At 64.5% G+C, this 114150-nt stretch carries 106 protein-coding genes and 1 riboswitch (2 of these 107 running past the window's edge); of the genes, 33 read left to right on the forward strand and 73 right to left on the reverse strand.

All coding sequences use genetic code 11. From position 1 onward, the window contains the following. Window positions 1–199 carry the beginning of a CDP-diacylglycerol--glycerol-3-phosphate 3-phosphatidyltransferase gene (gene pgsA, locus ACLI1P_RS07955; RefSeq protein ID WP_296130845.1) on the reverse strand. It extends 392 nt beyond the left edge of the window, so only the first 199 of its 591 coding nucleotides appear in the window; it begins with the start codon at window positions 197–199; its stop codon lies off the left edge, out of view. 82 nt (window positions 200–281) lie between these two features. On the opposite strand from pgsA, the gene ACLI1P_RS07960 reads away from it, so the two are divergent. Continuing rightward, window positions 282–572 carry a YciI family protein gene (locus tag ACLI1P_RS07960; RefSeq protein WP_296130842.1) on the forward strand — a complete coding sequence of 97 codons (291 nt, stop codon included), beginning with the start codon at window positions 282–284 and terminating at the stop codon, window positions 570–572. Between the two features lie 39 nt (window positions 573–611). On the opposite strand, the gene ACLI1P_RS07965 is transcribed toward ACLI1P_RS07960, so the two are convergent. From ACLI1P_RS07965 to dapB, 7 genes are all read right to left on the reverse strand, one after another. Further along, the gene (locus ACLI1P_RS07965; RefSeq protein ID WP_411708509.1) at window positions 612–1730 is read right to left on the reverse strand and encodes a TerC family protein; all 1119 of its coding nucleotides are present in this window, start codon (window positions 1728–1730) and stop codon (window positions 612–614) included. A gap of 213 nt (window positions 1731–1943) precedes the next feature. Next, window positions 1944–5240 carry a DNA translocase FtsK gene (locus ACLI1P_RS07970; protein WP_411708510.1) on the reverse strand — a complete coding sequence of 1099 codons (3297 nt, stop codon included), beginning with the start codon at window positions 5238–5240 and terminating at the stop codon, window positions 1944–1946. Between the two features lie 77 nt (window positions 5241–5317). After that, complete coding sequence (locus ACLI1P_RS07975) at window positions 5318–5956, reverse strand: TIGR03085 family metal-binding protein (protein ID WP_306506802.1); 639 nt, start codon at window positions 5954–5956, stop codon at window positions 5318–5320. 51 nt (window positions 5957–6007) lie between these two features. Continuing rightward, on the reverse strand, window positions 6008–8137 hold the full coding sequence (locus tag ACLI1P_RS07980) for a ribonuclease J (RefSeq protein ID WP_411708511.1): 2130 nt from the start codon (window positions 8135–8137) through the stop codon (window positions 6008–6010). A gap of 2 nt (window positions 8138–8139) precedes the next feature. Continuing rightward, the gene (dapA, locus tag ACLI1P_RS07985) at window positions 8140–9048 is read right to left on the reverse strand and encodes a 4-hydroxy-tetrahydrodipicolinate synthase (protein WP_408930627.1); all 909 of its coding nucleotides are present in this window, start codon (window positions 9046–9048) and stop codon (window positions 8140–8142) included. 58 nt (window positions 9049–9106) lie between these two features. Next, window positions 9107–9856: an FAD-dependent thymidylate synthase gene (thyX, locus tag ACLI1P_RS07990; RefSeq protein WP_408930628.1), complete on the reverse strand. Its 750-nt coding sequence runs from the start codon at window positions 9854–9856 to the stop codon at window positions 9107–9109. After that, on the reverse strand, window positions 9856–10602 hold the full coding sequence (gene dapB, locus ACLI1P_RS07995) for a 4-hydroxy-tetrahydrodipicolinate reductase (protein ID WP_306506798.1): 747 nt from the start codon (window positions 10600–10602) through the stop codon (window positions 9856–9858). The genes thyX and dapB overlap by 1 nt, the downstream gene beginning before the upstream one ends. A 316-nt stretch (window positions 10603–10918) precedes the next feature. On the opposite strand from dapB, the gene ACLI1P_RS08000 reads away from it, so the two are divergent. Next, the gene (locus ACLI1P_RS08000; RefSeq protein WP_411708512.1) at window positions 10919–12184 is read left to right on the forward strand and encodes an HNH endonuclease signature motif containing protein; all 1266 of its coding nucleotides are present in this window, start codon (window positions 10919–10921) and stop codon (window positions 12182–12184) included. A 235-nt stretch (window positions 12185–12419) separates the two neighbouring features. Continuing rightward, on the forward strand, window positions 12420–12587 hold the full coding sequence (locus ACLI1P_RS08005; RefSeq protein ID WP_411709708.1) for a VOC family protein: 168 nt from the start codon (window positions 12420–12422) through the stop codon (window positions 12585–12587). Between the two features lie 80 nt (window positions 12588–12667). Here ACLI1P_RS08005 and ACLI1P_RS08010 read toward each other — a convergent pair whose 3' ends face one another. The 4 genes from ACLI1P_RS08010 to ACLI1P_RS08025 all read right to left on the reverse strand — a co-directional run bounded on the left by ACLI1P_RS08010 (window position 12668) and on the right by ACLI1P_RS08025 (window position 17351). Next, on the reverse strand, window positions 12668–14956 hold the full coding sequence (locus ACLI1P_RS08010; RefSeq protein WP_411708513.1) for a polyribonucleotide nucleotidyltransferase: 2289 nt from the start codon (window positions 14954–14956) through the stop codon (window positions 12668–12670). Window positions 14957–15097: 141 nt separating this feature from the next. Further along, on the reverse strand, window positions 15098–15367 hold the full coding sequence (gene rpsO, locus ACLI1P_RS08015; protein ID WP_296130815.1) for a 30S ribosomal protein S15: 270 nt from the start codon (window positions 15365–15367) through the stop codon (window positions 15098–15100). A gap of 94 nt (window positions 15368–15461) precedes the next feature. Beyond that, window positions 15462–16370 (reverse strand): nucleoside hydrolase, encoded by a 909-nt coding sequence (locus tag ACLI1P_RS08020; RefSeq protein ID WP_408930632.1) that lies wholly within the window; start codon window positions 16368–16370, stop codon window positions 15462–15464. After that, complete coding sequence (locus ACLI1P_RS08025) at window positions 16371–17351, reverse strand: bifunctional riboflavin kinase/FAD synthetase (protein WP_408930633.1); 981 nt, start codon at window positions 17349–17351, stop codon at window positions 16371–16373. 37 nt (window positions 17352–17388) lie between these two features. Between ACLI1P_RS08025 and truB the strand changes: the two genes are divergently transcribed. Next, window positions 17389–18282, forward strand: a complete 894-nt coding sequence (gene truB, locus ACLI1P_RS08030) for a tRNA pseudouridine(55) synthase TruB (protein ID WP_306506793.1) — start codon at window positions 17389–17391, stop codon at window positions 18280–18282. On the opposite strand, the gene ACLI1P_RS08035 is transcribed toward truB, so the two are convergent. The 9 genes from ACLI1P_RS08035 to rimP all read right to left on the reverse strand — a co-directional run bounded on the left by ACLI1P_RS08035 (window position 18279) and on the right by rimP (window position 27631). Beyond that, window positions 18279–18953 (reverse strand): 4'-phosphopantetheinyl transferase, encoded by a 675-nt coding sequence (locus ACLI1P_RS08035; RefSeq protein WP_408930635.1) that lies wholly within the window; start codon window positions 18951–18953, stop codon window positions 18279–18281. The two genes, truB and ACLI1P_RS08035, sit on opposite strands and share 4 nt — an antisense overlap. Further along, complete coding sequence (locus tag ACLI1P_RS08040) at window positions 18946–19767, reverse strand: metallophosphoesterase family protein (protein WP_411708514.1); 822 nt, start codon at window positions 19765–19767, stop codon at window positions 18946–18948. Before ACLI1P_RS08040 ends, ACLI1P_RS08035 begins: the two co-directional genes overlap by 8 nt. Before the next feature lie 64 nt (window positions 19768–19831). Then, the gene (locus ACLI1P_RS08045; protein ID WP_411708515.1) at window positions 19832–21145 is read right to left on the reverse strand and encodes an MATE family efflux transporter; all 1314 of its coding nucleotides are present in this window, start codon (window positions 21143–21145) and stop codon (window positions 19832–19834) included. Beyond that, window positions 21146–22108 (reverse strand): DHH family phosphoesterase, encoded by a 963-nt coding sequence (locus tag ACLI1P_RS08050; RefSeq protein WP_411708516.1) that lies wholly within the window; start codon window positions 22106–22108, stop codon window positions 21146–21148. Continuing rightward, window positions 22109–22552 (reverse strand): 30S ribosome-binding factor RbfA, encoded by a 444-nt coding sequence (rbfA, locus tag ACLI1P_RS08055; protein ID WP_411708517.1) that lies wholly within the window; start codon window positions 22550–22552, stop codon window positions 22109–22111. A 189-nt stretch (window positions 22553–22741) separates the two neighbouring features. Beyond that, window positions 22742–25465, reverse strand: coding sequence for a translation initiation factor IF-2 (infB, locus tag ACLI1P_RS08060; RefSeq protein WP_411708518.1), 2724 nt, complete (start codon window positions 25463–25465; stop codon window positions 22742–22744). A 108-nt stretch (window positions 25466–25573) separates the two neighbouring features. Further along, a complete protein-coding gene (locus ACLI1P_RS08065; protein ID WP_296130793.1) occupies window positions 25574–25921 on the reverse strand; it encodes a YlxR family protein in 348 nt (115 codons plus the stop codon). 123 nt (window positions 25922–26044) lie between these two features. Continuing rightward, complete coding sequence (gene nusA, locus ACLI1P_RS08070; protein WP_296130789.1) at window positions 26045–27061, reverse strand: transcription termination factor NusA; 1017 nt, start codon at window positions 27059–27061, stop codon at window positions 26045–26047. 3 nt (window positions 27062–27064) lie between these two features. After that, window positions 27065–27631 (reverse strand): ribosome maturation factor RimP, encoded by a 567-nt coding sequence (gene rimP, locus ACLI1P_RS08075; RefSeq protein WP_296130788.1) that lies wholly within the window; start codon window positions 27629–27631, stop codon window positions 27065–27067. Between the two features lie 37 nt (window positions 27632–27668). Between rimP and ACLI1P_RS08080 the strand changes: the two genes are divergently transcribed. Continuing rightward, window positions 27669–28556 (forward strand): hypothetical protein, encoded by an 888-nt coding sequence (locus ACLI1P_RS08080; protein ID WP_411708519.1) that lies wholly within the window; start codon window positions 27669–27671, stop codon window positions 28554–28556. Between the two features lie 28 nt (window positions 28557–28584). Here ACLI1P_RS08080 and ACLI1P_RS08085 read toward each other — a convergent pair whose 3' ends face one another. Next, a complete protein-coding gene (locus tag ACLI1P_RS08085) occupies window positions 28585–28968 on the reverse strand; it encodes a hypothetical protein (RefSeq protein WP_411708520.1) in 384 nt (127 codons plus the stop codon). Continuing rightward, the gene (locus ACLI1P_RS08090; RefSeq protein WP_411708521.1) at window positions 28961–30730 is read right to left on the reverse strand and encodes a proline--tRNA ligase; all 1770 of its coding nucleotides are present in this window, start codon (window positions 30728–30730) and stop codon (window positions 28961–28963) included. The genes ACLI1P_RS08085 and ACLI1P_RS08090 overlap by 8 nt, the downstream gene beginning before the upstream one ends. 32 nt (window positions 30731–30762) lie before the next feature. On the opposite strand from ACLI1P_RS08090, the gene yaaA reads away from it, so the two are divergent. After that, complete coding sequence (gene yaaA, locus ACLI1P_RS08095; RefSeq protein ID WP_411708522.1) at window positions 30763–31482, forward strand: peroxide stress protein YaaA; 720 nt, start codon at window positions 30763–30765, stop codon at window positions 31480–31482. Window positions 31483–31559: 77 nt separating this feature from the next. Next, the gene (locus ACLI1P_RS08100) at window positions 31560–32684 is read left to right on the forward strand and encodes an ATP-binding protein (RefSeq protein WP_306506783.1); all 1125 of its coding nucleotides are present in this window, start codon (window positions 31560–31562) and stop codon (window positions 32682–32684) included. A gap of 10 nt (window positions 32685–32694) precedes the next feature. Here ACLI1P_RS08100 and ACLI1P_RS08105 read toward each other — a convergent pair whose 3' ends face one another. Then, entirely contained in the window at window positions 32695–34008 is a 1314-nt protein-coding gene (locus ACLI1P_RS08105; protein WP_411708523.1) for a DUF4921 family protein, read from the reverse strand. A 94-nt stretch (window positions 34009–34102) separates the two neighbouring features. Here ACLI1P_RS08105 and ACLI1P_RS08110 point away from each other — a divergent pair, with 94 nt between their 5' ends. Beyond that, window positions 34103–34921: a PhzF family phenazine biosynthesis protein gene (locus tag ACLI1P_RS08110; RefSeq protein ID WP_411708524.1), complete on the forward strand. Its 819-nt coding sequence runs from the start codon at window positions 34103–34105 to the stop codon at window positions 34919–34921. Between the two features lie 53 nt (window positions 34922–34974). Continuing rightward, entirely contained in the window at window positions 34975–36318 is a 1344-nt protein-coding gene (locus ACLI1P_RS08115; protein WP_411709709.1) for a protein adenylyltransferase SelO family protein, read from the forward strand. A gap of 281 nt (window positions 36319–36599) precedes the next feature. Here ACLI1P_RS08115 and mqo read toward each other — a convergent pair whose 3' ends face one another. Beyond that, window positions 36600–38102: a malate dehydrogenase (quinone) gene (mqo, locus tag ACLI1P_RS08120; RefSeq protein WP_411708525.1), complete on the reverse strand. Its 1503-nt coding sequence runs from the start codon at window positions 38100–38102 to the stop codon at window positions 36600–36602. A 288-nt stretch (window positions 38103–38390) separates the two neighbouring features. Here mqo and ACLI1P_RS08125 point away from each other — a divergent pair, with 288 nt between their 5' ends. From ACLI1P_RS08125 to ACLI1P_RS08150, 6 genes are all read left to right on the forward strand, one after another. Further along, on the forward strand, window positions 38391–39386 hold the full coding sequence (locus ACLI1P_RS08125; protein WP_306506779.1) for an alpha/beta hydrolase: 996 nt from the start codon (window positions 38391–38393) through the stop codon (window positions 39384–39386). Between the two features lie 104 nt (window positions 39387–39490). Beyond that, window positions 39491–40876, forward strand: coding sequence for a mycothione reductase (gene mtr / locus ACLI1P_RS08130; protein WP_306506778.1), 1386 nt, complete (start codon window positions 39491–39493; stop codon window positions 40874–40876). A 339-nt stretch (window positions 40877–41215) separates the two neighbouring features. After that, on the forward strand, window positions 41216–41608 hold the full coding sequence (locus ACLI1P_RS08135) for a hypothetical protein (RefSeq protein WP_411708526.1): 393 nt from the start codon (window positions 41216–41218) through the stop codon (window positions 41606–41608). Window positions 41609–41656: 48 nt separating this feature from the next. Beyond that, window positions 41657–42091, forward strand: coding sequence for a hypothetical protein (locus tag ACLI1P_RS08140; protein WP_306506776.1), 435 nt, complete (start codon window positions 41657–41659; stop codon window positions 42089–42091). Between the two features lie 245 nt (window positions 42092–42336). Continuing rightward, window positions 42337–42687 carry a hypothetical protein gene (locus ACLI1P_RS08145; RefSeq protein WP_306506775.1) on the forward strand — a complete coding sequence of 117 codons (351 nt, stop codon included), beginning with the start codon at window positions 42337–42339 and terminating at the stop codon, window positions 42685–42687. Between the two features lie 51 nt (window positions 42688–42738). Then, window positions 42739–43173 carry a hypothetical protein gene (locus ACLI1P_RS08150; protein WP_306506774.1) on the forward strand — a complete coding sequence of 145 codons (435 nt, stop codon included), beginning with the start codon at window positions 42739–42741 and terminating at the stop codon, window positions 43171–43173. A gap of 109 nt (window positions 43174–43282) precedes the next feature. Here the strand turns inward: ACLI1P_RS08150 and map are convergent, their stop codons facing one another. The 5 genes from map to dxr all read right to left on the reverse strand — a co-directional run bounded on the left by map (window position 43283) and on the right by dxr (window position 49773). Continuing rightward, window positions 43283–44152: a type I methionyl aminopeptidase gene (gene map / locus ACLI1P_RS08155; RefSeq protein ID WP_306506773.1), complete on the reverse strand. Its 870-nt coding sequence runs from the start codon at window positions 44150–44152 to the stop codon at window positions 43283–43285. A gap of 48 nt (window positions 44153–44200) precedes the next feature. Further along, window positions 44201–46048 (reverse strand): penicillin-binding transpeptidase domain-containing protein, encoded by a 1848-nt coding sequence (locus tag ACLI1P_RS08160; protein WP_411708527.1) that lies wholly within the window; start codon window positions 46046–46048, stop codon window positions 44201–44203. 59 nt (window positions 46049–46107) lie between these two features. Further along, window positions 46108–47271 carry a flavodoxin-dependent (E)-4-hydroxy-3-methylbut-2-enyl-diphosphate synthase gene (ispG, locus tag ACLI1P_RS08165; RefSeq protein ID WP_411708528.1) on the reverse strand — a complete coding sequence of 388 codons (1164 nt, stop codon included), beginning with the start codon at window positions 47269–47271 and terminating at the stop codon, window positions 46108–46110. Between the two features lie 111 nt (window positions 47272–47382). Further along, on the reverse strand, window positions 47383–48591 hold the full coding sequence (locus ACLI1P_RS08170; protein ID WP_411708529.1) for a M50 family metallopeptidase: 1209 nt from the start codon (window positions 48589–48591) through the stop codon (window positions 47383–47385). A 15-nt stretch (window positions 48592–48606) separates the two neighbouring features. Continuing rightward, window positions 48607–49773 (reverse strand): 1-deoxy-D-xylulose-5-phosphate reductoisomerase, encoded by a 1167-nt coding sequence (gene dxr, locus ACLI1P_RS08175; RefSeq protein ID WP_296130730.1) that lies wholly within the window; start codon window positions 49771–49773, stop codon window positions 48607–48609. A 156-nt stretch (window positions 49774–49929) separates the two neighbouring features. Between dxr and ACLI1P_RS08180 the strand changes: the two genes are divergently transcribed. Next, window positions 49930–50406 carry a DUF2631 domain-containing protein gene (locus ACLI1P_RS08180; protein WP_411708530.1) on the forward strand — a complete coding sequence of 159 codons (477 nt, stop codon included), beginning with the start codon at window positions 49930–49932 and terminating at the stop codon, window positions 50404–50406. Window positions 50407–50513: 107 nt separating this feature from the next. On the opposite strand, the gene ACLI1P_RS08185 is transcribed toward ACLI1P_RS08180, so the two are convergent. The 3 genes from ACLI1P_RS08185 to rlmN form a co-directional block, all read right to left on the reverse strand. Then, a complete protein-coding gene (locus ACLI1P_RS08185; RefSeq protein ID WP_411708531.1) occupies window positions 50514–52100 on the reverse strand; it encodes an ABC transporter permease in 1587 nt (528 codons plus the stop codon). After that, window positions 52097–52930 (reverse strand): ABC transporter ATP-binding protein, encoded by an 834-nt coding sequence (locus ACLI1P_RS08190; RefSeq protein ID WP_296130721.1) that lies wholly within the window; start codon window positions 52928–52930, stop codon window positions 52097–52099. Before ACLI1P_RS08190 ends, ACLI1P_RS08185 begins: the two co-directional genes overlap by 4 nt. A 75-nt stretch (window positions 52931–53005) precedes the next feature. After that, window positions 53006–54112 carry a 23S rRNA (adenine(2503)-C(2))-methyltransferase RlmN gene (gene rlmN, locus ACLI1P_RS08195; RefSeq protein ID WP_296130718.1) on the reverse strand — a complete coding sequence of 369 codons (1107 nt, stop codon included), beginning with the start codon at window positions 54110–54112 and terminating at the stop codon, window positions 53006–53008. A 93-nt stretch (window positions 54113–54205) separates the two neighbouring features. On the opposite strand from rlmN, the gene ACLI1P_RS08200 reads away from it, so the two are divergent. Continuing rightward, window positions 54206–54646, forward strand: a complete 441-nt coding sequence (locus tag ACLI1P_RS08200) for a lipopolysaccharide assembly LapA domain-containing protein (RefSeq protein WP_296130715.1) — start codon at window positions 54206–54208, stop codon at window positions 54644–54646. A 31-nt stretch (window positions 54647–54677) separates the two neighbouring features. On the opposite strand, the gene ACLI1P_RS08205 is transcribed toward ACLI1P_RS08200, so the two are convergent. The 5 genes from ACLI1P_RS08205 to rpsB all read right to left on the reverse strand — a co-directional run bounded on the left by ACLI1P_RS08205 (window position 54678) and on the right by rpsB (window position 59141). Then, window positions 54678–55532 (reverse strand): phosphatidate cytidylyltransferase, encoded by an 855-nt coding sequence (locus ACLI1P_RS08205; RefSeq protein WP_296130983.1) that lies wholly within the window; start codon window positions 55530–55532, stop codon window positions 54678–54680. Between the two features lie 146 nt (window positions 55533–55678). Next, window positions 55679–56236 carry a ribosome recycling factor gene (frr, locus tag ACLI1P_RS08210; protein ID WP_296130712.1) on the reverse strand — a complete coding sequence of 186 codons (558 nt, stop codon included), beginning with the start codon at window positions 56234–56236 and terminating at the stop codon, window positions 55679–55681. A 72-nt stretch (window positions 56237–56308) separates the two neighbouring features. Continuing rightward, window positions 56309–57043, reverse strand: coding sequence for a UMP kinase (gene pyrH / locus ACLI1P_RS08215; protein WP_306506850.1), 735 nt, complete (start codon window positions 57041–57043; stop codon window positions 56309–56311). A 232-nt stretch (window positions 57044–57275) separates the two neighbouring features. Next, window positions 57276–58088 carry a translation elongation factor Ts gene (tsf, locus tag ACLI1P_RS08220; RefSeq protein ID WP_411708532.1) on the reverse strand — a complete coding sequence of 271 codons (813 nt, stop codon included), beginning with the start codon at window positions 58086–58088 and terminating at the stop codon, window positions 57276–57278. Between the two features lie 222 nt (window positions 58089–58310). Further along, window positions 58311–59141 carry a 30S ribosomal protein S2 gene (gene rpsB / locus ACLI1P_RS08225; protein ID WP_306506763.1) on the reverse strand — a complete coding sequence of 277 codons (831 nt, stop codon included), beginning with the start codon at window positions 59139–59141 and terminating at the stop codon, window positions 58311–58313. Between the two features lie 404 nt (window positions 59142–59545). Between rpsB and ACLI1P_RS08230 the strand changes: the two genes are divergently transcribed. Then, entirely contained in the window at window positions 59546–60058 is a 513-nt protein-coding gene (locus ACLI1P_RS08230) for a M23 family metallopeptidase (protein ID WP_408931243.1), read from the forward strand. Here ACLI1P_RS08230 and ACLI1P_RS08235 read toward each other — a convergent pair. The 9 genes from ACLI1P_RS08235 to rplS form a co-directional block, all read right to left on the reverse strand. Then, a complete protein-coding gene (locus ACLI1P_RS08235; RefSeq protein WP_408931242.1) occupies window positions 60021–60950 on the reverse strand; it encodes a tyrosine recombinase XerC in 930 nt (309 codons plus the stop codon). The genes ACLI1P_RS08230 and ACLI1P_RS08235 overlap by 38 nt on opposite strands. Window positions 60951–60965: 15 nt before the next feature. Next, entirely contained in the window at window positions 60966–62144 is a 1179-nt protein-coding gene (dprA, locus tag ACLI1P_RS08240) for a DNA-processing protein DprA (RefSeq protein ID WP_411708533.1), read from the reverse strand. Beyond that, the gene (locus ACLI1P_RS08245; RefSeq protein ID WP_411708534.1) at window positions 62141–63664 is read right to left on the reverse strand and encodes a YifB family Mg chelatase-like AAA ATPase; all 1524 of its coding nucleotides are present in this window, start codon (window positions 63662–63664) and stop codon (window positions 62141–62143) included. Before ACLI1P_RS08245 ends, dprA begins: the two co-directional genes overlap by 4 nt. Next, a complete protein-coding gene (locus ACLI1P_RS08250; RefSeq protein WP_411708535.1) occupies window positions 63651–64049 on the reverse strand; it encodes a YraN family protein in 399 nt (132 codons plus the stop codon). The genes ACLI1P_RS08245 and ACLI1P_RS08250 overlap by 14 nt, the downstream gene beginning before the upstream one ends. Window positions 64050–64243: 194 nt before the next feature. Next, window positions 64244–64549, reverse strand: a complete 306-nt coding sequence (locus tag ACLI1P_RS08255; RefSeq protein WP_039675937.1) for a DUF2469 domain-containing protein — start codon at window positions 64547–64549, stop codon at window positions 64244–64246. 72 nt (window positions 64550–64621) lie between these two features. Next, window positions 64622–65263 (reverse strand): ribonuclease HII, encoded by a 642-nt coding sequence (locus ACLI1P_RS08260; RefSeq protein ID WP_306506762.1) that lies wholly within the window; start codon window positions 65261–65263, stop codon window positions 64622–64624. A gap of 4 nt (window positions 65264–65267) precedes the next feature. Then, window positions 65268–65981 carry a signal peptidase I gene (gene lepB, locus ACLI1P_RS08265; protein WP_411708536.1) on the reverse strand — a complete coding sequence of 238 codons (714 nt, stop codon included), beginning with the start codon at window positions 65979–65981 and terminating at the stop codon, window positions 65268–65270. Then, window positions 65959–66654, reverse strand: coding sequence for a signal peptidase I (lepB, locus tag ACLI1P_RS08270; protein WP_306506849.1), 696 nt, complete (start codon window positions 66652–66654; stop codon window positions 65959–65961). Before lepB (ACLI1P_RS08270) ends, lepB (ACLI1P_RS08265) begins: the two co-directional genes overlap by 23 nt. Window positions 66655–66885: 231 nt before the next feature. Beyond that, complete coding sequence (gene rplS / locus ACLI1P_RS08275) at window positions 66886–67230, reverse strand: 50S ribosomal protein L19 (RefSeq protein WP_296131457.1); 345 nt, start codon at window positions 67228–67230, stop codon at window positions 66886–66888. Between the two features lie 174 nt (window positions 67231–67404). Continuing rightward, window positions 67405–67519, forward strand: a riboswitch (TPP riboswitch). Here rplS and thiC point away from each other — a divergent pair. The 6 genes from thiC to ACLI1P_RS08305 all read left to right on the forward strand — a co-directional run bounded on the left by thiC (window position 67515) and on the right by ACLI1P_RS08305 (window position 73127). After that, window positions 67515–69293, forward strand: a complete 1779-nt coding sequence (thiC, locus tag ACLI1P_RS08280; protein ID WP_408930659.1) for a phosphomethylpyrimidine synthase ThiC — start codon at window positions 67515–67517, stop codon at window positions 69291–69293. (Overlaps the previous riboswitch by 5 nt.) Then, window positions 69286–69939, forward strand: coding sequence for a thiamine phosphate synthase (locus ACLI1P_RS08285; protein ID WP_408930660.1), 654 nt, complete (start codon window positions 69286–69288; stop codon window positions 69937–69939). Before thiC ends, ACLI1P_RS08285 begins: the two co-directional genes overlap by 8 nt. Further along, the gene (gene thiO, locus ACLI1P_RS08290) at window positions 69936–71075 is read left to right on the forward strand and encodes a glycine oxidase ThiO (protein WP_411708537.1); all 1140 of its coding nucleotides are present in this window, start codon (window positions 69936–69938) and stop codon (window positions 71073–71075) included. Before ACLI1P_RS08285 ends, thiO begins: the two co-directional genes overlap by 4 nt. A gap of 3 nt (window positions 71076–71078) precedes the next feature. Continuing rightward, window positions 71079–71276, forward strand: coding sequence for a sulfur carrier protein ThiS (gene thiS / locus ACLI1P_RS08295; RefSeq protein WP_296131448.1), 198 nt, complete (start codon window positions 71079–71081; stop codon window positions 71274–71276). Then, entirely contained in the window at window positions 71277–72056 is a 780-nt protein-coding gene (locus tag ACLI1P_RS08300) for a thiazole synthase (RefSeq protein ID WP_296131445.1), read from the forward strand. A gap of 6 nt (window positions 72057–72062) precedes the next feature. Further along, window positions 72063–73127 (forward strand): ThiF family adenylyltransferase, encoded by a 1065-nt coding sequence (locus ACLI1P_RS08305; RefSeq protein ID WP_296131441.1) that lies wholly within the window; start codon window positions 72063–72065, stop codon window positions 73125–73127. On the opposite strand, the gene ACLI1P_RS08310 is transcribed toward ACLI1P_RS08305, so the two are convergent. Then, entirely contained in the window at window positions 73124–75262 is a 2139-nt protein-coding gene (locus ACLI1P_RS08310) for a YhgE/Pip family protein (protein WP_411708538.1), read from the reverse strand. The genes ACLI1P_RS08305 and ACLI1P_RS08310 overlap by 4 nt on opposite strands. 205 nt (window positions 75263–75467) lie before the next feature. Between ACLI1P_RS08310 and ACLI1P_RS08315 the strand changes: the two genes are divergently transcribed. Together ACLI1P_RS08315 and ACLI1P_RS08320 are read left to right on the forward strand one after the other, a co-directional pair. Continuing rightward, window positions 75468–75899, forward strand: coding sequence for a hypothetical protein (locus tag ACLI1P_RS08315; protein ID WP_411708539.1), 432 nt, complete (start codon window positions 75468–75470; stop codon window positions 75897–75899). Further along, window positions 75853–76530 (forward strand): HNH endonuclease signature motif containing protein, encoded by a 678-nt coding sequence (locus ACLI1P_RS08320; protein ID WP_411708540.1) that lies wholly within the window; start codon window positions 75853–75855, stop codon window positions 76528–76530. Before ACLI1P_RS08315 ends, ACLI1P_RS08320 begins: the two co-directional genes overlap by 47 nt. A gap of 104 nt (window positions 76531–76634) precedes the next feature. On the opposite strand, the gene ACLI1P_RS08325 is transcribed toward ACLI1P_RS08320, so the two are convergent. From ACLI1P_RS08325 to rimM, 4 genes are read right to left on the reverse strand one after another with little or no spacing between them, the layout of a single operon-like run. Then, window positions 76635–78929 carry a Tex family protein gene (locus tag ACLI1P_RS08325; RefSeq protein WP_411708541.1) on the reverse strand — a complete coding sequence of 765 codons (2295 nt, stop codon included), beginning with the start codon at window positions 78927–78929 and terminating at the stop codon, window positions 76635–76637. Window positions 78930–78972: 43 nt separating this feature from the next. Then, entirely contained in the window at window positions 78973–79341 is a 369-nt protein-coding gene (locus tag ACLI1P_RS08330; protein WP_408930665.1) for a hypothetical protein, read from the reverse strand. Further along, window positions 79325–80185 carry a tRNA (guanosine(37)-N1)-methyltransferase TrmD gene (trmD, locus tag ACLI1P_RS08335; protein WP_408930666.1) on the reverse strand — a complete coding sequence of 287 codons (861 nt, stop codon included), beginning with the start codon at window positions 80183–80185 and terminating at the stop codon, window positions 79325–79327. Before trmD ends, ACLI1P_RS08330 begins: the two co-directional genes overlap by 17 nt. After that, a complete protein-coding gene (gene rimM / locus ACLI1P_RS08340) occupies window positions 80182–80682 on the reverse strand; it encodes a ribosome maturation factor RimM (protein WP_296131424.1) in 501 nt (166 codons plus the stop codon). Before rimM ends, trmD begins: the two co-directional genes overlap by 4 nt. Before the next feature lie 32 nt (window positions 80683–80714). Here rimM and ACLI1P_RS08345 point away from each other — a divergent pair, with 32 nt between their 5' ends. Together ACLI1P_RS08345 and ACLI1P_RS08350 are read left to right on the forward strand one after the other, a co-directional pair. Next, complete coding sequence (locus tag ACLI1P_RS08345) at window positions 80715–81113, forward strand: cupin domain-containing protein (RefSeq protein ID WP_408930667.1); 399 nt, start codon at window positions 80715–80717, stop codon at window positions 81111–81113. Between the two features lie 23 nt (window positions 81114–81136). Continuing rightward, window positions 81137–81805: a TetR/AcrR family transcriptional regulator gene (locus tag ACLI1P_RS08350; protein ID WP_296131419.1), complete on the forward strand. Its 669-nt coding sequence runs from the start codon at window positions 81137–81139 to the stop codon at window positions 81803–81805. Between the two features lie 71 nt (window positions 81806–81876). On the opposite strand, the gene rpsP is transcribed toward ACLI1P_RS08350, so the two are convergent. Beyond that, window positions 81877–82404, reverse strand: a complete 528-nt coding sequence (gene rpsP, locus ACLI1P_RS08355) for a 30S ribosomal protein S16 (protein WP_296131416.1) — start codon at window positions 82402–82404, stop codon at window positions 81877–81879. A 307-nt stretch (window positions 82405–82711) separates the two neighbouring features. Here rpsP and ACLI1P_RS08360 point away from each other — a divergent pair, with 307 nt between their 5' ends. Continuing rightward, entirely contained in the window at window positions 82712–84973 is a 2262-nt protein-coding gene (locus tag ACLI1P_RS08360) for an acyltransferase family protein (RefSeq protein WP_411708542.1), read from the forward strand. Window positions 84974–84982: 9 nt separating this feature from the next. On the opposite strand, the gene ACLI1P_RS08365 is transcribed toward ACLI1P_RS08360, so the two are convergent. From ACLI1P_RS08365 to ACLI1P_RS08445, 17 genes are all read right to left on the reverse strand, one after another. Continuing rightward, window positions 84983–86089 (reverse strand): TIGR04053 family radical SAM/SPASM domain-containing protein, encoded by a 1107-nt coding sequence (locus tag ACLI1P_RS08365; RefSeq protein ID WP_411709710.1) that lies wholly within the window; start codon window positions 86087–86089, stop codon window positions 84983–84985. Window positions 86090–86187: 98 nt separating this feature from the next. Further along, complete coding sequence (gene ffh, locus ACLI1P_RS08370) at window positions 86188–87801, reverse strand: signal recognition particle protein (protein ID WP_408930669.1); 1614 nt, start codon at window positions 87799–87801, stop codon at window positions 86188–86190. Window positions 87802–87850: 49 nt separating this feature from the next. Then, window positions 87851–89950: a [protein-PII] uridylyltransferase gene (locus ACLI1P_RS08375; RefSeq protein ID WP_408930670.1), complete on the reverse strand. Its 2100-nt coding sequence runs from the start codon at window positions 89948–89950 to the stop codon at window positions 87851–87853. A gap of 9 nt (window positions 89951–89959) precedes the next feature. After that, on the reverse strand, window positions 89960–90298 hold the full coding sequence (locus tag ACLI1P_RS08380) for a P-II family nitrogen regulator (RefSeq protein WP_306506748.1): 339 nt from the start codon (window positions 90296–90298) through the stop codon (window positions 89960–89962). Window positions 90299–90392: 94 nt separating this feature from the next. Continuing rightward, window positions 90393–90761: a Na+/H+ antiporter subunit G gene (locus tag ACLI1P_RS08385; RefSeq protein ID WP_306506747.1), complete on the reverse strand. Its 369-nt coding sequence runs from the start codon at window positions 90759–90761 to the stop codon at window positions 90393–90395. 6 nt (window positions 90762–90767) lie between these two features. Next, window positions 90768–91058 (reverse strand): cation:proton antiporter, encoded by a 291-nt coding sequence (locus ACLI1P_RS08390; RefSeq protein WP_296131395.1) that lies wholly within the window; start codon window positions 91056–91058, stop codon window positions 90768–90770. Beyond that, on the reverse strand, window positions 91055–91615 hold the full coding sequence (locus ACLI1P_RS08395; protein WP_408930671.1) for a monovalent cation/H+ antiporter subunit E: 561 nt from the start codon (window positions 91613–91615) through the stop codon (window positions 91055–91057). Before ACLI1P_RS08395 ends, ACLI1P_RS08390 begins: the two co-directional genes overlap by 4 nt. Continuing rightward, window positions 91616–93157: a monovalent cation/H+ antiporter subunit D family protein gene (locus ACLI1P_RS08400; protein ID WP_411708543.1), complete on the reverse strand. Its 1542-nt coding sequence runs from the start codon at window positions 93155–93157 to the stop codon at window positions 91616–91618. After that, complete coding sequence (locus ACLI1P_RS08405; RefSeq protein ID WP_296131384.1) at window positions 93158–93595, reverse strand: sodium:proton antiporter; 438 nt, start codon at window positions 93593–93595, stop codon at window positions 93158–93160. Next, window positions 93592–96573, reverse strand: coding sequence for a DUF4040 family protein (locus ACLI1P_RS08410; protein WP_411708544.1), 2982 nt, complete (start codon window positions 96571–96573; stop codon window positions 93592–93594). The genes ACLI1P_RS08405 and ACLI1P_RS08410 overlap by 4 nt, the downstream gene beginning before the upstream one ends. 180 nt (window positions 96574–96753) lie before the next feature. After that, window positions 96754–98619, reverse strand: a complete 1866-nt coding sequence (gene ftsY, locus ACLI1P_RS08415; RefSeq protein ID WP_411708545.1) for a signal recognition particle-docking protein FtsY — start codon at window positions 98617–98619, stop codon at window positions 96754–96756. Between the two features lie 93 nt (window positions 98620–98712). After that, window positions 98713–102240 carry a chromosome segregation protein SMC gene (gene smc, locus ACLI1P_RS08420; RefSeq protein ID WP_411708546.1) on the reverse strand — a complete coding sequence of 1176 codons (3528 nt, stop codon included), beginning with the start codon at window positions 102238–102240 and terminating at the stop codon, window positions 98713–98715. Between the two features lie 23 nt (window positions 102241–102263). Continuing rightward, a complete protein-coding gene (locus ACLI1P_RS08425) occupies window positions 102264–102554 on the reverse strand; it encodes an acylphosphatase (RefSeq protein WP_411708547.1) in 291 nt (96 codons plus the stop codon). Further along, window positions 102555–104081, reverse strand: a complete 1527-nt coding sequence (locus ACLI1P_RS08430; RefSeq protein WP_411708548.1) for an alanine/glycine:cation symporter family protein — start codon at window positions 104079–104081, stop codon at window positions 102555–102557. It abuts the gene before it with no gap. Between the two features lie 53 nt (window positions 104082–104134). Next, window positions 104135–104965 carry a bifunctional DNA-formamidopyrimidine glycosylase/DNA-(apurinic or apyrimidinic site) lyase gene (gene mutM / locus ACLI1P_RS08435; RefSeq protein ID WP_411708549.1) on the reverse strand — a complete coding sequence of 277 codons (831 nt, stop codon included), beginning with the start codon at window positions 104963–104965 and terminating at the stop codon, window positions 104135–104137. After that, on the reverse strand, window positions 104966–105736 hold the full coding sequence (rnc, locus tag ACLI1P_RS08440; RefSeq protein WP_408930679.1) for a ribonuclease III: 771 nt from the start codon (window positions 105734–105736) through the stop codon (window positions 104966–104968). Continuing rightward, window positions 105733–106272, reverse strand: a complete 540-nt coding sequence (locus ACLI1P_RS08445) for a YceD family protein (RefSeq protein WP_411708550.1) — start codon at window positions 106270–106272, stop codon at window positions 105733–105735. The genes rnc and ACLI1P_RS08445 overlap by 4 nt, the downstream gene beginning before the upstream one ends. Before the next feature lie 161 nt (window positions 106273–106433). Between ACLI1P_RS08445 and ACLI1P_RS08450 the strand changes: the two genes are divergently transcribed. Further along, on the forward strand, window positions 106434–107084 hold the full coding sequence (locus tag ACLI1P_RS08450) for a hypothetical protein (protein ID WP_411708551.1): 651 nt from the start codon (window positions 106434–106436) through the stop codon (window positions 107082–107084). Between the two features lie 52 nt (window positions 107085–107136). Here ACLI1P_RS08450 and ACLI1P_RS08455 read toward each other — a convergent pair whose 3' ends face one another. Next, window positions 107137–107922, reverse strand: coding sequence for a DivIVA domain-containing protein (locus tag ACLI1P_RS08455; protein WP_411708552.1), 786 nt, complete (start codon window positions 107920–107922; stop codon window positions 107137–107139). A 123-nt stretch (window positions 107923–108045) separates the two neighbouring features. Further along, the gene (gene gdhA, locus ACLI1P_RS08460) at window positions 108046–109392 is read right to left on the reverse strand and encodes an NADP-specific glutamate dehydrogenase (RefSeq protein WP_408931215.1); all 1347 of its coding nucleotides are present in this window, start codon (window positions 109390–109392) and stop codon (window positions 108046–108048) included. A 173-nt stretch (window positions 109393–109565) separates the two neighbouring features. Here gdhA and ACLI1P_RS08465 point away from each other — a divergent pair, with 173 nt between their 5' ends. After that, complete coding sequence (locus ACLI1P_RS08465) at window positions 109566–110723, forward strand: glycerate kinase (protein ID WP_411708553.1); 1158 nt, start codon at window positions 109566–109568, stop codon at window positions 110721–110723. 23 nt (window positions 110724–110746) lie between these two features. Here ACLI1P_RS08465 and ACLI1P_RS08470 read toward each other — a convergent pair whose 3' ends face one another. Beyond that, window positions 110747–111145, reverse strand: a complete 399-nt coding sequence (locus ACLI1P_RS08470; protein ID WP_411708554.1) for a hypothetical protein — start codon at window positions 111143–111145, stop codon at window positions 110747–110749. A 36-nt stretch (window positions 111146–111181) separates the two neighbouring features. Here ACLI1P_RS08470 and ACLI1P_RS08475 point away from each other — a divergent pair, with 36 nt between their 5' ends. Further along, the gene (locus ACLI1P_RS08475; RefSeq protein ID WP_411708555.1) at window positions 111182–112402 is read left to right on the forward strand and encodes an amidohydrolase; all 1221 of its coding nucleotides are present in this window, start codon (window positions 111182–111184) and stop codon (window positions 112400–112402) included. A 103-nt stretch (window positions 112403–112505) separates the two neighbouring features. After that, window positions 112506–114150: the 5' portion of a glycogen/starch/alpha-glucan phosphorylase gene (locus tag ACLI1P_RS08480; protein ID WP_411708556.1), read on the forward strand. It continues 746 nt past the right edge of the window; 1645 of the gene's 2391 nt are visible here — the first part of the coding sequence; it begins with the start codon at window positions 112506–112508; its stop codon lies beyond the right edge, outside the window.

Consider the following 114150-nt stretch of genomic DNA (forward strand, 5'->3'; position numbering starts at 1 on the left):
TATCCGTGAGCATCAGCAGCGCGAAGCAGCCGAAAGCCCACCAGTCGTGGCCGGCGAGGACCAGCCACACAAACAAAGGAATAAATAGGATCCGCAGGCCGGTCAAGATATTGGGCAGATTCCAGTTCGACACCGCCGGATCGACGTCCGCATGTGGTGCCTGGTTCTGCGCAGCCTGAGAATCATTCACGTTCTTCATCCTACCGTGGTCACTTTCCTCGCTACCTTCGGCCTCCCCCAATCCGGCCCGCTCGAACCACGCACTGATTACAGTGAGGAACATGAAGTATTTCGCAGTCTCGTACGAGTACAACCCGTCCAATCCCGTCATCGCCCAGGTGCGCCCGAAGCACCGCGAATTCATCACATCCCTCCTGAAGAAGGGACAGATTTGCGGCTCGGGCCCCTATACGGATTCCAAGGGCGGGGCGCTCATCGTCCTGCAGTTCGAGGACGAGTCCACCGAGGTTGCACAGGTCATTGAGCTCATGGACCAGGATCCCTTCTACGCCGAGGGGGCCGTCACCGGCCGCGCCTTCCGCGAGTGGAATCCCGTCATCAACTCCTTCTAGCCCTTCCAGCCCTCTCCAGCAGGCGCCGGCGCGGGCACGCTACGGCAACTGTGCCTCCGGCAGCTCCTCGGCCTTGCCCACGAGCTCTCCCTTCTTGTTGCGCACAATCTTGTTGCCAAAGTCGTCCCAGTCGTAGTGGTTGTGGGAGATGGACACCCCGCCCTGGGACTCGTCGCGCTTGTCCTTCCACAGCGACAGCAGCACGGTAATGACCAGCACTCCCACGATCACCAGCAGTGACGTGATGGTGGAGATTTCCGGAATGGAGCTCACGTCCTCGCCCCCGTTGATGAACGGCAGGTTGTTCTCGTGCAGAGCATGGAAGAGCAGCTTGACGCCAATAAAGAGCAGGATGATCCCCAAGCCGTACGGCAGGTACACCAGGCGGTCCAGCAGCCCGTCGATGAGGAAGAACATCTGGCGCAGGCCCATCAGCGCGAAGGCGTTCGTCGAGAACACCAGGAACGGCTCCGAGGTGACGCCGTAGATGGCCGGGATGGAGTCGAAGGCAAACATGACGTCGATCAGCCCGATGGCTGCCAGCGCCACAAACAGCGGGGTGAGGGCGAACTTACCCTTCTTCTTCCCAGACTCCTCGCGGTGGGTCAGCTTGTCCCCGTGGTAGCGCGGGGTGACGTGAACGACCTTGCGCAGCCACTTGATGATGAGCATGTCATTGGGGTCGGTTTCCGGGGCATCATTGATCTCATCAATGAGCAGCTTCACCGCGGTGTAGATGAGGAAGATGGCGAAGAGGTAGAACACGTCCGACCACGCCGCGATGATGGCTGCGCCGAGCATGATGAAGATCAGGCGGAAGACCAGCGCCAGCACAATACCGATGAGCAGCACCTTCTGTTGGTATTTCCGTGGGATCTTGAACGACGCCATGATGAGCGAGAAGACGAACAGGTTATCCACACTCAGCGCCTGCTCGGTGACCCAACCGGTGTAGAACTGCATGGCGTGCTCGTGATCCCAGAGCACCCACACCACCCCGCCAAAGATGAGGGCGATCACCATGTAGAAAATGGTCCAGCCCGCGGACTCCTTGATGGTGGGCTCATGCGGGGAGCGGACGTGGCTATAGAAATCGAAAATGAAAAAGCCCAGTACCACCACGATGGTGATGGCCCAGACCCAGACAGGTACATGCATGGTGCACTATCCCTCCGGTCGGCGTGACAACTAAGACCGGAGGTCTCCCCCGCTAGCACTGACCTACAGCTGACACTGTTGACACTGTTGACACTGTGCTAGCCGACGCGACCGGGAACTGCCGTTTCGCAGTAGCCGTGTTGACGATCGGCGCCGAGAACTGGGGTACTCCCCTCCAAGACTCGTCCTATCCTACACGGAAGCCCGTGGAGGCTAGAACGCGCCTGCAGAGGGGTTGTCATTTACCTGTACGGTGCGGGTATCGCCCTCGGCGGAGGAATCGGGCTCCTCCGCGTCCTGGATTTCCTTCGGTGCTTCGGCCGGGTCCGCGCCCTTGATCATCCAGATGATGGTGTCGAGTTCCTCCGGCTTAACCAGAACCTCGCGCGCCTTGGAGCCCTCCGACGGGCCAACAACACCGCGGGATTCCATGAGGTCCATAAGGCGTCCCGCCTTGGCAAAGCCGATGCGCAGCTTGCGTTGGAGCATCGACGTCGAGCCCAGCTGGGAGGTGACCACCAAGTCGACGGCCTCGAGGAGGTCGTCCATGTCCTTGCCAATCTCCTCGTCGATCTCCTTCTTGGCCTCGGAGGACTTGTCGTCCGTGACACCCTCGGTGTAGTTCGGGGTGCCCTGGGCCTTCGCGGCGTCGACAACCGCCTGCACCTCTTCGTCGGAGACGAACGCGCCCTGCATACGCACCGGGCGGCCACCCTGCGGGATGAAGAGGCCGTCGCCCATGCCGATGAGCTTCTCGGCACCGCCCTGGTCCAGGATGACGCGGGAGTCCGTCAGCGAGGAGGTCGCGAACGCCAGGCGGGACGGCACGTTGGTCTTGATGAGACCGGTGACAACGTCGACAGACGGGCGCTGCGTTGCCAGCACCAGGTGGATACCTGCGGCACGCGCCTTCTGGGTGATACGGACGATCGAGTCCTCGATCTCCTTCGGCGCGGTCATCATGAGGTCAGCCAGCTCGTCGACGACACACACGATGTACGGGTACGGCCGCATCTCTCGCTGGGAACCAGCCGGGGCCTGGTACTCGCCGGTGCGCACCTTGCGGTTGAAGTCCTCGATCTTGCGCACGCGGGCAGCCTGCATGTCCATGTAGCGCTGCTCCATCTCCTCCACCAGCCACTGCAGTGCGGCAGCAGCCTTCTTCGGCTGCGTAATGATCGGAGTGATGAGGTGCGGGATGCCCTCGTACGGCGTGAGCTCCACCATCTTCGGATCCACCAGGATAAGCCGCACGTCCTCCGGGGTAGCACGCGTCAGAAGAGACACAAGCATGGAGTTGACGAACGCCGACTTACCGGAACCAGTTGCACCGGCCACGAGCAGGTGCGGCATCTTCTTCACGGAGAAGGACGTGTACTGGCCCTCAATGTCCTTGCCCAAGCCGATAAGCATCGGGTCGTGGTCCGCGCGCAGTGCCGGGGAATCCAGAACGTCGCGCAGGCGCACCATCTCACGGTCAGCATTGGGTACCTCAATACCGACGGCGGACTTGCCCGGAATGGGCGTCAGAAGGCGCAGGTTATCCGTGGCCACGGCGTATGCCAGGTTGGACTGGAGGTTGGTAATCTTCGACACCTTCACGCCCGGGCCCAGCTCAATCTCGTAACGCGTGACTGTCGGGCCACGGCTGAAGCCGGTGACCTGGGCATTGACCTTGAATTCCTCGAAGACCTCGGTAATGGCCTCGATAATGCGGTCGTTGGCTTCGGTGCGGGCCATGGCGGGCTTGCCAGCAGTCAGCAGGTCCGTCGTCGGCACGTCGTAGCCGCCACCCATGGCGGTGTCTTCCGCACCGCTGGGAGTAGGCGCAACCTCCGGCGCCGCTTCCTCGGCTGGCTCCTCTACCTTCCCGCCCGTCGTGGCGTCCCGCCCGGAGCGCTGCTGGAAGAGCCGCACGGCCTCGGCGTGAGCGGCGGAGACAGCATCCCCCGCCACGTCAGCCGCCGTCTCGGTCGCCTTGGCTGCTCCGGCAGTCTGGGCAGCCACCGCAGCGCTTTCCGACGCCGCCGCAGCACCCAACGCCGCACCCGCGGCACCTCCAACGGCGGAACGCTTGGCCGGCTTCGGTGCCGGCTTCGCGGGCTTGGCCGGCTCCGGCTCGATGACCTGAGTCGGCTCCGGTTCAGCGCTCACGGCCGGGAACTCATCGGTATCCCCAATGTCCTTGGCCGCGGGACGAGCCGGCGGGCGACCATACTGTACCGGTTCCTGAGGCTCCTCCTGCGGCTGCTCCGGCTGCTCCGGCTGCTCGACCTGTTGGGACACAGGCTGTGCTGCCGAATCGAAGGATACCGTCGCATTCGGGTCCGGCTGCGGTGCCGGGCGCGGGCGGCTTCGACGCGGCGCCTGGTAAGCGGGTCGCGCCGGACGTGCGGGGCGGACGGGGCGCTCGCGGCCTTCCGCAATGGCGTCGATGTCATCGGTGACATGACCGTAGTCATCATCCACCAGCTCGTCATCGAAAGGTTCTTCGCGGCGACGGTCCAGCAGGCCCGCCACTTGGGCAGCCACAAAATCGTATGCTTCGCGCAGCGTGATTCCCGTGATGTTCAACGCCCCGTAGACAATGAGCAGGAACAACAGCGGAACGGCCACGTAGCTAGAGAATGCGGCAACCAGCAATTCACCAATGCCAAAGCCAATGGCGCCACCGGCTTCGCCGGCCGCGTTATCCTTCCAGGTCAGGTCCGGCAGGCCGGCAAAGATGTGGATCAGGGAGAGCATGCACACGATGATCAACGCGGTACCGCCGGCGACGCGGGACTTGAAATGTCCCGCCGGGCCAGACAGATCCATCATGAGGGCAATAGCTACCGCCACCAGCGCGATAGGCAACACGTAGGCGCCGGCACCAATCACGTAGCGCACGGCATTGGTGAGGTATTCACCAATAACTCCGGCAACCTGGAACCAGGTCGCGCACGCCAGAACAATGGCCACACCGATGAGCACGAGGGCCACCGCGTCCGGGTTGGACACGCGAATGCTCTTCTCCCCGCTCTCTTCACGGCGCGAGATCACCGTCGTCGGGACGTCATCCTCCACGATGTCCTGAGCGCGCGTTACCTTGCTTCGTTTCGCGTTCTTCTTTGCGCCATTCTTCGACCCCTTGGCCGAACCCGTGTGCTTGTCACCCCGCGCAGAAATTTCCCCTGGCTCCCTAATCTCGTCGTAATCCTCGTACTCGTCGTACCCATAAGAATCATAGGTGCTGCCGTAGACATCCTCGTCCCGGCTCCCGTCCGCAGCTGGCTTGAGGCCGTTTATGCCATGCCCCACTCCGCGCGCGATAGTGCCCACCCCCTTCGCGGTAGCGCCGAATGCACTACCCAAGACTCGCCCGACGGGACGAAAGGCGCTGCCGGTCCTCTCCTGGGAGGTCTCGGCAGCGCGAGTGGCGGACGTCAGCGAATAGCTCGAACGACCTGATGGGCGTGAACGATCACGGCCACGGCCGGACGCGCGAGACGGGGCATTTTTGACAGACATGTCTGTCACTCTAGTAGCTAAAACACCACTAACAACATAAGCAACACGTGTGTGGCGGAGATTTTAGCGAGTTCAGCCTACAGGCTTGACCTATGGATCGCGGAGGCGTCGCCCTCAATCTCTACATGGGCCGCATCGCGCCCAAAGGCCCAGAGCAGAAGCTCCGGAACGGAGCCCCGCACGCGCACCACAGCATCGCCCTTCTTTGCCACGCCGTTCTTATCCGCTGTAACTAGGGGCTGAAATCCGGCAGGCTCTAGGACCACCGACATCGTGGACTTCGCCAGCATCCCCGGCGCCATCCGCTTGAGCTGGGTGTGTAGTTGCTCGATCACCACCTGCGAGAAGTCCCTTCCCTCCGTACGGCCATTGGCGCGGCGAATGTCTTCGTGGTGCACAAAGTGCTCGGCGCCATTAAGCAGGGAGTCAACATAGCGGAACGGGTTGATCTTCCCCGCTCCCCTGCCCCACGCGTCAACAAGATCATCGAAGTCACGCTCAAGTACCTGGGCGGTTACCTCGTCTAGGTGCGAGGCCAGCGGCGAGAGAAACAGTCCCGCAGCTGCATCTAGACGGTTCTCGCGCACCCACAGGTGGGCGGCAAGGTCTTTGGTAGACCAGCCTTCGCACAACGTGGGGGCGTCGGGGCCAAGCTCATGAAATAGCGCAACCATCTTGGCGCGCTCAGCAGATGAAAACGACATGCACCCCAGCATACCTACGGGCGGCAGGAACGCTGGGGTGCTGTGCGCTGGGGCGCTTAACGCTTAGAGGGACTCGCGGGCGGATTCCACTTCGTCGTCGTCAAGCTCGAGCGTGTCCGAATTCGTCGGCACAATGGTCGGCAGAATCACCGGCTCACGCTTGTACTTGGAGTCCATGAGCTTGGACACCTTGCGGCGGATCTTCTGGACCATGCGGTAGGTATCGTTCTCACCCTCCGCTGCCAAGTCGTTCATGGTGTTTTCCACCAGCTCCGCCACCTCGGGCACAATGCCGCGGTCGTCGTCCGAGAAGCCCGTGGTCGACACCGCCGGGTGCTCCAGTAGACGGGAGGTGCGGTTGTCGATGACACAGGTAATGGATACCACGCCGCCGGCACCCAGGTTGGTGCGGTCAGCCAGCGTATCTGCATCGACATCACCCATGGACACACCGTCGACGTACAGGTTGCCCACCGGAATCTGGCCGACAACCTCGGCGCGGTTGTTGCGAAGGTCAACCACGACACCGTTCTGCGCCAGGACCACGCGGTCACGGGCCACGCCCGTGGAGATTGCGAGTTCCTTGTTGGCGCGCAGGTGGCGCCACTCGCCGTGGACCGGCATGGCGTTCTTCGGACGGGCCGCGTTGTACAGGAACAGCAGCTCGCCGCCGTAGCCGTGACCGGAAGCGTGAACCTTGGCTTCCTTGTTCGTCACCACCTCAGCACCGATCTGGGACAGCATGTTGATAACACCGTAGACGGCCTCTTCATTGCCCGGAATGAGCGAGGAGGAGAAAACGATCAGGTCGCCATCGCGGACAGTGATCTGGCGGTGCTCGTGGCGCGCCATGCGGGACAGGGCGGCCATCGGCTCACCCTGCGTACCCGTGGTGATGAGCATGACCTTGTGCGGCGCCATCTTGGCCGCCTCATCGATCGGGATGATGGTACCGCGCGGAACCTTGAGGAAGCCCATCTTCTCGGCGATCTCCATGTTGCGCATCATGGAGCGGCCATTGAAGGCCACCTTGCGTCCGGCGTCCACGGCGGCGTCGATAGCCGCCTGCACGCGGTAGACGTTGGAGGCGAAGGAGGCGATGATAACGCGCTGCTTCGCGCCGGAGACGAGGCGACGGAAGGTGGCGGGAATGTCACCCTCGGAGGCAGAAACGCCCGGAATGTTCGCGTTCGTAGAGTCACAGAGCATGAGATCCACGCCCTCGTCACCGTAGCGAGACAGGGCCGGCAGGTCCGTCGGGCGGTTGTCCAGCGGGGTCTGATCCAGCTTGATGTCACCGGTGTGGATGATGTTGCCAGCCGGGGTACCCAGCATGATGCCCAGCGCGTCCGGAACGGAGTGGTTCACTGCCCAGAAGCGGCAACGGAACGGGCCGTAGTTGACGTCCGACTTTTCGTTGACCTCAACGAACTTCGGCTTCTGGCGGTGCTCCTTACACTTCGCAGCGATGAGCGCAATGGTGAAGCGGGAGGCCACGATCGGGATGTCCGGGCGCAGCTTGAGCAGCCACGGGATAGCACCGATGTGATCCTCGTGCGCGTGCGTGACCACGAGGGCCTTGACCTTGTGGATCTTCTTCTCGATCGGACCAAAGTCCGGCAGGATGAGGTCTACGCCCGGCTCACCCGAGGACGGGAAGAGCACGCCACAGTCGATGATCAGGAGATCATCCTGGTACTCAAAGACGGTCATGTTTCGGCCGATCTCCGAGATGCCGCCGAGGGCGTAGATGCGCAGGGCATCCTTCGGCTGCTTCGGCGGCTCCGGCAGGCGCTTGGTCAGATCCGCACCCTGCATCGACTTCGGCACGTTGCGGCGACCGCGATTGTTGTTGCGGTTGCGGCCGTTGTTCTTGCCACCATTGTTGCCGTTATTAACGTTGTGGCCGTTGCCATTGTTGCCGCCATTGCCACCGCGGCCGCGACCACGGCCGCCGCGGGAACCGCGGGAGCGGGAACGACGGTTATTGTTGTTGCCGTCGTTACGAGATTCATTGCGGGATTCGTTGCGGGACTCACCGTTGGAATCGTTGCGCGAATCCTTGCCGGATCCTTCCGAGGCACTCGGTGCTTGGAAAACCGGCGAAGCCGCCTCATTCGAGGCGGTCTCAGTCTCCGCAGGCGGACCCGCCTTTCGGGTCACCTTGCGGGAACGGTTACGGGGTTCAGTCATTCTTAAAGGACTCCAGCCTTCTCCATATCGTGGCGGAGAGCCTCGACCTCGTCCGCGTTGGCCGCGGACACAGGGAGGCGAGGTTCTCCTACTTCCATGCCCTGCAGAGGCAGGGCAGCCTTAACAAGAGCTACTCCACCCAGGCGGCCTTGCGCCTGGATGAGAGGGGTTAAAGTTTTCGCGTTGATCTCTCGTGCGCGGGCAATATCGCCCTCGTCAAAAGCAACGTAGAGATCAGCCAGGGCACGCGGCGCAAGGTGGCCCACCACAGAAATGACGCCGGACGCGCCGAGGGAAAGCCACGGCAGGTTCAGTCCATCATCTCCGGAGTACCACGCCAGGCCGGTCTCCTGGATTAGGGGTGCGGCCGCGGTCAGATCGCCCTTGGCGTCCTTCACGGCCTGGATGTTCGGCACTTCCGCAAGGCGAAGAAGCGTCTCCGTCTCAATCGGAATGCCCGAGCGGCCAGGGATGTCGTAGAGACAAATAGGTAGGTCTACGGCGTCAGCCACGGCGGTGAAGTGCGCGTACACACCAGCCTGCGAGGGCTTGGAGTAGTACGGGGTAACAACCAAGAGGCTATCCGCACCTGCGTCAGCGAAGGCACGTGCTGCCTCGATGCTGCTGGCGGTGTTGTTGGTTCCAGCGCCGGCACACAGCCGCGCGCGGTCCCCTACCTCTTCCTTCACAGCCGCAAACAGCGTCAGTTTTTCATCCAGCGACGTGGTCGGTGACTCACCCGTGGTTCCTGCCAGGATGAGGGAATCGATGCCGTTGTCTACAAGATGAGCCGCGAGGCGGCGACCCGTGTCCACGTCCAGCGCGCCATCCCGGTCAAACGGGGTGACCATGGCTACGCCGACGCGTCCGAAGATATCGACACCTGTCTGTGCTGTCATACCTGTGCTCATAGGCGTCAAGATTACCCGCTTTGCCCCTTCTTGGCCGCATCGGGGGCCTGCGCGCGTCTTAAGCGTAGGGACTAGAGGCCATCTCGGTGCCGTCGGCGAGGGTGGAGATATGGAAATCGTCGAAAAGCACCGGCGATTTCTGCCGCAACAGCTTCAGACAGGTCACCGCCAACTCCCGCATCTCCGTATCCGCCTGCTCCGTGGCGCGCGCGCCGATGAAGTGACGCCACGCGCGATAGTTACCGGTGACGACAATGCGAGATTCGGTGAGGTTCGGCAACACGGCGCGGGCGGCCTGGCGCGCCTGCTTCTTGCGCAGCAGCGCGTTCGGTTCCTCCTCCAGCTTCGACTCCAGCGCATTGAGCAGTTCCTCGTAGACAAAGCGGGCGTCGTCGGCCGCCTGCAGTGTCAGCCGCGTAAGCTGCTCGTCTTCTGCGATAAGCTTCGGCAACACCACTTCCGTCTCCTCCGGATGCACGAAGCGCTGCGACAGCTGCGAGAAGGAAAAGTGGCGGTGCCGCACCAGCTCGTGGGTAGCCGAACGCGACAGACCCCGGATGTAGAGCGTGGCCGTGGCGTGCTCCAGCAGCGCATCGTGGCCGACCTCCAGAATATGGTGCAGGTAGGCCTGGTTCGACGCCGTGCGGGGGTTGGGCTTATCGAAGGACTCGTAGCAGGCACGTCCAGCGAACTCCACGAGTGCCTCGCTTGCCGACGCCCCCGGGTCCACCTCCCACTCAACCCCCTGCGGCGCGTGAAACTCCGTGGCGGCAATGAGCTGGACGTCAAGCTCTGTAACCTTTGCCATTACAGCCCCAGGTACTTCTCAAGACCCACGGTAAGCCCAGGGTGAGACTCGATGGCTCGCACACCCATGAGCACGCCCGGGGTAAAGGAGGAGCGATCGTAGGAATCCTGGCGGATGGTCAGGGACTGACCCTGGGTGCCGAAAATTACTTCTTCGTGCGCCACCATGCCCTGCATGCGCACGGCATGCACGTGGACGCCGTCGACATCCGCGCCGCGCGCGCCGTCGAGCGACTGTTCCGTCTTATCCGGCATCGGCCCAACGCCTGCTTCCTTGCGTGCGTTCGCAATGCCTTGTGCGGTGTGAACTGCGGTGCCCGACGGCGCATCGAGCTTGTTCGGGTGGTGGAACTCCACCACTTCAGCGGAATCAAAGTACTGTGCTGCCTGCGCCGCAAACACCATGGTCAGGACCGCGGAAATGGCAAAGTTGGGGGCAATAAGGACGTGCCCGGCTCCGTCCTGCTTCGTCCACTCCTCCACCTGCGCCAAGCGCTCATCATCAAAGCCAGTGGTGCCCACGACCGCGTGAATGCCGTGAGCGATGCAGAACTCGAGGTTTCCCATCACGGAGGCCGGCTGCGTAAAGTCGACGGCCACCTGAGCGCCTGCTTCAACAAGCTTCTCCAGCGGCGTTTCGCGGTCGATCTCAGCAACCAGCTCTAGGTCCTCTGCAGCGTTGACACCTTCGACGATTGCCTGGCCCACGCGGCCCTTAGCGCCGAGGACGCCTACCTTGATAGTCATTCACAATCCCTTCACTCGCTGACATGCGGTTAACTCCGCCCAGTCTATCCCCGTCTGCGCAATGAGCTCTGACAGGGGCGTCGCGGAATAGATTCTCTTTCCCACCCAACCTAGCTACCCCCGCCGTTTTCACCGCGTCTGCTGTAAAATCCCAGCTCGCCCATACTCGAACATGCTGCCTAAAGTGGTGGTTGACACCCCCACCGCAATCGCTTTGTGAAACTGATAGTGCTTACGGTATGGACCTACAGTGGTGTTTGGGCTAGGATTCTAATTAGAACATTTCTTCTACATATAATCTTTCCCGGGGGACTCCATGAGTACCACAACCGTACTTCCACCAGCCTTCTTCGCCATCTCCAATCCTGAGAACCCGCACGCAGCCGCCCGCGCTATCGCACGCAAAGCCACCTTTGCCGCCTGGGAAGCTGCTACGCCCACCCTTGAAGCAGACATAGACACCACAGCCGTGTCCCTCGCCACTGCCTGGTCCTTAGCCGAAGGACACATCAAGGCCGGGCTGCGGGCACTTCTTCGCCTCGATAGCCTCCCCAAAGTCAAAGCGCTACAAGCCGAGTACTGCTTGCTAGATATCGAATCACTGATCGCCATCGATCAGCCGATGTCCGCGCTTGCCGCCCCTTCGCCGGCCACACTTGACCTCATCGACAGCATGCTGGCGGACTACTTCTCCCCCACCAAGCCCAACCAAGTCTTTCCCAACCGCAGCCAAATACGCCGCAAAGTACGCGACCTCTGCAAGTCCCTGGATGACAGCATTGCGTACCGTGACACGCGGCCCAAAGACACCTACTCCTTTTCCAGCAACGGCACCCAAGCCTGGCTTGAGCTGGGGTTCGACGAGGACACTGGCATTAAGCTCGATGCGTTCATCAGGAAGACCGCGTCCCAGCACGGGCTGTCTATCACCGATGCGATCAAGAAGCTTCTCAGCGGGGAGATTTCTCCTCCCGCCACCGTCATTCTCAACACATATCGCGCCTGCGACGTAGACAATGCCCCTACCTACATTGACGGTTTCGGCTGGCGCCAAGCACCGCTTCCTCACGACAAGGTCCGGGATCTCACCACTCCTAGTGCGGAGAGCGACAACTACCGGCCGGGAGTTCCGATGCGTAAAGAGGTAGAAGGCCGCGATGGGTCGTGCCGGGCCGGTGGCTGCACCGAGCCTGCCGTAAGCTCACAGCTCGACCACCGCCACAACTACTCCGAGGGCGGGGCTACCCACCCCAGCAACCTGGCTTGCTTGTGTCAAAAGCACCACAACATGAAGACCGACGGTACTCTCCACTACCTACTCGACCCCTACACTGGGGATGTCATCTGGTTGTTTGAGGATGGGACGTGGTGCATGACCGTGGCTGAAGGCCCGCTGTCGCCGAAGGAAAAGCGCTGGGCACAGACTGTGGGGCAACACGTCACTGCGACGCGTAAGCGGGTTCGCGAAGAAGCCCAAAAGCTCAAGCAAGAGCTTGATGACTACAACGCCGAGCAGAAGGCAAAGGCTGAGGCTGAAGCCAAAGCCTCACAGGACGACGACACCGACGACATTCCGTTCTAAGAATCAGGTTCAACCTAAATGTCGTCGTATAAAACGACGGCAGAAAGAAAGTCGAACCAGAAAGGAGGTCTACACATTCCGGCCGCGGTGATTACGATCGCGCACATGCAGGTCTTTATTGCGTCAGTTTTCGTCGATGACGTCGCCCATGGCGACTTCCGGTGGCTGACCGTCACCAACGCCGAAGGCGCACCCAGCGGCCAAGGACTATACGGCGGCGCTCAAAGCCGACGGTATTCCCGCAACCCAGTTCTTCTCGGAGGATGTGGAGAAGGAGTACGCCGAGCTCAGCGCGAAGGGCGTGCGCTTTACTATGGACCCGACCGACGTCGGCCCCTCCATCATCGCCGTATTCGATGACACGGTAGGTAACCTGATTCAGCTGGTCCAGCTCAAGCGATAGTTAGACCACGGTCATACCAAACACAAAAGGGCCCTGCTCCCCAGCGAAAAAGGCTGGGATGCAGGGCCCTTCTGCGAGACCTAGTCCTCTTCGACCGGCACCAGGGAGATCTTGCCGCGGTTATCGATGTCCGCGATTTCCACCTGGATCTTGTCGCCGACGTTGACGACGTCCTCGACCTTCTCGATACGCTCGTCGCCACCCAGCTTGGAGATGTGGACGAGGCCATCGCGGCCCGGGGTCAGGGAGACGAAGGCGCCGAAGGCTACGGTCTTGACCACGGTGCCCAGGAAGCGCTCGCCCACCTTCGGCAGCTGCGGGTTGGCAATGCTGTTGACGCGCTCGATGGCGGCCTCAGCGGCCTCGCCGGTAGCGGCGGACACGTACACGGTGCCGTCCTCCTCGATGGAGACATCAGCGCCGGTTTCCTCGGTGATGGTGTTGATGGTCTTGCCCTTCGGGCCGATGAGCTCACCAATCTTGTTGACCGGGATGGTCACGGAGGTGATGCGTGGGGCAAGGCCGGACATCTCGTCCGGGCCCTCGATGACCTCAGCCATGGTCTCCAGGATGGCGGCGCGTGCGTCGCGGGCCTGCTCCAAGGCGTCGGCAAGCACGTGCGAAGGAATGCCATCCAGCTTGGTGTCCAGCTGCAGGGCGGTGATGAACTCGGAGGTACCGGCGACCTTGAAGTCCATATCGCCGAATGCGTCCTCGGCGCCGAGGATATCGGTCAACGCCACGAACTTCTCCTTGCCCTTGACCTCGCCGGAGACCAGACCCATGGCGATGCCCGCCACCGGCGCCTTCAGCGGGACACCGGCGTTGTAGAGGGACAAGGTGGAGGCGCAAACAGAGCCCATGGAAGTCGAGCCGTTGGAGCCCAGGGCCTCGGAGACCTGACGGATGGCGTACGGGAAGTCTTCGCGGGACGGAATAACCGGCAGCAGGGCACGCTCAGCCAGCGCACCGTGGCCGATCTCGCGGCGCTTCGGGGAGCCCACGCGGCCGGTCTCACCGGTGGAGTACGGCGGGAAGTTGTAGTGGTGCATGTAGCGCTTCGACTCCACCGGGGTCAGGGAGTCGATCTGCTGCTCCATCTTGAGCATGTCCAGGGTGGTTACACCCAGGATCTGGGTCTCGCCGCGCTCGAACAGGGAGGAGCCGTGGGCGCGCGGAATGAGGTCCACCTCCACACCCAAGTCGCGGATGTCGGTCACGCCGCGGCCGTCGATGCGGAAGCCCTCGGTGAGGATCTTGGTGCGGACGATGGCCTTCATCAGGGCGTTGAAGGCGTTGCGGATCTGCTTGGAGGCGTCAGCCTCCTCGAGGTCATCGAACTCGTCGAGGAGATCGGCTTCCACCTGCTCCATGTACTCGTTCGTGGCGTCGTCGCGGTCCTGCTTGCCCGGGATGGTCAGCAGCTTCTCCAGCTTCTTGGATGCTGCCTTCTCGACAGCCTCGTACACATCGTCGCTGTACGCCGGGAAGAGCGGGAACTCCTGGGTCTCCTTGGCGGCGCGCTCCGCCAGGCCAGCCTGGGCCTCGCACAGGGTCTTGATGAAGGGCTTCGCTGCCTCCAGGCCTTCGGCCACGGTGGACTCCTGCGGAGCCGGAGCGCCTTCCTTGATGCGCTCGGCCACGTTCACGCCGGCGCCTGCCTCCACCATCATGATGGCGACATCGTCCTTGCGGCCCTTCTTGACAATGCGGCCAGCCACCACCATCTCGAAAAGGGCACGCTCGTGCTGCTCGCTGTTCGGGAAGGCCACCCACTGGCCCTCCGGGTGCTTGTCATCGGCGATGAGCGCCATGCGCACGCCACCGACCGGGCCGGAGACCGGCAGGCCGGACAGCTGGGTGGAGGCAGAGGCGCCGTTAATGGCCACGACGTCGTAGTACTCCTCCGGGTCCATTGACAGTACGGTCACGACGACCTGGACCTCGTTGCGCAGGCCTTTGACAAAGGTCGGGCGCAGGGGGCGGTCAATGAGGCGGCAGGCCAGGATGGCCTCGGTGGAGGGACGACCCTCGCGGCGGAAAAAGGAACCCGGGATCTTGCCCGCGGCGTACATGCGCTCCTCCACGTCCACGGTCAGCGGGAAGAAGTCGAATCCCTCGCGCGGCTGGTTGGACGCGGTGGTGGTGGACAGGAGCATGGTGTCCTCATCCAGGTAGGTGGTCACGGAGCCACCGGCCTGGCGGGCGAGCTGGCCCGTTTCGAAGCGAATGGTACGGGTACCAAAATCGCCATTGTCCAGGGTGGCGATGGCCTCGGTGATACCGAAATCATCGTCGATAGCGAACTCGACGTTGTGCTGTGCAGCGTTCTTCGGGTTCTTAACGTTCTTAGCGTTTCGTGCGCTCATCTACGTGACTCTCCTTGGAGTTGTCGTGGCGATCTTCGGTGCCGCCTACTGGTGTTCTTATTTCAACAACGCCCCAAGATTTTAGCAGAAAACACAAGAAGACCCCCGCCACGTGGGCGGGGGTTGACGTCGCGCGCTAGCTTAGCGGCGCAGACCCAGACGAGAAATCAGGTCACGGTAACGGTCGACGTCGTTCGCAGCCAGGTACTTCAGCATGTTACGACGACGACCAACCATCAGCAGCAGACCACGACGGGAGTGGTGATCGTGCTTGTGATCCTTGAGGTGCTCGGTCAGGGTGTTGATGCGGGAGGTCAGCAGGGCAACCTGTGCCTCCGGGGAGCCGGTATCGGTCTCGTGCAGGCCGAACTCCTTGAGGATTTCAGCCTTCTTCTCGGTGGTCAAAGCCATGGAAAAATCTCCTATATATTTCAGTCCACATAAAAGTAAGCGCGCACTACGCGCTGCCTGTAACTGCTGTGGACCGCAGTCAGCAAGCCAACGCTTAACTATAGAGGCTGGTGAGCTTCGACATCAAATCATCGACGAAGCGCAGCGCGTCCACTCCCACCGCCACCCGGGTGGTGGCCGCCTCCCCGAGGCGCTCCGGGTCACCGATGGTGCGGCCATTTTCTTCGCAGCGCAGGTTCATCTCCAGACAGGTCACCAGGGACGGGTCCGCCGCGACGGCCACCGCGAGGGGATCGTGCAGACCACAGCCACCGAGGTGCGGCGACGTGGTGGCATAGGCGCCGATGTAGTAATCCACGATATCGGCGAAGACGCGCCCGGCGTGGGAGGTTCGCCACTGCCGCGTGTGCTCCTTGGTCAACAGCGTGCGCAGCGTGACATCGAGCCCCACCATGGTGAGGTCCTGGGCGTGGCGGAAGACGTAGTCGGTCGCCTCCGGGTCCTGCCACACGTTGGCCTCGGCATACGGGGTGACGTTGCCGGGGACGGTCAGCGCGCCGCCCATCATGACGAGGTGGGCGTTGCGCGCGAACTCCGGGTCCTTCCGCATTGCGGCAGCGCAGCTTGTCGACGGCCCCGTGGGCACAATCACCAGGTCATCGCCATGCTCGCGGACCGACTGGAGGAGAAAGTCCACGGCATCGCCCTGCGGGGCGCGGCGTGGGGGCGGAAGTAGGACCTCGCCCAGGCCGTTGCGGCCGTGGATGAAGGCGGAGATGTCAGCCACCTGAAAGCCCTCGCGCACGGGTCCCACGAAGACGGGCACATCGTCGGCGCCGAGAAGCTCGAGCAGCGCCTGCGAGTTGCGCACGCCCAGCTCCACCGGGACGTTGCCGTACGTGCCGGTCACGCCGATGAGCTCGAGGTCCGGATGCGCCAGGGCGTAGGCCAGCGCCATGGCGTCGTCGATACCCGTATCGAGGTCGAGGATGATCTTGGTCATCTAGGACTCCTTCGCCAGAATCTCGCGGACCTTGTCCACGTCGCGGGCCATGGCGGCGAGCAGCTCCTCGACGGAGTTGAACTTCTCCATGTCTCGCACGTGATCAACAAAGCGGACCGTCGCCTCATGCCCGTAGAGGTCGGCATGGCGGTCCAGGACGAAGGACTCCACGGAACGCTCCTCATCACCAAAGGTCGGGTTGGTCCCCACGGAAATCGCCGCGGGGTACGCCACGCCCGCCTCCATGTCACCGTCCACTGGGGCGTCGGTGGGCTCGATGACGAACCAGCCGGCGTAGACGCCATCGGCCGGAATGGCCACAGAATCCGGGAAGTATTGATTGGCGGTGGGATAGCCCAGCTCCTTGCCGCCGCGTCCGGCGCCGCGCACGACCGGCCCCGTGACAGTGAAATGGCGGCCCAGCGCCCAGTTCGCGCTGGCAATATCGCCCCGCGCCAGTGCGGCGCGAATGTTGGTGGAGCAGATGCGCTGTCCGGCGTCGTCAAGCAACGGCACAATCTCCACGCCGAAGCCCAGCTGCTCCCCAAATTGGGAGAGCGCGGTGGCGGTTCCGGACGCCCCAGCTCCGAAGGTGAAGTTCTCCCCCACCACGACGTGCTCGGCGTGGAGACTGTTCACCAGGAGCGTGTCCACGTACTCGCGCGGACCCAGGCCGCGCAGCTCGCGGGTGAAATCGATAACGAGCACGGCATCAATCCCCAGCTCTTCTGCCAGCTGCAGGCGGCGCTCCACGGTAATGACGGCCAGCGGGGCGCGCTCGGGCAGGAAAACGGACACCGGGTGCGGGTCGAAGGTGACCATGACGGCGCGGTGGTCATTCTCGCGCGCGTTCTGCACCGTCGCGGCGACGAGCTGCTGGTGGCCGCGGTGCAGGCCGTCGAAGACTCCGATGGTCACCGACGTCGGGCCAAGGTCCGCGGGGATGCTGTCGATTCCGTACCAAATATCCACGGGCACCATGCTATCCCACTCTGGCCAGTGCCCTAGACTGCAGGGCATGACTGATCCGCTCGCACACTCCGGCCTCGTGGTCGTGGATAAGCCCGCCGGGATGACCTCCCACGACGTCGTTGGAAAACTCCGCCGCTACTTTCATACCCGCAAGGTAGGGCACGCGGGCACGCTCGATCCCATGGCTACCGGCGTGCTCGTGGTGGGCCTGGAGCGCGGCACCAAATTCCTGGCGCACATGGTGGCCTCCACCAAGGCCTACGATGCGACGATCCGCTTGGGCTGCGCCACCCACACCGACGACGCCGAGGGCGAGCGCACGTGGGGCGAGGACGCAGCCGCGCTTGACGACGCCTCCATTGCCCGCGAAATCGCCCAGCTCACCGGGGACATTATGCAGCGCCCGGCTGCGGTATCCGCCATCAAGATCGACGGCAAGCGCGCTCACGAGCGGGTGCGCGCCGGCGAGGAGGTGGAGATTCCCGCGCGCCCGGTCACCGTGAGCCGCTTCGATGTCCACGAGATTCGCCGCACGGGCGAGTTCGTGGATCTGGACGTGTCAGTGGCGTGTTCTTCCGGCACCTACATCCGCTCCCTCGCGCGCGATCTGGGCGAGGCCCTAGGCGTCGGCGGGCACCTCACGGCACTGCGCCGCACCGAGGTAGGCCCCTTCACGCTGGACGATGCCCTCCCCCTCGCCTCCCTCGAGGACTCTCCCTCCCTGTCCCTGAGCTTGGACGAGGCGCTCGCGCGCAGCTACCCGGTGCTCAACGTCACCGCGGAGGAAGCGCAAGCCCTGGCCATGGGCAAGTGGTTGGAGCCCCGCGGGCTGAAGGGAATCCACGCCGCTGTCGATCCGGATGGGCGCTCCATCGCGCTGATCAAGGAGAAGGGCAAGCGCCTGGCCACGGTGTTCGTGGCGCGGCCGTCGACTCTCTAGCTCCGAAAGTCGAGCGCTGGCACCGCGGCCGACACGATGACGTAGCCCTCTCGGATTACCCACCGGCCGGTGATAAACGGCACCGGCGTGGGACGGGCCAAAATGTAGGAGATGAGGGATCCGTCCAGGCGCAGATCAATTTCCGCCTGGTCGAAGTCGAGCCAGCGGTGCGTCATGGGGAACCACGTCTTGTACGTGGCCTCCTTGGCGCAAAACAGCAACCGGTCCGGGCACGTAATACCCGCTTGCTGCAGCCTTCCCAGCTGCGGCATCTCCCCCGCCCGGGCGATCATGGTGAGCACATGCTCCGGCAGCGGCTCCGCCGGTTCGGCATCCAGCCCCATCGAGCGCACCTGGCTCACCGGTGCCGCGACCGCCGCGCGCAGGCCCTCGGTATGCGTCATGGAGCCGGTGTATCCTTCCGGCCACAGGGGCATGCCGCGCTCACCGCGCAGGATAGGTTCGCTGCCGGTATAGCCCAGCTCCTTAAGGGCGCGGTGGGCGCACCAGCGGGCATCGCCGAACTCGGACTTGCGGATATCCACCGCCTGGGACACCACGGAGCGCTCTTCCGGGGCGAGGTGGTGGTAATTCACGAGGTCAGTGTAGGAGTCAGTGGTGCGCACATAGCAAAAGCGCGCGGACTCCGGAAACAGGCTGGGCTCAAGCATGCGCGGCCCTCCCCGTCTGCTCATCGAGGGTCAGCACCGGGTACGGCCATTGCTGGACGCCGCCGTGGGCCTGCCACTCGCGGGGGTAGCCCAGCGAGACCTCGATGTGGTCCACCCCATCGATGTTGGCGCGGTTCGGCATGTGCAGGTGCCCATAGATGACTGCCTGCGCGTTGTAGCGCCGCGGCCACGACCGCGTGTGGCGGGTTCCGCACCACAGGGCCACCTCGGGCCAGCGCATGTAGAGCGTCGGTTCCTGGACCAGCGGCCAGTGATTGATCAGGACCGTCTCCCCCTCCACGCGGGAGAGCCGCTTGATGGAATAGGCCAGCCGGTCCCAGCACCACGCACGCACATCAACAAAAGGCGCAATTGCGAACTGGTCCGTCATGACAATCTGCTTCTGCTGCGCATTGGCCAGCGCCTGCTCCGCGGTCGTTCCGGGCGGGCGGAAGCTGTAATCGTAGAGGGTAAACAGCGGAACGATGGTCACGCCGCCAAATACCGGAAATGGATCTTCCGGGGTCACAACACCGATTTCGCGGCAGCCCGCCACGAGGCGGTCGTACTTATCACGCCCCTTGTAGCGGTCTTGGCCACGGGAAAACAGCTCGTGGTTGCCGGGCACCCAGATGACCGTGGCGTAGCGGTTCTTCAACCGCGCCAGGGTGTTAAGTACCAAGTCGATGCGTTCGGCCACGTCGCCGGCCACGATCAGCCAATCGGTGGGGTCTTCCGGGACGAGTTCGTCGATGCGGGCGGCGTTGACTCGCACCGCCGCGTGTAGGTCAGAGACGGCCCACAGCGTGGTCATGGCGCCTCCTTCTTGACTGCATGTCCTCTACTTCTACCACAGGGCTCGGCCGAAACCCGTGACCTCAGACCCTAGCCCACCGCATGGAGTAGAAGCGCCACACCACACCGAGCATGCGGATGAGGATGAAGGCGGCGATGCCACCCCATACCCCGGCCAGACCTGCGTCGAGGGCGTAGGCCAGCCACACTCCCGGCAGGAAGCCGAGGAGCACCGCTCCCAGGGTCAGGGTGCGCAGGAACGCTGCGTCGCCCGCGCCGAGCAGCACTCCGTCGAGCGCGAACAGCACGCCACCAATGACCACGAGGAAGGTCATCACCCACCACGGGCCGGCAATGACGTGGAGGACCTCCGGGCTGGTAGTGAAGATGTGCGGGATGAACTGCGAGCCGAGGGCCAGCACGGCCGCTAGCGACACGGAGAAGCACGTGGAGTACAAGGTCACCTTGGTACCCACCGTGCGGGCGTAGCGAGCAGAACCTGCTCCCAGCGCCGCTCCGGTGAGCGCCTGGGCGGCAATGGCCAGCGAGTCGAGCACGAGGGACAGGAAGTTCCACATCTGCATCATGATCTGGTGCGCTGCCAGCTGCGCCGTGCCAATGCGGGAGGCCACAGCGGCCGCCGACAGGAAGGCCACCTGGAAGCTCAGCGAGCGCACGATGAGGTCCCGGCCAAGAACGAGCTGGCGGCGCACCACGTCCCACTTTACTGCCCAGGACCCGGTATGTTCGCGGCGCAATTCCATGAGGAAGAAGCACGCAATGATGCCCATGCCCAGGACCGTGGCGATGGCAGACCCCGCCAGTCCCCACAGGTGCACGAAGATGGGCACCGCGATGGCGCCAGGGATCATGCCGGCCAGGGTGAAGTAGAGGGGCTTGCGGGTGTTTTGTACTCCCCTCATCCAGCCGTTTCCGGCCATCTCAATGAGCGTGAGCGGGATGGCAAAGGCTGCGATGCGCAGCCACAGGGCGGTGCCTTGGGCGGTGTCCGGATTGCCGGTAAGCCACGTGGCAAAGGTTCCGGCGAAGAGCCACATGATGGTGGCCAGCAGCAGGCCGACGCCCACCGCGACCCACGTGGCTTGGACGCCTTCGGCCACGGCCTCCCCGCGCTTGCCCGCACCATAGAGCCGCGAGGCGCGGGCCGTGGTGCCATAAGACAAGAAGGTCAACTGTGTTGTCACCACCGAGTGCAGCGTAGCCGCCGCGCCCAGGGACGCCAGCTCGCCGGCGCCGAGGCGGCCCACCACAGCGGTATCGAGCAACAAGTACAACGGCATAGCCGCGAGCACGCCGAGGGCTGGAACGGCGAGGCGAAAAACCTCGCGCGCGGTGACTTTAACGGGTTGCTCTCTAACGGGTTGCTCCGCAGTCATTTAGGACAGTGCACCTACCAATTGTGCGGTAACGTCCTCCGGGGTGCCGTGGGCGGTGTAGCCGGCGGCCGGGACGTGGCCGCCGCCACCGAAGGTCAGCGCCACCTCGGCGCAGTTGACCTCGGAGGAACGCAGCGACACTGCCCAGACCTCGGGGGCCTGTTCCTTGAATACGACGCCGATATCGGTGCCCTTGAGCGCGCGCACGTAGTCCACGAAAGACTCGATGGCGGAATCGGCGTGGGTGCGCACTTCCTCATAAGGCACGAACAATACGGCCAGGCGGTGCTCACCGGCGTCCTCGATAGACAGTCCGGCGAGGACCCGGCCAATCATCTGAATGTCATCGGCCGAATTGGAGTCCATGAGCTCCATGGCGATCTGTTTGGTGTCGAGCCCGTACAACATAAGCCGTGCGGCGATGTCATGCATGGCGGGGCGACCCCAGCGGAAACTGCCAGTGTCAGTGACCAGCCCGGCGTACAGGCAGTGCGCAATGACTCGGTCGATCTGCACGGACAACCTATCCAGGATATCGAGCAACACGACCGTGGTGGACTCGCAGACGGGGTCCACCACGTTGATCGAGCCGAAGCCCGGGTTAGAGGAATGATGATCGATGCACAACACCCGCCCTGCGGCTGCCTTGGCTTCAACGGCTTCCATGAGGGAACCTGTGCGGTCGAGCGAGCCGCAGTCCAGGGTCACGTACAAGTCGTAGCCCTGCGGCAACTCATCAACCAGTTCAATCTCATCCACAGTCGGGATGGAAAACAGATTGGAGGAAATCTCGCGGCGCTGGCCAATCACCGTGCGCGTCTGCTTACCGCGCTGGCGCAGGGCCAGGGTCAAAGCTGCGGCGGAGCCCACGGCGTCAGCATCGGGCCGCAGGTGCGTGATAATGCAAATGCTGCTGGCCTGAACCAGCGCATCCGCCGCTGCTTCGTAGTTTGTGCGCGACACTTAGTCCTCTTCCCTCTCCGCAGTCTTGTACGGGTTCGCCTCACCAGCCGGGGTGGCGTTTTCCTTCAGCTTCGCCAGCTCCTCGTCACGTGCGCGAGCCCGCGCCAAGAGGTCCTCCATGTGCGCGGAAGCCTCCGGAACGGTGTCCAGCTCGAAGGCCAGCGTCGGGGTAAAACGCACCGACAGCTGGTCGCCGACAATCTTGCGGAGCTGGCCCTTCGCGCGGTGCAGGGCCTCTGCCGCCTGGTCAAAATCCGGCTCGGCGTCAATGTTCTTGCCGCGCACGGTGTAGTACACGGTGGCGTCGTGCAAGTCACCAGTGACGCGGGCATCGGTGATGGTCACCAGCTCCAAGCGGCGATCTTTCACCTGATGCTCGATGGCGCTGGCCACGATTGCCTGGATGCGCTTGGCCATACGCGCGGCGCGTGCGTGATCAACCATGTTGTAGCTCCTTCGTGTACTGCTCTTAACAACCACTCTAGGATACCGATCCGACACCGCCTGCCGAAACCGCCGAGAAAGTAATTCACGCTGTCGCACTCGGGCTGTCGCACACACTGCCACACAGGAGACAGAAATGGCGAAGCCCAGCCAGGATTTCCTGACTGGGCTTCGCCTTAGGACACGCAACTAGTCGCGCGGGACCTCGACCTCTTCGTAGGCCTGGATGATGTCGCCCACCTGGATATCCGGGTAGGACAGAACCATACCGCACTCGTAGCCGGCGTTGATCTCGTTTGCGTCGTCCTTCTCGTGGCGCAGGGACTCGATCTTCGCATCGGAAGTGATGACGTTGCCGTCACGGACAAGGCGTACCTTGCCGTTGCGCTTGACCTTGCCCTCGGTAACCATGCAGCCGGCGATGGTGCCGACGGCGGAGGACTTGAACAGCGCGCGGATCTCGGCGGCACCGGTGTCGCGCTCCTCGTAGATGGGCTTGAGCATGCCCTTGAGAGCAGCCTCCACCTCTTCGATGGCGCGGTAGATCACCGTGTAGTAGCGGATGTCCACGCCCTCAGCGTTGGCCTCCTCGGTGGCCTTACCCTCAGCGCGAACGTTGAAGGCAATAATCACGGCGTCGGAAGCCGCTGCCAGGGAGACGTTGGTCTGGGTGACCGCACCAACACCACGGTCGATGATGTTGAGCTGCACCTCGTCGTCGACCTCGATGTCCAGCAGGGCATCCTCCAGGGCCTCCACCGAACCGGCGTTGTCGCCCTTGAGAATGAGGTTGAGCGTGGAGGTCTCCTTGAGCACCGCATCCAGGTCCTCGAGGGAGACGCGCTTGCGTGCCTTGGCCTGCATCGCGGAACGCTTGCGGGCGTCACGCTGCGCAGCAATCTGGCGCGCGACACGGTCGTCCTCGACCACCAAGAGGTTGTCGCCGGCGCCCGGGACGCCGTTGAGGCCCTGGACCTGAACCGGACGGGACGGACCGGCCTCTTCCACGTCGTTGCCGAACTCGTCGAGCATGCGGCGCACACGACCGTGGGCGTCACCGACGACGATGGAGTCACCGACGCGCAGCGTACCGCGCTGAATGATGACTGTCGCCACCGGACCGCGGCCGCGGTCGAGGTGCGCCTCAATGGCGGCACCCTGCGCGTCCATGTCCGGGTTGGCGGTGAGCTCCAGAGCAGCGTCGGCAGTCAGGATGACAGCCTCCAGCAGCTCGTCGATGTTCTGGTTGTTCTTCGCAGAAATGTCCACGAACATCGTGTCGCCGCCGTACTCCTCCGGCACCAGGCCGTACTCGGTGAGCTGGCCACGGATCTTGTCCGGCTGTGCCTCCGGCTTATCAATCTTGTTGACAGCCACGACCACCGGGATGTCCGCCGCCTTGGCGTGGTTGATAGCCTCCACGGTCTGCGGCATCACGCCGTCGTCAGCAGCAACGACAAGGATGGCCAAGTCAGTGGACTTGGCACCGCGGGCACGCATGGCGGTAAACGCCTCGTGACCCGGGGTATCCAGGAACGTGATGGTGCGGTCGCCTTCCTCCAGATCCACCGTGGTCTGGTAGGCGCCGATGCCCTGGGTGATGCCACCGGCCTCACCCTCGCGCTCGTTGGTCTTACGGATGGTATCGAGCAAGCGGGTCTTACCGTGGTCGACGTGGCCCATGACGGTCACGACCGGCGGGCGCTTCTCCAAGGCTTCCTCGCCGCCCTCGTCCTCGCCGAACTGCAGGTCAAAGGACTCGAGCAGCTCACGGTCCTCATCCTCCGGGGAGACGACCTGAACCTCGTAGTTAATCTCGGAGCCCAGCAGCTGCAGGGTGTCCTCGGAGACGGAGGCCGTGGCGGTCACCATCTCACCAAGGTTGAACAGTGCCTGGACCAGCGCTGCCGGATCTGCACCGATCTTCTCGGCGAAGTCAGCCAGCGAAGCACCGCGACGCAGGCGCACGACCTTGCCGCCGCCGTCAGGCAGACGTACGCCGCCTACCTCGTGCTTCTGCTGCTCCTCAAACTCATGGCGCTTCTGACGCTTCGACTTCTTACCGCGACGCGGTGCGCCACCGGGACGGCCGAACGCACCAGCGGTGCCGCTGCGACGTCCGCCGCGACCACCACGGAAGCCACCGGGACCGCCACCCGGGCCACGCTGACCCGGGCCGCCACGTCCGCCGCGGCCGCGGCCACCGCCGCCATTGCCACCGGAGGACTTGGCCGGCATGCTGGCCGGGTTCGGGTGAGACGGCATCATTGCCGGCGACGGACGACGGCCGCCGCCCTTGTTGCCTTCACCCTGCGGGCGCTGGCCACCACGGCTGCCATTGCGCTGGCCGCCCTTGGTGCCGCCCGGACGCGGTCCGGGGCTCGGGCGATCGCTGGAGCCGCCCGTGGAGAACGGGTTATTAGCCACGCGGCGGGAGCCGCCCGGCTTCGGCATGGAACGCGGAGTCGGGCCGCTCTTCTTCTGCTGCGCACCCGGCTTCGGGGCGCCGCCCGGCTTGGGGCCAGCACCCGGCTTCGGAGCACCGCCTGGCTTCGGGGCCGCACCCGGCTTGGGGGCGTTGCCCTGCTTCGCTGCGGCGCCCGGCTTCGGGGCGTTCGAGGGCTTCGGGGCCCCCGGCTTCGGGGCCGCGGCGTTACCCGGCTTCGGGCCCGGCTTAGCGGCCTTCTTCTCTGCGGTCTTCTTGTCAGAAGGCTTCTTGTCCGCAGGCTTGTTCGCGCCTTCGTTGCCGCCCTTGGCCTCGTAGTGCGCGCGCATCTTCTTCACCACCGGGGGTTCGATGGTGGAGGATGCCGTCTTGACGAACTCGCCCTGCTCCTTCAGCGTGGCGAGTAGTTCCTTGCTGGTTACGCCGAGCTGCTTTGCCAACTCGTGTACACGTAGCTTTCCGGGCACTTGTCTCCTCTTCAATCTTCCTAGGAGCCAAGGCCGCGGAAACGGCCTGACCCCTAGTTAATGGCTATGGACTGTCATCGCTGATGCTGCTTCATCGTTGTGCGCTCATCAGTGTTCGGTCTTCCTTTTTAACTCTGGCTCGCACGGGCGTGAGCCCGCCGATAGCACCTGCTGCTGAGCAGCCAGGTACTCACGTACGTGACCTGTGTCCACGTCGGTGGACAATCGGAGCGCTCGCCGAAAGGCCTTAGTGCGCTCCGCCAGCTCTACCGCCTCCAGATCCGGGCGAATCCACGCTCCCCTGCCGGGGAGGCGGCGGCCCGGATCCGGAACGACACGGCGGCCGGTGGGGTCGTTCCTATCGGCGACAACCCGCAATAGCTCCGTGTCGGGATACCTGCGACGCGTCGCGATACAGGTGCGGAGGCGGTGTCCCCGAGAGTGTCCCTGAGACATCCAACTCCTTCACGCATCGCGATTCGTACCACGCCACAGCATTCCTGCATGTGGGCCGTTGGCTATTCTACGCGAAAAGAAGCTAAACCTTTAATCTGGGATCTAGCTTCTGCTCGGCTCGCCCTAGTCGCGTGCGGCGTCGGAGTGGATGTCAATCTTCCATCCGGTCAAGCGGGCAGCCAGGCGGGCGTTCTGGCCTTCCTTGCCGATTGCCAACGAGAGCTGGTAGTCCGGCACCGTGACCTGCGCCACCTGCGCTTCGGCGTCGAGAATCTCCACACGCACGACCTTGGACGGCGCCAGGGCGTTGCCCACGTAAACGCTGGGGTCCTCATTGAAGTCGATGATGTCGATCTTCTCGCCGCCCAGCTCGCGCATGATGTTGCTGACGCGAGCGCCCTTCGGGCCGATGCAGGCGCCCTTAGCGTTGAGCCCCTTGGCGTGCCCCACGACGGCGACCTTGGAGCGGTGACCCGCCTCGCGGGCGATGGCGATGAGCTCCACGGTGCCGTCGGCCACCTCCGGGATTTCCAGCTCGAAGAGGCCTCGCACCAACTCCGGGTGCGTGCGGGACAGGGTGATCTGCACCTTGGCGCCGTTGCGGTTAACTCCCACCACGTAGGCCTTGATGCGGTCACCGTGTTCCAGCTTCTCCCCCGGGAGCTGCTCGGCCGGCAGCAGGATGGCGTCCTGCGAATCGTGCTCGGTGCCCAGCTGCACTACCACGACACCGCGCTTGTTGGCGTGGATATCGCGCTGCACCACGCCCGAGACCACCGTGCCGGTCAGCTCAGAGTAGGAATCGTAGGTGCGCTCCGCCTCGTTTTCGCGCAGCTTGCGCAGGATCGCATCACGAACGGCTTGAGCGCCGATGCGGCCAAAGTTCTCCGGAGTATCGTCGTATTCGCTGCTTACCTCGCCGGTTTCCGGGTCACTCTCGGTGACGATGACGCTGACCGCACCGCTGTCGGCGTCGATGTCCACGCGCGACTTGGTGCCGGCGGCCTTGGTCTCGGCCGACTCGGCGCGGTAGTCCAGGTAGGAATACAAAAGGGCACCCGCGATTGCTTCGAGCAGGTCCTTGACGTGGACGCCACGCTCGCGCTCAATCGTACGAAGTGCCTCAAGATCGATATTCACTTATTAATCCTCTCGGTACACCGAGTTCTGCTCGGCGTAATCAAACGTCTGCATTGCTGCCTCACCCTCCGCTGCCGGAGGCTGAGCAAATTCAATTTCTACCACTGCACGGGTGATATTTTCCAATCGCTCGACCTGAAAACGCACCTCCTTCTTCACGGTCGTGATGAGCGCCACGGACTGCTCGTCGTCAGACAGCGCGCCGATGCGTGCGACGTGGGTGGTATCGGGGGCGTCGAGAAGCGCGTAGCCCACCAGACGCCCGCGGTTGCGGCGCCAGTGACGCGGCTGGGTCAGCGGGAAGTCCACGCCGGGGGTGGACACCTCCAGGGTGTAGCCGGCACCGAAGTTGAGGTCCCCGGCCTCCTCCTTGGCGTCGAACAACGCGGAAATCTCCTGCGAGAGCTCTTCGATGAGATCGGAGCTGGGACGCTCGTCTCCGTCGATACGGATAATGACCTGTGATTTCTTACCGGCACGCGTGGTTTTCACGTCCTCGATATCGAGGCCACGCGCGGCGGCCACGGGCTGAAGAATCTCGGTCAATTGCGCGGAAGTTGGGAATGCCATGCGCTCTAGCGTAGGTCAAGCAGGTAGGGTCTTTCGGGTGAACCGCCGTGTAGTTGTCCCCGCCCTGCTCCTGACCTCCCTGCCGTGGCTGAGTGGTTGCCAGGCCACCGACGCTGTGGTCGATTACTTTGGCCCCCGCGCCGACCCAGCGCTGACTAAGCTGGCGCAGTCCGCCAGCGCGGATGCCACAGCCCTCCAGGAGCTCGACGCCGATGCCGCGGCGCTGCGCTCCCAGCAGGCAGACGAGCTCTACGCGGAGATCGACCGCCTCTGCGGGCGCAACGAGGACGGCCAAGCGCCGCGCTCCTGCGCGGTGGACCGTGACGTCCCGGCCCGAGACGTACCCAGTGAGGACGCGGCGCACGCAGTACATGCAGTGCTTGACGACGCCGCCGTGGCCACCGAAGACCAGCTCAACCACGTCTCCTCCGAGTCCCGGGCGCTGGTCACCGCCCAGGCCATCGCGCTGGAGGCCTGGACCGGCGACGACGCCGCGGAAGCCCCCGAGCTGACCAAGCCGGAGATCGACCAGGCCACCGACCTTCTGGAGTGGGAGTACGAGCAGGTCTACGGCCTGGACTTCACCCGCTCCTACGCCGCCCCCGACCAGGAGGCGGACATTGATGAGCGCCTCGACGTCCACGAACGGCGCATCCTGCAGCTGCAGAAGCGCCTCGAAGAGCAGGGGCCGGTGCCCCAGCCGGCCGCGGCCTACTCGCCCACCGCGGGCGAACTGCCCGTAGATGCCAACTCAGCCCGAGCCTTCGTGGATACTCTCGCCCACAACGACACGCTGAAGTGGACGGACGCCGCCGCCCAGGCTGCCGGCACCGCGGGCAGCGATAGCGACGCGGAGGCCACCAATGCCTGGCGGCGCTGGCTCATCGAGGTCGCGGCGCAGTCGCACCGCTTCCATACGGCCTAGTTCGCGCTCACTGGGCTATTTCGCTGGGCTATTTCGTTCCGCGCTGCCGGCCGCGAAAGATCGACCAGGCAAAGGCCAGGGCCGGGATCTGTAGCGGCAGGCGCAGCATGTGGTAAATCTTCTTGCCCGTCGGCGCCGTGCCACCAGCAAGCTCCTTGCGTGCATGGTAGAAGTTCGCCGGCCACACCGCCGCGAGCAACGCGAAGGCGGACAGCCCGCCCCACTCCTGGGTGCGGCGGTTAGCTAGCAGCGCGCCCGTGGCAATCTCCCACGCGCCGGAGACGAAGTTGTAGAGGCGTGCCGGCCCGGGCAGCTCCGGCGGGATGATGGACTCGAAGGGCTGTGGCTTGGCAAAGTGCAACACGCCCATAGCGGTCAGTGCCGCTGCCATACCGTGTACTGCCTTAGTCATGGATAAGCTCCTGCAGGGTGTCAACGATCTGATCCGCGGGTACCTCGCGGGTTTCGCCGCCGCGGATGCGCAGCTCGATAATCCCATCGGCGAAGGAGCGGCCCAGGATGGCGATGAACGGCATGCCCAGCAACTCCGCGTCCTTGAACTTCACGCCCGGGGAGACCTTCGGACGGTCGTCGAAGAGCACCTCCACGCCGGCGCGGTCGAGGTCTTCCACCAGCTTCTTGCCTGCCTCCATGGCTGCGGCGTCCTTGTTCGCCACAGCCACGTGCACCTGATACGGCGCGACGGCGACCGGCCAGTTGAGGCCCTTCTCGTCGTGACGCTGCTCCGCCAACACCGCGAGCATGCGGGTGACACCAATGCCGTAGGAGCCCATGGTGGGCACGGCACGCTTGCCGTTCTCATCCAAGATCTGGACGTCGAAGGCCTCGGTGTACTTGCGCCCCAGCTGGAAGATGTGGCCCAGCTCGATGCCGCGCTCCAGGGTCAGCGTGCCCTGGCCGTTCGGTGCCGGGTCGCCTTCCTTGACCTCGGCGGCTTCGATGAACTCGTCCACGGTGAAGTCGCGGCCGGCAACGCAGCCCACGACGTGGCGGTTCGCGGCGTCCGCGCCGGTAATCCAGGAAGTACCGGAGACCACGCGCGGGTCGGCGTAGACCTTGACCTCGTTCGCATTGAGAGCGCGCGGGCCCACATACCCCTTGACCAGGAACGAGTTCTTCTTAAAGTCCGCCTCGCCGGCGAGCTCGAACTCCGCCGGCTCCAGGGAGGCCTCGAGGCGCTTCTCATCCAGCTCACGGTCGCCCGGGATGAGAACTGCGGCCAGCTCCCACTCCCGGTCTTCTTCGGTGGCGGCGGGCTGGGCCACCTTCACCATCATGCACTTGAGGGTATCGGCAGCGGTGACCGCGCGGCCCGCGACAGTTACGCCTTCGCCATTGGCCCACTCCACGAGGGACTCAATGGTAGGTGCGTCCGGGGTGTCATACTCCTGCGCCTCCGGCTGGCCCTCCAGCGGAATCTCCGCCGGGGCCTGGGTAACGACAGCTTCTACGTTGGCGGCATAGTCGCCCTCGGTGGCGCGGACGAAGGTGTCCTCGCCCACCTCGGAGACGGCGAGGAACTCCTCGGAGGCGGAGCCACCCATCGCACCGGAGGTGGCCTTGCAGATAGCGTAGTCAATCTCCAGGCGGTTGAAGATGTTCTGGTAGGCCTTGCGGTGGCGCGCGTAGGACTGGTCCAGGCCCTCATCTGACATGTCGAAGGAGTAGGAGTCCTTCATGGTGAACTCGCGGCCGCGCAGCACGCCGGCGCGCGGGCGCTCCTCGTCGCGGTACTTCGTCTGAATCTGATACAGCGTGACCGGGAAGTCCTTGTAGGAGGAGTACATATCCTTGACTGCGGTGGCGAACATCTCCTCGTGCGTCGGCCCCAGGAGCATGTCGGTACCCTTGCGGTCCTGCAGGCGGAACAGGTTGTCGCCGTACTCGGTCCAGCGGTTCGAGGTCTCATAAGGCTCGCGCGGCAGCAGCGCCGGGAAGAGCATTTCCTGGCCGCCGATGGCGTTCATCTCTTCCCGGATCACGTCCTCAATCTTGCGCATCGCGCGCAGACCCAGCGGCAGCCACGTGTAGACGCCCGGCGCGGCGCGGCGGACGTAACCTGCACGGACAAGAAGCTTGTGGCTAGGAACTTCGGCATCCGCCGGATCCTCGCGAAGGGTGCGGAGGAAAAGCTCAGATAGACGGGTAATCATGGTTGCTCAGTCTACATCGCTAGCATGTAGCCATGCTCATCATCCTCCCACCTTCTGAGACCAAAGCCCACGGCGGCAACAGTGCACCACTTGACTGGGACGCGCTCTCCTTCCCTAAGTTGAATCCCGTACGCCGCGAAATTGCCGCTGAGCTGGCGGCTCTCGACGTCGACGAGGCGCTTAAGGTCCTCAAGATCTCGGAGAAGCTCCGCGGGGAGGCAGAGTCCAATCGGGTGCTGGAATCCTCCCCCACCATGCCGGCCCTCGAGCGGTTTACAGGCGTGCTGTATGACGCCCTCAATGCACCCTCCTTGGACGCGGACGCCCGCGAGTTCCTAGCAGTGGGCGATGCACTGTTTGGGCTCGTGCGCGCGGACGACCTCATCCCCCACTATCGCCTCTCCGGCGGCACCAAGCTGGGTGGGCGCACGTTGAAGTCACGCTGGGGCAGCGCAATTAGCGACGAGTTGCGTGCGCTTGCTCGCGAGCAGCTCATTATCGACATGCGCTCCGGCACCTATCAGCAGCTGGGCAAGCTCAAGGAGGCGGCCACGGTCCGCGTGGAGTCCGTGCAGGAGGATGGCTCCCGCAAGGTGGTCTCTCACTTCAACAAGCACTACAAGGGTAAGCTAGCCCGGGTGCTCGCCCTGCACGGCGCGGAGGTCTCCTCCCTCGAGGACGCCGCCCGCATAGCCCAGGAAGCTGGCTTGAATACCGAACTGCGCGGCAGCGAGCTGGTACTCGTGATCTGATTTATCTATTTATCAATTTATCTACGCCCGCCGATTTATCTATTTATCAATTTATCTGACTGCTATATACTTCCAGCATGACTGGAAACCCTTTTCGCCCAACCTTTGGTGCCAGCCCACTTAAGTGGGCTGGCCGCAGTGCGGTCCTCAACGACTTCACGGTTGGGCTCGACGGCGGAGTTGGCAACCCTAATCGCGCAATGCTTATTAGCGGTCATCGTGGGATGGGCAAAACGGTCCTGTTGACTGAGCTCGAGGACCTCGCAGCCCAACAAGGTTGGGCTGTTATTCGAGTCAGTGGCCGGAGCAATTCAGTCACCCAGCTCATCGACTCCATCATTCCAGAAAAGATCAACCAGCTGTCTTCTCCATCAACCCGTCGAATCAAGGACATACGCATTGCGGGCCTCGGCGGCATTGGCACTGAGGAAATCGGTACGCCACCAGTCCCAACACTGGAATCACGCTTACGCGAGCTCTCCGAGCATCTCCGAGACAGCGGAATTCTACTTACTATCGATGAGATCCAGGACGCCGATCCTCATGACCTTGAGAGCATCGCAGTCGCATTCCAGCATCTTGTTCGCGATGAACTCGACGTTGCCATTGTGATGGCAGGGCTTACTGCCGGTGTTGACAAGCTCCTGCACCTGCCTGGAACAACGTTTTTGCGTCGTGCCCGCAGATTTCACCTAGGACCTGTTAACCCGCAAGCTACCACCAGTGCTTTCAAAGATACGGCAGCATTAACATCTATTGCCTTCAACGACGAAGCCGCACACGGCGCTACTGAAGCTAGCCACGGCTATCCCTTCCTCATCCAGCTCATCGGATACTTGGCCTGGAACGCCGCGTCACAAGCCAGTGAAACGACCATTACCTCAACAACCGTCAACGCTGTTCTTGGTGAAGCAATCACGACAATGGGAACCCAAGTGCATGATCCTGCGGTACGCGCACTCAGCCAACGCCAACTTGAGTACCTACACGCTCTGGCGAACATAGCTGATGAGGCGGGGACGGCCACCTCTGGCGCTATTGCTCACGAACTCAAGACAACGACGACGTCTCTCAGTGAGGTGCGCGCACGTTTGCTAGAGCAGGGGCTTATCGACGCCCCACGGCACGGCACAGTTGCTCTCGCCCTTCCGTACCTCCGCAATTATCTTCACGCAGGCGGCGAACAAACCTACGTGGACTAACCATGAACGACTACACCAGCGGGTTATAGCGCAAACTATTGCGCTTGAGCTCGCACTCGGTGGCAATCGCGATGCCGGAGGCAATCTTTCCGCGCTCGCGTAGGCGGAACATGGCGTCCACAATGCGGTCCCGCAGCCCCCACGGGTCGATAGTGTTGATATACACCTTCGTGCCGCCCTCAAAGCCGGCAAGGGTGGATACGCGCAGCTTGATCATGACGCGCCATGGTTGCGGCAAATCCACACTGGGTGGGCGATGGTGCCATTCCTCGTTGCACGCCACGTCGGGTCCCACGGCAGCATGCGCGGCGTGGATGAGATCCGACATTCCGCGCACCTCCCCCGGGGTTTGCTCCCAGGGTTCGCAGCGTTGGGACTTGGAATAGATCTCCAGCGTGGGATAGCGGTGGCCAAAGCCCGCAAAGAGCACGGCGTAGTCATTTTCCGCGATGACAAGGTTGCGTTGTGCGGCGTAGCCGACTGCCCAGTCGTTGTACATGTTGGGGTGCGCGCGCAGGATGCCATTCTCCTGGTGCGCGGCCATGCCCAACGCGTCGATGGCCACCAACTGCTTGTGCAGGTGATCGAAGGACGCACCGGCCGGCGCCAGCCAGTTCTGGAACACCGACACATAGGCCGCGTAGCGGTTGCGCTGGTAGAGCTCCCGGGTGGATTCCGCGGTAAAAGAGGTCAGCAGGAAATGCTCGTCGGGGCTCAACGTGCCGGAGGACGCCAGCTGACTATCGTCGGTCGCGCCTTCAACGAAGTGCCGCGCGCCGATGATGACGTCGTGTCCGCCGCCGAAGAAGCCGTCGGCTAAGGCGAGCAGTGAGGCGTCGGAAAGCTCCGCGTCCTTGCCCGCGGCCTTCAGCTTGGTGCGCACAACGTTGAGGACGTGCTCGCGCCCGGCCGGATCGGCCGTGTAGCGCTCCTTGAACTGGGCCAGCTCAGAGTCCATGGTGAAGCCGTAGTTATCGTGCCAGTAGTCATAGGAGACGATCTCAAAGAGGTTGGGCACGCGGCGAAAGGCCGGCTCAGAGTTGTCCAGCTCGTGCGGCAGGAGCCCGCGCTGAATCTCCCCGGAGTTTAGGATGCGAGACTTCTCCGGTGGGGTGTCCAGCATTCTGCCCGAACAAAAGGCGCAGGTATGCGTCGGCGCATCCGCGGTCAGCGGCTGCGGGTTCTTCCCCGGGCGCGCCAGCGGGCGGTTGCCCCGGCCTGGCACTGTCCAGACCTCGGTCCCGGAGAACGGGTTAACTTGCTTGACGGTGCCATCCGCCATGGTCTGGATAGGCTCGACGCGGCTAAAGAGTGCTTCGCTCATGGTGCCCACAGTAGACCGCACGAGCCCGCAGTGTCCTCGCAGTGTCGCTGCGATGTCGATGCGGTGTCGCTGCGTGCTACTAGACTGGGGCGCCATGCAGCACCAATTCTTCGAAGTAGATGTCTTTGCCACCGGCCCTTTTAGCGGCAATCCGTTGGCCGTGGTGGCAGACGCCGATGACTTAAGCACCGAGGAGATGCAGCGCATCGCGAACTGGACCAACTTTTCGGAGACCACGTTCCTGTGCTCTCCTACCGAGCCGGGCGCGGACTACCGCGTGCGTATTTTCACCCCGTACGAAGAGTTTCCCTTTGCCGGGCACCCGACGCTGGGTTCTGCGCGGGTCTTTGCGGAGCTGAGCGGCGCGACTGGCTCCGTGGTGCAGGAGTGCGGTGTGGGGTTGGTGACCGTGCGGCAGGAAGAGGGTCGCTTCGCGTTTGCCACCCCACCTTTGGTGCGCTCCGGGGCCTTGACGGACAACGAGCTGAGCGAGGCAGCCGCGGTGCTCGGAATCTCCGCCGAGGACGTCGTGGATTCGGGATGGGTGGATAACGGCCCCGGGTGGCGGCTGGTGCAGCTGGACTCCGCCGCGGCCGTCCGCGCGCTGGACCCCACGCCCACCCCCGGTGTCAAGGTCGGCGTGGTGGGGCTAAGCGGCGGCGATTCCCCCGCGTACGAGGTGCGCGCCATCACCGGGCAATTCGAGGACCCCGTCACCGGCTCCCTCAACGGCGGCACTGCACAGTTCCTGCGGGCCAAGCAAGCGGTCCCGGAGTGCTACACCGCGGCCCAAGGCGGGCAGGTGGGCCGCAGCGGGCTGGTGCACATCACCGACGACGGCGAGGATATCTGGGTCGGCGGCAGGGCCCACATTCGCGTCCGCGGGACCCTTGAGGCAGGTGAAGGCCAGTGACGGCAGCGTCTCACCCCACCATCCACCACGAATGGGCCGCCCGGCTTCCCGGCATGGCGGCGTTAAGCCGCGGCGAGGAACAACCCGCCCCGCGCATCATCGCCCTCAACGAAGACTTAGCCGTGCAGTTGGGCTTCGACCCCGAGTGGCTGCGCAGCCCGGGAGGCCTCGAGTTCCTCCTCGGCCACGGCACCGGCGGCACCGCCGACGAGAGCCCGGCCCACGCCATGGCCTACGCGGGCTTCCAGTTTGGCCAGTACAACCCCACGATGGGCGATGGCCGCGCGCTGCTCCTCGGAGAAGTCACCGGCCCCACCACGGTCCAGAACCCCACGGGATTGTGGGATCTCCACGCCAAGGGCACCGGGCTGACTCCCTACTCGCGCTACGGCTCCGACGGCCGCGGCACGCTGCGCTCCATGCTGCGCGAATACCTCTTCTCTGAGGCCATGCATGCGCTCGGCGTACCCACCACACGCTCGCTCGCGGTCATCGCCACTGGCCGGCCCATCCAGCGCCAGATCATGGAAGAAGCCGGCGTGCTGGTACGCGTGGCCTCCAGCCACATCCGCGTCGGCTCCTTCCACTTCGCGGCTCAGGCTGCCCACACCAATCATCCCACCCTGCTGCAGGAACTGGCGGACTACACCATTGAGCGCCACTACCCCGGCGCCGACTACCGCGAGCTCTTCACCCACGTCATGGACGCCCAGGCCGCCACCGTGGCGGGGTGGATGCAGCTGGGCTTTGTGCATGGCGTGATGAACACGGACAACACCACGCTGTCCGGTGAGACCATTGACTATGGCCCCTGCGCCTTCATGGAGGACTTCGACCTCGATACCTGCTTTAGCTCCATCGACCGTGGCGGGCGCTACCGCTTTGGCCGCCAGCCGGACATGCTGGGGTGGAACCTAGCGCGCCTGGCGGAGTCTATGCTGCCGATTCTGGGCGATACCCCGGAGGACGGACTGGCCTGGGCACAGGAGGCCATTAATGACTTTGGTCAGCGCTATCACCAGGCCCGCAGCGCTGAGGCGGCGCGGCGGCTGTCCCTGCCGGAGTCACTCCTGGAGGACTACGTGGCAGCGCTAAGCGCCCACAGCCCGGATCTCACTCAGGCGAACCTGGAGCTGGCAGAAGCCGCGGGCGGCGACCGCAGCCGGGCGGACGTGCTGTGGGGTGGCGAGGAATTCGTCGATAAGTACTGCGCCAGCGCGCCCCGCACCACCCGCACTCCCCGAGTGGTGCCGCGCCCTCGTCTGGTGGAGGCAGCGCTTGGGGACGTCTCCTCGTTCCCCCACCTGCTCGACGCCGTCACCCACCCCTATACCCCTGCGCCCGACTACGAGCAGCCCGGAGGCACCGAGGGATACCTGACGTACTGCGGCACTTAAGGGGGGACGAAAACACAGAAAACACACCAGCGCCCCGGGGCCTCCGCAGGAAAGGGAACGGAGCCCGGGGCGTTGATGCGTCTCTATCTCTCACTGCCGCGCTCCCGGTCGGTTTCTCACGCCGACCGCCCCGCGCGGCTGGGGTTCTCTCTATCTCTCGCATGCGCTCTCTCAAACGCACAACATAAGTATGGAGTGTCGTCCTTAGGGAAGCGTTCTTTCAGACTGAACGCTTCCTGCCAGATACTGAAAGGTTCCTGTCAGGAAGGGTCCTCTCAGGCCTACTGAGCGTCGAGCTTGAGGGTCTTCTGGGTGTACTCCCACATCTCGGCGTAGAGCTTCTTGTCTTTGGAGAGCTTGGTGCCGTAGGACGGGATCATCTCCTGGATCTTGTCGCCCCACTGGATCATGTGCTCGCCGAAGCAACGCTCCAGCAGCTCCACCATGACGGCCGGGGTAATGGACGCGCCCGGGGATGCGCCGAGCAGACCGGCGATGCTGCCCTCCGGGTTGTTGATCAGGGTGGTGCCGAACTCGAGGGAACCGAACTGCGGGGCACCCGCCGGCTTGATCACCTGGACGCGCTGGCCTGCCACGACAGTCTCCCAGTCGGCCGGATCTGCGTTCGGGACGTACTCCTTGAGGGTCTCGACGCGCTTGTCAAAGTCCTTGAGCACCTCGGAGACCAGGTACTTGGTCAGGCCGAACTCCTGCGCGGCAACGCCCAGGTAGGAGGTGAGGTTGCCCGGGCGGATGGACTTAAACAGGTCCAGGTAGGAGCCCTTCTTCAGGAACTTCGGGGACCAGCCACCGTACGGACCAAAGAGCAGGCCTTCCTCGCCGTCGATGACGCGGGTATCCAGGTGCGGCACGGACATCGGCGGGGCGCCGACGGCAGCCTTGCCGTAAACCTTGGCGTGGTGGCGCTTGACCAGCTCCGGGTTCTTGGCGCGCAGCCACAGGCCGGAGACCGGGAAGCCCGCGAAACCGGAGACCTCGCGCACGCCTGCCTTGCGCAGCAGGTCGAGCGCGTAGCCGCCCGCACCGACAAAGACGAACTTGGCGTGCACGGCGGTGTAGTCACCGGTGTGCAGGTTCTTGGCCACCACGCGCCACTTGGGGCCGTCGCGCTTGATGTCCACGACCTCGTGTCCATAGCGGATCTCGGTGCCGGATGCCTTGGCCGCGGTGAGGAACTGCTTGGTGAGTGCACCGAAGTTGACGTCAGTACCGGCATCGGTCCAGGAGATGGCGACCTTCTGGGAGGAGAAGTCACGGCCCTCAGACATGAGCGGCAGCTTCTCCTGGAAGGTGGCGTCATCATCGCTGAACTGCATGTTCGGGAACATGTGGTTGTCCTTCAGCGCATCGAAGCGACGCTTGAGGTAATCCACCTGGATGGAGCCCTGCGCGAAGGAGACGTGCGGCACCGGGTTGATGAAGGCGCGCGGGTCCGTCAGGATGCCGTTGTTGAGCTGGTGGGACCAGAACTGGCGGGAGACCTGGAACTTCTCATTGATGTTCATTGCCTTGGAGACATCAATGCGGCCGTTCTTTTCCGGGGTGTAGTTCAGCTCGCACAGTGCGGAGTGACCGGTACCAGCGTTGTTCCACGGGGAGGAGGATTCCAATGCCGGGCCATCGAGACGCTCGAAGACCATCTGCGTCCAGCTGGGTTCGAGCTCACGCAGCATAGCGCCCAGGGTGGCACTCATGATGCCGGCACCGATGAGGGCAACCTCGACCTCGTCTACTACTTGTGCTGTCTTCTTGTCGGAGGACACTGTATTTATTACCTCTTTGAATCGATATCTTCGATGTGGTCTTTTGCCCCCTCACACTGCAGACAGTGCGGGGTGCGATGCGGTGCGCTCGGCAGTTCTGCAGGGGCCAGAAGCTACAGAACCATCAAGCATTAACTCCCCACTTTACGCCCCCACATGTGAAATAGGCGTTTCTAGTGAAATAAATGCCCGTTTTTGAATCCACTACCCCTATGTGGTGTAGGGCATAGCCGCGCGACACCTCGCGGCCGGTCACTAAAAATACTTTCACGTCCTATCATGTATCCCATGACTTATGATGCGCTCGCGTGGCACGAAGATATCCTCGGCCCCAACTTCCAGTCCGCACCCCTCGAATTAGGGCCCGACCCCGACGGCGAGGGCGACGTCTGCGCAACGCTCGTCCGCTACTGCCCCAACGGCGATGCGCACGACGATCGCCCGGCCCTAGTCTGGGTCCACGGCATGACGGACTATTTTTTCCACAGCCATGTTGCCGAGTACTTCTACGCGCGCGGCTACGCCTATTACGCGGTGGACCTGCGCAAGTGCGGCCGCTCACACCGAGCGGGCCAGACCTGGCACTACATTAGTGACCTGCGCTATTACGACGCAGACCTGAACGCGGCGCTCGACGCCCTCCCGAACAAGCGGGTGGTCATCATGGGACACTCCACCGCAGGAACCATTGTGGCGCTGTGGATGGACCGCCTCCGCCGCACCGACCCAGAGCGCTTCCAGCGAATCTCTGGCGTCGTCTTCAACAGCCCGTGGCTGGCCATGATGGGAATGTCGAACTCCGCCTACGAGGCGGCCAAGCACGCGGTGTACGCGGGCGCCAAGGTAGCCCCGCGCCTGGAAATTCCAGCCGGCGACCTGACCACGTACGGCGAATCGGTACACGTCACCGAGCACGGCGAGTGGGACTTCGACCTAGAGATGAAACCCATGGGCGGCCACAAAAAGTACCTGGGGTGGGTTGCTGCGGTGTTCCGCGGCTTCGACGCGATTCACTCCGGACACGTCGATATGGGGGTGCCGCTGCTCACCATGACCTCGGGCCGCTCCGAACTGGGTAAGGAGTACTCCGAATCCACAAACACGGCCGACGTCATCGTGGACGTGAAGCAGAGCCAGCGGTGGGCCAAGGAGCTCAGCTCGCACTACACACTGCACCCGATTCCGGATGGCCGCCACGATCTATTCTTGTCGCGCCCCGCCCCGCTGGAGGAGGTCTTCAACACCACCGAAGCATGGCTGCGCACCATCCTGCCGGAAGACTAGGGCGCGGGAAAAGAGCGAAATAAGAGGGAATAAGAGAAGGAACAGCCGTTCCGTATCCTGTGCGCGCTCTGTCCTCGCGTTGCCTACCGCGAGCTCTGCCTACAATGTCCCCTATGACTAACGCAGAGCATTTCGACCTAGTTATTATCGGCACCGGCTCCGGAAATTCCATTCCCTCCCCCGAGTTTGATGACCAGAAGATTGCCATCATCGAAAAGGGGACGTTTGGTGGAACCTGTCTCAACGTGGGCTGTATCCCGACCAAGATGTATGTCTACGCTGCCGACGTCGCACTAGCCGCGCGCACCAGTGAGCGCTTGGGGGTCAGCGCCCACGTCGATGCCGTGGATTGGGACGGTATTGTCTCCCGCGTCTTCCACAACCGTATTGATCAGATTGCGCAGGGCGGCGAGGCGTACCGCCGAGGCGACAAGACGCCCAATATTACGGTCTTTGACCAGCACGCCCGATTCATCGGACCAAAGACGCTACAGGTGGGCAACGACGTCGTTACCGGCGACCAGATCGTCATCGCGGCGGGCTCCCGCCCTGTACTGCCAGAGCCTTATGCCAGCACAGACGTTCCGGTCCACACCAACGAGGACATCATGCGGCTGCCAAAGCAACCGGAGAGCCTCATCGTCGTCGGCGGCGGCTACATCGCCATGGAATTCGCGCACGTCTTTGATGGCTTGGGCACCAAGGTAACGGTGGTCAACCGCTCGGAAACACTGTTGCGGTTCCTGGATTCGGACCTCAGCGCGCCCTTTAACGAGATCGCGCGCGAGCGCTTCGACGTCCGCATTGGCACCGGCACATCGCTGGAGTCTGCCGGCTCGGGCGTTCAACTTACGCTCGATACGGGCGAGGTGCTGGAGGCCGACGCCATCCTTGTAGCCACCGGACGACGCCCCAACGGTGACCAGATGGATCTAGAAAACAGTGACATCGAGATGCACGAGGACGGCCGCATCAAGGTCGACGAGTTTGGCCGCACGACGTGTCAGGGCGTCTGGGCCCTGGGTGATATCTCCTCGCCCTACATGCTCAAGCACGTGGCTAACGCGGAGCAGCGCGCGGTGCAGCACAACCTGCTGCACCCGGAGGATCTACAACCGATGCCCCACGAACACGTCCCCGCCGCCATCTTTACGCACCCACAGATTGCGACGGTCGGCCTTACTGAGGCGCAAGCCCGCGAGGAGGGCTATGACGTCACAGTAAAGGTGCAAAACTTTGGTGACGTTGCCTATGGCTGGGCCATGGAAGACTCGACGGGCATCTGCAAGCTGGTAGCTGATCGGGCCACCGGCAAGCTCCTCGGTGCCCACATCATGGGTCCACAGGCCTCCACGCTTATCCAGCAGTTGATCACCGCGATGAGCTACGACCTCGACATGCGCGAGTTCGCCCGCTCACAGTATTGGATCCATCCGGCACTGCCAGAAGTAGTGGAGAACGCCGTTTTGGGACTAGAGTGGCTAGAGTGAAAGTTACATCGGATTGAGTGACCTTTTTCACATTGGCGTTAAACTAATTCACCATTTCCGCTGAACTCCACTACAAGCGCGACTTAGCGCCAACAACATCTGCCAGCCACCTTTAATAAAATCACCCATTTCGGGGGTGATTGCTGGCAGCGCAAAAAAGAACACTCCAACTGGCGTGCATTTTGGCTGACCGTTGGCTAGGTTAATTACGGACACCGGAACGAGCCGATACTCTCTACCGGCTCAGTGTGTTTTGGGGATACCAAACTAATCCCTATCCCTGTAAAACAAGACCTCCCAACCAGAGGCCTTGCACGTACGACACTAAGGACTTTTGATATGCGTATCCGCAATGCAGCCCTCGCCGGCGCTACTGCTCTCGCTGTTGCCTTCGGCGGCTCCACCGTTGCTTTCGCCGCTGAGACCACTGAGCAGGGCGATAACACCGTCACCGTTGAGAAGCAGAGCCAGTCTAAGACCGGCCCGGTCGGCGTAGCCGACACCACCCCTGAGGACTACACGCCTTCCCTGTCCTCCAAGATTGGCAACAAGGTTGAGGGCGACCAGGCAGCCGACGGCACTGCCATCTTCGGCTCCTCCAAGGACTTCTCCGGCGAGCCGGAGTGGGCAAAGATTCTCTACGGCGTAACCGTTGCTACTGGTGTCGCCGCTCTGGTCGGCAACATCATCGGCCCCGTATACAACTTCTTCGTACACGGCCCGTCCTTCTAAGCAACAGCCACACGGCTTCACCAAAACTTCCGAAAGGTAATTTTCACAATGCGTAACTTCCGCACTGCAGCCGTTGCTGCTGCCACCGCTGTCACCGTAGCTTTCGGCGGCACCGTCGTTGCCTCCGCAGAGACCGCTAACACCAACGAGGGCACCTCCGCCTCGACCGAGAACACCAAAGAGGCCTCCTCCTCCAGCGAGGACTCCTCCAGCTCCCTGACCCAGCTGGGCAAGAAGTGGGGCGCTTGGGAAGCTGACAAGGACGGCAAGCCTGTCGTTAACCCTGATAACAAGGTCACCGGCGAGGATATGTGGGGCGAAGAGACCGACCCGAACATGCCGGAGTGGGCTTCCAAGTGGAAGACCGGTGTTATCACCTTGGGCGTCTCCTCCGTCATCGGCGCTATCATCGGCGCTTACAACTACGCTGTGTACAACCACATCATTCCGCAGCACATGCTGGATCCGATTTTCCGCGGCTAATTAAGTTGCCGGTACGCTGACTAATTCAGCGAACTGTTCTAGCGCCCATCCTCTTCTTGTGAGGATGGGCGCTTTTGTATGCTTGGGCCCAGAGCTGAGTAGCTGAGCGCTTTAAGCGGGATATGCGCGCACAATAATGATGCGAATTCCGTGAATCCTGCCAATGTTTACGCTAGAATCACTCAAGTGACTTGGGGCACCCTATAGTTACTCCAGTTCCTACGAGGTTTAGAAGGATTCACACTATGCGTATTCGCAAGGCCACCATTGCCGGTGTTACCGCTCTCGCTGTTGCATTCGGCGGCACCACCGTTGCTACCGCTGCAGAGGGCAGCAGCAACGATTCCGCTTCCAACTCTTCCACCACCGCTGGTGAACAACAGGGCACCCAGAAGGCAGGCGGCTCCTCCGCACTGGGCAAGGCGCTCGACGCTGACAAGGAAGCCAACGGCCAGAACATCTTCGGCGAGTCTTCCATCTCCGGTGAGCCGAAGTGGGCACAGGCCCTCGCCGGCATCGGTATCGTCGCCACCATCATCACCATCGCCGGTGGTCTGGTTGGCCCGGCACTGAACTACCTCAAGTTCGGCATGTAGTTCTCCTCCCTACTCTTCTACCCCACTACTTTTCGAAAGGCTCCACTCAAGATGCGTAATTTCCGCACCGCCGCCGTTGCAGCTGCAACCGCCGTCACTGTCGCCTTCGCTGGCACCACCGTTGCTTCCGCCGCTGAGGCTGTAGAGGGCTCCGGCCTGACTGACCAGCAGGTTCAGGAGGAGCTCCAGAAGGACGCTACCTCCTCCGAGATGTCCTCCGCAATGTCCTCCAAGGGCGACGGTTCCCTCTCCTCCAAGCTGGGTGGCGTGACCGACGGCAACATCACCGGCAACGGCGCCGACGCTTTCGGCTCCACCAAGAACGAGTCCCAGGTTCCGCAGTGGCTGGACCTCTGGCGTGGTGGCACCATCGCTATGGTCGCTGCCGCCGCTGTTTCCACCGCAGTCGCCGGCTACAACTACGCCGTGTACTCCGGCATGATTCCGGACTACGTTGGCCAGGCTTTGAAAAACCTTTCCTTCTAGTTAGCGCTCTTTACTGGCAGCACAAAGCCCTCCACCCCACCGTGTATTGCACGGGAGGTGGAGGGCTTTGTTTCGTTGTGGCAGCGTTTAAGCGCTCGGCGCTTAAACGCTAGGCCTCGTCCGACAAAGTGAGGATCTCGTTGCCGTCCTCAGTAATGACGATGGTGTGCTCGAACTGCGCGGAGAACTTACCGTCGGTGTTCTGGACGGTCCAGCCGTTGTCCCAAATCTCGTAATCCAGGGAGCCCAAGTTGATCATCGGCTCGATGGTCAAGGTCATGCCCGGCTCCAGGATGTCGCGGTAGGTCATCGAATCGTAGTGCAGAACCACCAAGCCATTGTGGAAGGTCGGGCCAACGCCGTGGCCGGTAAAGTCGGTAACCACGTTGTAGCCAAAGCGGTGCGCGTAGGACTCGATGACGCGGCCGATGACGTTGATCTCGCGCCCCGGCTTCGCCACCTTGATGCCGCGCATCATGGCTTCCTTGGTGCGCTCCACCAGAAGCTTGTGCTCCTCCGAAACGTTGCCGGCGAAGAAGGTGGCGTTGGTATCGCCGTGCACGCCGTTCTTGTACGCGGTGACGTCGATGTTGACAATGTCGCCGTCCTCAATGACCGTGGTGTCCGGGATACCGTGGCAGACAATCTCGTTGAGGGATACACAGCAAGACTTGGGGAAGCCCAGGTAGCCCAGAGTCGACGGGTAGGCGCCGTGGTCACACATATACTCGTGAGCCACGCGGTCGATCTCATCAGTGGTCACGCCTGGTGCTACGGCCTTGCCGGCCTCCTGCAGGGCGTTAGCCGCGATCGTGGAGGCCTCACGCATGGCCTCAATGACCTCCGGCGTCTGTACAAAGGGCTCGCCCTGGGCTTCCTTGACCGAGTCCTTCCACACGTACTCCGGCCGCTCAATCTCCTTGGGAACGGTGCGGATAGGGGTGTCTTTTTCTTGCTTCAATTTTGCGCGCGTACTCATGGTTTACCATGGTAGCCCGCTGCCCCACAGGGCAACAAAGCCCGGCCGCTATTCGGCGGCTGGCGCCGGCGCCGGGTGGTCCTCGGCGCGGTGCGCGTCCAGCTTCTGCAGGAAGTCGTCGGTAATGTTGACCGAAATCGTCGAACCGCCGCCAAGCACCACCAACGTGGCGAAGGCAAGGTCGTCATCGCGATAGCCGGTAAACCACGCGTGGGAGCCGCCGTTAATCTCCGCCTCACCGGTCTTGCCGTAGATTGTGCCGCCAGCCTTCATTCCGGATGCCGTACCGCCGACGACCACTTGGCGCATCATGTCACGCACCTGGTTGATCGTCTCCTCGCTAGGAGGGTCCACCTTTTCCGAGGCCTTGGTCTCATGGCTTTCCACCAGGGTGGGCACCGGGGTCTTGCCCGCTGCCACCGTAGCGGACACGAGCGCCATGCCGAAGGGGCTCACAAGGTCGAGGCCCTGGCCGTAGCCGGATTCGGTGCGGTCGAGCGGAGTATCGCCTTCCGGGATGCTACCCGTAATCGTCGACAAGCCCGGCACCTCGTAGTCAATTCCTAGGCCGTACTGCTTTCCGACGTCTTGCAGTTCGCCCTTCGCCAGGTTGGTCGAGATGTCAGCGAAAGTGGTGTTGCAAGACTGTGCGAAGGCCTGGCGCAGCGGGACTGAGCCAAGGGAGAAGGCGTTGTAGTTGGTCACCGTGCGGCCGTACAGATCCATGGTGCCGGGGCACGGCACGATCGATTCGGGGGTCAGGCCCTGCTTGTCCACGCCGGCGGAGGCGGTGATGATCTTGAACACCGAGCCCGGCGGGAACTGGCCCGCCAAAGCGATATCGCCCTTCTTGTCCGCTTCCGGGGTCTGCGCCACCGCGAGAATCTCGCCCGTGGAGGGACGCATGGCCACGATCATCGCCTCGCTGGCGGAGTGCTGATCCACGGCCTCCTGGGCGGCGCGCTGCACGTCGTAGTCCAGGGAAACCTTGACGGCGGGTGCGGCCTCGGGGGCGTGATACTCAACGTCTGACAGTGCCGCTCCGTGCTCATTCACCACGGAGACGGACCAGCCGTTGGTGCCGTCGACCTCCTCGGAGACCATGGACCGCACGCGCGAGAGGATGTCGGGTGCCAGGCCCGCATCGCGGGTCACCAGCGCCGGCTCCTCGTTGAAGCGAATCCCCTTCTCCCCCTCCAGGGCGGGGCGCAGGCGACCGACCTGCGCATCACTGAACATGGCGACCGAATAGGACCCCTCCGCGCCTTCCAGGTTCTTCGCCAGCTCGCCCGAATCCATCTCCGCGATGGACTCGTCGTCGGCGTGAGCCTGCTTCAGCGCGCTGGAAATTTTGGCCGCCAGCGGGCGGACGTCATCAACCGCGTCGGTATCGACAACCAAGCGGTACTGCAGGCCCGGGGACATCAATTCCACGCCGTCCGAGGAGACCACGCCGGCGCGCTTGGCGGCGACGGAGCGCAGCTCGAGGTGCTGATGCGCGCCCAAATCTGGGTGCACGATGCTGGGCTGCCACCGCACCGTCCAGTCCTTGTCCTTGCGTGTCAAGGCCATGGAGGTGTCGTAGCTTAAGGTGCGCTCGCGCGGCAGATCCCACGTCACGGTGTAGTGCGCTGTGGCGCGTGCGTCTTCTTGGTCAACCCCGGTCAGCTCCACGTCGAGGCCTTCGGCTTGGAGGCCGGTGAAGGTGGCGTCGAGCGTGTCGGTGGCGGTCGCGGGATCGTCGACAAGCGCGGCGAGATCCTCGTTGTTTCGGGTCTCTACGTCTTCGAGGAATTGCTCCGCTACGGGTTCTGCCGAGACCGGCTTCGGGGTGCAGGCGACCAGCGACGCCCCCGCCATGCTTGCCGCGCTGAGCACCGCCACCAACTTCTTCATGAGTGCGCAGCGTAGCAGGTAAGGGCGGCTCTCAGGCCGCCCCACACCGCAGAAGGTGCCTACTGGGTGACGCGGACGTCAGCCTTAGCGCCCTCGACGGCTTCCAGGCCCTGCTCCTCGGCCAAACGCATGGCCTCCTCGATGAGGGTCTCCACAATCTTGGACTCCGGCACGGTCTTGATGACCTCACCCTTGACAAAGATCTGGCCCTTGCCGTTGCCGGACGCCACGCCAAGATCGGCATCGCGGGCCTCACCCGGGCCGTTGACCACGCAGCCCATGACGGCCACGCGCAGCGGGAACTCCATGCCGTCGAGGCCCTCGGTGACCTCGTTGGCCAGCTTATACACGTCCACCTGGGCACGGCCGCAAGACGGGCAGGAGACGATCTCCAGCTTGCGCGGGCGCAGGTTGAGGGACTGCAGGATCTGGTCTCCGACCTTGATCTCCTCCACCGGGTCGGCGGAGAGGGAGACGCGGATGGTGTCACCGATGCCCTCAGCCAGCAGTGCGCCGAAGGCGACGGAGGACTTGATGGTGCCCTGGAAGGCCGGGCCAGCCTCGGTCACGCCGAGGTGCAGCGGGTAGTCCGACTGCGCGGCCAGCTGGCGGTAGGCCTCCACCATGACGACCGGGTCGTTGTGCTTGACGGAGATGGCGATGTCCCCGTAGCCGTGCTCCTCAAAGAGGCCGGCCTCCCACAGGGCGGACTCCACGAGCGCCTCCGGGGTGGCCTTGCCGTACTTTTCCATGATGCGCTTGTCCAGCGAGCCGGCGTTCACGCCGATACGGATCGGAATCCCCGCGTCACCAGCGGCCTTGGCCACCTCCTTGACGCGGCCATCGAACTCCTTGATGTTGCCCGGGTTAACGCGCACTGCGGCGCAGCCGGCATCAATTGCGGCGAAGATGTACTTGGGCTGGAAGTGAATATCCGCAATCACCGGAATCGGCGACTTCTTGGCAACGGCCGGCAGGGCCTCTGCGTCCACCGTCTTCGGGCACGCCACGCGGACGATATCGCAACCGCTGGCGGTGAGCTGGGCAATCTGCTGCAGGGTGGCGTTGACGTCGTGCGTCTTCGTGGTGGTCATGGACTGCACGGAGATCGGGTGATCAGAGCCCACGCCCACGGAGCCAACCATGAGCTGGCGCGTCTTGCGGCGCGGCGCCAGGGTGGGAGGTGGGCCGTCAGGAATACCAAGACCGATGGGGGTCGACATGTGCGCTCCTTTAAGAATTGGGGTTAACGCCCCTACTCTAGCACCGCTGGGAAGTCGCTTCCCAGCAGGTGCACCGGCCCGGCCCAGCCACAGAGTCCTAACTGAAAAGTCCTAACCGAAGAGCCGCACTGGATTGACCACGTCCGCGATCATGATGAGTGCGCCCACCGCCATGAGGAGGAAGGCAAGCACGTACGTCACAGGCATGAGCTTGGTGTAGTCCGCCGGGCCCTTAGCCTCTTTACCCATGAGGCGGCGCACGGCATCCCGGATCTTCTCGTAGGCAATAACGGCGATGTGCCCGCCATCGAAGGGCGGCAGCGGGATGAGGTTGAACAGCGCCAAGAAGAAGTTGAGGGTGGCCAGCATCATGAAGAAGGAGGACCACAGGCTGCGCTCCACCAGCTCGCCGCCCACGCGGGAGGCACCCACCACGGACATGGGGCTATTGACGTCGCGGTCCTGGCCAAAGATGGAGGCCACGACTCCCGGAATCTTCGCCGGGAATTGGGCAATACCGCGCACCGTGGCGTCCAACACGTAGCTGGAGTAGCGCGCCGTGGCCGGGAAGGCGTCGACGAAGGAGTAGGTCTCCACGATGTCGATGACCTGATTGGTCATGCCGATCGCGCCGGCGTCAACCAGCTCGCCCTCAGCATTGAGGCGCTTGACGGTAGCCAGCGGGATATCGAAGTCACGCACGGCCCCGTCGCGTTCCACCTCCAGCGTGATGGTCTCTCCCGGGTGCGCCATTGCTACATCGCGCACCTGGGCAAAGGACTCCATGGGCTCCCCGTTGAGCGCCAACACGATATCGCCCGGCTCCACGCCGGCCTCGCCCGCTGGGCCGAGACCCTGGCACGGCTCGAGCTCGCCCTGCGCGTTCTGGTCCGCCGCGCATGCGACCTCGCCAACGCGCGGGCGCACGTCGGCGTCCGGGTTCGGCAGGCCCGTGGTCATGGCAATAATCAGCAGGATGATAAAGCCCAACACCAGGTTGACGGCGATGCCACCGGCCATGACCAGCACCCGCTGCCATGCCGGCTTTTTGTACATTGCGTACGGTTCCTCTTCCTCGGTGAGGAACTCGTCCTGGGCCGTCATGCCCGCGATGTCACAGAAACCACCCACGGGAAAAGCCGCCAGGCCGTATTCGGTGTGGCCGCGGCTAAACGACGCCACGCGGGGGCCGAAGCCGATAAAGAAGCGGCGCACGCGCATCCCGAAGGCGCGGGCGGTGAGCATGTGGCCGGCCTCGTGCAAGGCCACGGTGATTCCGATGCCTAAGGCGAAGAGGATAATGCCCAGGATGTTTGCCATTGAAGTGGGGGCTTTCTAACGAGCGAGCGAATCCACCAACGCGTTGGCGCGCCGGCGGGCCTCGCCTTCCACGGCGAGGACGTCATCGACGCTTGAGGGTACACCAGCGAACTTTTCGGCCTGACCCAAGACCTGGCTGACCACATCAACGATTTCCGGGAAGTGGATGCGACCAGCCAGGAAGGCGGCGGCCGCCTCCTCGTTGGCGGCGTTATACACCGCGGCATGGGTGCCGCCCGCCGCGGCCGCTTCCCGGGCGAGCCGCACGGCGGGGAAAGCCTCGTCATCGAGCGGCTCGAAGCGCCACTCGTGCGCCGTGGAGAAGTCCAGCGCCGGCTGGGCGCCCGGCACGCGGCGCGGCCAGTCCAGTGCCAAGGAGATGGGCAGCTTCATGGACGGCGGCGAGCACTGCGCGATGGTGCAGCCGTCGGTGAAGGTCGCCATCGAGTGCACGATGGATTGGGGGTGGACGGTGACCTCGATGCTCTCCGGGGCGACGTCGAAAAGCAGCGTGGCCTCAATAAGCTCCAGCCCCTTGTTGACCAGCGTGGCGGAGTTCAGCGTATTCATCTGCCCCATGGACCACGTGGGGTGCTGAGCCGCTTGCTGCGGGGTCACATCCCACATCTGCTCGCGAGTCCAGCCGCGGAAGGGACCGCCCGAGGCAGTGAGCACCAGATGATCCAGCTCCTTCCTGCTGCCGCCGCGCAGGCACTGCGCCATAGCGGAGTGCTCGGAATCCACGGGGATGATCTGTCCCTCGGCCGCAAGCCGGGTCACGATGGAGCCGCCGGCGACAAGGGATTCCTTGTTCGCCAGGGCCAGCAGCTCGCCCTTTTCCAGCGTCGCCACCGTGGAGGCCAAGCCCATGGACCCCACCAGAGCATTAAGCACCTTATCTGCGTCCACCGCACGCACGAGCTGCTCCGCGGCATCCGCGCCGGACAGGACGCTGCCGCCGAGGGCCTCCGAAACGTCCCGCGCGGCCTCAGGCCGGGCCACGGCAACGTGGTCAAACGAAAGGTTGAGGGCGCGGGCTTGGTCGATCACCAGCTGCGGATTCGAGCCGCCCGCGGCGATGCCGACGACGGAAAATTTATCCGGGTTGTCTGCGATAACCTCCAGTGCCTGGGTGCCAATCGAGCCAGTAGAGCCGAGAATAAGAATGCGTTGGGTACTCACTCCCTCCACCCTAGCCCGAGTAGCGCGCACCGGAGAAGAATCCTGCGGGGGTGTTTGATCGCGGTTATGGGCCGGATGTTTTAGAATATGGCATAGAATAACTGGCATTTCGTGCGCTCACGCGGGTGAGCTGCGTGTACAGACAAAGGAGAGCAAGTGTCTTCCCACAAGCCGGCATCGCAGGTTTTCGACGGCGTTTCTACTGACGACGTTCCGTCCGCAGGTTTTGGTTGGTCTCGTATCAGCCGTTCCGGCGTTCAGATCGCCGGCTGGGTATCCGTCCTGTTCCTGCTGGCCTACAACTTTGGTAACCACAAGGGCCACGTGGAGACCGTCTGGCTCGGCGTACTCGCCGCCCTCCTTGTTGTCGGCCTCATCATCCACGCCCTGCAGCCGAAGCTCTCCCAGGTGCGCACCCTGACCGCGCGCAACCAGCCGGTGGGCCACCAGGAGCCGGACTGGGCTTACGAGCAGAAGACCGTGGGCAACGTGTACGCCCAGCTTACCGACGATGAACTGCGCGCCCTCAACATTGAGCCTTCCCGCGTTGCTCACCTGCGTGGCGGCGTCAACGCCGGCACCGCCGCATCTGCTGTGACCGGTCGCCACACTGCCAAGCCGGTGTCCCACTAAGGACTCATCAGGCTTCTTGAGCCGCTGATACAGCACGCTCCCCCGCACCCCACATTCTGAATGTGGAGGCGGGGGAGCTGGCGTTTTGGAGAGGCTCGCTGGGGAGACTAACTCACGTAGCGATTGACCTTGGCGTAGATTTCGGGCACGTGCTTGTCGGCGTAAGTGCCAGCCAAGCGCCACACCACGGCATAGACTACCGCCGGCAGCGCCAGGGACACCAGCGGCGCGATGAACAGCGGCCAGCCTTGCTCGTATGCCAGGACGGAGAGGATGATGCCGGGCAACGCCGGAATCCACGCCAGGAGCATTCCGGCAAAGGCACCGAGGAACGCGCCCGCGGAGAAGCTGGACTTGTCGTTCCAGCGGTTCTGACCGGGCTTCGACAGCGGGTACGGGTTGAGCACCGTCAGCCCCAGGCTGATCGCAGCCGTGGAGATGAAAAAGCCGATACATACCGCAACTGCCAATATCGCGGCGGTAGTGTCACCGCTGAAGACGATGACCACCACTGCCAGCACGAGGTAAGCAATACACGGCAGCACCACGTGCGCCAGGTGGCGCGCGTAGAGGATGACGCGCGGGCGCACAGGCGCAACCATGGACACCCAGTTCGACGGGCCGTCGAAGCCATAGTCATTGCTCAACAGGGAGGACATCATGATGGCGGCCATGCCCATCATGAGGAAGGCCACGAAGTCCTCGCCCTGCCACAGCTGGAAGAGGGTGAAAAATATAAACAGCGGCAGGGCCGCCATCGTGCCGACGAGGCGCCTATCGCGGCGGATGTAGCGCAGCGCGCGGGTAAATTCCATCGCCCCCGGGCTGGAGTAGGACCACGCGCCGAGCTCGAATTTAGCCACGCCCTTCCCGGTAGCCTTCGGGGCGTGGTCGACACTCGCCTCCGGGTTGCGCATGAGTCGGGCGACCTGGCGGGCCCAGACCCACACCAGCACGCACAGAGTAAGCGCCGCGATGGCGAGCTGGGCTAGGGCGGTGAGCAGGTGACCGTCGGCAAGCGCCAGCGCCCACCCCACCGCCGCGCCGAACGGGGTCCACGCGGCGACTGCCCCCATGGCCTCCGGCGACGGCAGGTTCTCCAAGACGGACTCCAACTGCAGCATGCCGAACACCAGCAGGCCAACGACAATCATCACCGCCGCCTGGACTGCGGTCTTCTGAGAATTGGCAATCGCGGAACCGATAAAGGCCACGCATTCGCCGAAGACGATGGTGGTCACGCAGGCCAGGAGCATGCCCAGGGCGAAGGGGATCGCGTACAAACCCGCGCCCTGCAGGGACAGGATGACCGCCCCCGCCACCGCGTAGACCACGGAGATGAGCACCGACAGAATCGCGCGCGTGGTAAGCAGGCTGGCCCAGAACAAGCCCGGGTACACCTCGCGCGGGCGAAGCGGCAGCGCCCCCAAGGTCGCCGGCGAGAGCTGGGTCTCCCCCGCCGGCATGAAGATGGCCAACGCCACATAGACAACCATGCCTGCTGCCACGCCCAGCGTCAGGGCCTGGAAGCCGTGGCCCGGCTGAGAAATGTCGGCCCAGGCCATCAGCAACAGACTGACCAGGCCGATGAAGCCGTATAGGGCCATCACCAAGGCCATCATGATGGCCGAGGCATTCGACGTTACGCTGCGCCACCACAGCGTGCGGTGAAGACGAAACAGCGTGGAGGTCATGATGCGGCCCCCTCCGGCCCCTCCGCCGCGCGCGGCGCCGAGCGCAGCCAGCCGAACTGGGAGGCATCCAAATCCTGGCCGCCCACGGCCGCGATGAAGACGTCGGTGAGGCTGCGGCCTTGGCGCACTGCGTCGACGTGCCCAGCAGTGACGACCTCACCGCCGCTGACCACCGCCACGTGATCGCACAGACCCTCCACCAGCTCCATGACATGGGAGGACAGCACCACGGTGCCGCCGCGGGAAGCGTAGGCGCGCAGGAGCTGCTGGATGAGGCGGCCGGAGACGGGATCCACGGCCTCCAGGGGCTCATCAAGGACCAGCACGTCCGGATCATGCAGCAGGGCGCCGGCCAGCAGAATCTTCTTGGTCATGCCGGCGGAGTAATCCACGATGCGCTTGTCGGCGGCGTCGCTCAAGGAGAGGGCGTCGAGAAGCTCCTGGGCGCGGCGCAGGGATTCCGACCGATCCAGCTTGCGTAAGGCGCCGAGGTAGTGCAGGTACTCCGCGCCGGTGAGGCGATCAAAGACGGGCGCGCCATCCATGAGGAGGCCCATCGACTGCTTTGCCGGAATGGGGGCCTGCCACACGTCGTGCCCCGCGATGAAACTCTGCCCGCCGTCGGGACGCTGCAGGCCACAGGCCATGGTGAGCATCGTGGTCTTGCCCGCACCGTTGGGCCCCACTACGCCATAGATGGACCCACGGGGAACATCGAGGCTGAGGTTGTTCACCGCAACGTGGTTGCCAAATGCTTTGCGTAGGCCCCGGACGGCCAGTGCTTGGCTGCGCGGGTCCGGGGCGAGGTCTTCTCGGTAGGGAGTGGTCATAGCCACCAACGCTACCAACCTGCGGACAGCGCCCAGCTAGATCCCCATTGTCGTTAGAACATTGTTATCAGTAAGCTAGGCGGTTTCGCGCTCATCGGCGGCGAGCTGGCCACAGGCCGCTGCGATCTCATCGCCCTTGGTATCGCGCACCGTACACGGCACGCCCTGAGCAATGACACGGCGGACGAACTCGTCCTGGCGGGCCTTCGGCGCGGCATCCCACTCAGAACCCGGAGTGGGGTTCAGAGGGATGACGTTGACGTGCACCTTGGATCCCAATGCCGCATGCAGCTTCTGCCCCAGCATGTCCGCACGGAAGTCCTGATCGTTCTTGTCACGGATCAGCGCGTACTCGATGGACACGCGGCGGCCGGACTTATCGGCGTAGTACTTCGCAGCGTCGAGTACCTCCGAGACCGGCCAGCGGTTATTCACCGGCACCAGCGAATCACGCAGCTCGTCGTCCGGGGTGTGCAGGGACACCGCGAGGGTGCAGGCCAAGTCCTCGTCCGCGAGCTTGCGGATAGCCGGGGCCAAGCCCACAGTGGACACCGTCACGTTGCGCTGGGACAGGCCGAAACCGGTGAGATCCTGGCCGGTGATCTGGCGCACCGCCTGGACTACGCGCTTGTAGTTGGCCAGCGGCTCACCCATGCCCATGAACACGACGTTGCTCAGGCGCCCGCCCTCGGCCTCCATGAGGCGCGCGGCGTGGCGGAACTGCTCCACAATCTCCGCGGTGGAGAGGTTGCGGTCAAGTCCACCCTGGCCGGTGGCACAGAACGGGCACGCCATGCCGCAGCCGGCCTGGGAAGAGATACACAGGGTGGCGCGGCCCGGGTAGCGCATGAGCACCGATTCCAGCATGGTGCCATCGTGCAGGCGCCACAGGGACTTGGTGGTCTCCCCGTCATCGGTAGACGTCTGGCGGATGGGCGTCATCAGCTCTGGGAACAGCCGCTCCTGCACAGCCTCGCGCGCGGAGGCGGGAATGTCCGTCATCTCGGACACGTCCGCGGTGTGGTGAACGTAGTAGTGCTTGGCCAACTGCTTGGCGCGGAACTTGGGCTGGCCAAGTTCGGCGAGCGCCGCAATGCGCTCGTCCTCAGTCAGGTCCGCGAAGTGCTTCGGGGGCAGCCCGCGGCGCGGGGCGGAGAAGTTCAATTTCAGTGGTTCAGCCATGGTGCAGCCCATTTTCCACGTTTTCGTGACTTTTATCCAATTGAGCGGCCGCCTGAGTGGCGGAAGTGACATCTTGGACGATTTAATAGGACTATGACGAATCCAGAAAAGCATTCTGCAGACCTTCCCGCAGACGGCATCACGCCGGAGACCACCGACTACACCACCGCGAGCGAACCGACCTATTCCGCCCCGGACGCCACCACGCCCGACACCACCGGCGCGGTGGAGACCGCACCCAGCTCCGTCGAGTACGACACGACCCGAGACGAGTCTGGCAAGGTGAAGGGTTCCTTCGCAGCCAGCACCTGGATCGCGCTGATCGTAGGCTTCCTGCTGCTCATCGTGCTCATCATCTTCATCCTTCAGAACCAGCATGAGGTGCCCATGAACTTCCTCAACTGGTCCGTGGAGTTCCCGGCAGGCGTAACCTACCTCATCTGCGCCATCGCTGGTGCACTCATCATGGCGCTCGTCGGCGGCTGGCGCATGTTCGAGCTGCGCCGCCAGGTGCGCAAGCAGGGCCACCGCTAGGGGCAGCTGTGGCGGAGGCGCCTTAAGGGGGTTAGGGCGTCAGGGTGGCCAGGAAGCTCATGGCCACCCAGGTCACCATCGCGGACGGCAGCATGCCGTCTAGGCGGTCCATGAGGCCGCCGTGGCCGGGCAAGAGCGCGGACATATCCTTGATGCCCAGCTCGCGCTTGAACTGCGATTCCACCAAGTCACCGAGCGTGGCGCAGAAGACTAGGCCCAGGCCCATGAGCGCGCCCAGCCACGGCTTGTGGTGAAGCAAGAAGGCGAAGGACAGGGTGCCGGTGGCAATACCGAAGATGATGGACCCGGCGAAGCCTTCCCACGACTTTTTGGGACTGACCGACGGGGCCATGGGGTGCGAGCCGAACATGACACCGGCAATGTAGCCGCCGGTATCGGAGGCCACCACGCACAGCATGAACACGACAATAGACGCCGCTCCGGACGCGAACGGTGTTTCCACGCGCGAGAGCATGGCGGCAAACGTGCCGAACAGGGGGATCCACGTCAGCACGAAAATGCCCATGGACATATCGCGCAAGTAGTTAATAGGCGGGCGGTGCCGGCCGTTGTGGAACAAGCGCCCAAACATGAGGGCTAAAACCGCCACCACGTACACGGAGACCAGACCGGCCGCGTTGAGCGGCCACGAGATCCAGAGCATGGCTTGGCCCAAGATAATGAGCAGCGTGCGCGGCATCTGGTAGGAATTCTCCCGCAGGCGCGTGAGCACTTCCCACATGGCCACGCCGACGGCCGCGGCTACCACGAGGTACCACACGAGCGGGCCGGCCCAGACAGCGAACACAACGAGGGCGCCCAGCGCCACTCCGACGGCGATAGCCGCGGGCAGGTTGCGGCCTGCCCCGTTCTTTGGCCTCGGCATGCGGCGCTGGTGCTCGGTGATCACGCGTGCTCCTTTACGTTGTTTGCGGCGGCAAGCTGAGCTGAATGAGCTCTACACAGAAAGAAGCCGCCGGGCTCGTCACGGTCAGTCTGGGCACGGCGGCGATGGGTCGCTGGCGGAGGTGGCTAGACCTCCATCAGCTCCTCTTCCTTATTGGCTACGAGCTTGTCCACCTGCTCGATGTAGCCGGAGGTAATCTTCTCCATTTCCTTCTCCGCAGCGATAACCTCGTCCTCGCCCGCGTCGCCGTCCTTCTGCAGCTTCTTCAGCTGCTCCATGGCCTTGCGGCGGATGTTGCGGATGGCAATCTTGCCGTCCTCGCCCTTGCTCTTAGCCATCTTGACCATGTCGCGGCGGCGCTCCTCCGTCAGCTGCGGCACGGTGACGCGCAGCACCTGGCCGTCGTTGGTGGGGTTAACACCCAGGTCGGAGTTGCGGATAGCGTTCTCAATCTCGCCGATCATGGACTGCTCGTAAGGCTTGATCAGCAGCATGCGCGGCTCCGGAACGGAGACGGTGGCCATCTGCGTAATCGGGGTGGGAACGCCGTAGTACTCGGCCACGAGGCCGTTGAACATGGACGGGTTTGCGCGGCCGGTGCGGATGGTGACCAGCTGCTCGCGGGTGTGCTCCACGGAGGAGGTCATGTGCTCTTCTGCTTCGAGCTGGATCTCGTCGATCATGAGGGTCTTACAACTCCCTTGAAATAGTTAAAAGTACTGGGAAAGAATTTAGCAGGTCGCGGGCGGTTCGCGCTAAGACTGAACCAGCGTGCCGATCTTCTCGCCGTTGACGGCGCGCTTAATGTTGCCTTCGGTGAGCAGGTTGAACACCAGAATCGGCATGTTGTTGTCCATGCACAAGCTAAACGCCGTGGCATCGGCCACCTTGAGGTTCTTCTCAATGACCTCGCGCGGGGTGATTTCGGAGTACAGCTCCGCGTCCGGGTTGGTGCGCGGGTCGTCGGAGTACACACCGTCGACAGCCTTGGCCAGGAAGAGCACCTCGGCACCGATTTCCAGGGCGCGCTGCGCAGCCGTGGTGTCGGTGGAGAAGTAGGGCATGCCCATGCCTGCACCGAAGATGACCACGCGGCCCTTCTCTAGGTGGCGGTCGGCGCGCAGCGGCAGGTACGGCTCCGCAATCTGGGCCATGTTGATGGAGGTCTGCACGCGGCAGTCAATGCCCTGCTGCTTGAGGAAGTCCTGCAGCGCCAGGGAGTTCATGACAGTACCCAGCATGCCCATGTAGTCAGAGCGCGCGCGGTCCATGCCGCGCTGGGACAGCTCGGCGCCGCGGAAGAAGTTGCCACCGCCGATGACGACGGCGATTTCGGTTCCCTGCTCAGCCACCTCTGCAATCTGGCGGGCAACGTTTTCGACAACGTCCGGGTCGATGCCTACCTTGCCGCCGCCGAACATTTCACCGCCCAGCTTGAGCATGACGCGCTTGTATCCGGTTCGCTTCGGTTCAGTAGTCACGGCCTTCATCGTCTCCTTCACGCATGGCGGTGCGTCACCTCGAGCATCAACATGGCGCATTCGAGATGAGCACTTGAATAATTCTATTCCATCTTAACCATAGGGACTAAGACGGATATATTCACCCGCGCTAGCACACGCCCGCTGCTTAGCGACGCCCCAAAACGCCAACGCCCCCTCTCCCCTTCCCACGGCTAGTGGAAAGGGAGGAGGGGGAACGTGGGGCTAAGGCAGGTAGCGCTTAGGCGCCAACCTCGTAGCGGACGAAGCCGGTGATGGTGGTGCCGGCCTCCTCAGCAACCTGCTTAACGGTCTTCTTGGAGTCAGACAGGGCAGCCTGCTCCAGCAGGACGACGGACTTGTAGAAGCCGTTGAGGCGGCCTTCCACGATCTTCGGCAGGGCTGCCTCCGGCTTGCCCTCCTCGCGGGTGGTGGCCTCAGCGATCTCGCGCTCCTTCTCCACAACCTCAGCCGGAACGTCCTCACGGGTGAGGTACTCGGCGTTCATTGCGGCAATCTGCAGGGCCACAGCGTGTGCGCCCTCCTCGTTGCCCTCGTAGGAGACCAGCACGCCCACTGCCGGCGGCAGGTCAGCGGAACGCTGGTGCAGGTACACGGCAACGTTGTCGCCCTCGATGGTGACGGCGCGGCGGGCCTGCAGCTTCTCGCCGGTCTTTGCGGACTCCTCGTCAACGACCTCGGAGACCTTCTTGCCGTCGATCTCCAGGTTGTTGAGCTCCTCGCCGGAGTTCACCTTGGCCTCACCGGCAGCGTCAGCAATCTTAGAAGCGAAGGCCTTGAAGGCGTCGTTCTTAGCCACGAAGTCGGTCTCACAGTTGATCTCGACCATGGTGTTGCCGGACACGGCGATCAGGCCCTCGGTAGCCTCGCGCTCAGCGCGCTTGGACACGTTCTTGGCACCCTTGATGCGCAGGAACTCGACAGCCTTGTCGTAGTCGCCCTGGGACTCCTCGAGAGCCTTCTTGCAATCGAGCATGCCGGAGCCGGTAGCCTCGCGCAATGCCTTAACGTCTGCAGCAGTGTAGTTCGCCATAGTTGGAGCGATCCTCCTTGGAATTAAACGGTATTCGATGAAACAGCGTAGCTGAATAGCTGCCACCACGTCGCGTTGAGGGGGGTGTTAACACCATCCCCACTCCCCCGCGAGGGTAACGCAGTCAGCGCTGTGGCGCCGCACTCGGGCGACGCGAAAGAAAAGCCCCCATCGCCGTGGGCACGAGGTGCCGCGCGGTGCGGGGGCTAATCAGGCAGCAGATTACTCTGCGGACTTCTCGGAAGACTCCTCAGCCTTCTCAGCGGAAGCCGGGTCGGAAGCAGCGGCTGCCTCGGCAGCGTCGCGTGCGTCCTTCTCAGCGGAGTCGCCGGCGGCTTCCTTAGCCTGAGCCAGCTTGCGCTCCTCGCGGGCCTTCTTGCCCTCTTCCACTGCGGTGGCGATGATGCCGGAGAGCAGCTTGGTGGCGCGGATAGCGTCGTCGTTACCCGGAATCGGGAAGGTGACCTCGTCCGGATCGCAGTTGGTATCCAGGATGGCCACAACCGGGATGTTAAGCTTGTGAGCCTCCTTGACCGCGATGTGCTCCTTGTTGGTGTCAACGATCCACAGAGCGGACGGAGCCTTGGTCATGTCGGAGATGCCGCCCAGAACGCGCTCCAGCTTGACGCGCTCACGGTTGAGCATGAGGACTTCCTTCTTGGTGCGGCCCTTGTAGCCGTCCTCGGCGGCGTCCATGGCCTGCAGCTCCTTCATGCGCTTCAGGCGCTTGGAGACAGTCTGGAAGTTGGTGAGCATGCCGCCCAGCCAGCGGTGGTTAACGTACGGCATACCAACGCGGGTGGCCTCTTCTGCCACGGCCTCCTGGGCCTGCTTCTTGGTGCCGACGAAGAGGATGGTGCCGCCGTGTGCGACGGTCTCCTTCACGAACTCGAAGGCCTCATCGATGTAGGTCAGCGTCTGCTGCAGGTCGATGATGTAGATGCCGTTACGGTCGGTGAAGATAAAGCGCTTCATCTTCGGGTTCCAGCGACGGGTCTGGTGACCGAAGTGGACACCGGCGTCGAGGAGCTCGCGCATGGTTACAACTGCCATGATTCGCTCGCTTTCTGTTGTTGTTTCGGTTTTGAAAAAATTGTGCGGTGTTTTATTCCGCACCCTAGCAACGAAGGCCCAGGTCAACACCCCGATATCACGGGGACCACGTCAACCACGGACTGTCTCTTCCTTAACCCAGGAAGCGACGGCTTCGCCGCGCGTAGTCAATCCGAGTCGTGTTGCACCAGCTTGCGCGGTACACATTTGACACAGACTGCTAGCCGTCAGCTTAGTACTGATTGGCTGGGGATTCCAAAACGACAACCATTCAATCGGCCATGTTTAGTTGACCCCCTCATCTATCTTTTACCACTCACCCCATCAGCCACATCCTCCCCACGTTATCCACAGCGACGCGCCACGCCCTATCGCACCGATTGCGCCCCGCGCATGCTTGGCACATGCGCACTTTTCACCGCCTCCTCCTCGCTGGCCTCGTTGCACTGGCCACAACGACCGCACCGCCGGCTGCCGCCTACGTCGACCCCACCACCGGCGAGCCCACGGCCTCCCGCGTGTTGCGTGGCTTCGATCCTCCGGAAAAGCGCTGGCTGGCCGGACATCGCGGCGTGGACCTAGGGCTACCCGTAGGCGGAGAAGTCAAAGCGGCCGGTGCCGGGGTGGTCCACTTCGCGGGCTCCGTTGCCGGCACGCCGGTCGTCTCCATCCAGCATGCTTCCGGGCTGCGCACCACTTACCAGCCGGTGTTCGCGCGGGTCGAGCGCGGCGACCACGTCGACGAGGGACAGGTGATCGGCACACTAGCTCCCTCGGTCGATGGCTACCCTGGCCTGCATTGGGGCGCACGCGAAGGCAGGTCCGGCGCGGAGAACTACATCGATCCGCTCAGCTTGTTGTCCGGGCCGGTGATTCGGCTCAAGCCCGTGGGTGGGCGCGGGCATAGACGTCCTTAAGACGCTGCGCTGATACGTGCGTGTAGACCTGCGTGGTCTGCAGCGAGGAGTGGCCCAGCAGCTCCTGGACCACGCGCAGATCGGCCCCGCCCTCGAGAAGATGCGTAGCCGCCGAGTGGCGCAGGCCGTGCGGCGTCAGTCCCGGTGCACCCGTAACCTGCGCCGCCTTTTCCACCACGCGCCGCACTTGGCGCGTGTCGATGCGGCCGCCTCGGGTGCCCACGAACACCGCGGGAGTATCGCCGGCAAGGTGCGGGCGACCAACCTCCAGCCACTGTTCTAGGGCCTCGGCCGCGGATTCCCCGAAGGGAACCACGCGTTGCTTGTTGCCTTTACCGGTCACTCGTGCGGTGCGGCGTGACAGGTCTAGGTCGTCGATGTCGAGCCCGACGAGCTCAGCCACACGCGTGCCGGTAGCGTACAAGAATTCCAGCATGGCGCTATCGCGCAGAAAGTGAGCCTCGTCGGCAGATACGGCGTTCATCATGAGCTCACCCGCTTTGGCCGGCGACATGACGGTCGGCAGGTGCTTGCCCACTGCAGGGGTGGCCAGGCGCTGGGCCACGTCGACGTCGAGGTAGCCCTCCCGCGTGGCCCACGAAGAAAAAGCGCGCAATGCCGCGGTGCGCCGAGCCAGCGTGGAGCGAGACTTCCCCTCTTCCACCGCGCTGGCCAGCCACGCACGAAGCTCTGCCAGGGTAAAGGACGCGAAGTCCGGGACGCCGCGTGCGAGGAGACGCAGGTCCGAGCAATAGCCGCGCACGGTGGCCGCAGAGCGGCCGCGGACCACGCGCTGGTATTCGGCAAAGTCCTCGATCGCCTCATCGAGCTGTCCGCCCACGCGCGGCTCCCCCGCGCCGGTTGCGCCTCTTGTGCCACGTGCGTCACTCATAGCTCATGAGTGTACTCAGGTGCGTCGCCACAGCGCCCCCGAGCGCGCAATCACTCCCATCTTTTGCATCGCCACGAGCAGGTGGATGGTCAGCGGCACCCGCATACCCGCGGATTGGGCAATCTCTTCCGCGCTGGCGCCTGCCTCCGCCGTCTCCGGTGGAGTCGAGTCATAGACCCGCAGCTCGTTGTGGGACAATCGCTGGACAGCGGTGGGCTGAAACTCCATTTCGTACTGTCCAGCCACGTCCACATCGCCCGCATGCCCAATGAAGCCGCGCACCTCATCCGCGGAGGCGACCAGCTGCGCGCGTCCTTCTTGAATGCGCTGGTGGCAGCCGAGCGAGCCCGAGGTGGTCACTGGACCGGGAACCGCCATCGCAACCTTTCCCAGCGCCTCGGCCCAGTTCAGGGTGTTGAGGGCACCGGAGCGAAAGCCCGCCTCCACCACCACAGTGCCTGCCGTCAGGGCGGCGACCAATCGATTGCGGGAGAGAAAGCGGTAGCGCTCCGGGCGGGTTCCCGGCGCGAACTCCGACACAATGCACCCGCTGTCAGCAATCTTGTTAAAGAGTGCCTCGTTGCGCACCGGGTAGGACACGTCGATGCCACAGGCAGCCACCGCGACCGTCTGCCCGCCAGCCTCCAACGCGGCCTCGTGCACGGCGGTATCCACTCCCGTGGCCCCGCCGGACACCACGGTCCACTGATGCGTGGCCAATCCACTAGCCAGTCGCCGGCTTACCTCCCAGCCGTACTTGCTGATAGCCCGCGTTCCCACCAGCGCAACAGACTGGGTCACGGCCTCCCGAAGGCTGCCGCCGCGCACCCACAGACTGTTCGGCGGGACCGCCTGGCTATCAAAGGTCGCTGGCGCATCTACCTGCCCTTGGAGGTAGAAGCCGAAGGCCTGCGAGAATTCCTCGTGCGGCCACTCGGCATCCTCCGGGGTTATCAGCCGTGCTCCCACCTCCGCGGCAGCGGCCAGGTCCTCGTCTTGGCGCAGCCACTCCCGGCGGCTGGCCGTGGCCTGGCGCAGCGGTCCGATCCACTCCTCCGCCCGGTAGATGCCGCGCGCGATCTCCTCCGCCGGGTACTGGGTAAGAAGCCCATGCAGCGCGGGAGATGGCCCGTCGACCACGCGATTGAGGTAGGCCCAGGTGTGCTGTGGCGTAGACAGATTCAGCTCACTCATGCCGCCAGCCTTTCGATGGTTCCGGCGCCGCGCAGGTCCAGGGCTCGGCTCACGTGCTCAAGCTCTGGGCGTGGCGCCCCCTCGAGGTCCGCCAGTGTCCAGGCCAGGCGCAGCACGCGGTCTACCCCGCGCTGACTCAGCTCCCCTTCCGCCAGGTACGCCGACAGCATGACCATCGCTGACTCTGACGCCGGCCGATGTCGCCGCAAATATGCCGCCGGAACAGCACCGTTGACCACGACACCAAGGCCGTCTGCCTCCCACCGCGCGGCCATGCGCTCGCGGGCTTCTGCCACTCGTTCGGCGATGACCGCGGAGGTCTCCTCCCCAGCCGCGTTAAGCACTGCGGCCTGTCCCGACAGGGACACGATGATGTCGAGCCGGTCGCGCAGCGGGCCGGAGAGGTTCGACAGGTAATTCATGCGGTCTGCCGCCCGGCATTCACACCGCGCCGGGTCCTCGGTACCGCAGCGGCACGGGTTGGCCGCCAAGACCAGCTGGAAGCGTGCGGGAAACGTCACCTCCCGCCGCGCGCGGGCCAGGCGCACTTGTCCTTCCTCCAAGGGAGCGCGGAGTCCGTCCAGCACCTGGGCCGGAACCTCGCTGACTTCATCCAAGAACAGCACCCCGTGATGCGCCAGGCTTACCGCGCCGGGACGCGGGCGGCCCGAACCGCCGCCGATGAGCGCCGCCTTGGTTACTGAGGCGTGCGGGGCAATAAACGGTGCGCGCGAGACCACCGAGCCCAGGGAGCCCGCCACCGAGTGAATGGCCGTGGCCTCAACCGACTGATCGGTGCTCAAGCGCGGCAGGATGCTCGGAAGACGGGAGGCAATCATTGACTTTCCCGAGCCTGGCGGGCCAACCATCATCACGTGGTGGCCACCGGCAGCGGCTACCTCCGCGGCCCACTTGGCTTCGTACTGGCCGGCCACCTCGCAGAAATCCGCCGGCTCCTCGTCCGCCGGTGAGCATTCCCGGGCCACTTCACGCGCCAGGAAAAGGCAATCGCTCCCGCAGGCCCAGGCGTAGGCATCCCACAGGGTGTCTGCCACCAGGACGTTCATGTCCGGCACGAGCGCCGCCTCCGCCGCGTTTCCGGTCGGGATAACCAGGGTGTCATAGCCGTGAGAGCGCGCGGCCAGGATGGCGGGGATAATGCCGGAGACAGGGCGCACCTGACCATCGAGTCCCAGCTCCCCCAGCACTAGGGCGCGGGCCAGCCGGCCGTGCTCGCCCTGGCCCGCGCCCAGAATGGCGAGTGCCATCGGTAGGTCGAAATGGGCACCCGCCTTGGGCAGCGAGGCCGGGGACATGGAGACGACGACCTTAGTCTTCGGCCACGGCAGGTGGGAGTTGCTCACTGCGGTGCGGATGCGGTCGCGGGATTCGGAGATGGCGGCATCTCCGAGCCCCACCACGTGGACCCCGGGCAGTCCCGGCCCCACGTTGGCTTCTACAGCGACGACGCGCGCCAGCACGCCGTCGAGGGCAATGGTGTCACACCTACCGAGCGCCATTGTCCACCCCTTGGAAGTACTCCACGTCGAAGTCCTCCCCGGCCTTGACTAGGGCAAGGACGTCGAAGCGAACCGGTGAGAAGGGTTTGCCGTCAAGCCAGTGGGCCGCGGCCTTGCGCAGGCGCTTTAGCTTGCGCTTGGTTACTGCCTCAGCCACGCCATACGCGCGGCTGGCGCGAGTTTTAACTTCGACGAAGACAATGGTGCCGTCCGCCTCGCGGACGACAAGGTCAATTTCGCCCACGCGGTAGTGCACGTTGGCGGCGATGACCTGCGCACCGCGGGCGCGGTAAAAGTTGGCGGCGAACTGCTCGCCGGCTTTACCCAAGGCGTCCTTATGACGCAGTGTTCTGCCGGGGACGGTCGAATCAGTAAAAGTTGTCATTGTGGTGTTCCTTGAAAGTGTGGGAAAGCTACATGCCGCATTGCTCACGACACTTCCCAGAACACCCCACCGCTGCCACTGCTGGCTAGGGTCATCTGCCCCGCCCCGGCAGATCTGTGGATAACTCCCCCGGGCTCACCACGTCCTCGGCACCCCGCTCACTCTCTCCCCCACGGAGCAGGACCCGCGGGCGCTTAGTCAGGCAGGACGAAGTCCGGCTTGTCCAACTCCTCAATGTTGACGTCCTTGTAGGTGATGACACGGACGTAGCGCACGAAACGCGCAGAGCGGTACATGTCCCATACCCAGGCATCGGACATGCGCACCTCGTAGTACACGTCGGGGCCGGAGGTGTGTGGGATGAGTTCGACCGCGTTGGCCAGGTAAAACCGGCGCTCGGTTTCCACCACATAGGAGAATTGGCTGACCACATCGCGGTATTCGCGGTACAGCGACAGCTCGACTTCAGCTTCGTAGTTATCGAGTTCCTCAGCGCTCACGGTGTGCATCTCCTTCGCTCATAACCCAGGGTGAACTCGCCTCAGCTTACTTGCTTCGGCCGGCACACTCGCTCAGGCGCGCGCGATAAATTCCGCGTGTGCCTGCGCCACATTGCGGTAGCTCATCCGGTGCTCTGGAGTGGCGCCGAGGCGAGCGATCGCTGCCTGGTGCACGGCAGTGCCATAGCCCTTGTGGCCGGCGAGCCCGTAGCCGGGGTAGCGCGCATCCAGCTCACCCATGAGCCGGTCGCGGGAGACCTTCGCCAGGATGCTGGCAGCCGCGATGCACCGCGCCGCGGCGTCGCCACCGATGATCGGCAGTTGCGGGGCGGGGATGCCGGGGACCCGGAGGGCGTCGGTAAGCACATAGCCCGGCCGCACCGCCAGCTGCGCCACCGCCCGGCGCATGCCGGACAGGTTGGCGTGCTGGATGCCAAAAGTGTCCACGTCTTGCGCATCGATGTGCACCACCGCCCACGCCACCGCGCGCTTCTTGATGACTGGCTCCAGCTTCTCCCGCGCGGCGGGGCTGAGCTTCTTCGAATCATCCAGGCGGTCGAGCTCCGGGAGGATACGCTGGGGCAGGATGCAGGCCCCTATAGTCACCGGACCGCAGCACGCGCCCCGCCCGGCCTCGTCGACGCCGACCACGGGCCCCAGACCGGCCTTATCCAGCGCCACCTCATAGGTGCGCTTCTGCTTCAACCTGCGCATGCGGCTACAGCTCCGCGCGGTCGACGCTCTGCAGGCGGCTAAGCGGCAGCACGACGGCCTCCACTCGGCCCCGCACGGCGTCGAGAGGCACCGTGCCCTGCTCCTTATCCCCCAGGTGCGCGCGCGAATCCAGGGAATTGGTCCGGTTGTCCCCCATGACCCAGAGGTGGCCCTCCGGCACCGTCACGGGGCCAAAGTAGGCGCCCCCGCAGGCCACAGAGCCGGCGCGGTCATCGATGGGGATCTCCGGCGGGTCGAGCACGAAATCCTGGTTGATAGGCCGGCCATCCACCATGACGGACGGATCGCCCTCCTCGCAGGACACCGTCTGGCCTGCCGTGGCGATGACGCGCTTGACCAGAATGTTCTCGCCGTTGGGCACCAGACCCACCACCGCGCCCAGGTTCTGCACGCCGCGCACCAGCACGTTGCGGGAGCGGGAGACCTCGAAGGAGGTATTCCACGATTCCGGTCCGCTAAAGACCACCACGTCCCCGGGCTGCGGCGGGGAGAAGTAGTAGCTCACCTTCTGCACCACGATGCGGTCATTGCTGCACCCAGGGCAGCCATGCAGGGTGGGCTCCATGGAGGAGGACGGGATGAGGTAGAGCCGCCCCACGAAGGCCTGGATCAGTGCCAGGAGAACAAAAGTGAGAAGGAGCGCGGGGAGGAAATCCCGCGCGCGCGGGCGGGCCTTAGGACTGGATGTCCAGGTCATCGACCCCACCGATGCGGTTGAAGGGGAAGAACACGAACATCACCTTGCCGCGGACATTCTCCACCGGGATGGTGCCCTGGTACTCATCCTGCATGTGGTAGCGCGAATCCGCCGAGGCCGTGCGGTTATCACCCATGACCCAGATGTTGTCCTCCGGGACGGTCACCGGGCCGAAGTAGGCGCCACCGCAGGCGTTAGAACCGGTGGACTCGTCCACGCGGTAGGTCGGCGGGTTCTGGACGTAGTCTTGGTCAATGGGCTTGCCGTCCACCATGACAGCCGGGTCGCCTTCCTGGCAGGACACGGTCTGCCCGCCCGTGGCGATAACACGCTTGACCAGAGTGTTCTCGTCCGGCGGGGTGAGAGAAACGTAGCTCAACGCGTCCTGGATGTGGTGAATCACCGGATTCGAGGAGCGCGGCGACACCCAGTTGGTGTCCCAATCCGGGGTTCCTTTGAACACGACGACGTCGCCAGGCTCCGGGCCCTTATCCCCGTAATAGGAGACCTTCTCCGTAAAGATGCGGTCGTTGGTGCAGCCCGTGCAGCCATGCAGGGTCGGCTCCATAGAGCCCGAAGGGATGACATACTGCCGGCCCACGAAGTTCTGGAACACGCCCACCACGGCGAGCACGCAGACCACCACGAGCGCTGTTTCCAGCAGCCACGGCATCTGCTTCTTTTCCTTGGCAGGAGCCGCCGCGCTTGCCGACGCCCCCGTGTCCCCCACCGTCTCCTCGACGGCAGGCTGGGCACCTTCAGTAATGTCGTTGTCTTTTTCCACGGGCTAAATCCTAGCAATCCGCCTTCTGCTCACCGCGCGCGGCGCACGAAAAAGCCCCCTGCTCCCTCCCACTAGAGCCAGCAGGAGGAGAACAGGGGGCTTGGCGAGGGCGCCGAAAGACTAGCGGCGCTCCTTGATGCGGGCCTTCTTACCGCGCAGGTCGCGCAGGTAGTACAGCTTCGCACGGCGAACGCGGCCGCGGCGAGCAACCTCGATGGAGGCGATGTTCGGGGAGTGAACCGGGAAGGTACGCTCCACGCCGATGCCGAAGGAGACCTTACGCACGGTGAAGGTCTCGCGGATGCCGGAGCCCTGGCGGCGGATGCAGACACCCTTGAAGAGCTGGGTACGCTCGGTGGTGCCCTCGATGACCTTGACGTTAACGTCAAGGGTATCGCCCGGGCGGAAGGACGGGATATCGTCGCGCAGCTGTGCTGCGTCAACCTTGTCAATGAGGTTTGCCATTGAATGTTTCCTTTTCAGTTTAAGACAGAGGACCCTGGCGCCACCTTGTGGCGGCTGACCGGTTCGTGCCTGTTACATAGAACATCGCTATCTTTCCATACCCCGCCCCCACCGGCCAAATTGCCCAAACGCCTGACACGGCTGCGGTGAGCATTCTATGGTGGTTTACGCACTGATACACCCCACGGGTGCCCACAGGAAGTGGGCTGAGAGTGGCGCTGACACCGCGCCTGCACCGTTCGAACCTGTCTGGTTAGCACCAGCGAAGGAAGAGAGGAGCAGCCATGACGGCTACCCACAATGAGATCCATCCCAAGCACTCCTACTCCCCCATCCGGGAGAACGGACTGGAGGTTCCGGAAACCGAAATCCAGCTGGATGATTCCCCCACCGGCCCCAACGAGCCATTCCGCGTCTACCGCACGCGCGGCCCGGAGTGCGAGCCCGAGGTGGGCCTGCCGGCCTTGCGCGCAGAGTGGATTGCAGAGCGTGGCGACGTGGAGACCTACGCCGGCCGCGCCCGCAACTTGGCCGATGACGGCCGCTCCGCCGAGCGCCGCGGCGCCGCCTCCCAGGAGTGGAAAGGTGAGCGCCGCCAGCCATTACGCTCTCAGGAGGGCAAGCGGGTTACCCAGATGCACTACGCGCGCCAGGGCATCATCACCAAGGAGATGCAGTTCGTAGCCCTGCGCGAGCACTGCGACCCGGAGTTCGTGCGCTCCGAAATCGCGCGCGGGCGCGCCATCCTGCCCAACAACGTCAACCACCCGGAATCCGAGCCAATGATCATCGGCCGCAACTTCCTCACCAAGATCAACGCCAACATTGGCAACTCCGCGGTGACCTCCTCCATTGCCGAGGAAGTCTCCAAGCTGCGCTGGGCCACGCGCTGGGGCGCGGACACGGTCATGGACCTCTCCACCGGCGATGACATCCACACCACCCGCGAGTGGATTCTGCGCAACTCCCCGGTCCCGATCGGCACCGTGCCCATCTACCAGGCCCTGGAGAAGGTAAACGGCGTAGCCGAGGACCTCACCTGGGAAGTCTTCCGGGATACCGTCATCGAGCAGTGCGAGCAGGGCGTGGACTACATGACCATCCACGCCGGCGTGCTGCTGCCCTACGTGCCGCTGACCACCGAGCGCGTCACCGGAATCGTCTCCCGCGGCGGTTCGATTATGGCTGGCTGGTGCCTGGCGCACCACAAGGAGTCCTTCCTCTACGAGAACTTTGATGAGCTGTGCGAGATTTTCGCGCGCTACGACGTCGCCTTCTCCCTCGGTGATGGCCTGCGCCCGGGTTCTTTGGCGGATGCCAACGACACCGCCCAGTTCGCCGAGCTCAAGACCATTGGCGAGCTCACCCGGCGCGCCTGGGACTACGACGTCCAGGTCATGGTGGAGGGCCCCGGCCACGTGCCGCTCAACATGATTCAGGAGAACAACGAGCTGGAGCAGGAGTGGGCCTCGGAAGCCCCCTTCTACACGCTGGGCCCGCTGGTCACCGACATCGCGCCGGGCTACGACCACATCACCTCCGCCATCGGCGCGGCGAACATCGCCATGGGAGGCACGGCCATGCTGTGCTACGTCACCCCCAAGGAGCACCTGGGCCTGCCCAACCGCGATGACGTCAAGACCGGCGTTATTACCTACAAGCTCGCCGCCCATGCCGCCGACGTGGCGAAGGGCCACCCGGGTGCGCGCGCCTGGGACGACGCGATGAGCAAGGCCCGCTTCGAGTTCCGTTGGCACGACCAGTTCGCGCTCTCACTGGATCCGGACACCGCGCAGGCTTACCACGATGAAACCCTGCCCGCGGAGCCGGCGAAGACCGCCCACTTCTGCTCCATGTGTGGCCCGAAGTTCTGCTCCATGCGCATCAGCCAGGACATTCGGGATACGTTCTCCGATTCCCTCGGCATGCCCAGCTTCCCGGGGCAAGGCTCCATCGACCCCGACGTCGTCGCCGCGGCCCGCGCGGGCGAGGAGCGCAAGTCGGAGGAGTTCAAGGCGCAGGGCTCGCAGCTCTACCACGAGGAAGACGGGGTCCATGCCTGATCTTCGCTGCTACTTCGTCACCGGCACTGCGGACTCCCCTGCGGATATCGTGCGCATCGCTGCGGCGGCGGCCCGGGGCGGGGCGGGCATCGTGCAGGTGCGCTCGAAGCCGATTTCCGCGCGCGATCTCTACCTGCTGGGCCGGGACGTCGCCCGCGCGGTGGCAGCGGCGAACCCGGCAACGCGTGTGCTTATCGACGACCGCGTGGACGTCGCCCTCGCCCTACGCCACGACGGCGAGCCGGTCCACGGCGTGCACCTTGGCCAGGATGATCTCCCCGTCGAGCAGGCCCGCGCGCTCCTCGGGCCGGACGCGATTATCGGGCTCACCACGGGTACCCGCGAGCTCGTCGAGAAAGCCAACGAGGTTGCTGACCTCATTGACTACATCGGGTGCGGCCCGTTCCGGGCTACCCCGACGAAGGATTCCGGCCGCCCGCCCCTGGGGCTTAACGCCTATCCGGAGCTGGTCGAGCTCTCCCGGGTCCCGCTCGTGGCCATCGGGGATGTCACCGCCGACGATGCCGCAGCTCTCGCGGCCACGGGCGTGGCCGGCCTCGCGGTCGTGCGTGGCATCATGCATGCAGACGACCCGGAGGCCTACTGCCGCGAGCTCCTTTCCGGCTTCGATGAAGGTGCGCGATGAGTACTGCATCTGACTCCACCGTCATCGTCGTCGGCGCCGGCGTGGTGGGCCTGGCCACCGCGGTGGAGCTTGCCTCCCGTGGCCACGCGGTCACCGTGCTCGACCCCGAGCCGGCCTTCGGCGCCACACACTTCGCCGGCGGCATGCTCGCCCCGACAGCCGAGGTGGTCTACCAGCAGGATCCGCTCTTTCCGCTAATGCGTGCTTCCGGCACGTGGTATCCCGAGCTCATCGACCTCGTTGCTTCCCACACGGACGTCCCCACCGGCTACCGCGATGAGGGCACGCTCGTCGTCGCCGCCGACCGCACAGATGCCCAGCACCTTACTGAGCTAGCTGATTATCAATCTCTCCACGGCATGGAGGTCGAGCGCATCACCGTGCGCGAGGCCCGCCGCGCCGAACCGCTTCTCTCCCCGCGGCTAGCAGGTGCTGTGAGCATCCCGGGCGACACCCAGGTCTTTCCCCGCCAGTGGGCGGCCGCACTCCTAAGCGCAGCCCAGAAACTCGGCGTTCGCTTTTTCCGCACGCCCGCCCACGCCATCGATGCCGAACACGGCGTCGTGCGCACCCCCACCGGCGAGTTCCACGCCGATGACGTCGTGTTGGCCGCCGGCCTGGGCGCGCGCGACGTCGAATGGGCACAATCGGCAGGGCTAGAGCGCTCTCCCCTGCAGCTGCGCCCGGTCTACGGCGATATCCTGCGCCTGGGTGTGCCAGAGCACCTTCGCCCGCTGCTGAACCGCGTGGTCCGCGGTTTCGTGGAGGACCGCCCCGTCTACCTTATTCCGCGCCACGATGGCACCCTGGCCATCGGAGCCACCACCCGGGAAGATTCCCTGGCCTCCGCCCAGGCCGGCGGGGTCTACGCCCTGCTGCGCGACGCCATCCGGCTCCTCCCCGCCGTCGAGGAGTGCGAATTCCTCGAGGCCAGCGCGGGCGCGCGCCCCGGCACGCCGGATGACCTGCCCTATCTCGGCCGCGTGGGCGCTAAGCTCGTCATATCCACCGGCTATTTCCGCCACGGAATCCTGCTCACCGCGCTTGCGGCTCGGTGCACCAGCGAGCTTGTCGAGCACTCCGAGCCCAGCATCGACCTCACCGCCTGCTCGCCCCTGCGCCATGACAAGGAGTAAACCATGATTCTCATCCTCAACGGCCAACCCTATGACACGGCTGCCGGCACCGTCGCCCAGCTGCTCCAGGAGAAGGGCATTGCTGCCGACGGCACCGCCGTGGCCGTGGCCGAGCAGGTCGTGCCGCGCTCACAGTGGGATACCGCCACGCTGAGTGAGGGCGCGAGCGTGGAAATCCTCACCGCCGTCCAAGGAGGCTAAATGCTCACCATCGCCGACACCACCTTTTCTTCCCACCTCATCATGGGCACCGGCGGGGCGACGAGCCACGAGGCCCTCGAGCGAGCGCTCGTCGCCTCTGGCACGGAGCTCACCACGGTGGCCATGCGCCGCCACGCCGGCACCTCACACGGCGAAAGTGTCTTTGACCTGCTGCGCCGCTTGAACATCGCCCCGCTACCGAATACCGCCGGCTGCCGCACCGCGCGCGAGGCTGTGCTCACCGCCCAGATGGCGCGGGAGGCCCTCGGCACGAATTGGGTCAAGGTGGAGGTCATCGCCGACGAGCACACGCTGCTTCCCGACGTCCTCGAAACCCTCGACGCCACCGAGCTCCTTTCCGCCGAAGGTTTCACCGTTCTGGCCTACACCAGCGATGACCCCGTAGCCGCCCAGCGCTTGGAGGACGCCGGGGCCGCCGCCGTCATGCCGCTCGGCGCGCCCATCGGCACCGGCTTGGGCATTCTCAACCCACACAACCTCGAGCTCATCTGTTCCCGCGCAAGTGTGCCCGTGCTTGTCGACGCCGGCATCGGCACCGCCTCCGACGCCGCCCGCGCCATGGAGCTGGGCTGCTCGGGCGTGCTGCTCGCCAGCGCGGTGAACCGCTGCCAGGACCCGGAGGCCATGGCCACCGCCATGCGCCACGCCGTGGAGGCCGGACGCCTCGCTAGGAGTGCAGGCCGCATCCCCCAGCGCGAGCATGCCCAGGCCTCCTCCACTTTTGAGGGCCTGGCCAGCTGGGCCGACCAGGTCCTTTAAGCCCTCATGCTCAGCGACTCCGAGCGCGCCCGCACCGCGCGCCAACGCATCCTGCCCGGCTTCGGCGACGACGCCCAAGAACGGCTCCACGCCGCCCACGTCCTCATCGTCGGCGCGGGTGGACTCGGCTGCCCGGCCCTCCAGCAGCTTGCCGCCGCCGGGATCGGGCACATCACGCTCATTGATTCCGACACCGTCGATATGAGCAACCTGCACAGGCAGGTGCTGTTCGGGGTGGGAGACGTCGGCAAGCCCAAAGCCCAGGTGGCAGCCACGCGCGCCCGCGAGCTGGGCCCCGAGCTCACCGTCACCCCGCTGCAGGAACGCCTCGATACCACTAATGTCGTGGACCTGTGCGCCGACGCCGACCTCGTGCTCGATGGCTCCGATACCTTTGCCACCAAGTACCTCGTCGCCGACGCCTGCGAAATCACCTCTACCCCGCTGGCCTGGGGAACCGTGCTGCGCTACGGCGGGCAGGCCGCGCTGTGGCACTCCGGTCCCGCCTGCGACGACGGGCGCGGGGTAGGCCTGCGCGACCTTTTCCCCGCCCCGCCCGAGGGCGAGGCCCTGGAGTGCTCCACGGCTGGGGTTCTCGGGGCCACGACGTCGGTCATCGCAGGGCTTATGGCTACCTCCGCCATCGGCATGCTCGGCGCGCTCCCCCACCACGCGGAGCTGGTCGGGCGCGTCACCACCTACGACGCGCTGCCCGGCTCCTTCCGCACGCTGCGCGCGGCCGCAGACCCCGACCGCGCCCTCGTCACCTCACTCGACACCGCCGCTGAGCTGCCGCCGGAGCTAAGCACAGGCCGCGCCGCCCTCCTAGATATTTCCGAGCACCCCGCTGCACTCGCTCCCCTTCCCTCGGTAGCGCTTCCCTGGCACACCGTCACCGATGACGATGCGGTGCGCCGCGCCCTCGCATCGTGCGACGCCGACCTGGTGTTCGTGGCCTGCCCCTCGGGCGGGCGCAGCGCCGGTTTTGCCCTGCGCTACGCCGACCTCGCCGCTTCGATGGGCATCGAGCTGCGCAACCTCCCCGGCGGGCTGGCGGCCTTAGGCTACTAAGCGCCGGCCGCCGCCTTCGTGCGGAACAGGTGCTCGTCCAAGATGCGGGCGGTGCCGTGGTGGCGCGCCCGGAACACCAGGCACGAGGCCACAAGCGCCAGCACCGTGACGATGAGCAGCACGGCGATGCCCGCGACGAAGGTGCCGTCGTGGATACCGTCGGTAGCCCGGGTAAACGCGTTCTTCGCGTACGTCATCGGGTGGAAGGGGTGCAGCATGCTCAGCGGCCGCGGTATGGCCGCCACCGGCCACACGCCGCCGAAGACCATGACGCCGAGGGCAAACGCACCGACGGAGAACACCGCCCCGATTTTCCGCCCGAAGGTCACGAGGAAGAACTGGTACGTCGCCGCGCCCACCGCGGCAATGGCCGAGATGACGAGCACAATCATGGGCCAGCTCTCCGGACGCCATCCCAGGGTGGCGGACATGATGGCCATAAACGCCAGAACCAGGAAGTTCAGACCCGCCACCACGCCGAACGCGGCGAGGATTCCGCGCACCGGGCTGGCCGCAGTACCGTTGCGGCGGCCCAGGTAGTACGGCAGCGTCATCGCCACGAGCAGCATGACGAGGAAGCCAAAGACCAGGACCAGTAGCATCGACACGCCGCCGGTGATGTCCTTGTGGGTCGGGTCAAGCGGATTAACCACCGTCTGCACGGGGTGAACGTTGGACTCGGTGAAATTGATGGGCACCGCCATGTTCTGCGCCGATGCGTCGGGCTTGGGGACGATCGGGGCCTTCGCGGCGCCGTCGGCAAGCTTGGTGGCCAGCTCGTTCGAGCCGGACTTGAGCTGATCCATACCGTCTTTAAGGTCCGCGCCGCCCGCAGACAACTGGCTGGTGCCGTCCTTGAGCGTGCCCGTGCCCTCGTGCAGCCGGGTCGCGCCGTCGTGCAGCTGCGCCGCGCCGGTGCTGAGCTCCCCCACGCCGCTGCGCAGGTCCTTGGTTCCCGTGGCCAGGCGGTGCGTGCCGTCGTTCAAAGTCTGCATACCGCCGAGGTACTCCGAGTTCGGGTCGGACAGGTTGTAGTAGAGCTCGCCGGTGCCGGCCGAAAGCTTCTCCAGCTGCGCCACCATGTTGCCGCTGGCCGCCGGGTCGAGCTTGGACACCAGCGAGTAGAGCTGCTCGGCTTGCTCAGTCATGCCGAGGCTGCGAAGAACGTCAACCAACTGCAGCAGCGCCGGTGCCACCGCTTGGGCTTGCTTGAGCACCGGGATGAGCATGCCGGTGAGCTGGTTGACGCCGCCGTCGATCTGGCCCGCGCCCTCGGCCAGGCGGCCGGTGCCGGCCAGCAGCCTATCGGAGCCGTCCGCGAGCTGCGTGGCGCCATCATCCAGTTGCGTCGCACCGGCACTGAGCTTGCCGACGCCCTCCTGTAACCGCGTCGTGCCGTCCACCAACTGCCCGGTACCGGTATTGAGTTCACTCGCGCCGGAGTCCAGCTTGGCAATGCCCTCGACCGCGCGCCCGCCGCCGTCCTGCAGCGCGCCCGCGCCCTCATCGAGTCGGCCCGCGCCCTCGGCCGCAGTATTCAGGCCCTCGCTCAGCTTGCCCAATCCTTCGATGACCTGGTCGGCGTACTTCTTGGAAATGGCATTCTCCACGCTGGTTTGCACCTGCGGAATCAGGCTGGCGGAAATCACCGAGCCGTTCGTACCGTAGTAGTCATTCGTGGCGAAGTGAATCTCCGGCTTCACGGGGTTATCACTGATGATGGTGACGGCCTGCTCGGAAAAGTTCTTCGGAATGGTCACCACCATGAGGTATTGGCCCTTGAGCAGCCCCTCCTCCCCCTGGGCCTGGTCGACCTCCGCGAAGTTGAGGTAGTCCGTCTCCAGCAGCCCCTCCACCACTTGGTCGCCGTAGTTGGTGAAGGTGCCTTGCTTGTCGACGCCCACGTCCTCATTGACCACCGCCAAGTCAATATTGCGCATGTACTTCGACGGATCCCACATCGCCCACATCATGGTGCCGGCCACGATGATCGGGGCCACAAGGAGGAAGACGATGAGCACTCTGGACAGGGTGCTCCTGGGACGCCAATCAAGTACACGGTGCCAGCCCATCGCTGATGATGACGAAGCATCGTTCGCCTCGACAGACACAGCACTACGCTTCTCTTCACTCATGGAAACTCCTTGGGATTGACGAGGACGGCCAGATACCCTGCTGGTTTGCAGAATAAAGACGCCGCCTTTTAGTTTGTTTCTACAAACGTACCACTGGAGCACAGCAACCGTTTAACGAACTGCAATTCATTCAGAAAATTGACTAAGCGGTACACTCCTCCTCTTCCGGTTGCGGGGGTGGTGAGCTTGCTTTAGTCTCCTTCCCATGGGGGATTTAGAGACCTATTTCTCCTTCCGTTGCTCGGGGATGTCATTGGTGGAGCAAGCGGAAGGAGGCGAAAAGCACCTACGCGCACTCGGCGCTGCACCAGCCGATGCCGCCGAACTCGCACGCCTGCACCACGTCTACTTCGGTGCCACGAAGTTCACGGGTAAGCAGCACACCGCCCGCAAGCGTGCGGTCGATAGCGGCCACGATGTGGCCACGCTAAGCCTCATCGAGTCCTATACGGCACGGTTGAAGAATCAGCTGGACGCCTGGAACCTTCGCATCAAACTCAGCCGGCACACCCGCCCACAACATCCCCGCCGTAGCGTCGAAAAAGCTCAAGGAGCTCAACCCCAAGCGTGTGCCCAAGCCGGGGGTGCGCATGACCTACCGCAAAGACGGCCCGCACTCGCTGACGATTACCGATAACCCACTGACCATCACCGAGATGCGCGGGGTCCTAGAATCGCTTGATCCCACCGACTTGTTGAATGCCTCGAAACAGGTCTTCTTTGAAAAATCCCACGGCGGAACCAAACCAGCGGTGCTGACCAGTGTGGTCGTTACCCTAGACAAGCTCGACAAGATTGTTAGCGGCGACGGTGATGACATCGTGCTTGAGCTCACTAATGGCGGCCGGATGACCGGCACGGAGTTTCTGAACTACAAGTTTGCCGAGATCGGTTACGTCACCCTCATCCACCCCACGATCGGGCCGGTGTGGCTACACCGCATGAAACGCTTGGCCGGGTTTGAGCAGCGCATGATGGCTAGTGCGGAGCATCCCACCTGTGCCAGGAAAGGCTGCAACAAACCCGCCGACTACGCCCACGTGCACCACCTCATCCCATGGAAAGCAGGAGGTACCACCGATCCGCCGAATCTGACAATGTTGTGTGCCTATCACAACGGTGTCAACGATGATGACCCGGATAAACCCACCGGGGCAGGCTACGTCTTCCGTCTTCGCGGCGAGGTGGACTACATCCCACCCTGGGGAGAACCAATCACCACCCAAGCGGCCTACCAACAAGCCGCAGCACGAGCCGCACCCGACTAGAACCACAACGCCACGCGGAACGCCCACAAGGCCTTCCGCGACATCGGCGATCCCACACGCCGAAAATCACCCCCTACCGTTCGAACGGTCGGGGGTGTAGCGCGTTAGAAGCCGGCCTTCTTGAGGGCATCGGCCATCGAGCCGCCGCCCCCGCGGTCCTGGCGGCCACGCGAGCGGCCGCCCTTGCGTCCGGAACTTCGGCGGGAGTTCCCGCCACCGTTGGTGCCGCTGCGGCGCTTCGGCGCGGGCTGGCCGGGCTCGTCGTCCAGCCGCAGGCTTAGCCCGATGCGCTGGCGCTCAACGTCAACCTCCATCACCTTAACCTTGACCACCTGCCCCGAGCGCACGACCTCGTGCGGATCGGAGACAAACTTGTGGCTCATGGCGGAGACGTGGACGAGGCCGTCCTGGTGCACGCCGACGTCGATAAACGCGCCGAACGCCGCCACGTTGGTCACGGTGCCCTCCAGAATCATGCCTGGTTTCAAGTCCGAGACCTTGTCCACGCCTTCCTTGAACGTGGCGGTCTTGAACTCTGGGCGCGGGTCGCGGCCGGGCTTGTCCAGCTCCGCGATGATGTCCGTGATGGTCGGGACGCCGAAGGTCTCATCCGCGAAGTCGGACGGGCTAAGCTTTGTCAGCACGCGGGAATTGCCGATGAGCTCCGAGACCCCCAGGCCGGTCTTCTCCGCGATGCGGGCGACCACCGGATAGGCCTCCGGGTGCACGGCCGAGGCGTCGAGGAGATCGCTGCCGCCGGTGATGCGCAGGAAGCCCGCCGACTGCTCAAAGGCCTTCGGCCCCAAGCGCGGCACCTTCTTCAGCTCCTTGCGCGAGGCAAACGTGCCGTTCTCGTCGCGGTAGGCCACGATGTTGGCGGCAATCGTGGAGTTCACGCCGGCCACGCGCTCCAGCAGCGGGGCCGAGGCCGTGTTGAGGTCCACCCCGACGCCGTTGACGGCATCCTCCACCACGCCGTCGAGGGTGCGCGCGAGCGCTACCTGGTTGACGTCGTGCTGGTACTGGCCCACGCCGATGGCCTTCGGGTCGATCTTCACCAGCTCCGCCAGCGGGTCTTGGAGGCGGCGCGCGATGGAGACCGCACCACGCAGGGAGACGTCCATGTCGGGGAATTCGTCGGCCGCGAGCTGGGAGGCCGAGTAGACGGACGCGCCAGCCTCGGAGACCACCACCGGTGTGGGGCGAGCCCCGCCTGCCTGCGCGATAAGGTCGGCGACCTCCCCGGCCAGCTTTTCCGTCTCGCGCGAGGCAGTACCGTTGCCGATGGCCATGAGGTCCACCGAATGGGCAGCGCTTAACGACGCCAACTCGCGCACCGCCTCAGCCCATTTCTTCTGCGGCTGGTGCGGGTAGACGATGGTGGTGGCCAGGACCTTGCCGGTCGGGTCAACAACCGCGCACTTCACGCCGTTGCGGTAGCCCGGATCCAGCCCCAAGGTGGCACGCTGGCCGGCCGGGGCAGCTAGGAGCACGTCGCGCAGGTTGGTGGCGAAGACCTTGAGCGCGCCTTCCTCCGCTTTTTCTTTCAAGCGCATACGCACGTCCAAGCCGGAGGAGATGGAGAGTTTGGTGCGCCAGCCCCAGTGGACGGCGTCGGCAAGCCAGCGCGAGGTGGCAACATCAAGGTCGAAGCGGTCCGCAATGATCCCCTCGTACACGGCGTCGTCCCCGGCATCGAGGTTAAGCTGCAGCACACCCTCGTTCTCGCCGCGCAGCAGCGCCAAGATGCGGTGCGAGGGCAGCTTCTCAAACGGCTCGGAGAATTCGAAGTAGTCTTTGAACTTCGCGCCCTCGGTTTCCTTGCCCTCGACCACGCCGGCATTCATGGAGCCTGTGGTGTACATGCGCTCGCGCACCTCGCCCACGAGATCCGCATCGAGCGCAAAACGGTCGATCAGGATGGACCGCGCACCCTCGAGGGCCTTCTTGGTCTCCTCGAAACCCTCGGTGAGGTACTCCCCCGCCAGCTGCGCCGGGTCCGCGCTGGGATTCTCGATGAGCTTGTCCGTCAACGGCTCAAGGCCGGCCTCGCGAGCAATGTCGGCCTTGGTCTTGCGGCGCTTCTTGTACGGCAGGTACAGGTCCTCCAGGCGGGCCTTGGTCTCGCAGGCCACGATGAGCGCGCGGAGGTCATCGGTGAGCTTGCCTTGTTCCTCAATGGCGGCAAGTACAGTCTCCTTGCGCTCCTCCAGCTCGCGCAGGTAGGTGGAGCGCTCCTCGATGATGCGCAGCTGGGAATCATCCAACCCGCCCGTCGCTTCCTTGCGGTAGCGGGCGATGAACGGAACGGTATTGCCTTCTGCCATGAGCTTGAGTGCTGCGGCGACGAAGGACTCCTTGACTCCCAGCTCGGTGGCGATGGTGGCTGCGATGTTCACAAAACCTCTTTATGTGGGTCGGGGACTTAAAGACCTTCCCACCCTATACCCCGCCCTGCCACGCACAGGAGGTGCCTAGCCCAAACTCGGTGTGGCCGATTTCCGAGGTGCCGTACCACAGCGTGTGCGGCGGCAGGCAGTCCGCGACGGCCGCCGTGACCTTCGTCAGCGGCAACTGTGACGATCCGTTGACGATAACCCGCCACACGTGCTCGCTCACCGGCGGGTGGCCGTGGTTGTTCATGTACTCGTTGACCAGAATGTTGTCCGGCTCGCAGGTAAAGGACACGATTTCGGCGTTGATGTCGTGCGGCTCCAGCCCGCCTTCGCGCAAACGCTGCGGCATCTCTGCCAAGACCTTGTTCCATTCGGCCTCGGTCATAAGAATCGACAGATCAGTACTCACGTCCATGCGTGTCCTCCTTCAGTTGATCCAGGTATGCGCGGTCGGCGGCATCCAACTCGGCCGCCTCCAGCAACTCCGGGCGGCGCTCGAGCGTGCGCTCCAACGACTGTTCCCGGCGCCAGCGGTCCACCTTGGCGTGATCACCGGACGTCAAAACCTCGGGCACCGCGAGGCCGCGCCACTCGCGCGGCTTGGTGTAGCTCGGGCCTTCCAGCAGCCCGTCGGAGAAGGAATCCTCCTCGTGGGAGCGCCGGTTGCCCAGCACGCCCGGGATCAGGCGCACCACGGCCTCCGCGATGACCAGCACGGCCACCTCGCCACCGATGAGCACGTAGTCCCCGATGGAGACCTCCCGCACGCGGTAGCGCTTCGCCGCATCATCGACGACGCGCTGGTCAATTCCCTCGTAGCGCCCGCACGCGAACACAATGTGCTCCTCGGAGGACCAGGCCTGGGCGTCCTCCTGGCTGAAGGGCTTTCCCGCCGGGGTGGGCACGATGAGCAGAGGCTTGTCCTCCGCACCAGACTCGGCATAGGCGCGGGACTCCACGCCGTGGATATCGTCGTGCCGCGGCTTGCTCAGGTGCGGCAGGGCACTGACTAGGTCCTGGGTGGAAGCGGTGGCGGAGGAGACGTCGTCAAGCGCGGGGCCCCACACCTCAGGCTTCATCACCATCCCGGGGCCACCGCCGTACGGGGAATCGTCGACCGACTTGTGCACATCCGTGGCCCACTGGCGCAGGTCGTGCACGCCCACGGCAAGCTTTCCCTGCTCAATGGCCTTGCCCAGCAGCGCGTGGCGCAGCGGGTCCAGGTACTCAGGGAAGATGGTGACAACGTCGATTCTCATAGCTCGAGCAACCCCTCCGGCGGGGTGATGGTGCACGTGCCGGCGTCCAGATCGACCTCGGGCACGATGGCCTCCACGAAGGGCACCAACGCCTCCGCGCCGCTGTCCAACGTCACCTCCAGCAGCGACTGCGTGGGGCCGTGAGTCACGCCGGTGACCTGGCCAATGTCGCGGCCGTCCTGGAGCACCCTGAGCCCCTCCAGCTCGTGGTCGTAGAAGCCATCGTCCTCCGGGTCCTCCAGCGGGGCGGCAAAGAACTGGGTACCGCGCAGGGAATCCGCCGCGGTGCGGTCCGGGACTTCTTTAAACGTCACGAGCAAACGCCCCTTGTGGGCGCGCACCGCGGTGATGGTGAGCTCGTGTTCCTTCTTGCCTTGCCTACCGTTAAGGACCTCGCCGACGGCGAAGCGCGCCTCCGGGGCGTCCGTGGTCACTTCGACGGCGACCTCGCCCTTGATGCCGTGGGATTTCACCACGCGACCGATCAGTAATTCCATGCCTTTAAGCTTAACGGGCTAGCCTCGGTGGTATGAATGAGCTTCCGCTTAACGACGTCTCCACGTTCGGCGCCGCCGCCCACCACGGCGGTTCGCTGTCCGCAGTGGATCTGGTGGCCGAGGCCCCACCGGCCGACCCGTCTCGCCCGCGCCCGGCAGTGCGCCGCGTGCTCAGTGCCGACGGCACCAATCTCATCGTGTTCAACTTTTTACCCGGCCAAGACCTGCCGGACCACATGGCCGCGCATCCCATCACGGTGCAAGTGCTGCGCGGCGCAGTAGAATTCACGTGCGGTGAGCGGGTGGAGCGGCTGGAACCGGGGCGGATTGTGCACCTTCCGGCACGGGTTCCGCACGGCGTGACAAGCACGGATCAACCTGCGATTATGCTGCTGACCATGTTGACGACGCAAACACACAGCGGGGATTGAGCGACAGGTAATATTATCGAATTGTGAGTAGTTCGAAGCCGTATCACCATGGAAATTTGCACGAGGAGATCCTCAAGGAAGCCATCGCGTTGGGTCGCCAGCACGGCCCGCAAGCGGTGACCATTCGGGCGGCCACCCGCGCGGTGGGAGTCTCCCCCACAGCGGCCTACCGTCACTTTGCGGACCAAGCCGCGCTTCTCGACGCAGTAGCGGAAGTCTCCTCCAACGAACTCATTTCGCGACTGTACGAGGCGGCAGAATCCACTGAGGGCACCGTCGTGGACAAGATGATGGCGGCGGGCTTCGCGTACTTCGAGTTCGGGCTGAAAGAGCCCAACTTCTTTGAGTGCCTGATCACCTCACACGGCTTCGACGTCCCAGCCGGGTTGGATGCTGCAACGGTAGGCAGCGATTCGGACCGGCGCATCCAGGCCCTAGCGACCTTCTACGCGTACATGGCGCGCTACGCGCGGGAGATCGGCCAAGATCCGAAGCCGGAATTCATGATGGCGAACTGCCTTGCGTGCTGGTCCTCCGTTCACGGCTTCACGGTCCTGTGCACCGCGGGTAACTTGGCACCCCTTCCGCGCGAGGCGAAGGACAGGCTGGCCAAGGTGGTAATCGCAGCGTCGGTGCGCGGGTTGGACTTTGTCGATCCCTCGGACCCGTGCCGTAACTACCCCGCGGCCTAGCGTTAGGGCCTTATAGAATGCACGAAACCCCTTGACCTTCCTGGTCAAGGGGTTTTGAGTGTGCGCAGAATTTACTCTGCGGACTCCTCGGAAGCCTCTGCGGACTCGGAGGACTCCGCGTCAGCAGACTCTTCCTCAGCCTTAGCGGCCTCGGCGGCAGCTGCTTCCTCAGCAGCCTTCTCGGCGGCGGCCTTAGCCTCAGCCTCTTCCTTAGCCTTGCGCTTCTTCTCGGTGATGGCCTCGATGGTCGGGCCGTTGTTGGCCTCAGCCAGAGCAGCGTTGAAGAGGTCCAGCTTGGACGGCTTCTCCTCGGCAACCTTCAGGGTGCCCTCTGCACCCGGCAGGCCCTTGAACTTCTGCCAGTCACCGGTCACCTTGAGCAGTGCGAGAACCGGCTCGGTCGGCTGCGCGCCGACGCCCAGCCAGTACTGAACGCGCTCGGAATCGATCTGAATGAGGGACGGCTCCTGCTTCGGCTGGTAAATACCGATGTTCTCGATAGCCTTGCCGGAGCGGCGGGTGCGTGCATCGGCGATGATGACGCGGTACTCAGCGTTGCGGACCTTGCCCATACGCTGCAGCTTGATCTTGACGGCCATGATTGGCTCCTTTTCTAGTCACCGGGCAGTGCGGACGCGCGCCTCTTACCTGTGGCGCGCCGGTTCAACCCTTGGATTTATCCTGCGCGTGACGTGCCGGCCGTCCGTGGGCGGTACCGGCGTTACGCAGAGATGAAGTTGTAGGTTGCTCTCCGAATCCTCCAGGTGGGAAGACGCGGACAACCTGTCTAACTTTAGCCGGAGGGATGGCAAATGGGAAATTGCCCCCGTGCTGCCGTATTAGGTCGCTCCCCGCGAAGGGGGTACCCTGTAACGCGGTTATTCTACTGCCACCCACACCTAATTTATGACTGATAACGCCCCTTCCCGCTTCCGCTACCGCTATGACCTCGATGGTCTCCGCGGCATCGCAATCGCCCTCGTGGTGCTCTACCACGTGTTTGTCGGCCGTGTTTCTGGCGGTGTGGATGTCTTCCTGCTCCTGTCCGGCTACTTCTTCCTGGGTTCCCAGCTGCGGTACGCTGCGCGCCCCAACGCCTCGCTGAACCCGTGGTGGCCCATCTGGCGCACGCTGAGGCGGCTCGTGCCGTCGCTTGTGCTCGTCATCGGCGCCAGCTATATCCTGGTGCGCCTTTTCGCCCCGGAGCGCATGAGCGGTGACTTGGCTAAGCAGATCACCGCAACGATCTTCTACTACCAGAACTGGGAGCTCGCGCGCCAAGATGCTGACTACGTGGCCGCCGCGGCATCCACCTCCCCGCTACAGCACATGTGGTCCATGGCGGTTCAGGGCCAGTTCTACCTGGCAGGCATCCTCTTTGCCATCGGTTTGGCAGCGTTGATGCGCCTGCGACCGAAGGAGTCGGGCCTGACCGGCTCGCGCTTCCCCACCGTCAATTCCATCGCCGGCCCGGTGCTTTTGGTGGTCACCATTGCGTCGTTTGCCTACGCCTGCCGGGACGGCCTGTACGGCAGCCCGCACAACTACTACTCCACGTTCTCGCGCGCGTGGGAGCTAACGCTGGGTGCTGTGCTGGTCATCTACAGCAAGCACCTGCGTATGCCACAGCGGCTGTCGAATCTGGCGACCGCCACGGGCCTGGCAGCCCTGGCGTGCACCGGCTTGGTCATCTCCAACACGCTGGCCTTCCCGGGCCCGCTGTCGCTGCTGCCGATCGGCGGCGCGGTGCTCATCATCATTGGCTCCGGTGGTTCCTTCTCCCGCGTGCTAACAGCACGGCCCTCGCGCTGGTTGGGTGACATTGCCTACCCGCTGTACCTCTGGCACTGGCCGCTGCTGATTATCTCCACGTCCGCTCTGGGCTTGGATACGCCTCCGTGGTGGCTCGGCATCATCATCGTGGCGGTGTCGCTGGGGTTGGCGGATGTGACTCACCGTTTCGTCGAGAAGCCGCTGCGTCAGCACCGCAAGCGCCCGCTTGCCGACGATCTCCCGGTCCGCCGCGGCCTCACCGACATGCGCACCCGCACCGGCGGGCTGCGCGCCGTCGGCGGCGTGGTGGTTGCCATCGGCACCGTCGCACTCCTGTGCATCCAACCGCTGTGGCTGCGCAGCGTCGAGAACGCCGACGCCGAGATGCTCGATCCGGCCCTCTACCCCGGCGCCATGTCCTTTGTCGATGACATCGAGCCGCCCGGCGATGTCCAGGTAAAGCCGGACCCAATCCTTGCCCGCGGCATCATGACCACGGCGGCGGAGAACTGGTGCTTCATCCCCGAGCAGGAGCCCGCAGACTATTTCGAGGAAGTGCAAAGAGACGGCAAAACCCCGTGCGTGTTCGGTGACGTCAATTCGGACGTCGAGGTGTACCTGGTGGGTGGCTCCCACGCCGAGCAGTACTCGTCCGCGCTGGACTACCTGGGCCGCGAGATGGGCTTCAAGCTCGTCCCGCTCACGCGCGTGGGCTGCCCCATCGAGTTGGGCGATGACCTCACCGTGACCCCCGAGTGCGCCGAGTGGGGCAAGCATGTCGTCGACCGCATCGAGGAGGCGGACCCGGCGTTGGTGGTGTCGAACTCGACCCGCCCGGGCAGGCCCTACGGCCACGGCCCCGACGCCGTGCCCGCCGGCTACCAGGCCTTCTGGGACGAGCTGGCCGCCAATGACATCCCGTTCCTGGGCTTCCGCGACAACCCGTGGGGCTTCGACGACAAGGGCCAGGGCCTGCAGTTCGACGAGTGCTACGTGGCCACGGAGGATTCCCTGGGCTGCGGCATGCGCTTCGAGGAGGTCTACGCGCCGTACGACCCGGGCGCGCAGGTGCTGTCGAACTATCAAAACATGGTGTCCGTGGACACCTCAACGTGGTTCTGCAACGCGGAGGGCGACTGCCCGGCGGTGATCGGCAACATCATGGTCTACCGCGATATGCACCATTTCACCAAGGCTTTCGGCGATTCCGCCATCCCGCTCATCCGCGAGGCCATTACCCCCTTCATCGAGGGTGTCCCGCAGCAGCAGGAGGCACCGGAAACCGCCACGTCCACCTCCACGACGAAGGCGGGCCCGGCACCGTCCACCCCGGCGGCGCCGACTCCCGCCAAACCGGTCCCCTACCCTGCCTTCCCCGCGGGCAAGGCCATCTAGTAGCCGCCGCTAGCGCAGGGCTTCGGGCACGTAGGCGCAGGTAGGGTCTGACGCGAGTGGGTCGCCCGTCATGGCAAAAGCCGTGGACCGCGAGCCACCACACACCGAGGCAAACTCGCACACGGAGCACTTGCCGCTCCACGCGTTGGGGTCCCTAAGCTTCTTAAACACCGGCGAGTTAGCGTAGATATCCGGCAGCGGGTGATTCTTGACGTTGCCGCAGTGCAGCGGCAGGAAGCCGTTCGGGTAGACGTCCCCCACGTGGTCGATGAAGACGAAGCCGGATCCCGCGTTGATGGCCATGGGCGGGCGCGGGCGGCGCGTATGCGGGTCAGGTCCCAGGATGCGCTCGGTCTCCGCGGTCAGGTAGCGGTACAGTTCGCCGCCCTCGTACTTCTCTCCCCGCTGGGCCTGGAGGACGATGCGCCGATATTGTGGCCCCTCCGTGGTCTTAATGGCAATCCGCGTGGACACGCTGCGCAGCCACTGCATCGCGTCCTCGCGCTCCTGTGAGTTCAGCGCCTCTAAGCCCGTACCGCGGCCGGTGGGCACGAGGAAGAACACGCTCCAGAGCTTGGCACCCATCTCGATGACCCGCGCCAACAGCTGCGGGGCCTCGTGGACGTTGTTCTTCGTGATGGTGGAGTTGATTTGGAGGCGGAAGCCCACGTCGGTGACCACGCTGGCCATCTCAATCGTGCGCTCGAAGATACCGGAGAAGCCGCGGAAGTAGTCGTGGGTTGCAGCGCTCGCGCCGTCGAGAGACAGCGATAGCGCGGATCCGCCCGCCGCGCGCAAGCCCTCGAGGCGCTCGCGCGTCAAACGGGGCGTGACCGACGGCGAGAGCGACACGTTGAGCCCCAAGGACGTGCCGTAGGCGGTGAGCTCCTCCAGGTCGCCGCGCTCAAACGGGTCCCCACCCGTGAGCACGACGAGCGGGCGTGGCTTGTCGTAGCTGGCCAGGGAATCCAGCAGCGCCTTGCCTTCGGCGGTGGTGAGCTGGCCCGGTGCGGGGTCGTGCTGGGCATCGGCCCGGCAGTGCTGACACACCAGCTGGCAGGCGCGGGTGACCTCCCAGATGGCGATGAACGGTTTGGTTGTGATGTCGTGGCGCATCTGGCGCACCACAGGGCTGGCCTTCACAGTGAGGACCTTTCCACGCGAGAACAGTTTTATCCAACTTTAGTCGGGTATATTCCCGCGTGGGTAATCGCCTACTTCTTCTTGCCCTTGCTGAAGTCCAAGTTGTTCAGGTCGATGTTCTCCATGCCCTTCGGCATCTTGATATCGCCCATGCCCGGCATACCGCCCATCTGCTCCTGCATCTTCTGCAGCTCTTCCATCGACGGCATACCGCCGCCCATGCCCGGCATACCCGGCATACCGCCGCCACCGCCGCGGCGCTTCGGCGGCTTGCGCTTGCCATTCTTGCCCTTGCGGCCCTTCGGCTTCTTCTTCGTGGCCTTGCGGCCGCCGCCCATGCCCGGCATACCGAAGCGGCCGGCCATCTGAGACATCATCTTCTTTGCCTCGTTGAAGCGCTCGATGAGCTGGTTGACGTCGGAGACTGACACGCCAGAACCGTTGGCAATACGCTTGCGGCGGGAGGCATTGAGAATCTTCGGATCCTCGCGCTCCTGCGGGGTCATACCGCGGATGATGGCCTGGATGCGGTCCAGCTGCTTCTCATCCACCATGTCGGCGATCTCGTTCATCTTGGAGCCACCCGGCATCATCTTGAGCAGGTTGCCCATCGGTCCCAGGTTGCGGACCATGAGCATCATGTCCAAGAAGTCATTGAGCGTCATCTCGCCGGTGCCCATCTTCTTGGCGGCTTCCTCCGCCTTGGACTGGTCCAGCTTGGACTCCGCCTGCTCAATCAGGGAGAGCAGGTCACCCATGCCCAGGATGCGCGAGGCCATGCGCTCCGGGTGGAAGACGTCGAAGTCCTCGAGCTTCTCACCGGTGGAGGCGTACATGATGGGCTTGCCGGTGACCTCGCGGATGGACAGTGCGGCACCACCGCGGGCGTCGCCGTCCAGCTTGGTGAGCACCACGCCAGTGAAGTCGACGCCGTCGCGGAAGGCCTCGGCGGTCTGGACGGCGTCCTGGCCGATCATCGAGTCGATGACGAAGAGGACTTCGTCGGGGCTGACGGCATCGCGGATGTTGCGGGCCTGGGTCATGAGCGTCTCGTCGATGCCGAGGCGGCCGGCGGTATCGATAATGACGATGTCGTGCTGGGTGCGCTTGGCTTCCTCGATACCCTGCTGGGCCACCCCTACCGGGTCGCCGTGAGAGGTGCCCATCTCGTGCTCGTGGGAGTCCAGGGAGGTGCCCGGGTCCGGCGCGAAGACCTCCACGCCGGCGCGCTCGCCGACGATCTGCAGCTGCTGCACCGCACCCGGGCGCTGCAGGTCACAGGCCACCAGCATTGGGGTGTGTCCCTTGGAGGCAAGGTGCTTGGACAGCTTGCCGGCCAGGGTGGTCTTACCCGCACCCTGGAGGCCGGCGAGCATGATGACCGTCGGCGGGTTCTTGGCCAGGTTCAGGCGGCGGGTTTCGCCACCGAGGACCTCAATGAGCTCCTCGTTGACAATCTTGACCACCTGCTGGGCGGGGTTCAGGGCCTCGGACACCTCGGCGCCGGTGGCGCGCTCCTTGATGCGCTTGATAAAGCCGCGCACGACGTTGAGCGACACGTCTGCTTCGAGCAGCGCCAGGCGAATCTCACGCGCGGTGGCGTTGATGTCTGCCTCGGTCAGCTTGCCCTTGCCGCGCAGGCCTGACAGGGCTGATTGCAAGCGGTCAGACAAAGACTCAAACACGTCGGAGTGCTCCCTTAAACTATCGTGGATATTTTTTAACTCCCCCAGCTTAGCCGTTGACCAGTGCCTGGGTCACATTCCGCACCAGCGCCGCGCGGGAAATCTCTGCCGCCGGCAAGGCATGCAGCACCATTGTCGCGCCCGGCGTGGTGGTTGACAGCCACTCGCAGTCCGGCAGCGTGGCGAGCACGTGGGCCAAGGTTCCCGGGTAGTCGTCAATGCGCACCTCGAAGATGTTGCCGGTCCACATCGCCGTGGCTGGCCCCGGCACGAACGGCGGCAGCTGCGTGTACGTTTCGGACTTGTAGGACTGGACCAGCTGTTCTTCTACCGTTGTGGCGTCGATAAGCGCATGCAAAGCGCGCACATCAAACTCCGCGCTGTAGCCCTCCGCGGTGCGCACGAGGCGGGAGGAGATGATATTCCAGCCGAACGCCGCGATAAGCGCGAGCGGACGCGCCGCCTCCTGCTGGCTGCTGCCGCGCCACAGCACCGTAAAGGTGTCATCCTCCGGGTTGTGGCGCAGCCCGATGGGGCGGTCGACGGTCACGTGCGGGCGCGTGGGGCTCAGCTCCTGCAGCTGGGCAAGGGCGCGTTGACTGACCTCCTCAATGCCGCGCTCGAGGCGGCGGTTCCACACGCCCGGCCCGGTGGATTCCGCGTCGGCGCGGGCGAGGACGACGAGCAGTGCGAGGGTGAGATAGTCGTAGCGAACGGCCTCGAGAAGTTCGTCGCGCGCCGCATCCGACTGGGGGTCCATGCGGGAGACGATGCGCGCCAGCGTGGTGTGCTCCGCTACCACGGTCTGCACGCGGGAGCGGTCCGCTAAGTCGAGGCGCAGCCGGGCCGCGGCGCGAGCCACCATCTCTGCCCCGACCAGGCAGTGCGGGCGGTCCTGGCCCTTGCCGATGTCATGGTAGAGCGCCACCAACAGCAGCAGGTCCGGACGCGGCACCGACGTGCGTGCCTCCGCGCAGCGCGCCACAGTGAGGATGGAGTGGTAGTCCACGGTGTGCGCGTGGCTGCGCTCGCGCGGCAGCAGCCCCCGGATGTGGCCCCACTCGGGCACGAGCCGCTCCCACAGGCCGTGCGCATCCATGGCCTGGATCAGCCGCGGGGTGTGCACGGGCGAGGACAAAAGTCCGAAGAAGGCGTCGATTGCTGCCGCGGTCCAGCGCTCCGGCAGCTCCGGCAGCGCACGCAGCTGCTCCCATACCTCCACCGGCACCGTCCGGCCGGAGCGCGCGGAGGCGGCGGCCACGCGCAGGAGCAGCCACGGCTCGGAAAGGTCTGCGGTGCGCGCCAGGCGGATCTCTCCCCCGGCATCGACCACGCCGATGTCGAGCGGCTTGCGGTCCTTGGTGGGGCTGCGCTTGACGACGACCCCACGGGCCGTCGCCAGCGCCCTCTCCAGCGCGCGGTCAACGGTCGTGGCGGCGGCAACGACGGCGGAGGAGAGTTCGTAGCGGTCCGCAAACCCCAGCTCGCGGGCGATGTCGGCGGCGAACTCTGGGTCGAGGACATCGCGCGGGCGGCGGGTGGTGGTGTGGAGGAGCGTGCGGACGTCGAGAAGCAGGGTGCGCTCCGCGTCCAGAGCTGGGGCGTCGGCCAGATTGCCCAGGGCCAGGGCCCGGAGGAACTGAATGTCGCGCAAACCGCCGCGCCCGTTCTTGATGTCCGGGTGCGTCATCGTGGCCAGCGTGCCGGAGCGCCGCCAGCGAGCGATGGCCGTATCGACGAAGGCGTCGAAGTTGCGCTGCAGCAGGCGCCGCCACGTGGCGTAGACCTGCGCCCGGGTCGAGTCGACCAGCTGCTTATCCCCCGCCACAAAGGCGAGGTCAAGCTGCGCGAAGCCAGCAGCGGGGTCGGAGCCGGCGATTGCCGCGAACTCGCTGGGGGTGCGTACCGCGTGGTCGAGGTGGTACTTGGCCTCCCAAATGGGGTACCACACCTTCGCTGCCACCTCGGGTGTAAGTTCCGTCCCGTCCGGGTGCAGGAGAATCAGGTCGAGGTCGGAGTACGGCGTCATGTCGCGCCGCGCAAAGGACCCCGTGGCCACCAGGGCGCAGCCCGGCGGGACGCTCAGCGTCTGGGTGAGCCGCGTCGCCGCGTCGATGGCGCGGGCGCGCAGCTGTGCCGCGGAAGTCACGGGATGGGGCTACAGCGCGGCGTCGCCACGCTCGCCAGTGCGCACGCGAATAACGTCCTCGACCGGCGTGATCCAGATCTTGCCGTCGCCGATCTTTCCGGTGTAGGCGGCATCCACCACAGCGTTAACGATGTCATCGACCTGTTCGTCGGAGGTGACGATTTCCAGCTTGACCTTCGGCACGAAGTCGGTGGCGTATTCCGCGCCGCGGTAGACCTCACTGTGCCCGCGCTGCTGGCCAAAGCCCTGCGTCTCGGTGACGGTCAGGCCGTGGACGTTGTGCTGTTCCAGAGACTCGCGGATGTCCGGCAGCGTAAACGGCTTCACAATGGCAGTGATGAGTTTCATGTTCTACTCCTTAGCTCCAGCGACGTCGGCGCGCGGCTGGACGGTGGGTGCAGGATTAATCCTAGCGCCGCGGGGTAGGCGGCGACGCTAGTGACTAGACCTCGTCCTCGTCGGCCTCAATAGTCTGGGCCTGCTTCCGCATGCGCTTGGCGTACTTCACGTCCGTCACCGTCACGCCATAGATAGAGCGGCCCATGTAGAACGAGCCCACCGAGCCAATGATCCACACGCCAAAGCAGGCGATCAGTGCGCGAACCAGCGACCACAGCGAGAAGCCGTTTTCGGAAAAATCCACCACCAGCTTGGCCACCAGAAGAAGCGGCACGGCAATACCGACGGTGGGGCCGAGCAAGTTGACTCGGGTCAGGGCATCCGGCGCGCGCCACAACGCGACTGCCGTGGCCACCACCATGACGGTGGCGACAATGAGGAGCACGGTGGCAACGATTTCAGCAATAGTCATGGGGGCTTACCTCCTGCCCTTCGAGATGATGCGAGCCATCGACAGCGTCGGCAGCACGCCCGCGGCAATGCCCGCCAGCATCACGATGTCATACAGAATCGACGCGTGATTGGTGGTGGCCCAGGTGATGTACATGCACAGCATGCCGTAGAAGACCATGTCACTCATCACCGTGCGGGTCAGCTCATCGCGAGACCGCAGCGCTAGCACCAGCGACGCGCACACCGCCGCGCCCATAATGAACACGCAGACAAAGACCACCCACTGGAAGGCGCTCAGGGAGGAAAAGTCAATCATTTCTTAGCGTCCTTTCGGGCTTGGGTCTTCTTACTCGGTACCGCGTGGCGCAGCGGCCACACGGAGTACTTCTCCACGTCGTTCGCCGCCAGCGGGGTGTCATCCACCTTCGCGATGTCCGGCGCGCGCATGTGACGGCCCACGGTATCCAGCGGGTACTCGTAGAACGTTTCTGCCAGCTCAGTGGTGGGGCCCTGGCCCGGCACGCCATAGTCGGTGCCCTTCACGTGCGGGGCAAGGCGCTCTTCCATGTCCGCCAGGTCCGCCATGATGCTGGCCGGGTCATCGCCCATGACCGCCTGGACCAGCACAATGCGCGGCAGACCTTCTCGCACCGGCTCGCGCAGGCCCATGGACAAGGTGCCCGGGGTGGCGGTGATGGAGGAGGTAAACCAGAAGATCTCCCAGGCGCTGCTCACGCGCAGCGGGTAGCGCAGGACGACGGGGTGGTAGTTGTTGCGCGGCTTGAAGGATTCCAGCGCCAGCGTGAAGCCGGCCACGAAGATTTCCTTGATGAGCCACAGCGCGTAGACAACAGCGTTAAGCGCAGTCTTCATTTAACGGCCCTCCTGAATGGAGTCGATATCGGGCAGGGCTACGGGGTCGTCGCCAAGCACTGCCTGGGTGTAGCCCTCGGTGTCGAGGAGGTCAGCGGAGGCGTGCTGGATGACGTCGATGATCGGCCCGGACAGAATGAACATGGTCAGAGAGCCCAAGATAAGCGCAGCGGACGGGGCCATGAGCTTCTTGCGGATGACCAGCTCCTTGGGCACCTTCTCCTTCGGCAGGTCCTTGCCCCAGAAGACGCGGCGCCACACGCGCAGCATGGCGAGGAAGGCAGCGAAGGACGCGATGATAATCACCGCGATGACGGCCCAAGCCCATCCCCCGCCGGTGCGGGCGACCTCGGCCACAATGAGGACCTTGCCCCACATGCCGGAGAACGGCGGGAAACCGACGATGGAGAAAGCGCCGGCGGCAAAGATCCACGCGATGATGGGATCGCGCCGCGCCAAGCCCGAGAGCTTGTTGAGGCGGCCCGTGCCGTAGGTCTCCTCGATAGCACCTGAGGCCAGGATGAGCGAGCCCATCGTGATCATGTGGTGAATCATGTACAGGATGCCCGCGCCCAGCGCGCGCTGCGCATCGTGCGTGGTGAAGGCCATCATCACCAGCATGAAGGGCATACCGTTGAGCATCTGGTAGCCCAGCACGCGGCGCAGGGAGTTCTCCGCCAAGCCGCCGAAGGAGCCCACCAGCATGGAGATGATCATGACCACGATGATGAGGGTGCCCCAGCGCTCATCCATGCCGAAAAGGTGGACCCACAGGCGGTAGAGCATGTAGACGGCCACCTTGGTGTGCAGGCCGGAGAACAGGCCCATCACCGCCGCGGAGGTGCCCGGGTAGGTGCGCGGCAGCCACGACTGCACCGGGAACACGCCGGCTTTAGCGGAGATGGCGATAACAATGATGGCGGAGGCCACCGTCACCGGACCGTTGCCGGCCGCAGCGCCTTCCAGCGCGGCGAGGTTGACCACGCCGGTCACCGAATAGATGTAGCCCACGCCGACCACGAGCAGCGTGGAGGCGAACAGGTTCACCAGCACGAAGGCGCGGCCGGCGGCCAGGCGGGACCACGTACCGGACATGGTGATAAGTCCGTAGGACGGCAGCAGCATGACCTCAATGAACACGAAGAAGTTAAAGAGGTCTGCGGTCAGCAGCGCACCACACACGCCGGTCACGAGGATGAGCGTGAGCGACGGGTAGTAGCGGGACTTGGTTTCGCCACCCACGATGGCGAACCAGTTGGCGCCGAAGGCCACAATCATCGTGGTGATGAGCATGAGCGCGGAGAACGTATCGGCGGCAAAGGCGATGCCGGCGTTGCCCACGTACATGCCCACGGTGTGGGCGACCACGCCGTTGTCCATGGTGTAGAGCAGCAGCGCGAACGCGGCGAAGATACCCGCGCCCGGCACGATGAGCATAATGGCGTCACGCACGCGGTGCCACGGCGCCAGCAGCGCCAGGGCCGCGGACACCAGCGGAACTGCCGGGAAAAGCGGAAGGAGGGCACTTACGGTGTCATACATTTACTTCTCCCCCTCGTGGTCAAGTTCCTTCAAGCGGTCCATCTTGTTGGCGGAGCGCTCCAGGATGTCGCGGTTCTGCGTATCGCGGCCCAGCGTGGAGAACGCGTGGTCAATAGTGTTATCGTCCACCGGCTCCACCACGTCCGTGTCGTCGTTGGCACCCATGGCGGCCATGGTCAGCAGAATCGTGGAGGTGGCCATGGAGATCACCACGGCGGTCAGCACGAAGGCCTGCGGCAGCGGGTCCGCCATCTGGTCCGCCGGGACCTGCGACGGGAAGGACTCGCCGCGGTAGGAGTACACGCCGGTGGCCAACAGCATGAGGTTGGCGCCGTGGCCGAAGGCCATCATGCCCAACACAATGTGGACCAGGCCGCGCTGCTGGATGAGGTAGACAGCGCTACCGATGAGCAGGGCAATAGTCAGTGCGAGAATCATGAGTTCTTCTCCCCTTCCGCCGGAGTATAGTGCGGAGAGGCGGCGCGGTTGCGTGCCTCGGAATCGCTGAGCAGAGCCTCCGGGTCGGAGGACGGGTTGATGGATTCGGGGTAAGGATCGTCGACGTCGTCAAGCACCACGCGTGGCGTGTTCGGCAACGCCGAATCGTCGTCGTGGACCCACGGCAGGAAGTCGCGCTCCGTGCCCGGGCGCAAGTAGCCGCCCAGGGCGTTGATAGCCATGGTGAGCATGCCCAGCACGGCCAGGTAAATGCCGAGGTCGAAGATGAGCGACGTGGTCCAGTGCTGGCCCAACGCGTGGCCGTGGATGGCGGTGAGGAAGCCGCCGGAGCTGTGCGACGTCGGAATGTAGCCGATGAAGCCCGCCGTCAGCGCGACGATGATGCCAACACCGGTGAGGTGAATCGGCGTCATGCGGCCGAAGACGATCTCGTCGGTACCGCGCGAGAGGTAGGTCAGGCCGATGGCCGCGCCCATAATCAGCGCCGCGGGGAAGCCGCCACCCGAGGCTTGGTGGCCGCGGTAGAAGACGATGACGGACATGATGACCAGAATCGGGATGGCAATAGAGATGCCCTTGCGCAGCGGCACCGAGTTGAGCTGCGACTGGCCAAACGGCGCCGGGCGGGTGCCCGAGGTGAACGGGAAGCGCGGCAGCGTCGAGGTGACCGCGGCGATAACCACGGCCGCCATGCCCAGCACGGAGAGCTCACCGAGCGTATCGAGCGCACGGAACTCCACGATGATGGTGGCCACCACGTTGTCGCCACCGGTAATGTCCGGGGCGTTATTGAGGTACCACAGGGCCAAATCGGAGCGCTCGTGGCGGCCCATCAGGGCCCACACGCCTAGGAAGGCGGCCAGTCCGGCAAGGACAGCGACCACGATGGAGCCGACCTTACGGCGCTTGTCCTGGACCGGGTGGAACTTCTCCGGCAGGTAGCGCAGCACCATCATCATGACGATGACGGACAGGGCCTCCACGGTGAACTGGGTCAGGGCCACGTCGGGCGCACCCAACAGGAACATCTGCAGGGTCACGCCGGTACCGGCGGTGCCGATCATGACCGCACCGGTCAGGCGGTTCTGGGTGCGCACCAGGCCGAACATGGACAGCGCGATAATGCCCAGCGGAAGCAGGTCCCACGGATTGTCCAGGCCCTCCATGCGCGGGTTGAGGGCGACACCGTCGACGCCGTCGGACAGCACGGTGGCACCGGCCAGCAGGATGATGAGCACGATGATCGGCAGGATGAGCAGCGACGGGTTGTGCGTATCCGACATCCGTCCGACAAAGCGGCCGAACTTGGTGGAGTAGTCCTGCACAGCCTTGAGCAGGTCGTTGCCGGTGCGCGGCAGCAGCTGGCGCTCCTCCATCGCGGTCCAGAACGGCTTGCGGAACAGCACGCCCACCACGCCGGCGACCAGCACGAGCACGGAGATAATCAGCGGGACCGTCACGCCGTGCCACAGCGCCAGGTGGGTATGGCCCTCCATGCCAACCGCTGCGACGACATCATCCAGCGGGCTGTCGAGCACGCCCATGAAGAAGACCAGCGGCACCGACATCGCGCCCGGCAAGGCAGCCGGCAGCCACAGGCGCACCGGCGCCTCGTGGGCCTTCGACATATCGCGCGGGCCGTCGAAGAAGGCGCCGAAGATGATCTTGGCCGAGTAGGTGAAGGTAAAGAATGCACCGATGCCGGCAACGGCCAAGAGAACGATCTGCCCAGCAGAGCCCAGCGGGGCCTCCTCGAAGGCGGTGAGCATCCCTTCCTTCGACACGAAGCCGAACAGCGGCGGCACCGCGGCCATCGACGCCGCGCCGATGAGCATGGAGCCGAACGTCCACGGCATCTTGTTCCACAGCACGCCCAGGCGGCGGATATCGCGCGAGCCTGCCTCGTGGTCGATGACGCCGATGAGCATGAAGATGGAGGACTTAAACAGCGCGTGTGCCAGGGTGTGCACCAGCGCCGCGGAGATGGCGAACGGGGTGCCCACGCCGATGGTGGCCACGATCCACCCCAGGTGGGACACCGTGGAGTAGGCCGTGAGCTTCTTCAGGTCCGTCTTCTGCACGGCAAATACCGCCGACATGAGAGCAGTGCCAATGCCGACGACGATAAGCAGCCAGTTCCAGGCGGCGACGTCGTGGAAGATGGTGGAGAAGCGAATGAGCAGGTACACGCCGGCCTTCACCACGGCTGCCGCGTGCAGGAAGGCGGAGACCGGGGTGGCGGCCGCCATGGCCTCAGGCAACCAGAAGTGGAACGGGAACTGCGCCGCCTTAGTAAACGCAGAGGCCGCAATCAGCATGGCCACTCCGGTGGTCAGCCCTGGGCGCTCGGACCAGACGCCCGAGGCCAGGATGCCCTCCAGGCTGGTGGTGCCCGCCGCCGTGGCGGCGATGGCCAAGCCGGCCAGCAGCGTGAGGCCACCGATGAAGGTCAGGATCAGCGTGCGCTGGGAGCCGGCCTCACCGGCCTTACCGCTGCGCGCGATGAGCATGAACGACGCCAGGGACACCAGCTCCCAGGCCAGGAAGAGCACGACAATGTCATTCGCCAGCACCAGCAGCAAGATGGACAGCGTAAACGCCGTCATCAGCACATAGAAACTGACGTTGCCCTTTCCTTTGGGGAGATAGGCCGCGGAGTAGATGAAGACCACGGCGCCGATAACGAGGGCCAGCATGGCGAAGAAGATACCCAGCGCATCGCCGCGGAAGGCGAGGTTGACGTCGACGCCGGGCGCGATAACATCGCGGACCCAGGTCACGGAGTAGGTAAGTTCTTCGCCGCGGGCCAGTGCAGGAAATTCCTTAGCCAGCAGTGCTGCGGCGACAATAAAAATGCCGGCTAGCGGGTAGCCGGCTGCGCGGTCGGCAACCTTGACGGTCACCGGTGCTAGCGCCACTGCGACAGCTGCGAGGAGGACGACATACAAGAGTGTCACGAAAGAGTAGCCTCACGAACCGTTGTTTAGAGCTGAGAAAGTCAGCATCACCTAGACAGGACTGTCCCAGACTACCATTGTGACCTCCGGCGAAGCACATTATTAGCGGTTTAAAACCACCGCGCGGCGCGGCCCTCCAGCAGGAAGACACGCGCCGCGCAGGAGCAGAATGTAACTCTTTTACTTCTCCCCCAGCAGGGCGTCCACGAAGCCCTCAACCTCAAACGGCGCCAGGTCGTCAGCGCCCTCACCCAAGCCCACAAGCTTGACCGGCACGCCCAGCTCTTCCTGGACCTGGAAGACGATTCCGCCCTTGGCGGTACCGTCCAGCTTGGTGAGCACCACGCCGGTGATGTCCACGACGTCGCGGAAAATACGCGCCTGGGTGAGGCCGTTCTGCCCCACGGTCGCGTCGAGGACCAGCAGGACCTCATCGACCTCAGTCTTCTTTTCCACCACGCGCTTAACCTTGCCCAGCTGGTCCATGAGGTCCACCGAGGTGTGCAGGCGGCCGGCGGTATCAACGAGCACGACGTCCACACCCTGGTCCACGCCCGCCGCCACGGCATCGAAGGCCACGGAAGCCGGATCGGCGCCTTCCTTACCGCGCACGGTGGACGCACCCACGCGGCGACCCCAGGTCTCCAACTGGTCGGCGGCGGCAGCACGGAAGGTATCCGCAGCACCCAGCAGCACGTTGTGGCCCATGGAGACAAGCACGCGGGCCAGCTTGCCGGTGGTGGTGGTCTTGCCGGTGCCGTTCACGCCGACGACCATGATGACGGCCGGCTTGCCGTCATTCGGCATGGCCTTGATGGAGCGGTCCATCTCTGGGTGGCCGACCTCGATGAGGGCCTCACGCAGCATGGCGCGGGCTTCCTCCTCGGAGCTCACACCGCGCTCCGCAATCTTTTCGCGCAGCGAGTCGGTGACTTTCATCGTGGACTTGGTGCCCAGATCCGCCATGATGAGGGTGTCCTCGATGTCCTCCCAGGCGTCATCATCCAGGTCGCCGGCGGACAGGATGCCCATAAGGCCCTGGCCGATGGCGTTCTGGGAGCGCGACAGGCGTCCGCGCAGCTTGCCCAAGCGCCCGGAGGCGGGGGCGATGTCATCCTGCGGCTGGGCCGGGGCCTCAACGACCTCAGCGTCGTCGGAGACCTCCAGCTCTTCCGGCTCTGCTTCGAGTGCCGCGCTTGCCGACGCCGTCTGCTCCCCCGCCGCCGCAGCAGCTTCCTCGGCAGCAGCGTCTTCCTCGGCAACGACGTCTTCCTCAACGCCGGCGTCTGCGCCAGTTTCCGCCTGATCGTCAGCAGAGCTGTTTTCTGGCTCGACGGCGCTCTCGCTCACCGCCGGCTCGATAGCCTCAGTGGCCTCAGTGGCCTCGGTGGTTTCGGTGGCAGGCTCAGTGGCAGGTTCAGCCTCGACCTCCTTCGGAGCGTCGGCTACCTCTGCGTCCCGCACGTCCTCTTCGCGCTCCTCCATGTCGGCGGCGACAGCCCCCGGCACGGCGGCACCGGCCGCAGCAGCGGACGCAGCGCCTGCAGCCACGGCACCGGCGGCCGACTCAGAACCTTCATCGTTCTTGGTCTTCTGAGCCTCCTGAGGAGCCTCTGCCTCCTTAGCCTTCTCTGGAGCCTTCACCGGCTCGGCAGGCTCCGGCTTTTCCGACTGCGCGGGCTTTTCCGGCTTCGCTGGCTTTTCGTTCTTCTCAGTCTTCTGAGTGCCGTTCAACTGCGCGTTGGCGAGCTCAGTGGCATCGCGCTTATCCCCGTTCTTGTCCGGCTGCGCCTGAGCCGCCTGGGTGGGCTGAGCCTTAGCCGGCTGCTTCTCGGCGCTACCGCCAGCGGGGGCAAAGTTAAAACCGGACTTCGCCTGGTAGTTGCCGGACTTCTGCTGCTGGGTGAGCTCCTTTGGTTCCTCGACGGGCTTGTCAAAGGACACCTTCTTCGCCTCGCCGCGCCTCTTGCCCAGCACAACGAGCACGATCGCCAGCAGGATCAGGACGATGACTGCAATCGCAATCCACAGGTAAGTAGTAGTCATACCCTCCATAGTGCCAGGCTTGTCCCCGCCCGGCACCACGAGCCGTCACGCACCCGCGCGAGCGGGCCCGGCCAAGTCCGAAACGAGTACCCGCTAGCGCGGGGCGTCGACGCCCAACCGCGTGGCGTCCGCAGCCGCCTGGGCAGTACCGGGGGCCTCGCCCGCGCGGCTCATGCGCTGGGAGATCACGCGCGTCACACCATCGCCGCGCATGGTCACGCCGTAGAGCACGTTGGCCACATCCATCGTCGGTTTCTGGTGCGTGATGACGATGAGCTGCGAATCCTTCCGCAGCTCCTCGAAGAGGGCGATGAGACGGCGCAGGTTGACGTCGTCAAGCGCGGCCTCAACCTCATCCATAACGTAGAACGGTGAGGGTCGCGCGCGGAAGATAGCCACCAGCATCGCCAGGGCGGTCAGGGACTTCTCACCACCCGAGAGCAAGGACAGGCGCTTGACCTTCTTGCCCGGCGGGCGGGCCTCCACCTCGATGCCGGTAGCCAGCATGTCATCGGGCTCAGTAAGGACCAGGCGGCCCTCGCCGCCCGGAAACAGGGTCTGGAAGACCTTGGGAAACTCCTGCTCCACGTCGTGCCAGGCATCCGTAAACAGCTGCAGGATTTGAGCGTCGACGTCCTCAATAACCCCCGTGAGATCCGTCCGCGCCTGGATGACGTCATCCAACTGGGTAGACAGGAAGGAGTAGCGCTCCTCCAGGGCTTTGTACTCCTCCAGCGCCAGCGGGTTGACCTTGCCCAAGGAATTGAGATCCTTCTCCGCCTGCTTGAGCCGGGCGGTCTCCGCCGAGCGGTCGAAGTCCTCACCCGGGGTGTAGTCACGCAGCAGATCCGCGATGGCCACGCCGAGCTGTTCGATGATCTTGGCCTCCGCCTCATCCACGCGCACCTGGGCCTGGCTCCGCGCGATCTCGGAGCTGTGGGCGGAATCAGTCAAACGATCGAGTTGCTGGCGGGTGGCGGAGACCGCCTGCTTGGCGGACTGCGCGCGGGACTGCAGCACCCCGCGCTGCGTCACCAGCTCATCGCGCTCCTCCGCCGCGCGGTCGAGCGCATGCGCGGTGCGGGCGGCGAGGTCTTGGGCGTGCTTATCCACGGCTCCTGCCAGGCGGGCCTGCGCTTGGCGCCGCGCCATCGCCTGGTCATGGCGGGCCTTGGCCTGGCGCTCGTGCTGTGCCTGCCGGCGCAACGCGTCGCCCCGGCCGGCGGCCTGTCCCACTTTGTCCTGGGCGCTGCGCGCTGCCAGCTGGGCCTCGACTTCCATGGCCTTGACCTGCTCGAGGGCGCGGGAGGCCTCGTCGCGCTCGACGGACGAAGGCTCGTCGGCCTGCTCATCCGCGTCCACCCGGGAAAGACGGTCGCGGGCTTCTGAAAGCTCCTCCCGCAGCCGTGCTAGCTGGACCTCGATGTCGGTCGCGCGGGCCGCGGCCTTCTCATGTTCGGCCTTGTTGGCCTCGTATTGCTTGAGCAGGCGCTGGTGGTCGCGCTTCCACGCGTCCACCTCGTGGTCGTGTTCGCGCAGCGCGGCCTTGGCACCTGCCGCGCCCACGCGTGCATCGTCGGCGGCGATCTTCGCGCCCTCCACGGTGCCGGACAGCTCCTCCAGCTCCTGCGTCGCGGACTCCAGCTGCTGCTCTGCCTGCGCGATCTGGCCGCTCACCTCGACGGTGGAGGCGGCCCCGGTGCCGGCTTCGACCCAGCCCTCGCCCACCAACAGTCCCGCCGGCGTCACAGCGCGCAGGCGCGGATCCCCGGCAACGAGCTCCCGGGCGGCGGCGAAATCCTCCACCAGGACGACGTCGGACAGCAGGCGCGTAACCGCCGCGGAGACCTCGGGAACCAACACCATGTGGTCGAGCAACCAGGCTGCTCCCGCAGGCAGGTCGGCGTCCAAGCGCCACGCCGCCGGGGACTCGGGGTCCTCCGGTGACCCATCGGCCCCAGCGGCGATGTCAATGAGCGGGGTGCGGCTGGCCTCGCTGAGGGAGGCGACGATGTCACTGGTGACCTCACCGGCTTGGGCCTCCGCGAATGCGCCCAAGGCCGCAGCCACAGCCGAGTCGTAGCTGGTGGAAATGAAGTTGGCCAGCGGCGCGAAGCCCTCGCCCAAGTCGAGCGCCTCCGGGGCGGTCTGGCCCAGGGTATCGATGCGCGCGCGGAGCGTGTACACCGCGCGCTCGCGCTCCCGCTGGGCATCCCGCAGCTGGTCCAGACGCTTGTCCGCCGCATCCGATTCGCTGGCGGCGCGCACGTGAGCCTCTTCCAGCGGCTCACGCTCAGCAGCGAGCGCGGCCAGCTTGTCAGCGACCTCATCCGCCTCCGCCTGCGCCGCACGCGTGCGGGACTTGGTGCCCGCCAGGGTTTCCTCCTGGCGCGCAAGCTCGGCCTCCGCGGACGAGACCTGGCCGGAAAGGTTCTCCTCCGCAGCGATAAGACGGACCACGCCCTCGCGACGGTCCGCGATAGCGCGCAGCTGCGCCATGTGTTCCTTGTCGGCAGCCTCAAAGGTTTCCCGGCGCTCGGCCACTTCCTCCCGAATCGATTCGAGGCGCTCCGCGGCTTCCTCGGCGGCGGCAAGAAGTTCCGCATGCTCGTCGTCGGCATGCCGGGCCCGCGCCTCCAACTCATCCGGATCCTGCCCGGCATACGCCACCTGCGCGCCGACGTTGCTGGCGCGCTCCGCGGCGATGCGCTGGGTCGCGGAAATACGCTCCGACAAGGTGGACAAGTCGAACCACAGCTTTTGGGCGGCCTCCGCGCGCGGCGTGACCTCCCCTAGCTCAGCCTCCACCTCGAGCTGCTGGGCGGTGGCCTCCTCCAGCTGGGCAGTTACCTCTTCCACCTGCTCAGCCAGGAGCTCGGCGCGGCGCTCGGCATCATCGAACGTGGCGCGCAACCGCACCACGCGGTCACCGGCCAGGCGCAGGCGCGCATCCCGCAGATCCGCCTGCACGGTAGCAGCGCGCTTGGCGGCTTCGGCCTGCCGCGCCAAGGGCTTGAGCTGCTTGCCCAGCTCATCCGTTAAGTCCTGGAGGCGGTCCAGGTTAGCCTGCATGCCAGTGAGCTTGCGCTGCGCCTTCTCCTTGCGGCGGCGGTGCTTGAGCACGCCGGCGGCCTCTTCGATGTAGGCGCGGCGGTCCTCCGGGCGGGATTCCAGGATTTCCGCGAGCTTTCCCTGGCCCACGATGATGTGCATCTCCCGGCCGATACCGGAATCCGAGAGCAGCTCCTGGATGTCCATAAGGCGCGCCTTGGAGCCGTTGATTTCGTATTCGCTCGCCCCGTCCCGGAACATGCGCCGGGTGACGGAGACCTCCGAATAATCGATGGGCAGCGCGCCATCGGCGTTGTCGATGGTCAGCGTGACCTCGGCTCGGCCCAGGGCCTTGCGCTCGCCGGCGCCGGCGAAGATGACATCCTGCATCTTACCGCCACGCAGGGTCTTCGCGCTGCCCTCGCCCATCACCCAGGCCAGGGCATCAACCACGTTGGACTTACCCGAACCATTCGGCCCCACGACGGCACAGATGCCCGGTTCGAATTTCAGGTTCGTCGCAGACGCAAAGGACTTGAATCCCTTGAGCGTGAGCGATTTGAGGTGCATTTGACCTAGTTTAGCGTCAACGCCTAGCGCTCAATGAAGCCGGACTCGCCGCGCGGGTCCGCCCACTGCTCCACCACCGCGTTCACCACGCCCGGGCGGCGCGTGGTGGATGGCTCCTCTCGCAGCAGTTCGAGAAGACGCTCGCAGTCGGCGCGCGGGCCCTCGGCGATAACCTGGACACGTCCGTCCCGCAGGTTTGTCGCGTGCCCGGCCAGGCCGAGCTCCAGGGCTCGCGAGCGCGTCCACCAGCGGAAGCCCACGCCCTGGACCGTGCCGTGGACGAAGGCCGTCAGGCGCTGTGCGGTGTCAGCCATTTAGTACTCCCTCAAGTTGGTGTGGTCTCCCAGATCGTGCTGGTGCTGCAGCTGGCGGCGGTCTTCCGCGCTGCGGCGAGTCACCGGATCGGAGCCGTCCCAGCATTCCACGTTCTTCAGCTCCGGCAGCATGTCTCGGTGGAACACCGGGTCCACGCCCTTGCGGCGCTGCTCGTTGTAGTTCTTGAGCAGCTTGATGGCCACGCCGGACAGCGGCACGATAGCCAGAATGTTGAGCAGCACCATGATGGCCGCACCGGTATCGGCCAAGTCGAAGATGGTGCCCAGCGGGGCCACCGCGCCGTAGAAGACGAAGGCCAGCACGATGATGCGGAAGGCCCACAGCACCCACTTCTTGTCGGAGAGGTACTCCACGTTGGACTCCGCAAGGTAGTAGTTACCCAGAATCGAAGAGAACGCCAGGAAGAAGAGGATGAAGGTGACGAAGTGGATGCCCCAGTCACCCACCGTGCCAGACAGAGCGTTCTGGGTCAGGGTGACGCCCTCGATGGAGTCCGAGCCGAAGGTCTCGAAGTCCGTGCCCAGCAGGATGATGAAGGCGGTAATGGAGCACACCACCAGGGTGTCGAAGTAGACGCCCAGGGTCTGCACCAGGCCCTGCTTGACCGGGTGGGACACGGTGGCCGTCGCCGCTGCGTTCGGCGCGGAACCCTCGCCGGCCTCGTTGGAGAACAGGCCGCGCTGGATGCCCTTGAGCATGGCCAGGCCCAAAGTCGCGCCGGCTGCCTCGCGGAATCCGAAGGCAGAGCCGACGATGGCAACGATCATGTCCGGCACCTTGTCAAAGTTCAGGGCCACGACGATAAGGCCCACCACCAGGTAAGCCAGCGCCATGAACGGCACGATGAACTGCGTCATGGACGCAATACGCTGCACGCCGCCGACGATGATGAGGCCGGAGACGATGACGATGGCAATGCCCACCCCGGCCTTAAACGCGGTGGAGTCCTGGCCAAAGGAGGTTGCCAGGGAGTCGGAGATGGCGTTGGTCTGGAAGGCGTTGTAGAACCAGCCGAAGGTAATCGCGATGGCCACGGAGAAGATGGTGGCCAGCGGGGTCCACCCCAGGCCGCGGGACATGTAGTAGGCGGGGCCGCCGCGGTAGGCGTCTCCCTCGCGCACCTTCCACAGCTGCGCCAAGGTGGACTCCACGAAAGCGGTGGCGCCGCCCAGGATGGCGATGATCCACATCCAGAACACCGCGCCCGGACCACCCACGGAGATGGCTACGGCCACGCCGGCGACGTTGCCGGTGCCCACGCGTGAGGCCGCGGAGATGGTGAAGGCCTTGAAGGCGGAAATACCGCCGTAGTCGGCGTCCTCGTCGGCACCGACGCCCTTGGGCTTTTCGACGACCGCCTTGAACATGTCCGGCACCATGCGCACCTGCACCAGCGCGGTGCGGATGCCGAAGAACAGGCCTGCAGCGATGAGCAGCCACGGCAGCACGTAGGACCACAGGCTGTTGTTTATGGCACCAATCACGGTGCTAAAGATTTCTTGCATGGGTAACACCCTATCGGCCCAGCCCTTCCCTGTCCTACTCGCAGGGGTGAAAACTACCGGCGGGAAGCCACCTGGCAGCGCGGGCAGTAGTGGGTACCGCGCCCACCTAGCACCGTTTTGACCAGTTCGGTGCCACAGCGATCGCACGGCAGCCCGCCGCGGCCATAGGCATGCAGCGAGCGGTCGAAGTACCCGGACTCGCCGTTGACGTTGACGTAGAGAGCATCGAAGCTGGTTCCGCCCACGCGCAGGGCAGAGCGCATGACGTCCGCGGCGGCGCCGAGGAGAGCCACGGCATCGCGCTGACGCAAAGTATTCGCCTTCTTGCGGGGAGAAATCTGTGCCGCCCACAGGGCCTCGTCGGCGTAGATATTGCCCACGCCGCTGACCACGGTCTGGTCCAGCAGCGCCACCTTGACCGGGGTTTTCTTCGCGCGCATGCGCCGCGCGGTGGCGGTGACGTCGAAGGCGTCCTCAAGCGGGTCGGGCGCGATGTGCGCCATGTCCTGCCACGGCCCGACCCGCCAGTAGCCGAAGGTGCGCTGATCCACGAAGCTGAGCCGGGTGGCGTCGTCCAGCACCGCCTCGATGCGCACGTGTGGCGAGGTCACCTCACCGATGCGCACCTGGCCGGACATGCCCAGGTGAATGAAGAGGACGTCGCGCCCCGGATCGGTGGGGTCCTCGTCGGCGAACTCCAGCCACATGAACTTTCCCCGCCGCGCCACCGCGGCGATACCTCGCCCCACCAGCAGCGCAGACAGCGGCTCGTCCTGCCCGCGGTTGGCGCGCGGGTGGAGAACCTCCACGGAGGCGAAGCTACGCCCCACCACGTGGGGTGCTAGCCCGCGGCGGACGGATTCTACTTCAGGCAGCTCCGGCATCTAGCTCTCTTTGGCGGCAGTGCCCTGCACCAGCAGCGGGGTCTCCCGCAGCGCCTGGCAGGCTTCCTCGGCGGCCTGCTGCTCCGCCAGCTTCTTGTTGTGCCCGGTGCCGCGGCCCACCGTAAGCCCGGCCACGGTAGCCACCGCGCTAAAGGTTTGGTCATGCTCCGGACCTGTAGAGGTGGCCGAATAAACCGGCATGGCCGCCTTCAGCTCCGCGCACAGCTCCTGGAGGGTAGTCTTCCAGTCCATGTGGCGCCCGGAGACCACGGCGTTGTCAATCTTGGCGGCGAACAGGTGCAGGATCACGCCGCGGGCCGCCTCGAAGCCATGCTCGCGGTAGATGGCGCCCAGGATGGCCTCGGTAGTATCGGCCAAGATGGAGTCCTTATCGCGCCCGCCGGTGGCCTGCTCGCCCTTGCCCAGCAGGATGTGCTTGCCCAGCTCGATCTCGCGGGCAATATCGGAGAGTCCGTAGCGCGAGACGATGGAGGCACGCATCTTAGAGATGTCCGACTCCGGCCGCGACGGGTACTTCTCATACAGCTTGGCGGCAATCGAAAGGCCCAGCACCGCATCCCCTAAGAACTCGAGGCGCTCGTTGTTGGGCAGGTAGCCGTTTTCGTTGGCAAAGGAGCGGTGCGTCAACGCCAGGCGCAGGTGCTCATCGCTGATCGTAATGCCCAGTGACTGCAGCAGTGGGGCGTGGTCTACCTCGGCATAGGCTGCGGCCAGCGCCTGCTCCCCTGTCAGCTTCTTCTTCTTGCTCATAGGAACTTCTCCAGCCCGGACCAGCGCGGGTCAACGCGCTCTTCTTCGCCGGAGACACCGGTGGTGACTCCCTCCGGCGTGTCCACGTCGCAGCCATCCTCACAAGTCGGCGCGAAGGGCAGTGTGAGGCCGGCCTCATCGATGACGGTCTGCAGAAGATCCAGGATGCCGTCCTTAATCTCCGGGACCTCGTCGCCGGAGCCTTCGTCCTCGACGTCGGCGGAATCGCCGCTGATGAAGGACTCATCGGCGGCAAAAACCTGGGAAACGTGCACATCCAGCGGCGGGTGCAGTTCCTTGAGGCAACGCGCGCATTCGCCGCTGAGGGTGCCGGTGACATCGGCGTCCACGAGGACTCCCGAGCCAAGCGGGGTCAAGGTGGCGTCCACCGTCAGCTCGTCGCCCTGCGGGATGGCAATCATTTCTACGCCGATGCGCTCGGGGGCGGGGCCAGTCTGTACACGGTGCTCAGGCAGCGCGTCGGCGCCCTGGCTGCGGAGCAATTCCGTCACGTCGAACTTCAATGGTGAATTCATAGCGCTCACTAGCCTACCCTGTGCCCCGCCCCAGTCCCGCGCCGTGCTTCCTGCCAGTCTTCTCCCCTGTCTGTCAGGAACCTGTCCTTCAGGGCATAGCCTGGTAAACACTTGGCTCCAGCACTCGCCAACAGGTCAACGCGCACTTATCGTTGCACAGTATGAGCTTGCACACTATTAACTCGGCCGCCCTCGGCGCCACGGCACGCGACCTCGCGGTGGTCTTCCCACTGCGCTGCCTCGTCCCTGCCGTCGCGTTGGCGGTCGTGGGAATCCTGTGCCGCCGGCTGCTGAAGAAGAGTCATCCCAGCGTGTACGGCGAGGATGGCCTCAAACTGCGAGACGTCACCGTGGCCAGCGTCCTCGCCGGCGTTGGGGTGGGCGCTGTCATGCTGCTGCCGCTGCACTTTAGCTCCACCATCATCATCTCTGCCGCCCTGTTCTCCCTGCTCGCCGGGTTTATCGCGTGGGGTGCGCGCGAGCCCTATTCCGCGGTCTGCATGGTCGTAGGCGTCATGATGGCCGGCGTGGGCGCGGTGCAGGCAGCGCTGGTGCTTGTCGACGCCGCCTGGGACCCCATCCCCCACTCGACCTCGGAGGCCCCCGGTTTTGCCACCATGTGGCTCCTCTACGCCCTGCCCGGGCTCGTCGCCTCCGGCATCGCTGTAGCGCTCAGCCGTATGCCCGCTACTGATCCCTCTGCGCCTTCTGCGCATGCTGAGCCTTCTGCAGCTTCAGCGCCTTCTACGCCGACCGCGCCGGCTGTGACCTCGGAGGCGCGCCAGACGCGCCGCTCCTGGGCGGCCGCCTAGGGCGCAGAGAGCGCCAAGGGCTTAACCCCCCGCTTTCTCGCTTCCCCTGCTTTTAGTAGTCGCGCGGTGCGCGCGGCGCGCGACCCCCGCGCGGGCGGCTATCGCCGTAGGACTCGCGGCCCTCACCGTAGGAGTCGCGGCTCTCGCCGTAAGCGTCGCGCGGATCGCGGGACTCGCTCCGGGAGCGAACGCCCGCACCACGGCGCAGGGCGGAACGGTCATTGTTCACCGTGCGCAGCAGGTCGGATAGGGTGGATTCGAACTCGCCCAGCTTGGCATCGACAAACTCATCGCACTCGGTGCGCAGGCGGTTCGACTCAGAGTGCGCGCTTTCGACAATGCGGTGCGCCTCCTCATCAGCGCGGCGGACCACCTCAGACTCGGAGACGAGGCGCTCCTGCTCCGCCTGGCCGGCGGCGACGGTGCGCTGGTACTCCTCGTCGGCCTGGGAGCGGGTGCGCTCGGCGTCGGCGCGGGCGTCATCGACCAGGTTGGCCGCTTCGTCCTCGGCCTTAGCCACCATCGTGGTGGAACGATGCTGAGCGTCCGCCAGCATGGCATCGGAATCCTCGCGGGCGCGGGCCAGGGTGTCATCGGCCTCCGCGTTTGCGTCGGAAATAATCGCATGGGCGCGCTCTTCGGCGCCCTGCAGGATCTCGTCCTGCTTATCCAGGACGTCCTGGGCGTCATCCATTTCGACGGGGAGGGCGTTACGCAAATCGTCGAGAAGCGCAAGCATCTCGTGGCGCGGAACCATGCAGTTGGAAGTCATCGGAACGGCATACGCCTGCTCCAGGTTGCGAACAAGTTCATCAAGGGACTCAAAAACGCGGTACATGGCACCAGCCTAACCAAGGCCCACGCCACCGCCCCGTATCCCACGCGGGTGTGTACAGCGAAAACCTCCCGCAGGCCGTGCCGCGGGAGGTTGAGCGTGTCAGAGTGCCGTTAGGGAGTGCGCTTAGATAACGCCCTGCGCCAGCATGGCGTCTGCAACCTTCTTGAAGCCCGCGATGTTCGCGCCGGCCACATAGTCTCCCTCCAAGCCGTATTCCTTGGAGGTCTTATCAATGTTTTTGAAGATGTTAGACATGATGTCGTGCAGGCGCTGGTCGGTGTAGTCGAAGGACCAGGAGTCACGCGAGGCGTTCTGCTGCATCTCCAGCGCGGAGGTTGCCACACCACCAGCGTTGGCGGCCTTGCCCGGCGCGAAGGCCACATTGTTGTTGAGGAAGTAGTGCACGGCCTCCGGGGTGCACGGCATGTTCGCGCCCTCAGCAACGTAGCGCACCTTGTTCTCCGCCAGCAGCTTCGCGGCGTCGCCGTCCAACTCGTTCTGGGTAGCGCACGGCAGGGCCACGTCTGCGGGGACCTCCCACACGTTGCCACCCGCGTGGTAGTCCACGCCCTCGCCGGCTTCCTTGGCGTAGGCGGAGATACGTTCGCGGCGGACCTCCTTGACGTCCTTAAGCAGCTCCAGGTCCACGCCATTCGGGGTGGTGATGTAGCCGGAGGAATCAGACATAGCCACGACGGTGCCGCCCAGCTGCTGGACCTTCTCCGCTGCGTAGATGGCCACGTTGCCGGAACCGGAGACAATAACCTTGGCGCCATCGAAGGACTCCCCGTGGGTCTTCATCATCTCGGAAGTCAGGTACACCAAGCCGTAGCCGGTGGCCTCGGTACGCACGAGGGAACCGCCCCAGGTCAGGCCCTTGCCGGTGAGCACGCCGGACTCGTGTTTGTTCTCCAGCCGGCGGTACTGGCCAAAGAGGTAGCCAATCTCGCGGCCGCCCACGCCGATGTCACCGGCCGGGACGTCGCGGTACTCACCAATGTGGTTGTGCAACTCCGTCATAAAGGACTGGCAAAAGCGCATGACCTCGGCATCAGACTTGCCCTTCGGGTCGAAGTCGGAGCCGCCCTTGCCACCGCCGATGGGCAGGCCGGTGAGGGAGTTCTTAAAGATCTGCTCGAAGCCGAGGAACTTGATGATGCCCAGGTTCACGCTGGGGTGGAAGCGCAGGCCGCCCTTGTAGGGGCCGAGCGCGGAGTTGAATTGGACGCGGAATCCGCGGTTGACCTGAATATCACCGTTGTCATCGACCCACGGCACTCGGAAGATGAGCTGGCGCTCCGGCTCGCACAGGCGCTCGACCAAGCCGTAGTCAGCGTAGTGCGGGTCCTTGTTGAGGACGATCTTGAGCGAATCCAGTACCTCAGACAGGGCCTGGTGGAATTCCGGCTCACCCGCATTGCGTTCGAGGAGCTTGCTGTAATAGTCAGAAATCTGCTGGTCGATGGACATTGCGATCCTTCCATGCTGCGGTAGCTTCGGGGCCACCGCGTGAGGCAATGAACACCGATTAGTTTTCTATCAATTGACCTAAATTGCAAGACGTGCGTACTGATTTCTTCCTCGCGCCCAGCTCAGCGCCCTGAAATTAAGCCACCGGATAGGGCCCTCATATACTCGTGGGCATGCGCATTCTCGTTGCCCCAGACTCGTTTAAAGGCACCGCCACCGCCGCTGAAGCCGCCGCCGCGATTGCGTTGGGCGTGCGGCGCGCGTTGGCAGGTTCCTTCCCTGACGCGACCGTGACCACCCTCCCCATGGCCGATGGCGGAGAGGGCACCGCGGAGGTCCTCGCCAGCGCCGCCGTGGCCCGGCGCGGCACCCCAGGACAGACCATCACCTTGCCCACCACCGACGCCGTGGGCCGACTCACTGAGGCCAGCTACGTTCTTGTCGGCGACGAGGCATTTATCGACGTCGCGGCGGCGACCGGCCTGCCCGCCGTGGCCGATGCCCTAGACCCCCTCCACGCCGATTCCTACGGCACGGGCGTGCTCATCGCCGACGCCGAGGCCCGGGGCGCGCGCCGCATCACGTTGGGACTGGGCGGCACCGCCAGCATCGACGGCGGCCTGGGGATCCTGGCAGCCCTCGGGGCGGCGGCGCACGACGCACGCGGGTATGCACTCCCCAAGGGCGGCGCACCCCTGGTGCACCTCGACCACATCGACACCGCCCAGCTCAACATGAAGGCCGGCATGTTGGACTACACGCTGGTGACTGATACCCGCGCAGTCCCCGTGCAGGCAGCCACCATGTACGGTCCCCAGAAAGGCGCCGAGGGCGAGCAGGTGGCCCTCCTCGCCGGAGCGATGTTGCAGCTCTGTGAAGTCACCGGCACGGATCCTGAGGCGCCGTTCATGGGCGCGGCCGGCGGCGTGCCGATTGCGCTGAGCTGGCTCTCGCGCACCCTGTGGGGAAACGAGGAGCACTGCGAAGTCGTGCCGGGCGGGCACTTCGTGGCTGACGCGCTCGGCCTGCCCGAGCGCGTGGCCGAGGCGGACCTCGTCATTACCGGCGAGGGGCGCTTTGACGAGCAGTCCCTGACCGGCAAGGTGGTGGGCACCGTGGCAGAAATCGCCGCGGAGCCCACGGGGGCGGACACCCCCACCCGCCTGGGCATCATCGCCGGCTCCATCACGGACGACACCCCGGACGGCGCGCTGGTGCAGCAGCTTGAGCCAGCAGACCCAGCAGGCCGAGCAGACAACGTGGCACAGCAGCTAAGCGACGCCGCCGCGCGCCTCACCGAGGATTTCATTCAGTCCCTGCCCCGCGGCTAGGCACTCCCCCGACGTGTCACCGCCTAGGGGTTAACCTGCACCGCCCACGGGAAGATGGCGGGGCGCTCATGGGCCACCTCATCCTCGAGCAAAACGTGGTCCTTCGGTAGCACCGCGTGCGGTGTAAGCAGGCGCGAGAGCACCATGGTGAGCTGGTTGACAGACCCGGTAACCCCCGCGACTTGAATGGCATAGCGGTGCACGTGTGCACCCTCGAGGTCGCGGTCCTCATGCTCGTCGCGGTAGGTCTGGCGCAGCTGCTCCTCCAGCCCCTCCGGAATCGTGGGCTCCGCCACGCGAGTAACGTCGGCGGAGGCTAGCGAGCCGTTGTCCACGAGCCTGTGCGTTGCGGTCGAAAAGATTTCGGCCACCCGTTCCGCGTGGTCATCCGGCACTAAAACATCAAACTGAATCATTGGCATGAAGGTAACCCTACCCTAAGTTAAAGGATGAGGACTATGGCAGATCCCACAGTTAACCCGGCGCTCGCGCGCCTGCTCACGGACGGCTCGGTCGACCTGAGCTGGCAGCGCGCCTTCTATGAGGACCTGCACGCCCACCCGGAGCTCTCCCACGAGGAGGAGCGCACCGCCGGGCGCATCCAGGAGCAGCTGAAGTCCTACGACTGCGAGGTGGTCACGGGCATCGGCGGCTTTGGCATGGTGGCTATCTTCCGCAACGGCGACGGCCCCACTGCACTGATGCGCGCGGACTTCGACGGCCTGCCTGTGGCTGAGGAAACCGGCGTCGAGTTCGCCGCCACAAACGGCGCAATGCATGCCTGCGGGCACGACGTCCACACCACCGCGCTGCTGGGCGCCTGCGCGCTGCTCGACGCCCACCGGGAGGCCTGGCAGGGCACCTTCCTGGCCCTCTTCCAGCCCGCCGAGGAATCCTCCATGGGCGCGAAGTACATGGTGGCGGATAAGCTCACCGAGCGCGTGCCGAAGCCCGACGTGTGCCTGGGCCAGCACATCATGCCCGGCCCCGCCGGCCAGGTCCAGTCCATCGCCGGCCCCATCTTGGCCGGTTGCGATTCGCTGCGCATCCACATCACCGGCCGCTCCGCGCATGCCTCCATGCCGCACGAGGCGATCGATCCGTCTTATGTCGCCGCCATGGTGGTCACCCGCCTGCAGGCCATCGTGGGCCGCGAGGTTGCTCCGCACGATTTCTTCGTCATCTCCGTCGGCGAGCTTCATTCAGGCGACAAGAACAACATTATCCCGGGCAGTGCCGAGCTGGTCCTCAATACCCGCTACTACAAACCCGAACTGGCCCAGCGCGTCTACGCCTCCCTTGAGCGCATGGTGCGCGCGGAGTGCGTGGCCTCCGGCTGCCCGGCCGAGCCCACCTTTGAGTACTACGCACATGGAGAGGTCACCGATAACGACGAGGCTGTGCATGGCACCGTGCGCGCCGCCTTCGATGACGTTTTTGGGGAGTTATCTGTTACAGCGGAACCCGCCACAGTTTCGGAGGATTTCTGCTATCTCCCACAGGCCTGGGGCGTGCCGTACAACTTCTGGTTTGTCGGCTGCACCCCAGAGGATCAACTCAATAATCCGCCGGTCAACCACCAATCCACGTTCCTGCCGGACTACGCCCCCACGATGGACTCCGCCACCCGCGCGGGTGCTGCCGCAGCCCTGTCGTTTCTGGGGCGCGCCGCGGGCTAATTCGGCACCACCGCTGGGGCCTCTCACCTCCCTGCAGGCCGTGCCTGAACTAGATACTCTTGGGAATTGGATTCTGTTTTCCGCTCAACTGTAAGGACTTTTCATGAGCCAGCCTCAGCATTCCGATTTTCAGACCGCTGTTCCCGCGCACGTTCGCGCAGCTGCCGGCGTCACCCCGCCTTCTGCCTCGAACCGCAAGTTCTGGTCGGGCTTGTCTTCCTCCGTCATGGAGCAGATCGCCGATAATTGGGAGGCCACCCGCCGCGCCTACGCGGCCGCACGCCAGCAGCACTACTTCTCCGCTGAGTTCCTGCAGGGCCGCGCGCTGCTCAACAACCTGACCAACGTCGGTTTGGTCGATGACGCCCGCGCCGCCGCGCAGGCCGCCGGCCACGAGCTGGCGGATATTCTCGAGGCCGAGCACGATGCCGCGTTGGGCAACGGTGGCCTGGGCCGCCTCGCCGCGTGCTTCCTCGACTCCGCCGTGACCCAGGACTACCCGGTGACCGGCTACGGCCTGCTCTACCGCTACGGCCTGTTCCGCCAGAGCTTTGACAACGGCTTCCAGCACGAGGAACCGGATGCCTGGATGGAAAACGGCTATGACTTTGTCATTCGCCGCGCCTCCGAGCAGCGCCTGGTCCACTTCGACGACATGGATGTGCGCGCCATCCCCTATGACATGCCGATCACCGGCTACGGCACCGACAACGTGGGCACCCTGCGCCTGTGGAAGTCTGAGCCCATCAACGAGTTCGACTATGACGCGTTTAACTCCCAGCGCTTTACCGAGGCCATCGTGGACCGCGAGCGCGTCATGGATATCTGCCGCGTCCTCTACCCCAATGACGCCACATACGAGGGCAAGGTCCTCCGTGTGCGTCAGCAGTATTTCTTCGTCTCTGCGTCGCTGCAGCAGATGATTGACAACTACATTGAGCACCACGGCGAGGACCTCACCGGCTTTGCCAAGTACAACTGCATCCAGCTCAATGACACCCACCCGGTGCTTGCCATCCCGGAACTGCTGCGCCTGCTTCTCGACGATCACGGGATGGGCTGGGACGAGGCCTGGAAGGTGGTCACCGAGACCTTCGCCTACACCAACCACACGGTCCTGGCAGAGGCCCTGGAGAGCTGGGAGGTCTCCATCTTCCAGAAGCTGTTCTGGCGCATCTGGCAGCTGGTGGAGGAGATCGACCGCCGCTTCCGCGAGGACATGGCGCAGCGTGGGCTCGACCAAGACCGCATCGACTACATGGCTCCGGTCTCCGACGGACAGGTCCACATGGCCTGGATCGCCTGCTACGCCGCCTACTCCATCAACGGTGTGGCAGCACTGCACACCGAGATCATCAAGGCCGATACCCTCTCCGAGTGGCACGAGCTGTGGCCGGAGAAGTTCAACAACAAGACCAACGGCGTCACCCCGCGCCGCTGGCTGCGTATGTGCAACCCGCGCCTGTCCGCGTTGCTGACGGAGCAGGCTGGCTCCGATGACTGGGTTACCGACCTCACACAGTTGGCCAAGCTCGCCCCGCTGGCTGAGGACGAGAAGGTCTTGCGCCAGCTCATCAACATCAAGCGCGCCAACAAGCAGGACTTCGCCACCTGGATCGAGTCCCATCAGAACGAGACGGTCGATCCGGACTCCATTTTCGACGTCCAGATCAAGCGCCTCCACGAGTACAAGCGCCAGCTCATGAACGCGCTGTACATCCTGGACCTCTACTTCCGTGTCAAGGTCG

This window comes from Corynebacterium tardum, assembly GCF_046717785.1.
Lineage (GTDB): Bacteria > Actinomycetota > Actinomycetes > Mycobacteriales > Mycobacteriaceae > Corynebacterium.

Bases quoted from the DNA above. Each gene is read 5' to 3' on its own strand.
- ACLI1P_RS07970 (WP_411708510.1), bottom strand. From the start codon at position 5,240: ATGTCTGTCAAAAATGCCCCGTCTCGCGCGTCCGGCCGTGGCCGTGAT.
- ACLI1P_RS08110 (WP_411708524.1), top strand. From the start codon at position 34,103: ATGCAGCACCAATTCTTCGAAGTAGATGTCTTTGCCACCGGCCCTTTT.
- ACLI1P_RS08450 (WP_411708551.1), top strand. From the start codon at position 106,434: ATGAGCTTGCACACTATTAACTCGGCCGCCCTCGGCGCCACGGCACGC.
- ACLI1P_RS08145 (WP_306506775.1), top strand. From the start codon at position 42,337: ATGCGTATTCGCAAGGCCACCATTGCCGGTGTTACCGCTCTCGCTGTT.
- ACLI1P_RS08400 (WP_411708543.1), bottom strand. From the start codon at position 93,157: ATGTATGACACCGTAAGTGCCCTCCTTCCGCTTTTCCCGGCAGTTCCG.
- ACLI1P_RS08045 (WP_411708515.1), bottom strand. From the start codon at position 21,145: ATGACTGCGGAGCAACCCGTTAGAGAGCAACCCGTTAAAGTCACCGCG.
- ACLI1P_RS08125 (WP_306506779.1), top strand. From the start codon at position 38,391: ATGACTTATGATGCGCTCGCGTGGCACGAAGATATCCTCGGCCCCAAC.
- ACLI1P_RS08395 (WP_408930671.1), bottom strand. From the start codon at position 91,615: ATGAAGACTGCGCTTAACGCTGTTGTCTACGCGCTGTGGCTCATCAAG.
- ACLI1P_RS08285 (WP_408930660.1), top strand. From the start codon at position 69,286: ATGCCTGATCTTCGCTGCTACTTCGTCACCGGCACTGCGGACTCCCCT.
- ACLI1P_RS08025 (WP_408930633.1), bottom strand. From the start codon at position 17,351: ATGGTGCCCGTGGATATTTGGTACGGAATCGACAGCATCCCCGCGGAC.
- dprA (WP_411708533.1), bottom strand. From the start codon at position 62,144: ATGAGTGAGCTGAATCTGTCTACGCCACAGCACACCTGGGCCTACCTC.
- lepB (WP_306506849.1), bottom strand. From the start codon at position 66,654: ATGCCGTGGCTGCTGGAAACAGCGCTCGTGGTGGTCTGCGTGCTCGCC.
- ACLI1P_RS08135 (WP_411708526.1), top strand. From the start codon at position 41,216: ATGCGTATCCGCAATGCAGCCCTCGCCGGCGCTACTGCTCTCGCTGTT.
- dapA (WP_408930627.1), bottom strand. From the start codon at position 9,048: ATGAGCACAGGTATGACAGCACAGACAGGTGTCGATATCTTCGGACGC.
- ACLI1P_RS08330 (WP_408930665.1), bottom strand. From the start codon at position 79,341: ATGGACGTGAGTACTGATCTGTCGATTCTTATGACCGAGGCCGAATGG.
- ACLI1P_RS08010 (WP_411708513.1), bottom strand. From the start codon at position 14,956: ATGAGCGCACGAAACGCTAAGAACGTTAAGAACCCGAAGAACGCTGCA.
- ACLI1P_RS08360 (WP_411708542.1), top strand. From the start codon at position 82,712: ATGACTGATAACGCCCCTTCCCGCTTCCGCTACCGCTATGACCTCGAT.
- truB (WP_306506793.1), top strand. From the start codon at position 17,389: ATGACTGATCCGCTCGCACACTCCGGCCTCGTGGTCGTGGATAAGCCC.
- ACLI1P_RS07980 (WP_411708511.1), bottom strand. From the start codon at position 8,137: ATGACTGAACCCCGTAACCGTTCCCGCAAGGTGACCCGAAAGGCGGGT.
- ACLI1P_RS08300 (WP_296131445.1), top strand. From the start codon at position 71,277: ATGCTCACCATCGCCGACACCACCTTTTCTTCCCACCTCATCATGGGC.
- ACLI1P_RS08000 (WP_411708512.1), top strand. From the start codon at position 10,919: ATGAGTACCACAACCGTACTTCCACCAGCCTTCTTCGCCATCTCCAAT.
- rpsB (WP_306506763.1), bottom strand. From the start codon at position 59,141: ATGGCAGTTGTAACCATGCGCGAGCTCCTCGACGCCGGTGTCCACTTC.
- ACLI1P_RS07975 (WP_306506802.1), bottom strand. From the start codon at position 5,956: ATGCTGGGGTGCATGTCGTTTTCATCTGCTGAGCGCGCCAAGATGGTT.
- ACLI1P_RS08230 (WP_408931243.1), top strand. From the start codon at position 59,546: ATGCGCACTTTTCACCGCCTCCTCCTCGCTGGCCTCGTTGCACTGGCC.
- ACLI1P_RS08380 (WP_306506748.1), bottom strand. From the start codon at position 90,298: ATGAAACTCATCACTGCCATTGTGAAGCCGTTTACGCTGCCGGACATC.
- map (WP_306506773.1), bottom strand. From the start codon at position 44,152: ATGAGTACGCGCGCAAAATTGAAGCAAGAAAAAGACACCCCTATCCGC.
- ACLI1P_RS08140 (WP_306506776.1), top strand. From the start codon at position 41,657: ATGCGTAACTTCCGCACTGCAGCCGTTGCTGCTGCCACCGCTGTCACC.
- mutM (WP_411708549.1), bottom strand. From the start codon at position 104,965: ATGCCGGAGCTGCCTGAAGTAGAATCCGTCCGCCGCGGGCTAGCACCC.
- ACLI1P_RS08090 (WP_411708521.1), bottom strand. From the start codon at position 30,730: ATGATTACCCGTCTATCTGAGCTTTTCCTCCGCACCCTTCGCGAGGAT.
- ACLI1P_RS07965 (WP_411708509.1), bottom strand. From the start codon at position 1,730: ATGCATGTACCTGTCTGGGTCTGGGCCATCACCATCGTGGTGGTACTG.
- ACLI1P_RS08040 (WP_411708514.1), bottom strand. From the start codon at position 19,767: ATGACCACGCTGTGGGCCGTCTCTGACCTACACGCGGCGGTGCGAGTC.
- rplS (WP_296131457.1), bottom strand. From the start codon at position 67,230: ATGGCAAACCTCATTGACAAGGTTGACGCAGCACAGCTGCGCGACGAT.
- ACLI1P_RS08315 (WP_411708539.1), top strand. From the start codon at position 75,468: ATGGGGGATTTAGAGACCTATTTCTCCTTCCGTTGCTCGGGGATGTCA.
- ACLI1P_RS08170 (WP_411708529.1), bottom strand. From the start codon at position 48,591: ATGGCAAACATCCTGGGCATTATCCTCTTCGCCTTAGGCATCGGAATC.
- ACLI1P_RS08475 (WP_411708555.1), top strand. From the start codon at position 111,182: ATGGCAGATCCCACAGTTAACCCGGCGCTCGCGCGCCTGCTCACGGAC.
- rbfA (WP_411708517.1), bottom strand. From the start codon at position 22,552: ATGGTTGATCACGCACGCGCCGCGCGTATGGCCAAGCGCATCCAGGCA.
- dapB (WP_306506798.1), bottom strand. From the start codon at position 10,602: ATGACTATCAAGGTAGGCGTCCTCGGCGCTAAGGGCCGCGTGGGCCAG.
- ACLI1P_RS08385 (WP_306506747.1), bottom strand. From the start codon at position 90,761: ATGACTATTGCTGAAATCGTTGCCACCGTGCTCCTCATTGTCGCCACC.
- thiC (WP_408930659.1), top strand. From the start codon at position 67,515: ATGACGGCTACCCACAATGAGATCCATCCCAAGCACTCCTACTCCCCC.
- ACLI1P_RS08250 (WP_411708535.1), bottom strand. From the start codon at position 64,049: ATGACAACTTTTACTGATTCGACCGTCCCCGGCAGAACACTGCGTCAT.
- ACLI1P_RS08310 (WP_411708538.1), bottom strand. From the start codon at position 75,262: ATGAGTGAAGAGAAGCGTAGTGCTGTGTCTGTCGAGGCGAACGATGCT.
- thiO (WP_411708537.1), top strand. From the start codon at position 69,936: ATGAGTACTGCATCTGACTCCACCGTCATCGTCGTCGGCGCCGGCGTG.
- ACLI1P_RS08200 (WP_296130715.1), top strand. From the start codon at position 54,206: ATGACGAATCCAGAAAAGCATTCTGCAGACCTTCCCGCAGACGGCATC.
- ACLI1P_RS08235 (WP_408931242.1), bottom strand. From the start codon at position 60,950: ATGAGTGACGCACGTGGCACAAGAGGCGCAACCGGCGCGGGGGAGCCG.
- ACLI1P_RS08465 (WP_411708553.1), top strand. From the start codon at position 109,566: ATGCGCATTCTCGTTGCCCCAGACTCGTTTAAAGGCACCGCCACCGCC.
- ACLI1P_RS08185 (WP_411708531.1), bottom strand. From the start codon at position 52,100: ATGACCTCCACGCTGTTTCGTCTTCACCGCACGCTGTGGTGGCGCAGC.
- smc (WP_411708546.1), bottom strand. From the start codon at position 102,240: ATGCACCTCAAATCGCTCACGCTCAAGGGATTCAAGTCCTTTGCGTCT.
- ACLI1P_RS08065 (WP_296130793.1), bottom strand. From the start codon at position 25,921: ATGTCTCAGGGACACTCTCGGGGACACCGCCTCCGCACCTGTATCGCG.
- yaaA (WP_411708522.1), top strand. From the start codon at position 30,763: ATGCTCATCATCCTCCCACCTTCTGAGACCAAAGCCCACGGCGGCAAC.
- ACLI1P_RS08035 (WP_408930635.1), bottom strand. From the start codon at position 18,953: ATGCTTGAGCCCAGCCTGTTTCCGGAGTCCGCGCGCTTTTGCTATGTG.
- ACLI1P_RS08470 (WP_411708554.1), bottom strand. From the start codon at position 111,145: ATGCCAATGATTCAGTTTGATGTTTTAGTGCCGGATGACCACGCGGAA.
- ACLI1P_RS08345 (WP_408930667.1), top strand. From the start codon at position 80,715: ATGAATGAGCTTCCGCTTAACGACGTCTCCACGTTCGGCGCCGCCGCC.
- ACLI1P_RS08390 (WP_296131395.1), bottom strand. From the start codon at position 91,058: ATGATTGACTTTTCCTCCCTGAGCGCCTTCCAGTGGGTGGTCTTTGTC.
- ACLI1P_RS08105 (WP_411708523.1), bottom strand. From the start codon at position 34,008: ATGAGCGAAGCACTCTTTAGCCGCGTCGAGCCTATCCAGACCATGGCG.
- ACLI1P_RS07960 (WP_296130842.1), top strand. From the start codon at position 282: ATGAAGTATTTCGCAGTCTCGTACGAGTACAACCCGTCCAATCCCGTC.
- ACLI1P_RS08205 (WP_296130983.1), bottom strand. From the start codon at position 55,532: ATGCCGAGGCCAAAGAACGGGGCAGGCCGCAACCTGCCCGCGGCTATC.
- ACLI1P_RS08425 (WP_411708547.1), bottom strand. From the start codon at position 102,554: ATGGCTGACACCGCACAGCGCCTGACGGCCTTCGTCCACGGCACGGTC.
- ACLI1P_RS08020 (WP_408930632.1), bottom strand. From the start codon at position 16,370: ATGACCAAGATCATCCTCGACCTCGATACGGGTATCGACGACGCCATG.
- rpsP (WP_296131416.1), bottom strand. From the start codon at position 82,404: ATGGCCGTCAAGATCAAGCTGCAGCGTATGGGCAAGGTCCGCAACGCT.
- ACLI1P_RS08115 (WP_411709709.1), top strand. From the start codon at position 34,975: ATGGCGGCGTTAAGCCGCGGCGAGGAACAACCCGCCCCGCGCATCATC.
- rimM (WP_296131424.1), bottom strand. From the start codon at position 80,682: ATGGAATTACTGATCGGTCGCGTGGTGAAATCCCACGGCATCAAGGGC.
- ACLI1P_RS08150 (WP_306506774.1), top strand. From the start codon at position 42,739: ATGCGTAATTTCCGCACCGCCGCCGTTGCAGCTGCAACCGCCGTCACT.
- ACLI1P_RS08405 (WP_296131384.1), bottom strand. From the start codon at position 93,595: ATGATTCTCGCACTGACTATTGCCCTGCTCATCGGTAGCGCTGTCTAC.
- tsf (WP_411708532.1), bottom strand. From the start codon at position 58,088: ATGGCGAACTACACTGCTGCAGACGTTAAGGCATTGCGCGAGGCTACC.
- trmD (WP_408930666.1), bottom strand. From the start codon at position 80,185: ATGAGAATCGACGTTGTCACCATCTTCCCTGAGTACCTGGACCCGCTG.
- rpsO (WP_296130815.1), bottom strand. From the start codon at position 15,367: ATGGCTTTGACCACCGAGAAGAAGGCTGAAATCCTCAAGGAGTTCGGC.
- mtr (WP_306506778.1), top strand. From the start codon at position 39,491: ATGTCCCCTATGACTAACGCAGAGCATTTCGACCTAGTTATTATCGGC.
- ACLI1P_RS08320 (WP_411708540.1), top strand. From the start codon at position 75,853: ATGACCTACCGCAAAGACGGCCCGCACTCGCTGACGATTACCGATAAC.
- rlmN (WP_296130718.1), bottom strand. From the start codon at position 54,112: ATGGCTGAACCACTGAAATTGAACTTCTCCGCCCCGCGCCGCGGGCTG.
- ftsY (WP_411708545.1), bottom strand. From the start codon at position 98,619: ATGACTACTACTTACCTGTGGATTGCGATTGCAGTCATCGTCCTGATC.
- gdhA (WP_408931215.1), bottom strand. From the start codon at position 109,392: ATGTCCATCGACCAGCAGATTTCTGACTATTACAGCAAGCTCCTCGAA.
- frr (WP_296130712.1), bottom strand. From the start codon at position 56,236: ATGATCGACGAGATCCAGCTCGAAGCAGAAGAGCACATGACCTCCTCC.
- ACLI1P_RS08245 (WP_411708534.1), bottom strand. From the start codon at position 63,664: ATGGCGCTCGGTAGGTGTGACACCATTGCCCTCGACGGCGTGCTGGCG.
- ACLI1P_RS08100 (WP_306506783.1), top strand. From the start codon at position 31,560: ATGACTGGAAACCCTTTTCGCCCAACCTTTGGTGCCAGCCCACTTAAG.
- ACLI1P_RS08445 (WP_411708550.1), bottom strand. From the start codon at position 106,272: ATGAATTCACCATTGAAGTTCGACGTGACGGAATTGCTCCGCAGCCAG.
- ACLI1P_RS08160 (WP_411708527.1), bottom strand. From the start codon at position 46,048: ATGAAGAAGTTGGTGGCGGTGCTCAGCGCGGCAAGCATGGCGGGGGCG.
- ACLI1P_RS08430 (WP_411708548.1), bottom strand. From the start codon at position 104,081: ATGCAAGAAATCTTTAGCACCGTGATTGGTGCCATAAACAACAGCCTG.
- ACLI1P_RS08260 (WP_306506762.1), bottom strand. From the start codon at position 65,263: ATGCGCAGGTTGAAGCAGAAGCGCACCTATGAGGTGGCGCTGGATAAG.
- ACLI1P_RS08365 (WP_411709710.1), bottom strand. From the start codon at position 86,089: ATGCGCCACGACATCACAACCAAACCGTTCATCGCCATCTGGGAGGTC.
- ACLI1P_RS08305 (WP_296131441.1), top strand. From the start codon at position 72,063: ATGCTCAGCGACTCCGAGCGCGCCCGCACCGCGCGCCAACGCATCCTG.
- thiS (WP_296131448.1), top strand. From the start codon at position 71,079: ATGATTCTCATCCTCAACGGCCAACCCTATGACACGGCTGCCGGCACC.
- lepB (WP_411708536.1), bottom strand. From the start codon at position 65,981: ATGACCTGGACATCCAGTCCTAAGGCCCGCCCGCGCGCGCGGGATTTC.
- rimP (WP_296130788.1), bottom strand. From the start codon at position 27,631: ATGGCATTCCCAACTTCCGCGCAATTGACCGAGATTCTTCAGCCCGTG.
- ACLI1P_RS08085 (WP_411708520.1), bottom strand. From the start codon at position 28,968: ATGACTAAGGCAGTACACGGTATGGCAGCGGCACTGACCGCTATGGGC.
- rnc (WP_408930679.1), bottom strand. From the start codon at position 105,736: ATGAGCAAGAAGAAGAAGCTGACAGGGGAGCAGGCGCTGGCCGCAGCC.
- pyrH (WP_306506850.1), bottom strand. From the start codon at position 57,043: ATGAAGGCCGTGACTACTGAACCGAAGCGAACCGGATACAAGCGCGTC.
- ACLI1P_RS08190 (WP_296130721.1), bottom strand. From the start codon at position 52,930: ATGACCACTCCCTACCGAGAAGACCTCGCCCCGGACCCGCGCAGCCAA.
- ACLI1P_RS08455 (WP_411708552.1), bottom strand. From the start codon at position 107,922: ATGTACCGCGTTTTTGAGTCCCTTGATGAACTTGTTCGCAACCTGGAG.
- thyX (WP_408930628.1), bottom strand. From the start codon at position 9,856: ATGGCAAAGGTTACAGAGCTTGACGTCCAGCTCATTGCCGCCACGGAG.
- ispG (WP_411708528.1), bottom strand. From the start codon at position 47,271: ATGTCGACCCCCATCGGTCTTGGTATTCCTGACGGCCCACCTCCCACC.